At 71.7% G+C, this 115343-nt stretch carries 91 protein-coding genes, 2 tRNA genes, 1 other RNA gene and 1 pseudogene (2 of these 95 cut by a window edge); 59 read left to right on the top strand and 36 right to left on the bottom strand.

Annotation, left to right across the window (positions count from 1 at the left end):
- The 3 genes in view from SXIM_RS28100 to SXIM_RS12665 are tightly spaced (at most 14 nt apart) and all read right to left on the bottom strand, a layout consistent with a single transcriptional unit that may run on beyond the window.
- A protein-coding gene (locus SXIM_RS28100; protein WP_043177540.1) for an RICIN domain-containing protein crosses the window boundary here: on the bottom strand, positions 1 to 368 show its 5' portion. Its footprint begins 484 nt before the window's first position; the window shows 368 of its 852 coding nt (coding positions 1–368); it begins with the start codon at positions 366 to 368; its stop codon lies beyond the left edge, outside the window.
- A 14-nt stretch (positions 369 to 382) separates the two neighbouring features.
- Positions 383 to 3028 carry a right-handed parallel beta-helix repeat-containing protein gene (locus tag SXIM_RS12670; protein WP_030732289.1) on the bottom strand — a complete coding sequence of 882 codons (2646 nt, stop codon included), beginning with the start codon at positions 3026 to 3028 and terminating at the stop codon, positions 383 to 385.
- A 5-nt stretch (positions 3029 to 3033) separates the two neighbouring features.
- Positions 3034 to 12888: a hypothetical protein gene (locus SXIM_RS12665; protein ID WP_046724028.1), complete on the bottom strand. Its 9855-nt coding sequence runs from the start codon at positions 12886 to 12888 to the stop codon at positions 3034 to 3036.
- A 327-nt stretch (positions 12889 to 13215) separates the two neighbouring features.
- Between SXIM_RS12665 and SXIM_RS12660 the strand changes: the two genes are divergently transcribed.
- The 3 genes from SXIM_RS12660 to SXIM_RS12650 are packed head-to-tail and all read left to right on the top strand — an operon-like array spanning position 13216 to position 14866.
- Entirely contained in the window at positions 13216 to 14142 is a 927-nt protein-coding gene (locus tag SXIM_RS12660; RefSeq protein WP_030732284.1) for a hypothetical protein, read from the top strand.
- A gap of 46 nt (positions 14143 to 14188) precedes the next feature.
- Positions 14189 to 14494 (top strand): hypothetical protein, encoded by a 306-nt coding sequence (locus SXIM_RS12655; RefSeq protein ID WP_030732281.1) that lies wholly within the window; start codon positions 14189 to 14191, stop codon positions 14492 to 14494.
- A gap of 39 nt (positions 14495 to 14533) precedes the next feature.
- Complete coding sequence (locus SXIM_RS12650; RefSeq protein ID WP_030732278.1) at positions 14534 to 14866, top strand: hypothetical protein; 333 nt, start codon at positions 14534 to 14536, stop codon at positions 14864 to 14866.
- Between the two features lie 73 nt (positions 14867 to 14939).
- Here SXIM_RS12650 and SXIM_RS12645 read toward each other — a convergent pair whose 3' ends face one another.
- The 9 genes from SXIM_RS12645 to SXIM_RS12605 all read right to left on the bottom strand — a co-directional run bounded on the left by SXIM_RS12645 (position 14940) and on the right by SXIM_RS12605 (position 28030).
- Positions 14940 to 19595, bottom strand: a complete 4656-nt coding sequence (locus SXIM_RS12645) for an FtsK/SpoIIIE domain-containing protein (RefSeq protein ID WP_046724027.1) — start codon at positions 19593 to 19595, stop codon at positions 14940 to 14942.
- A gap of 35 nt (positions 19596 to 19630) precedes the next feature.
- The gene (locus SXIM_RS12640; RefSeq protein ID WP_052385255.1) at positions 19631 to 20830 is read right to left on the bottom strand and encodes a hypothetical protein; all 1200 of its coding nucleotides are present in this window, start codon (positions 20828 to 20830) and stop codon (positions 19631 to 19633) included.
- Positions 20827 to 21384, bottom strand: a complete 558-nt coding sequence (locus SXIM_RS12635) for a sigma-70 family RNA polymerase sigma factor (protein WP_030732269.1) — start codon at positions 21382 to 21384, stop codon at positions 20827 to 20829. The genes SXIM_RS12640 and SXIM_RS12635 overlap by 4 nt, the downstream gene beginning before the upstream one ends.
- Before the next feature lie 306 nt (positions 21385 to 21690).
- Entirely contained in the window at positions 21691 to 22734 is a 1044-nt protein-coding gene (locus tag SXIM_RS12630) for a polyprenyl synthetase family protein (protein ID WP_046724026.1), read from the bottom strand.
- Positions 22731 to 23786: a tetratricopeptide repeat protein gene (locus SXIM_RS12625; protein WP_030732261.1), complete on the bottom strand. Its 1056-nt coding sequence runs from the start codon at positions 23784 to 23786 to the stop codon at positions 22731 to 22733. Before SXIM_RS12625 ends, SXIM_RS12630 begins: the two co-directional genes overlap by 4 nt.
- Before the next feature lie 116 nt (positions 23787 to 23902).
- Positions 23903 to 26464: a rhamnogalacturonan lyase gene (locus SXIM_RS28545; RefSeq protein WP_046724025.1), complete on the bottom strand. Its 2562-nt coding sequence runs from the start codon at positions 26462 to 26464 to the stop codon at positions 23903 to 23905.
- A 107-nt stretch (positions 26465 to 26571) separates the two neighbouring features.
- Positions 26572 to 27045: a nuclear transport factor 2 family protein gene (locus SXIM_RS12615; RefSeq protein WP_046724024.1), complete on the bottom strand. Its 474-nt coding sequence runs from the start codon at positions 27043 to 27045 to the stop codon at positions 26572 to 26574.
- Positions 27042 to 27782, bottom strand: coding sequence for an SDR family oxidoreductase (locus tag SXIM_RS12610; RefSeq protein WP_030732253.1), 741 nt, complete (start codon positions 27780 to 27782; stop codon positions 27042 to 27044). The genes SXIM_RS12615 and SXIM_RS12610 overlap by 4 nt, the downstream gene beginning before the upstream one ends.
- On the bottom strand, positions 27779 to 28030 hold the full coding sequence (locus SXIM_RS12605; RefSeq protein ID WP_030732250.1) for an Atu4866 domain-containing protein: 252 nt from the start codon (positions 28028 to 28030) through the stop codon (positions 27779 to 27781). The genes SXIM_RS12610 and SXIM_RS12605 overlap by 4 nt, the downstream gene beginning before the upstream one ends.
- A gap of 126 nt (positions 28031 to 28156) precedes the next feature.
- Here SXIM_RS12605 and SXIM_RS12600 point away from each other — a divergent pair, with 126 nt between their 5' ends.
- Together SXIM_RS12600 and SXIM_RS12595 are read left to right on the top strand one after the other, a co-directional pair.
- On the top strand, positions 28157 to 29071 hold the full coding sequence (locus SXIM_RS12600; protein ID WP_078635470.1) for a helix-turn-helix transcriptional regulator: 915 nt from the start codon (positions 28157 to 28159) through the stop codon (positions 29069 to 29071).
- Positions 29072 to 29130: 59 nt separating this feature from the next.
- Positions 29131 to 29997, top strand: a complete 867-nt coding sequence (locus SXIM_RS12595) for a GNAT family N-acetyltransferase (RefSeq protein WP_046724010.1) — start codon at positions 29131 to 29133, stop codon at positions 29995 to 29997.
- A gap of 144 nt (positions 29998 to 30141) precedes the next feature.
- Here SXIM_RS12595 and SXIM_RS12590 read toward each other — a convergent pair whose 3' ends face one another.
- Positions 30142 to 30873, bottom strand: coding sequence for a TetR/AcrR family transcriptional regulator (locus tag SXIM_RS12590; RefSeq protein WP_046724007.1), 732 nt, complete (start codon positions 30871 to 30873; stop codon positions 30142 to 30144).
- 247 nt (positions 30874 to 31120) lie between these two features.
- Here SXIM_RS12590 and SXIM_RS12585 point away from each other — a divergent pair, with 247 nt between their 5' ends.
- Positions 31121 to 33334, top strand: a complete 2214-nt coding sequence (locus SXIM_RS12585) for an MMPL family transporter (RefSeq protein ID WP_046724006.1) — start codon at positions 31121 to 31123, stop codon at positions 33332 to 33334.
- A 161-nt stretch (positions 33335 to 33495) separates the two neighbouring features.
- Here the strand turns inward: SXIM_RS12585 and SXIM_RS12580 are convergent, their stop codons facing one another.
- The 3 genes from SXIM_RS12580 to SXIM_RS12570 are packed head-to-tail and all read right to left on the bottom strand — an operon-like array spanning position 33496 to position 36658.
- A complete protein-coding gene (locus SXIM_RS12580) occupies positions 33496 to 34302 on the bottom strand; it encodes a DeoR/GlpR family DNA-binding transcription regulator (RefSeq protein WP_030732235.1) in 807 nt (268 codons plus the stop codon).
- Between the two features lie 23 nt (positions 34303 to 34325).
- Positions 34326 to 35342, bottom strand: coding sequence for a 4-hydroxythreonine-4-phosphate dehydrogenase PdxA (gene pdxA, locus SXIM_RS12575; RefSeq protein WP_030732232.1), 1017 nt, complete (start codon positions 35340 to 35342; stop codon positions 34326 to 34328).
- Positions 35339 to 36658 (bottom strand): four-carbon acid sugar kinase family protein, encoded by a 1320-nt coding sequence (locus tag SXIM_RS12570; protein WP_078635466.1) that lies wholly within the window; start codon positions 36656 to 36658, stop codon positions 35339 to 35341. Before SXIM_RS12570 ends, pdxA begins: the two co-directional genes overlap by 4 nt.
- 84 nt (positions 36659 to 36742) lie before the next feature.
- Here SXIM_RS12570 and SXIM_RS12565 point away from each other — a divergent pair, with 84 nt between their 5' ends.
- The 5 genes from SXIM_RS12565 (at position 36743) to SXIM_RS12545 (ending at position 41728) form a co-directional block, all read left to right on the top strand.
- Positions 36743 to 38167 (top strand): Nramp family divalent metal transporter, encoded by a 1425-nt coding sequence (locus tag SXIM_RS12565; RefSeq protein WP_078635464.1) that lies wholly within the window; start codon positions 36743 to 36745, stop codon positions 38165 to 38167.
- An 8-nt stretch (positions 38168 to 38175) separates the two neighbouring features.
- Positions 38176 to 39120 carry a phosphoglycerate dehydrogenase gene (locus tag SXIM_RS12560; protein WP_030732226.1) on the top strand — a complete coding sequence of 315 codons (945 nt, stop codon included), beginning with the start codon at positions 38176 to 38178 and terminating at the stop codon, positions 39118 to 39120.
- A 14-nt stretch (positions 39121 to 39134) separates the two neighbouring features.
- Positions 39135 to 40085, top strand: coding sequence for an aldo/keto reductase (locus SXIM_RS12555; protein WP_030732225.1), 951 nt, complete (start codon positions 39135 to 39137; stop codon positions 40083 to 40085).
- A 75-nt stretch (positions 40086 to 40160) separates the two neighbouring features.
- Positions 40161 to 40922, top strand: coding sequence for an HpcH/HpaI aldolase family protein (locus tag SXIM_RS12550; protein ID WP_030732223.1), 762 nt, complete (start codon positions 40161 to 40163; stop codon positions 40920 to 40922).
- 419 nt (positions 40923 to 41341) lie between these two features.
- Positions 41342 to 41728: a hypothetical protein gene (locus SXIM_RS12545; protein ID WP_148236106.1), complete on the top strand. Its 387-nt coding sequence runs from the start codon at positions 41342 to 41344 to the stop codon at positions 41726 to 41728.
- Positions 41729 to 41737: 9 nt separating this feature from the next.
- Here SXIM_RS12545 and SXIM_RS12540 read toward each other — a convergent pair whose 3' ends face one another.
- Positions 41738 to 43045 (bottom strand): ATP-grasp domain-containing protein, encoded by a 1308-nt coding sequence (locus tag SXIM_RS12540; RefSeq protein ID WP_046724005.1) that lies wholly within the window; start codon positions 43043 to 43045, stop codon positions 41738 to 41740.
- Positions 43046 to 43530: 485 nt separating this feature from the next.
- Here SXIM_RS12540 and SXIM_RS12535 point away from each other — a divergent pair, with 485 nt between their 5' ends.
- Positions 43531 to 43734, top strand: a complete 204-nt coding sequence (locus tag SXIM_RS12535) for a cold-shock protein (RefSeq protein WP_019434089.1) — start codon at positions 43531 to 43533, stop codon at positions 43732 to 43734.
- 140 nt (positions 43735 to 43874) lie between these two features.
- On the opposite strand, the gene SXIM_RS12530 is transcribed toward SXIM_RS12535, so the two are convergent.
- Positions 43875 to 45092 (bottom strand): ROK family transcriptional regulator, encoded by a 1218-nt coding sequence (locus SXIM_RS12530; protein ID WP_030732215.1) that lies wholly within the window; start codon positions 45090 to 45092, stop codon positions 43875 to 43877.
- A 241-nt stretch (positions 45093 to 45333) separates the two neighbouring features.
- Between SXIM_RS12530 and SXIM_RS12525 the strand changes: the two genes are divergently transcribed.
- The 13 genes from SXIM_RS12525 to SXIM_RS12465 all read left to right on the top strand — a co-directional run bounded on the left by SXIM_RS12525 (position 45334) and on the right by SXIM_RS12465 (position 60500).
- Positions 45334 to 46818, top strand: coding sequence for a sugar ABC transporter ATP-binding protein (locus SXIM_RS12525; RefSeq protein WP_030732212.1), 1485 nt, complete (start codon positions 45334 to 45336; stop codon positions 46816 to 46818).
- Positions 46815 to 47855: an ABC transporter permease gene (locus SXIM_RS12520; protein WP_046724003.1), complete on the top strand. Its 1041-nt coding sequence runs from the start codon at positions 46815 to 46817 to the stop codon at positions 47853 to 47855. The genes SXIM_RS12525 and SXIM_RS12520 overlap by 4 nt, the downstream gene beginning before the upstream one ends.
- A gap of 89 nt (positions 47856 to 47944) precedes the next feature.
- Positions 47945 to 48976 (top strand): substrate-binding domain-containing protein, encoded by a 1032-nt coding sequence (locus SXIM_RS12515; protein ID WP_078635535.1) that lies wholly within the window; start codon positions 47945 to 47947, stop codon positions 48974 to 48976.
- A 15-nt stretch (positions 48977 to 48991) separates the two neighbouring features.
- A complete protein-coding gene (locus SXIM_RS12510) occupies positions 48992 to 50203 on the top strand; it encodes a Gfo/Idh/MocA family protein (RefSeq protein WP_386537109.1) in 1212 nt (403 codons plus the stop codon).
- Positions 50204 to 50263: 60 nt separating this feature from the next.
- Positions 50264 to 51235, top strand: a complete 972-nt coding sequence (locus tag SXIM_RS12505; RefSeq protein WP_030732202.1) for a sugar phosphate isomerase/epimerase family protein — start codon at positions 50264 to 50266, stop codon at positions 51233 to 51235.
- A 173-nt stretch (positions 51236 to 51408) separates the two neighbouring features.
- Positions 51409 to 53550, top strand: a complete 2142-nt coding sequence (locus SXIM_RS12500; protein ID WP_046723999.1) for a PQQ-dependent sugar dehydrogenase — start codon at positions 51409 to 51411, stop codon at positions 53548 to 53550.
- Positions 53551 to 53678: 128 nt separating this feature from the next.
- On the top strand, positions 53679 to 54848 hold the full coding sequence (locus SXIM_RS12495; protein ID WP_030732196.1) for an inositol-3-phosphate synthase: 1170 nt from the start codon (positions 53679 to 53681) through the stop codon (positions 54846 to 54848).
- On the top strand, positions 54845 to 55720 hold the full coding sequence (locus SXIM_RS12490) for an SCO3242 family prenyltransferase (protein ID WP_030732194.1): 876 nt from the start codon (positions 54845 to 54847) through the stop codon (positions 55718 to 55720). The genes SXIM_RS12495 and SXIM_RS12490 overlap by 4 nt, the downstream gene beginning before the upstream one ends.
- Positions 55717 to 56568, top strand: a complete 852-nt coding sequence (locus tag SXIM_RS12485) for a sugar phosphate isomerase/epimerase family protein (protein WP_043177534.1) — start codon at positions 55717 to 55719, stop codon at positions 56566 to 56568. The genes SXIM_RS12490 and SXIM_RS12485 overlap by 4 nt, the downstream gene beginning before the upstream one ends.
- Positions 56565 to 57074, top strand: coding sequence for an EboA domain-containing protein (locus tag SXIM_RS12480; RefSeq protein WP_030732189.1), 510 nt, complete (start codon positions 56565 to 56567; stop codon positions 57072 to 57074). Before SXIM_RS12485 ends, SXIM_RS12480 begins: the two co-directional genes overlap by 4 nt.
- Positions 57074 to 57985: a TatD family hydrolase gene (locus tag SXIM_RS12475; protein ID WP_030732186.1), complete on the top strand. Its 912-nt coding sequence runs from the start codon at positions 57074 to 57076 to the stop codon at positions 57983 to 57985. The genes SXIM_RS12480 and SXIM_RS12475 overlap by 1 nt, the downstream gene beginning before the upstream one ends.
- Positions 57982 to 59133 carry a metabolite traffic protein EboE gene (gene eboE / locus SXIM_RS12470; RefSeq protein ID WP_046723995.1) on the top strand — a complete coding sequence of 384 codons (1152 nt, stop codon included), beginning with the start codon at positions 57982 to 57984 and terminating at the stop codon, positions 59131 to 59133. Before SXIM_RS12475 ends, eboE begins: the two co-directional genes overlap by 4 nt.
- Positions 59130 to 60500 (top strand): alkaline phosphatase family protein, encoded by a 1371-nt coding sequence (locus tag SXIM_RS12465; RefSeq protein ID WP_046723993.1) that lies wholly within the window; start codon positions 59130 to 59132, stop codon positions 60498 to 60500. Before eboE ends, SXIM_RS12465 begins: the two co-directional genes overlap by 4 nt.
- 82 nt (positions 60501 to 60582) lie before the next feature.
- Here the strand turns inward: SXIM_RS12465 and SXIM_RS12460 are convergent, their stop codons facing one another.
- Both SXIM_RS12460 and SXIM_RS12455 read right to left on the bottom strand, forming a co-directional pair.
- Positions 60583 to 61707: a hypothetical protein gene (locus SXIM_RS12460; RefSeq protein WP_046723992.1), complete on the bottom strand. Its 1125-nt coding sequence runs from the start codon at positions 61705 to 61707 to the stop codon at positions 60583 to 60585.
- A 107-nt stretch (positions 61708 to 61814) separates the two neighbouring features.
- Complete coding sequence (locus SXIM_RS12455) at positions 61815 to 63005, bottom strand: TDT family transporter (RefSeq protein ID WP_046723991.1); 1191 nt, start codon at positions 63003 to 63005, stop codon at positions 61815 to 61817.
- A 71-nt stretch (positions 63006 to 63076) separates the two neighbouring features.
- Here SXIM_RS12455 and SXIM_RS12450 point away from each other — a divergent pair, with 71 nt between their 5' ends.
- On the top strand, positions 63077 to 64015 hold the full coding sequence (locus tag SXIM_RS12450; RefSeq protein ID WP_030732177.1) for a LysR substrate-binding domain-containing protein: 939 nt from the start codon (positions 63077 to 63079) through the stop codon (positions 64013 to 64015).
- A gap of 177 nt (positions 64016 to 64192) precedes the next feature.
- On the top strand, positions 64193 to 65320 hold the full coding sequence (locus SXIM_RS12445; protein WP_046725621.1) for an endonuclease NucS domain-containing protein: 1128 nt from the start codon (positions 64193 to 64195) through the stop codon (positions 65318 to 65320).
- A 15-nt stretch (positions 65321 to 65335) separates the two neighbouring features.
- Here the strand turns inward: SXIM_RS12445 and SXIM_RS12440 are convergent, their stop codons facing one another.
- Both SXIM_RS12440 and SXIM_RS12435 read right to left on the bottom strand, forming a co-directional pair.
- Positions 65336 to 67030: an ABC-ATPase domain-containing protein gene (locus SXIM_RS12440; protein ID WP_046723990.1), complete on the bottom strand. Its 1695-nt coding sequence runs from the start codon at positions 67028 to 67030 to the stop codon at positions 65336 to 65338.
- Positions 67031 to 67180: 150 nt separating this feature from the next.
- Positions 67181 to 68152: an excalibur calcium-binding domain-containing protein gene (locus SXIM_RS12435; RefSeq protein ID WP_053116180.1), complete on the bottom strand. Its 972-nt coding sequence runs from the start codon at positions 68150 to 68152 to the stop codon at positions 67181 to 67183.
- 477 nt (positions 68153 to 68629) lie between these two features.
- Here SXIM_RS12435 and uppS point away from each other — a divergent pair, with 477 nt between their 5' ends.
- A complete protein-coding gene (gene uppS, locus SXIM_RS12430) occupies positions 68630 to 69319 on the top strand; it encodes a polyprenyl diphosphate synthase (RefSeq protein WP_030732166.1) in 690 nt (229 codons plus the stop codon).
- Entirely contained in the window at positions 69316 to 70758 is a 1443-nt protein-coding gene (locus SXIM_RS12425) for an oxygenase MpaB family protein (RefSeq protein WP_046723989.1), read from the top strand. Before uppS ends, SXIM_RS12425 begins: the two co-directional genes overlap by 4 nt.
- A gap of 14 nt (positions 70759 to 70772) precedes the next feature.
- Here SXIM_RS12425 and SXIM_RS12420 read toward each other — a convergent pair whose 3' ends face one another.
- The 3 genes and pseudogenes from SXIM_RS12420 to SXIM_RS12410 form a co-directional block, all read right to left on the bottom strand.
- The gene (locus SXIM_RS12420) at positions 70773 to 71102 is read right to left on the bottom strand and encodes an AMIN-like domain-containing (lipo)protein (protein ID WP_046723988.1); all 330 of its coding nucleotides are present in this window, start codon (positions 71100 to 71102) and stop codon (positions 70773 to 70775) included.
- 92 nt (positions 71103 to 71194) lie between these two features.
- Positions 71195 to 71618, bottom strand: a pseudogene (locus tag SXIM_RS12415) (PIN domain-containing protein).
- A complete protein-coding gene (locus SXIM_RS12410) occupies positions 71615 to 71818 on the bottom strand; it encodes a type II toxin-antitoxin system VapB family antitoxin (protein WP_046723987.1) in 204 nt (67 codons plus the stop codon). Before SXIM_RS12410 ends, SXIM_RS12415 begins: the two are co-directional and overlap by 4 nt.
- Before the next feature lie 507 nt (positions 71819 to 72325).
- Here SXIM_RS12410 and SXIM_RS12405 point away from each other — a divergent pair.
- Together SXIM_RS12405 and SXIM_RS12400 are read left to right on the top strand one after the other, a co-directional pair.
- Complete coding sequence (locus tag SXIM_RS12405; protein ID WP_046723986.1) at positions 72326 to 72601, top strand: type II toxin-antitoxin system Phd/YefM family antitoxin; 276 nt, start codon at positions 72326 to 72328, stop codon at positions 72599 to 72601.
- Positions 72598 to 72855, top strand: coding sequence for a Txe/YoeB family addiction module toxin (locus SXIM_RS12400; protein WP_046723985.1), 258 nt, complete (start codon positions 72598 to 72600; stop codon positions 72853 to 72855). Before SXIM_RS12405 ends, SXIM_RS12400 begins: the two co-directional genes overlap by 4 nt.
- A 256-nt stretch (positions 72856 to 73111) precedes the next feature.
- Here the strand turns inward: SXIM_RS12400 and SXIM_RS12395 are convergent.
- Positions 73112 to 73196: transfer RNA gene (locus SXIM_RS12395), tRNA-Ser, on the bottom strand.
- A gap of 85 nt (positions 73197 to 73281) precedes the next feature.
- On the opposite strand from SXIM_RS12395, the gene ffs reads away from it, so the two are divergent.
- The 5 genes from ffs (at position 73282) to SXIM_RS12370 (ending at position 77350) form a co-directional block, all read left to right on the top strand.
- An RNA gene (gene ffs / locus SXIM_RS12390) (signal recognition particle sRNA small type) lies at positions 73282 to 73376 on the top strand.
- A gap of 26 nt (positions 73377 to 73402) precedes the next feature.
- Positions 73403 to 75484, top strand: coding sequence for a DNA polymerase III subunit gamma and tau (locus SXIM_RS12385; protein ID WP_046723983.1), 2082 nt, complete (start codon positions 73403 to 73405; stop codon positions 75482 to 75484).
- Between the two features lie 80 nt (positions 75485 to 75564).
- Complete coding sequence (locus SXIM_RS12380; RefSeq protein ID WP_078635678.1) at positions 75565 to 75909, top strand: YbaB/EbfC family nucleoid-associated protein; 345 nt, start codon at positions 75565 to 75567, stop codon at positions 75907 to 75909.
- Between the two features lie 88 nt (positions 75910 to 75997).
- On the top strand, positions 75998 to 76597 hold the full coding sequence (gene recR / locus SXIM_RS12375; RefSeq protein ID WP_030735527.1) for a recombination mediator RecR: 600 nt from the start codon (positions 75998 to 76000) through the stop codon (positions 76595 to 76597).
- Between the two features lie 33 nt (positions 76598 to 76630).
- Entirely contained in the window at positions 76631 to 77350 is a 720-nt protein-coding gene (locus SXIM_RS12370; protein WP_030735523.1) for a DUF5063 domain-containing protein, read from the top strand.
- Positions 77351 to 77469: 119 nt separating this feature from the next.
- On the opposite strand, the gene SXIM_RS12365 is transcribed toward SXIM_RS12370, so the two are convergent.
- The 3 genes from SXIM_RS12365 to SXIM_RS12355 form a co-directional block, all read right to left on the bottom strand.
- Complete coding sequence (locus tag SXIM_RS12365) at positions 77470 to 77934, bottom strand: hypothetical protein (RefSeq protein ID WP_046723981.1); 465 nt, start codon at positions 77932 to 77934, stop codon at positions 77470 to 77472.
- A 107-nt stretch (positions 77935 to 78041) separates the two neighbouring features.
- Complete coding sequence (locus SXIM_RS12360) at positions 78042 to 78260, bottom strand: hypothetical protein (RefSeq protein WP_053116179.1); 219 nt, start codon at positions 78258 to 78260, stop codon at positions 78042 to 78044.
- Between the two features lie 33 nt (positions 78261 to 78293).
- A complete protein-coding gene (locus tag SXIM_RS12355; protein ID WP_046723979.1) occupies positions 78294 to 78755 on the bottom strand; it encodes a GNAT family N-acetyltransferase in 462 nt (153 codons plus the stop codon).
- An 80-nt stretch (positions 78756 to 78835) separates the two neighbouring features.
- On the opposite strand from SXIM_RS12355, the gene SXIM_RS12350 reads away from it, so the two are divergent.
- The 6 genes from SXIM_RS12350 (at position 78836) to SXIM_RS12325 (ending at position 85487) form a co-directional block, all read left to right on the top strand.
- The gene (locus tag SXIM_RS12350) at positions 78836 to 79420 is read left to right on the top strand and encodes a TetR family transcriptional regulator C-terminal domain-containing protein (protein ID WP_046723976.1); all 585 of its coding nucleotides are present in this window, start codon (positions 78836 to 78838) and stop codon (positions 79418 to 79420) included.
- A gap of 106 nt (positions 79421 to 79526) precedes the next feature.
- Entirely contained in the window at positions 79527 to 80606 is a 1080-nt protein-coding gene (locus SXIM_RS12345; RefSeq protein WP_158708056.1) for a carboxylate-amine ligase, read from the top strand.
- 250 nt (positions 80607 to 80856) lie between these two features.
- Complete coding sequence (locus SXIM_RS12340; protein ID WP_030735506.1) at positions 80857 to 82158, top strand: aspartate kinase; 1302 nt, start codon at positions 80857 to 80859, stop codon at positions 82156 to 82158.
- Between the two features lie 402 nt (positions 82159 to 82560).
- Positions 82561 to 83172 carry a SigE family RNA polymerase sigma factor gene (locus SXIM_RS12335; protein ID WP_030735503.1) on the top strand — a complete coding sequence of 204 codons (612 nt, stop codon included), beginning with the start codon at positions 82561 to 82563 and terminating at the stop codon, positions 83170 to 83172.
- Entirely contained in the window at positions 83169 to 84578 is a 1410-nt protein-coding gene (locus SXIM_RS12330) for a hypothetical protein (protein WP_046723974.1), read from the top strand. The genes SXIM_RS12335 and SXIM_RS12330 overlap by 4 nt, the downstream gene beginning before the upstream one ends.
- A gap of 30 nt (positions 84579 to 84608) precedes the next feature.
- On the top strand, positions 84609 to 85487 hold the full coding sequence (locus SXIM_RS12325; protein WP_046723973.1) for an SURF1 family protein: 879 nt from the start codon (positions 84609 to 84611) through the stop codon (positions 85485 to 85487).
- On the opposite strand, the gene SXIM_RS12320 is transcribed toward SXIM_RS12325, so the two are convergent.
- From SXIM_RS12320 to SXIM_RS12305, 4 genes are all read right to left on the bottom strand, one after another.
- The gene (locus tag SXIM_RS12320) at positions 85435 to 87282 is read right to left on the bottom strand and encodes a S9 family peptidase (RefSeq protein ID WP_234306932.1); all 1848 of its coding nucleotides are present in this window, start codon (positions 87280 to 87282) and stop codon (positions 85435 to 85437) included. The genes SXIM_RS12325 and SXIM_RS12320 overlap by 53 nt on opposite strands.
- Complete coding sequence (locus tag SXIM_RS12315) at positions 87275 to 87778, bottom strand: RidA family protein (protein ID WP_234306931.1); 504 nt, start codon at positions 87776 to 87778, stop codon at positions 87275 to 87277. The genes SXIM_RS12320 and SXIM_RS12315 overlap by 8 nt, the downstream gene beginning before the upstream one ends.
- Positions 87775 to 87936 carry a Sp36 family protein gene (sp36, locus tag SXIM_RS12310; protein ID WP_106438433.1) on the bottom strand — a complete coding sequence of 54 codons (162 nt, stop codon included), beginning with the start codon at positions 87934 to 87936 and terminating at the stop codon, positions 87775 to 87777. Before sp36 ends, SXIM_RS12315 begins: the two co-directional genes overlap by 4 nt.
- Before the next feature lie 159 nt (positions 87937 to 88095).
- Positions 88096 to 88410: a WhiB family transcriptional regulator gene (locus tag SXIM_RS12305; protein ID WP_030735489.1), complete on the bottom strand. Its 315-nt coding sequence runs from the start codon at positions 88408 to 88410 to the stop codon at positions 88096 to 88098.
- 362 nt (positions 88411 to 88772) lie between these two features.
- Between SXIM_RS12305 and SXIM_RS12300 the strand changes: the two genes are divergently transcribed.
- The gene (locus SXIM_RS12300) at positions 88773 to 91034 is read left to right on the top strand and encodes a transglycosylase domain-containing protein (RefSeq protein WP_046723971.1); all 2262 of its coding nucleotides are present in this window, start codon (positions 88773 to 88775) and stop codon (positions 91032 to 91034) included.
- A 70-nt stretch (positions 91035 to 91104) separates the two neighbouring features.
- Here SXIM_RS12300 and SXIM_RS12295 read toward each other — a convergent pair whose 3' ends face one another.
- Positions 91105 to 91569 carry a GatB/YqeY domain-containing protein gene (locus tag SXIM_RS12295; protein ID WP_030735486.1) on the bottom strand — a complete coding sequence of 155 codons (465 nt, stop codon included), beginning with the start codon at positions 91567 to 91569 and terminating at the stop codon, positions 91105 to 91107.
- Positions 91570 to 91626: 57 nt separating this feature from the next.
- Between SXIM_RS12295 and SXIM_RS12290 the strand changes: the two genes are divergently transcribed.
- The 9 genes from SXIM_RS12290 (at position 91627) to SXIM_RS12260 (ending at position 102960) form a co-directional block, all read left to right on the top strand.
- Positions 91627 to 92556: a metallophosphoesterase gene (locus SXIM_RS12290; protein ID WP_030735484.1), complete on the top strand. Its 930-nt coding sequence runs from the start codon at positions 91627 to 91629 to the stop codon at positions 92554 to 92556.
- A 57-nt stretch (positions 92557 to 92613) separates the two neighbouring features.
- A tRNA-Pro gene (locus SXIM_RS12285) sits at positions 92614 to 92687 on the top strand.
- Between the two features lie 190 nt (positions 92688 to 92877).
- A complete protein-coding gene (locus tag SXIM_RS12280) occupies positions 92878 to 93321 on the top strand; it encodes a hypothetical protein (protein WP_046723969.1) in 444 nt (147 codons plus the stop codon).
- 548 nt (positions 93322 to 93869) lie between these two features.
- On the top strand, positions 93870 to 94973 hold the full coding sequence (locus SXIM_RS12275) for a helix-turn-helix domain-containing protein (RefSeq protein ID WP_246156881.1): 1104 nt from the start codon (positions 93870 to 93872) through the stop codon (positions 94971 to 94973).
- Positions 94970 to 95527: a PIN domain-containing protein gene (locus tag SXIM_RS28880; protein WP_484422088.1), complete on the top strand. Its 558-nt coding sequence runs from the start codon at positions 94970 to 94972 to the stop codon at positions 95525 to 95527. The genes SXIM_RS12275 and SXIM_RS28880 overlap by 4 nt, the downstream gene beginning before the upstream one ends.
- A gap of 1622 nt (positions 95528 to 97149) precedes the next feature.
- Positions 97150 to 97308 carry a hypothetical protein gene (locus SXIM_RS27410; protein WP_168222764.1) on the top strand — a complete coding sequence of 53 codons (159 nt, stop codon included), beginning with the start codon at positions 97150 to 97152 and terminating at the stop codon, positions 97306 to 97308.
- A gap of 95 nt (positions 97309 to 97403) precedes the next feature.
- On the top strand, positions 97404 to 98030 hold the full coding sequence (locus SXIM_RS12270; RefSeq protein WP_046723963.1) for a restriction endonuclease subunit S: 627 nt from the start codon (positions 97404 to 97406) through the stop codon (positions 98028 to 98030).
- 20 nt (positions 98031 to 98050) lie between these two features.
- Positions 98051 to 100039: a type I restriction-modification system subunit M gene (locus SXIM_RS12265; RefSeq protein ID WP_168222763.1), complete on the top strand. Its 1989-nt coding sequence runs from the start codon at positions 98051 to 98053 to the stop codon at positions 100037 to 100039.
- A gap of 875 nt (positions 100040 to 100914) precedes the next feature.
- Complete coding sequence (locus SXIM_RS12260) at positions 100915 to 102960, top strand: N-6 DNA methylase (RefSeq protein ID WP_246156969.1); 2046 nt, start codon at positions 100915 to 100917, stop codon at positions 102958 to 102960.
- Positions 102961 to 103100: 140 nt separating this feature from the next.
- On the opposite strand, the gene SXIM_RS12255 is transcribed toward SXIM_RS12260, so the two are convergent.
- Complete coding sequence (locus SXIM_RS12255; RefSeq protein WP_078846901.1) at positions 103101 to 104969, bottom strand: cytochrome b5 domain-containing protein; 1869 nt, start codon at positions 104967 to 104969, stop codon at positions 103101 to 103103.
- Positions 104970 to 105063: 94 nt separating this feature from the next.
- The gene (locus SXIM_RS12250) at positions 105064 to 105993 is read right to left on the bottom strand and encodes an AraC family transcriptional regulator (RefSeq protein ID WP_046723957.1); all 930 of its coding nucleotides are present in this window, start codon (positions 105991 to 105993) and stop codon (positions 105064 to 105066) included.
- A gap of 128 nt (positions 105994 to 106121) precedes the next feature.
- On the opposite strand from SXIM_RS12250, the gene SXIM_RS12245 reads away from it, so the two are divergent.
- The 7 genes from SXIM_RS12245 to SXIM_RS12215 form a co-directional block, all read left to right on the top strand.
- The gene (locus tag SXIM_RS12245) at positions 106122 to 107459 is read left to right on the top strand and encodes an FAD-dependent monooxygenase (RefSeq protein ID WP_046723955.1); all 1338 of its coding nucleotides are present in this window, start codon (positions 106122 to 106124) and stop codon (positions 107457 to 107459) included.
- Positions 107460 to 107505: 46 nt separating this feature from the next.
- Complete coding sequence (locus tag SXIM_RS12240; protein WP_046723953.1) at positions 107506 to 109026, top strand: 4-hydroxyphenylacetate 3-hydroxylase family protein; 1521 nt, start codon at positions 107506 to 107508, stop codon at positions 109024 to 109026.
- Positions 109016 to 110470 (top strand): MFS transporter, encoded by a 1455-nt coding sequence (locus SXIM_RS12235; RefSeq protein WP_046723951.1) that lies wholly within the window; start codon positions 109016 to 109018, stop codon positions 110468 to 110470. The genes SXIM_RS12240 and SXIM_RS12235 overlap by 11 nt, the downstream gene beginning before the upstream one ends.
- A 55-nt stretch (positions 110471 to 110525) precedes the next feature.
- Positions 110526 to 111449: an SDR family oxidoreductase gene (locus SXIM_RS12230; RefSeq protein WP_030735460.1), complete on the top strand. Its 924-nt coding sequence runs from the start codon at positions 110526 to 110528 to the stop codon at positions 111447 to 111449.
- Between the two features lie 73 nt (positions 111450 to 111522).
- Positions 111523 to 112926 carry a beta-ketoacyl [acyl carrier protein] synthase domain-containing protein gene (locus SXIM_RS12225; RefSeq protein WP_053116174.1) on the top strand — a complete coding sequence of 468 codons (1404 nt, stop codon included), beginning with the start codon at positions 111523 to 111525 and terminating at the stop codon, positions 112924 to 112926.
- A 223-nt stretch (positions 112927 to 113149) separates the two neighbouring features.
- Positions 113150 to 114286, top strand: a complete 1137-nt coding sequence (locus SXIM_RS12220; protein WP_030735455.1) for a monodechloroaminopyrrolnitrin synthase PrnB family protein — start codon at positions 113150 to 113152, stop codon at positions 114284 to 114286.
- Positions 114283 to 115343: the 5' portion of a flavin-dependent oxidoreductase gene (locus SXIM_RS12215; protein ID WP_046723949.1), read on the top strand. It continues 175 nt past the right edge of the window; 1061 of the gene's 1236 nt are visible here — the first part of the coding sequence; the start codon lies at positions 114283 to 114285; its stop codon lies off the right edge, out of view. The genes SXIM_RS12220 and SXIM_RS12215 overlap by 4 nt, the downstream gene beginning before the upstream one ends.

Below are 115343 nucleotides of genomic sequence, written 5' to 3'. Positions count from 1 at the left end.
TCCTCGACCACCACCGGCGGAGCGGCGGGCGGGGGCGCGGCCGGCGGGTCGGCCGGCCTCCGCTCCTCCTCCTTCTTCTCTTCCTCTTCTTCCTCCTCCTCGACGAGTTCCTCCTCGGGCTCCTCGGAGGGCAGTTCCTCGATGATGAGGGGCGGGAGTTCGAACTCGGGGGTACGGACGTCGGCGGCCAGTTCCGTGTTGCCGCTGTCGAAGACGTTGGCGCTCAGCAGCGGCACCGCGAGGACGGTGGCGGCCGCGAGCACGACGCCGGAACCCAGCGACGTCCACACCCGGCGGCCGGGAACGAGACCGCGCGGCGCCCGGGCGGGCGCGCGGGCGAAAGTCTCCGCGAATCGTGCATCGGACATGGGGTCTTCTCCTGTCAGAGGGGAAGGTCTTCTTCGCGCAGCGTCATCAGCTGCTGCGCCTCGGGGTTGGTCAGTTCGGAGACACGCATGGCCTGACGCTCCGTCATGGCCTGGAACAGCTGGCGCGCGGTACGGCCGTTGCCGAACCGGTCATCGCGCGGAATGGCCTCCACATAGGCCGCCAGCCGGTCGCGGGCGCCGTCGCTCAGCTCGTAGCTGTGCTGCTGGGCGTGGTGTTCCACGATGGACACGAGTTCCTGGGAGGTGTAGTCGGCGAACAGCAGCGTACGGGTGAACCGTGAGGACAGGCCAGGGTTGGAGCCGATGAAGCGGTCCATGTCCTGGGGATATCCGGCGGCGATGACCACGACCTCGTCACGGTGGTCCTCCATGAGCTTCACCAGGGTCGCGATCGCCTCCCCGCCGAAGTCATTGGCGACACCGGCCGGAACCAGCGCGTACGCCTCGTCGATGAAGAGTACGCCGCCGCGCGCCCGCTGGAACGCCTCGGTGGTCTTGGGACCGGTGTGCCCCACGTACTCGCCGACCAGCGCGCTGCGGTCCACCTCCACCAGGTGGCCCTTGCCCAGCAGCCCCAGCGCCTTGAGCAGCCGGCCGTACAGCCGCGCCACCGTGGTCTTGCCCGTACCGGGGTTGCCCGCGAAGACCAGATGCCGCGAGAGCGGCGGGGCCGGCAGCCCCGCCTCCTCGCGCATCCGCACCATCTGCATGAGCTTCACCATGCCGCCGACGTCGCCCTTGACCCCGTCCAGGCCCACCAGCTCGTCGAGTTCGGCCAGCAGCTCCTCCAGGGTCTCCGGCTCCGGCTCGGCCTCGCCCGCGTCGGCCAGACCCGCCTCGGGGTCATCGGCCGAGGCCGCGCCGGTGCCGCCGTTGATGTCCTGGGGCACGGCGGGAGGGCTCCCGGGGCCCGCGCCGGGACCCGCGGGACCGCCCGGCCCGCCACCGCCCTTGGGGCCGGTGCCGATCGGGCCGCCGGTCAGCGTCGCGCTGCCCACCCGGACCGACACGCACTCCTCGAACGTCGGCTTCGCCCCGTTCGCCGTGCCCACGTCCTGCTCGCAGTCGAAGACCCGGCAGCCGCGGAACACCGGCTCGGCGTCCGCCCCGATGTGCAGCGCCGGGAAGGTCGTCACCGACACGTCGCAGTGCTCGAAGAGGCCGCGCGCCTTCTCCCCGACCAGGATGCCGTTCTTGCCGGCCCGTTCGATCCGCACCCCGCGCACCTGCGGCTCGGTGCCCTGCCACACCACCAGGCCGCTGCCGCCCGCCCCGTAGACCCCGCCGCCCTCCATCCGCAGCCGGGCCCCGGAGTCCACCGTCACCCCGGCGCTGCCCACCCCGGTCACCGAGGTGGCCAGCAGGGCGACGGTGGCGTCCGTGCCGATCTCCACGCCGCCCTTGCTCTGGCCGCCGATGGCGCACTCGCGCAGTTCGCTCTCGCCCGAGGACCGCACCCGCACCCCGGTCTCGCCGCCCACCACCCGGCTGCCGCGCATCGTCAGCCGGGCCGCATCCGTCACCTGCGCCCCGCACATCACCGCGCCGGTCAGGGTGCAGCCGGTCAGCTCGGCACTCGCCGAGTCGGTGACGGCCACCGCGTGTTCGCGGCTGTCGGCGACGACGGTGCCCAGCACCGTGCCCGTGGAGCGGTCCGCGAAGTGCAGAGCGGAGAAACCGGTGCGCGACAGCTGGCAGTTCACCGCCTCCGCCGTGGCGTCCCCCAGCGCGAGCAGGCCGTTGGCGGCAGGCTCCACGATCCGGCAGCCGTTCGCGATCAGCCGGGTGGTGCCGCCCGCCGCCAGCGCGCTGCCGCCGGCCCGGGTCACCCGGCAGTCCGTCAACTCCGCCCGTGCCTCGTGGTCCAGTTGCACCCCGGACATCGCCACGCCGTCGATGCGGCAGTCCTCCACCTTGGCGCGCGCGGTGTCCTGCACCAGCACCCCGTGCCGCCCCGCCCCGGACAGCCGCGCGTCGCGCACCAGCAGCCGGGAGTTGCCCCGGGCGCGCAGCGCCGAACCGGACACCTCGCTCACCCGCAGCCGCTCGGCCAGCAGCACCGCGGCGCCCGACAGCACCACCCCGATGCCCTCCACCGAGTCGATGATGGAGTCCTCGGCGCGGGCCCGGGCGTCGCCGTCCAGGTGCAGGGCGGTGTGGTGCGCGCCGTGCAGCCGGGTGTGCCGCAGGACGAGCACGCCGCCGGCCACCGGATCGTCCAGCTGGGCGCGCAGATCGTCGTCCACCGTCAGCGGCAGCGGGCCGCCGTCGGGGTCGGCCGGCACCCCGGCCGAGCCCAGCACCTCCACCCGGCCGTGACTGAGCCCGCAGTCCTCCAGGGTGAGCCCGGAGCCGTCCTCGACCCGGACCAGCGGCTGGGCCGGGTCCTGGCCGCGCAGCACCAGGCCGCGCACCAGGCAGTCGGCGGCGGCCACGGTCAGCGCCGGACTCTCCACCGGGCGGATGACGACCGAGCCCGCGCCGGCGGCCGGTTCCAGGGTCACGCGGCGCTCCAGGCGCAGCGCCTCCGGGTATTCACCGGGCGCGATGGAGATCACCGCGCCCGCCTCGGCGGCGGCCAGGGCGCGCGCGATGGTGCGGTGGGCGCCGCGGCCCTTGGGGGCGACCAGGATCTTCATCGGTATCAGTTCGTTTCCTCGGTGCTCTCGGTGCTCTCGCCGGTCTCATTGTCGCCCGCACCCGTGTACCAGTCGGGGGCGATCTGTTCGCGCAGCCAGCCGCCCATGAAGCCGAGGCTGAATCCCTTGTCGCCCAGCTTGCCGAGGAACGGGATGCCGAAGATGTCGAGGGCACCCTGACGGTGGTACCAGCGGCCGCTCATGTTGTGGATCAGAGCGGTCCGGCCCGCGCCGATGCTCACACCACCGATGAGTCCGCCGAGCGAGGCGCTCGCGCCCTCCAGGAGGGCGTCCGTGCCGGTCAGCTTGACGAGGTTGCCCTCCGAGTCCTTGACTCCGAAGATCGCGGCCGAGGCGGCGCCGGAGATGAAGCCGCCGATCAGGCCCGAGCCGATGGCCACCCCGTAGTCGTAGGTGCCGGACCGCCAGCGGGTGATCTTCTCGATGCCGGCGTACTCCGAGCCCCAGTTGTCGTCGTTGGGGCGCCGGGTGAACGGGTTGCCCGCGTCGACCTGGCTGTTGCCGACCTTCCAGGTGCCACCGCGCGACTGCGAGAAGTGGCCCAGGGAGAAGGTGCCCTTGACCCCGGCGGCGATGGTCGCGCCGAACGCCGCCTTGGCCACGTCCATCCAGGTGAACTCGGTGTCCGTGGCGGCCGAGATGATGCCGGTGATGGTGATGGTGGCCAGGAAGTCGATGATCCATTCCTGGGCCATGTCCACCGCGAGCGACCGCACCGCCTTGCCGGTGAACGAGGCGTACTGCGACTCGCCCGCGCCGAACTGCGGGCGGCTCCACTGCCAGTCGTTGACCTCGCGGTACATCCGGCTGAAGCCGCGGTACTCGGCCGCCAGGCCGGTCCAGTTGGTGTCGCGGCCGATGAGCTGGGCGGGCGGCACGGAGGTCGTCGGGGTGGGCGTGGTCGCCGCGGGAGCGGTCGCGGGGGCGCCCGTGGTCCCCGGTGCCGGGGTGAGCGCGCTGCCCGGGGCCGGTGCCGGGGCGGTCCCGCCGGGGACCAGCGCGCCCGAACCGCCGGCGGTGCCCGGAGTGACGTCCCGGCCGCTGAGCGAGACCCGGCCGAAGGGGTCGTAGCTGTAGACGTAGCCGGACATGGTGCGCTCATTGATGACGAACTGGGTGCCGTCGATCTCGGTGTAGCGGCGCCACGCCTTGGTCCACTCGTCGCTCTCCAGGAACGTGCCGTCGTCCAGTTCGACCTTGCGGCGGATCTCGATGCCGTTGTCGAACTCCTTCCAGGCCCGCAGATCCTGGGCCGCGCCGCCGACGGCGCCGGCGGCCGGGGGCTCGGCGTGGTACTCGCGGACGCGGGGCGGGCCGTCGTGGTGCCAGGCGCGGATGCTGCCGTTGTTCGGCTGCTTGGGCATCTCCTGGATCTTGAAGACGGTGCCGTCGCGGGTGAAGGAGTCCTCCCAGCGGAAGCCGTTCTGCCAGTCGGCGTGCCGGGCGCCGTTGGCGTCGATCCACATGCGGGTGCGGTCGCCGACGTCGCCGAACTGCTGGATGTTGCCGTGCCGGTCGATCTTGTTCCAGTGCCAGGTGACGTTGGTGCCGTCCGCGTTGGTCACCCGCCAGGCGTCCACGGTGGTGCCGTCGGACAGCATCCGGTGCTCGCGGACCAGCGGGCCCCGCTGGTCCGGGATGATGGCGCCGTCGCCGCCGCGCACCGCGGCGAAGTCCTGGAAGGACTCACGGTCCCAGTAGAGCTTGTTCATCTGGCCGTTGAAGGCCGTTCCGCGGATGCCGGAGGCGATCTCGTTGCCGGCCGCGTCGAAGGACTGCCAGGTCATCCTGCCCGTGGGCCCGCCCCTGGAGATGACGGTGACCTGGTGGGCGCCGGAGCCGAAGGTGTCGGAGCGGCTGATGACGTTGCCGTGGATGTCGTAGTGCGTCCAGTTGTTGGAGCGGGAGTCGACGGTGAGCCGGAAGTCCCGGTCCCCGCTGCCCGTCGTCACACCGTCGCCGGTACGGACCTCCGGCGAGGGCCGGAACTCCATCAGGGAGCCGTCCTTGAAGCCGATCCGGGCCACCCGCATGTCGCCGTCGGCCCCGCGCAGGAACGGGTTGACGCCGTCGGTGGCCTGGTCGGCCCGGAAGCGGTCCTGGAACAGCATGGTGTTGGCGTCGGTGTCCGGCCGGGCGGCCAGGTCCGGGCGGACCGGCGGCTGGGGTGCGGGGGCACCCGGGGCCGCGCCCGGGGCGGGCGCCGGCGCGGGCCCCGGCCGGGTGTTGGTGACCGTGAAGTCGGCCTGGTCGAAGGTGCGGACGCCCTGGAGCTTGTCGGCGCCCTCGGACCAGGGGAGGTTGCGGCCCGGCATGACGGTGCCGTCCGGCATCTTCACGTCGCCGACGGTCAGTTCGTTGCCGCTGCCGAGCTTGCGCACCTCGCGGACCATGTCTCCGGCCCGGTTGATGGACTGGATGGTGCCGTTGCCGCTGGTGGCGGAGATACCGGTGTCGCCGGGGCGCCCCGCCGGGGTGGGGCTCTCCTTCCACACGGCGATCTGGAAGGCGCTGTCGCTGCGCAGATAGCTGAAGTTGTCCAGCGAGGTGTGGAAGTAGATGTTGGGCGAGAGCACGTTGCGGAACCACACCGGCGGGCGCTGCTCGGCCAGCCGCTGGGACTCCAGCCAGTTGCCGTTCTTCAGCTCCTTGCTGATCCCGGTCTCCTTGGCGGCGGGCGAGTGCGAGAGCCAGCTGCCTTCCTTGAACGCGCCGTCCTCGCCGAGGGTCAGCTGCTGGTAGCGCCGTACGTCGTGCGGCGTGGGCTGGAAGCGGCCGAACTTCTCGTGCACGGTGACGGTGTTGCCGGTGCGCGGGTTGATCGCGACATCGCTCCAGCCACGGCCGTGGCCCCAGTCCCGGGTGCCCTCGGCGAGGTGCTTGAAGTCGGCGTCGTACCGGTGCCACTGGCCCTTGGTGAGGGCCTGGCCGACCGGGACGGCGTTCATGTCGGTGAGGACGTGGCCGCCGTCCGGGTTGAGCCGGAAGTGCCGCACCCGGTGGCTGAGGGCGCTGATCTTGCCGGTGTCGGCGACGTCGAACCAGCTGCGGGTGGACTCCCCCCAGTGCCGGCTGCCGTGCTGCACGGCGTTGCCGGCCGGGTTGATCTCCGACCAGCGCGGGCGCTGGCTGAACAGGCCGAACTCGCCGCCGCTGGCGGAGGTGTGCACGTCCAGGGTGTTGCCGTTGTGCAGCGGGCGGCGCATGAACACCTCGGCGCCGCCGTGGTGGGTGAGGCGGACCACGCCGTTGCCGTGGCCCTTCATGTCGACCGGTCCGCCGTCGTACAGGCCGGTGGTGCGGTTCGGGGGCGGGGCGATGACCGTGCCGTGGTTGTCGGTCCTGATCCGCGACCAGGTGCCCTTGGTGGCGCCGTCGGTGAAGGTGACCTTCAGGTGCTGGTTCGGGACGAGCTGTCCGTCGCGGATGACGTTGATGCGCTCCGAGGTGAGCTTGCCGGACCCGTCGTACACCTTGTACTCGCCGGCGCTGAGCCCCTGGTCGCCGCCGCGCTGCACGCGGAAGCCGTTGCCGTCCGGGGTGACGGTGGCGTGCGGGGTGGTGACCGCGTTGAGATTGCCGTCCAGCAGCTGGTGGGTGTCCACCCGGATGAAGGAGCCGTTCACGTCGTCGGACAGCCGGACGGCGTCGAAGGTGGTGCCGTCGGCGTCGGTGACCCGGAAGCGGGTGAGGTCCTGCCCGCCCACGGTGATGTCGGTGGACTGCGCGGTGCGGGTCACCTGCCCGTTGCCGTTGTGCAGGGTGATGGTGTTGCCGTCGGCGCTCTGGAAGCGGAAGCCGCCGCCGGGGCCGCCGACCGGGGTGATGCGGACGTCGTCCACCTTGGCGAGGGTGTTGTTGTTGAGGACGTCCAGGGCGGTCAGGGTCTGGCCGTTGTGGGTGACGGAGAAGGTCCGCACGCTCTGGGTGGTGTCGCCCAGGCGCACCGTCTGGAAGTCGAACGAGCCGTCCGCCTTGTGCACGGTGATGCGGGTGTCGCTCGTGGTGCGGAAACCGCCGTTGTGGGCCGCGAGGTCGATCGTGGTCGGGTTGCCGCGGGCGTCCAGCGCGTGCGCCCCGAGCGGGCCGCCGTCCGCCCCGACCGGCCGGTGCACGTAGCCCACGGTGGTGTTGCCCGCCCCGGTGAGGGTGGTGACGTTGTGGGTGTGGGCGCCGTCCGGGCCCAGGACGAGGTGGTGATTGCCGTGCTGGACGCGCACGGCACCGCCGGTCTGCGGGTGGACCGGGGCGATGACGGTGCCCTCGCCGTTGAGCAGCGCCGGGTTGGCGCCGCCGCGCAGGAAGTTCCCGTCGAGGGGTGTGCCGGTGAGGCCGGGGGCGGTGAGGGTGTGGTTGCCGCCGGTGCCGTGGAAGGTGAGTTCGTTGGTGCCGCGCAGCACGAAGCCGTCGTTGCCGTGCCGGACCACCGTGAGGTTGTTGATGGGGGTGCCGGTGGCGGTGAGCGGGTGGCTGCCGGGGGTGAGGCGGGTCCCGTCGACCGGGAGGTGGACGTGGCCGACAGGGGTGCCGCCGCCCGGGCCGGTGAGGGTGGTGACGTTGTGGGTGTGGGCGCCGCCCGGGCCCAGGATGAGGTCGTGGCCGCCGTGCTGGACGCGCAGCGCGCCGCCCGGCTGGGGCGTGGTGGGGATGAGGTCGCCGCTGCCGTTGAACAGCCGCGGGTGGGCGCCGGTGTGCAGGAACGTGTCGGTGAGCGGGGTGCCGGTCAGGGACGGCGCGCTGAGGTTGTGGTGGCCGTTCGCGCCGTGGAAGGTGAGTTCGTTGTTGCCGCGCAGCACGAAGCCGTCGTCGCCGTGCCGGACCACCGTGAGGTTGTTGACGGCGTTGCCACCGGCGTTGACCGGGTGGCTGCCGGGGGTGAGGCGCGTTCCGTCGACCGGGAGGTGCAGGTGGGCGATGGTCGCGCCGTTCGCTCCGGTGAGGGTGGTGACGTTGTGCGTGTGGGCGCCGCCCGGGCCCAGGATGAGGTCGTGGCCGCCGTACTGGACGCGCACGGCGCCGCCCGGCTGCGGGGTCGGGGTGGAGATGAGGTCGCCGTTGTTGTTGAACAGCTGCGGGTGACCGTCCATCCGCAGGAAGTTCCCGTCGAGCGGCGTGCCGTGCAGGGCGGGCGCGGTGAAGGTCTGGTTGCCGTTGCCGCCGTGGAAGGTGAGCCCGTCGTCGGTGCGCAGGACGAACTCGGTGTCGCCGTGCCGCACCAGGGCGATGTCGTCGATGGCGGTGCCGCCGGGGGTGAGCGGGTGGGCGCCGGGTGCCGCGTGGCCGGGGCCGGTGGGCCGGTGCACGACGCCGATGGTGGTGCCGTCGCCGCCGCGCAGGGTGATGACGTTGTGGGTGTGGTCGCCGCCCGGGCCGACGACGATGTCCCGGCCGCCGAACTGCACCCGGGTGGCGCCGCCCGGCAGCGCGGTGAGGTCGGCGGCGGCGGTGGTCCCGTTCGGCCGGATGAGGCTGAGGGAGCCGTCCGCGGCGCTCCGCAGGGACTGGATGCCGGCGAGGGCTCCGGCGGCCAGGGCCAGGTCCTGATGGCTGAAGGCGTGGTTCGCGTCGTAGAAGGCCGTGCCGCGCCCGCCGCCGGCCGGGTTGATCTGGAAGCCGCCGTCGTTCAGGCGCGTGATGGCGTTGGGCCGGGGGCTGTCCACGTTCAGGACGGTGCCGTCCTCCGCCCGGTGGACGGAGACCGTGAGGTTGTCGAAGTCGCCGTTGGCGAGGGTGATGTCCTGCTGGTGGCCGCGGAAGGTCGTGGTGCCGTCCGGGGCGAGGTTGAAGCTGTAGTTGTCGTTCTGCCGGGCGCTGACCCGGATGTCCACGTCGAAGACGCGCAGGTCGGGGCTGGTGGTGACCCTCAGACCGCCCGCCGGGCCGCCGGTCGGCACCACGCCGTTGATCGAGCCGTCCGCGCCGAACCGCAGCTCCACCTGGCGCCCGCCCAGGCCGGGCAGGTCGATGGTCCGCGAGGCGGGCGGGGTGGGGGTGAGGGAACCGCCGCCGAGGCCCGAGGTGGTGGGGGTGGGGGTGAGCGCGCCGAGTTCCACGCCGCCGCTCCCGCCGAGGCCGCCCGTCGTCGACCCGGGGGTCAGGCCCGAGCCGCTGGGCGGGTTGATCACCGTGGGGGCCCCGGTGGCCTCGTGGGTGATCATGTCGAAGTCCCAGCGGCGGAAGGAACCGCCGTCCAGGGCCTGTTCGATGCGGATGACGGAGCGGCTGCCGTCGTGGGCCTCGAAGGCGCGCAGTCCGTCGATGCCCTCCGTGTTCCCGGCGACGCTGACCTGGAAGGAGCCGGAGGCGTTCGGCTCGTCGACCCGGACCGAGACGCCGGGCAGGCCGTCGATGGCCTGGTAGGTGTGGACGGCGGCGTACTCGGTGGTGGACGGCTGCATGAACACCTGGGTGACCATCGGCCGCGGCGGCACGGCGCCCGGTCCGAACAGGCCCAGGGTGCGCAGGACCTGGAGGTCCATCGGGCTCAGCGGGCTCAGGTGGGCGCCACCGGTCTGCAGGTGCAGCCCGTCCAGGCCGGGCTGCTTGACGGGCGGTGCCGGCTGGGAGAGGTCGACGCGGCCGATCTCGCTGCTTGCCGGAGTGCCGCCGGGCCGGGCGTTGTTGACCTCGGGCACGCCGAGGTTGCCGGTGCCGGGGGTGGCGTTGTGCGGCAGGCCGCCCAGGCTCACCGGGGCGTTGCCCGGGGTGACGGCCGGGGTGACCGCGCCGGTGGACGGGGTGGCCACGGTGGGCGGGGCCACCTGCCCGGCCGGCGGTGCGACGTGCGCGGCCGGCGGGGTGAGGGCGGCGCCGGCCGCCGGGGTGACCTGGGTGTTCGCGGTGATCTCGGGGGTGTCGATGCGGCCGGTCCCGTTGCCGGCGCCGAGGTTGATGCCGAGTTCGGGGACGCTCACGTGCCCGACCGCCGGGGTGCCGCCGGTGCTGGGGACTGCGTTCACCTGGCCGCTGAGCGAGGGGAGGTCGGCGAGGCGGGTGTTGATGTTCGGGGTGTTCAGCTGGAGCGAGTCGAACTTGGCGCCCACGTTGGTGAGGGTGGGCGGGCTGATCGCCTGGCCGATGCCGCCGGTGTTGATGTTGTTCAGAGCGTTCACCCCGGGGGTGTCCACGGCGCCGACGGCTCCGACACCCGGAGTGGAGACGCCGGAGACTCCGGGGGTGGTGACGCCGCCCATGCCCGGGGCGGTGACGTTGCCGACGCCCGGGGTGGTGACTCCGCCGACGCCCGGCGTCACGACGCCGTTGATGCCGGGGGTGTTGACGCCCGGCATGGTGGCGCCGACGTTCCCGACGGACGGCGGGGTGACGGTGGCCCCGGTGGGCGGGAGGATCGCGTTGATCGCGTTCAGCTCGGGGGTGTTGATGCTGCCCAGGCCGTTGCCGGCGTTCAGGTTGATGCCGAGTTCGGGGACGCTCACCTGGCCGCCCACCGGCGTGCCGACGGTGCCGGGGGAGGCGTTCACCTGGGCGTTGATCGACGGGAGATCCACGATGCGGGCGTCGATGTTGGGCATGTTCAGCTGGAGCGAGCCGAACTTGCCGCCGACGTTGTTGAGCGTCGGCGGGGTGATGGCCTGACTGATGTTGCCGATGTTGATGTTGTTGAGGGCGTTGATCGCGGGCGCGTCCACGGCGCCGACGCCCGGGACGCTGATGTTGTTGAAGCCGCCGAGGCCGGGCGAGGAGATGGCGGGGGAGATGGCCCCGATGCCCGGGGCGTTGACGCCGGGCATGTTGGTGCCGATGCCGGGGATGTTGACGCCGCCCACGCCCGGGGTGGTGACGGAGGGCATGTTGGTGCCGATGCCCGGGATGGTGACGCCGCCGACACCGGGGGTGTTGACGCCGGGCATGTTGACCCCGATGCCGGGGATGTTGACACCGCCCACGCCCGGGGTCGTGACCGACGGCATGCTGTTCCCGATCCCGGGGACCGTGACGGCCCCGACGCCCGGGCTCGTCACACCGTTGATGCCCGGAGTGGTGACGGAGGGCATGTTGGCGCCGATGCCCGGGACGGTCACACCGCCCACGCCCGGGGTGGTCACGGCCGGCATGTTGGCGCCGATGCCCGGGACCGTGACGCCGCCGGCGCTCGGGGTGGTCACGGCCGGCATGTTGGCGCCGATGCCCGGGACGGTCACACCGCCGGCGCTCGGGGTGGTGACGGCCGGCATGCTGGTGCCGATGCTGGGCACCGCGACGGTGCCGGGGGCCGGGGTGTTGACCGCCGGCATGGTGGTCCCGATGTTGGTGACCGGGACGGCGCCGATGCCGGAGGTGGGCGGGCTGACCACCGGGACCATCGGGCCCAGCGTCGGGGCGCCGATGGGGGCGACCCCGGAGAACGGCACATCGGCGATCAGCGCGCCCATGTTGGGCAGCGGGGGCATGGAGAACCCGACCCCGCCCATGTTCTGGTTGGCGAGGTGCAGGTTGATCGGGGGCGGCGAGACGACCTGGACGCCGCCGCCGAAGCCCGTGCCGAGACCGCCCGGGGTCAGCGGCCCGGTGCCCACGGCGATGGGCGGCATGGTGCCGAACCCGGCGTTGTTGAAGCGCACCAGCTCACCGACGCCGGGCGGCGGGGAGAAGATGTTGACCCCGGCCGACGCGGCGCCGGAGATCTTGCTGCCGCCGCCGGCGAGCGTGGCGAAGTCGAGACCGTAGCGGTGCATGCCGAACAGGCCGCGGTCGATGAACCCGATCTTCAGGGCCTGGCCAAGACCCACCATCCGGATCTCGTTGGCCGCCACCGGCAGCACCAGGCGCAGGCCCTGGGCGCCGGTGAGGCCGCGGTAGATGTTCACCGGCAGGTTTTTGACCACCATGAAGCCCGAGGCGAAGATCTTGGTGATCTGGAACGTCCTGACCCCGACGTTGTTGATCACGGAGAGCCCGGCCATGGCCGGGCCGAACCGCAGGTGGTTGAGGTTCGTCCCGAACTTGATGCCGAGGTTGCCGGCTTTGAGGAAACCGGGTGAGAAGCGGAAGCCACCCCACAGTCCGTTGACGCCCTTGACCCACAGGGCGCCGAACTCGAAGCCCTTCGTGATGCCGAAGAACGCCTTGCCGCCCTGGACACCGCCGGAGAAGGCTCCCTTGAGGCCGCCCCACAGCTTGCCGACCGACAGACCCCTGGTGGTCGGGGCGATGACACCCAGGATGGACAGCACCAGTTCGGTGACGCTGGCCTTGCCGTTGGCGAAGTCGACCGCCGTCTTGATGAGCAGCGCCACGTTCAGCGCGAGCACGAAGAGGGCGAGCGGGCCGCCGACGATGATGGCGGGGATGATCAGGATGATCGCCAGCCAGCCGAGCGCCTTCCAGAACTCGTCGCATTCGTTGACCGGCGAGTCGATGCTGTTCCCGGCCGCGCGGATGGTGCTGGCCGCCGTGCTCGCGGCGCTCTCCAGGTTCGACTTCGCGTCCTCGGCGGTGGACTTGTAGCCCTCGCGCTCGGTGTCGTCGTCCTCCCCGAGGCCGGCCGCCGCGGACAGGGCCTCGTCCGCCCGGCCCTGCTCGGTCCGCATGACCTCGACATAGGTCTTCAGAGCGCCCTGGACATCCTCCTGGGCCTGCTTGAAGGAGGAGACGTAGTTCCGCAGATCATTGTCGATGATCTTGCGCAGGGCGTCGGCGGTCTTGCCGACGAAGGCGCCGTCCGCGGTGTTCTTGACCTCGGTGAGGCCCTCGTCGATGGTCGTCGCCAGCGTGACGAGCTTGGCCTGCGACGAGATCAGATCGTCCAGGGCGCTAGGGTCTCCGGGCGTCGGGTCGCTGCTGAGACCGAGGGCGCTCCAGTCCTCGGGACGAGCCATGGGCGGCACTCCTTCCGGGTCCCTGCACATGGAAGTGCGGGTACTTCCCGGCGACACTGCACGGTGGGCTTCCGTTTCTACTACGCCGCAGACGCGCCCACGGTTCAATCCGATCTCGATCCGGTGTGAAATCCCCTTCGTCACCGCCAGGATGCCGACCGTTCGCCGGAAGCTCCCGAAGTCCGCCCGGCCGAAAGGGAGATGACAGCCAAGCGAACCGGCGCCGGCCCGGCGGTGTGCGGAATACCTCACCGGGGCCGCATTGAACCTTCTCCCGGGCTGGGGCGTAGAAAGGGCAGCGGCACCCAAGGAACGTCCGGAGGACCCGTGGCCGACTTCTCCATTGACTACAGCCAGCTCCAGATCGTGCAGACCAAGATGCGCTCCCTGGCGGACGAGGCGGGGTCCGGTGGCGCCGAGGGCAAGTTCAAGGAAGTCGGCGAGGGATCGCTGGGCGACGCCCAGAACGTTCTCGGCAACCGGCAGCTGGCCGCGGCCTTCCAGACCTTCTACACCCGCTCCCGCAGCCGGACCAAGCAGGCCAAGGACGGGCTGACCGAGCTCGCCGACACCTTCAAGGGGGTCTCGGACGCCTGGTTCGACGCCGACTCCAAGCTGGCCGGCAGCGGTGGTACGGACTCCCAGCGCGGTGAGTTCAACGAGTGGGTCAACGACAAGAAGGCCCACGACAAGTGGCTGGACGACAAGGCCGCCTGGGACGGGATGCTGGAGGACATCGGGGCCACCGAGTACTTCGAGGAGAACCCCGACGCCTCCATCCGCCAGGTGTGCGCCGCCGACGACGCCCCCGACTTCTGTGCGGCGTGGCGGGACCTGGAGAAGGACGGCAACCACGCCCTCAAGCCCGGTGACGAGCCGCCCCTGCCCGAGGGGGACGGGCCGCCGACCGAGTACACGTACGAGGACGAGGACGGCACCGTCAAGGTGACGCTGGAATACGACGACGACTACAACGTCACCAAGCAGACGTCGGAGATCAGCAATCCCCACGGCCAGTCCTACAAGTCGGAGCAGGTGTTCGACGGCCCGGTTCGCGAAAGCACCGGTTCCGACGGCGGCAGCATTCAGGACTACACCCTCACCACCACCTATGGCGACGGCACGGAGAGCGTCGCGGTGGTGAAGTTCAACGACGACGGCTCGGGGACCATGGAGGTCACCGCCGACGGTGAGACGACCAAATACACCCACAGCGGCAAGAAGGACGACGAGTGGGAAGAGGTCGAGGACTAGTCGCTGACTAGCTCCTACGGTTCCAGCACAAAGGAGAAAGAGACCCATGGCTGCCAACATCAGTCTGGACTACGCCGAGATCGAGCGGGTGTGCGGTGTCCTGGACGACGCCGTCGACAACACGCTGGTGCCGCGCATGAACGAGGCGAAGGAAGAGGTCGCCACGCTGCTCAACAGCGGTCTGGTGCTGACCGCGACCAGCCCGGCGCTGGAGGCCAAGTACGAAACGTTCACCATGAACCTCGTCGCCGGTGCCGAGGCCATCAAGGAGTACGCCAACCAGTTCAAGGCGATCAAGCAGTCCGTCGAGGACATGGACAAGGACATGGCCGAGAAGATCAACGCCGGCTGATTCCGCTTCCTACCGCCCCAACCACCACCGGAGAATTCCATGGCGAACGATGTCGTCTTTGATTACGACGCGATCGACACCACCGCATCGACGATGGGCAACAAGCTCGCGGATATCGCCGCCGAGCTGACGACCCTGAAGGACACCGTCGCGTCCCTGCTGCAGAACGGCCTGGTTTTCGAGAAGGCCAGCCCCGCGATGACCGACGCTTACAACCAGTTCACCAGCCAGCTGGACGCCTCGGCGAAGAACATCGACGAATACGCGAAGATGTTCCAGAACTTCGCCACCGAGATGGCCAACTCGGACGAGCAGATCACCAACGACGTCAACGCCGCCGCCGCGGAGGCCGCGAACAACAACGAGGAGTGATCCGGCCCGCTCACGGACGAACGGCCGCCCCCTTCTCCCCGGGGGCGGCCGTTCTCCGTGCGTGCGGACCGGCTCAGCCGTCCAGCACCGTCAGCGGCACCTGGACCGCTATGGCGTGACCGGAGGGCCCCGCCGTCCAGCCACGGCCTTCCGGCAGCGCGCTGCGCATCTGCTCCGACGACAGCCGCGAGCCGATCAGATCGCCCTCGCCGATGGACTTGGGGCCCAGCAGGATGCCACTGCGGGACCGTCGCGCCGCGCCCATCCAGCCCAGCGAGGACATGGACTCCGAGGGACCGGCCAGCAGCAGCCCCCGGTGCTGGTCGCGGCCCGAGGTGGCCACGGCGCGCAGCACCCGGTCGGCCCGGCAGTTCGCCAGCATGTCGGCGTCGTCCACCACCACGACCACCGGCCGCCCCTCCACCGCGTCCAGCGCGGCGTTCAGCTCCTCGGCCGACGGATCGGTGTCGGTCATCACCTTCGCCAGCTCGTGCACGCCCAGCCGGCGCAGCTGCGAGTCGCGCGGGGTGATCACCACCAGGGAGGTGCCGCCCAGCAGCAGCGACACACTCATCGCCGCCAGCGTCGTGGAGCGCCCCGAGCGCGGCGGACCCGCCACCAGGAAGCTGCCGCCGCCCGACGCGAAGTCGTAGCCCAGCGGGGCGGCGGCGTCGCCGCCGATGCCCAGCAGCGCCCACAGCGGACGCCGCTGCTCGGCCGGCAGCTGCTCCATCGCCTCGGTGAAGCCGATCAGCCCGGGCAACTGCCCGATCCGGAACGGCCGGCGCGCCTGCGGAACCTTGCTGTCCCGCTTGCTCACCCGCCGGCCGATGGCGCGCACCGCCTCGCCCTGGTCGCTCGCGGCCTCGCCGTCCTGGTCGCCCGGCAGCAGACCGATCTGGGTCTCGATACCGGCGGGCGCCATCCAGCCGCGCCCCGGCGGCACATGGCTGGGCACCTTGCCCCGCGCCATGCCGACCAGGTGGTAGTCGCTGGGGTCGGTCTGCCGCAGCAGCAGCCGGCGGTCGTTGTGCGCGGCCAGCCGGCCGCCCAGCAGCAGCCGCTCGGAGGTGGCGATGACATGGAGACCGGCGGCCTGTCCCTCGCGCAGCAGCCGGATCACATCCGTGTACATCCGGCCGCCGTCGTAGTCGTCGATCATGCCGCTCAGCGCGTCCCAGCCGTCGATGAGCAGCAGCAGGTGGGCCGGCCGCTGGTCCTTGGGCAGCTTGGCGCGCAGCTCGGTGAGGCTGGAGCAACTGTGCTGCGACAACGCCCGCTGCCGGGAGGTCAGTTCACTGACGAGCCGGGCGACCAGGCGTTCCAGGCGCTCGGTGTCGTGCCGGTCGACGACCGCGCCGCAGTGCGGCAGGGTCTCCAGCGCGGCGAGCCCGCCGCCGGCCGCGTCGATGCCGTAGATGTGCAGATCGGCGCTGCTGACGGCCATGGCGGCCGACCCGGCGACGGTGCGCAGCACCTGGGTGCGGCCGGTCCGCGGGGCACCGATGACGTACAGGTGGCCGAAGGTGGCGAAGTCGATGCTGCCCAGCCTGCGGTCCTGGAACTCCGGCAGGTCCAGCAGCCCGTACGGCACCAGCGGCAGCCCGCCGGGTGCCTCCGGCGGCTCGGTGGGCGGCAGTTCGTCCAGCCGCAGCTGCTCGGAGAGCGGCGGCAGCCAGGGGCTGGGCTGCTCGGTGTAGTCCGGCAGCTGGTGGGCGGCCGTGGTGATGGCCTGCACCAGGGCGAGCAGATCGGTGGGCCGCTCGACCGGGATCGGGCGTTCGGACTCGGGAAGGTCGTCGTCCTCCACGCCGAGGTCGGTGGGGCGCCCCATACCGCTCCAGGTCAGCTCGGCGGCCCGCACCGTGCGCACCGGCGCCGGCGCGTCGGGGCCGTCCTCGTCGACCGCCATCTCCTGCGGGGTGTCGCTGTCGGTGCGTTCGGCGCCGACCCAGGCTGTCTGGAACGGGGTGGGGTTGTTGTGCCCGCGCCGCAGCAGGGCCCGGCCCGGGGTGCCGGCGGAGATGGCCGCGGCGTCCGGGTTGTTGATGATGTCCTGGCTCTCGGAGCGGTCGGTGACGCGCAGCGCGATCCGCAGGTTGGTGTTGGCCTTGATCTCGTTGTTGACCGAGCCGCCGGGCCGCTGGGTGGCGAGGATCAGGTGCAGGCCCAGCGAACGGCCCCGCTGGGCGAGGGAGATCAGCCCGGGGACGAACTCGGGCAGCTCCCGTACCAGGGTGGCGAACTCGTCGATGACCAGCAGCAGCCGGGGCAGGGCCGGCAGCCGCGGGTCACGGGCGCGCTTGAGGCGGTACTCCGTGTGGTCCTTGGCCTCGACATCGGCGAGCAACTGCTCGCGGCGGCGCAGTTCGGCCTCCAGGGAGGCCAGCGCCCGCTGGACGAGGTGCCCGTCCAGGTCGGTGATCATGCCCAGGGTGTGCGGCAGCTGGGCGCACTCGCGGAACGCGCTGCCGCCCTTGTAGTCCACCAGCACGAAGGCGAGTTCGTCGGGCCGGTTGGCGGCGGCCAGCGAGGCGATCATCGTCTGGAGCAGTTCGGACTTGCCGGAGCCCGTGGTGCCGCCGATCAGTCCGTGCGGGCCGTCGCGCACCAGGTCGATGCGCAGCGGCCCCTCGTACCCCTGGCCCAGGGTGAACGAGGTGGAGGCGGGCCGGCGGGCCCAGTTGTACAGCAGCGTCTGCGGGTTGGGCGGTTCCTGGTCGAGCAGGGGCAGCAGCCGTACGTCACCCGGCAGTCCGGAGTCGGCGTCCACCGTCACGTCCCGGACCGGGGCGATCGCGCGGGCGATCTCCTCGCACCAGGCGGCGGTGACCATGTCGGCGCGGATGCCCTCCACGGTGGGCACCCCGGAGATCCGGACGGTCAGGGCGTCCTTGTCCTCGGTGCCGGCGTCGCCGGAGGAGGTGGTGATGACCGCGACGCACTCCTCGGGCAGCAGCCGCTCGCGCTCGTCCAGGCAGACGCTGAAGATCCGCACCCCGGGCCCGGCGGTGAGAACCTCCACGATGCCGGGCACGTCGCGCAGCCGCCGGGAGCCGTCCAGGATCACCAGGGTGTCGGGGAAGTTCATCAGGGTGCGGCCGAGCGCCGAGGAGGCGGCGTCCGTCCTGGCCTTGATGTCGGCGATCAGCTCGTTGACCCGGTGCGCGGTGGACTCGGGGTCGTTGCCCACCGAGATGACGGTGCCGGCCGCGCCGGGCCGGTCGGGGCGCAGGTGCGGCAGCCACCGCACCCAGCTCCAGCTGTCGGCGTGCTCGTTGCTGGTGAGCACGACGATCCGCAGGTCGCGGGGGCTGTGCAGGACGGCGGACTGGGCCACGGCCCAGCAGGCGAGGCGGCGCGGGCCGGCGCCGGGCCCGGTGATGCCGACGACACCCAGCTGCGTCATCTCCACGCAGTACGGCACGTCCGCCAGCCGCCAGTGCACGCTCGTGTGGTTGCTCTCGCGCGCCGAGTCGGTGATCCGCTTGAGCGAGGCGCGGGCGATGGTGCCCACCCGCAGCGCCAGATGGTCGGGGTCGCGGCGGCGGCGCTCCCACAGCTGGTGGCCGGGTCCGGTCGCGGTCAGCAGCAGGGACGCCGGGTCGGGGAACGTGTCGTTGCGCAGGACGCGTTCGGCGACGGTCGCGTTGCGGACCTCCAGCTCCAGCGCGGCGCGGCGCAGCCGGAACAGCCGCAGCTGCTCCTCGTACTGCTTGCGTCCGCTGCGCTTGCTCATGAGCCAGTTGCCGATCGCCATGATCGGGGTGAAGAAGACGAAGACGACGAAGAAGAACGTCCGGAAGAGGCTGACCATCACCAGGCCCATGACGAGCGGGGCGATCAGCATCAGGAACGGGAAGGGCCGGTTGCCGCGCTTGCCGGGCGGGCCCGCCATCTTCATGGACTCGGCGTCCAGGTGGGGGGCGATGCGCGGGGGCCGGTTGTACTCCACGCCCAGGCCGTCGGGGGAGGGGTTGATGGCGGCGTCGGGCTCGAACGGGGTGCTCAGCCGCAGCAGATGGTCACCGAGGGAGAGGTCGGCCCACACCGGCCAGTCGGCCTCGCCGTCGTCGGGCTCCGGCAGCTGGTGCACGGGGGGCAGCGGTGGCGGTGCGGGCTGGCCGTCGGGGCCCGGCGGGGGAGGTGCCACGGAGTGCCCGCCGGGGCCGCCGTCCTGGGTGCCGGCCGGCTCCTCGGCGGTGAGCGGGGTGCCGGTCTCGGGGTCGACGGGCGGCGGCGGGGTCAGCGAGCGCAGCCCGCAGCGGTCCGGGTCGGCGTCCTCGGGGAGGCGGAAGCTGACGCCGCCGTCGGCGGCGATCGTGATCCAGGTGCCGCGTTCGGGGGCGCCGCCGCCGTCCAGGCGCAGGGCGCAGCCGCGGTCGGTGCCGATCTCGTGGCTGCCGGGGCCGAGTTGCCACACGTGGCCCGCGCCGGGGCCCGAGACGTGGCGCACCTCGACCAGCGCGGCGTCGGTGGCGGGCGGGGACCAGGCGCGGGTGAGGGAACGGCGGCCCTCGGTGGCGGGGGCGTCCACGCCGAGCAGGACGCCCTCACGGATGCCGCTGGCGCCCAGGGTGGCGTCGGGGTCGAGCTGCTGGTCGCCGAGGTAGAGGTGTTCGGCGCCGAGTACGGAGCCGAGGTCGGCGACGGTCGCGTCCTCGGGGACGTCCAGCAGATGGTCGGTGGGTGTGCCGCCCGCGGGGGCGGCGGAGACGGTCAGTTTCACGGGAGTCCAGCGGCGTCGGGCGCTCTCGGCTCAGCTCAGGGCTGCGGGGAGCGGCTGGTGATGGAGGGGGAGGTGCCTGGGGTGGCGTCGGCGGCGGGCCCTGCGGAGGTCTCGCCGGCCTCCGCGTCCGCCACGGAGGCGAGCGGGGCGGCGGCGCTGCGGCCGAGCGGGACTTCCTCGGGCTCGGCCTTGCGGGTCTTGACGAGGGTGGTCTGCTGCTGCTCCTGGCCCTCGGCCTCCTCGAAGAGGTCGCTGGCGGCGTTGCCGGTGGGCGGGGCGGGCGGCAGGACGGGCGGGATGTGGGGCAGGACGCGGGCGAGCGCGCGGCCCAGGGCGTCGAAGAACGGCAGCAGTGGGGTGCCGGTGACGTAGACGCGGGCGTGCCGGTCGGCGAGCAGCCGCCGCACGTGGCCGCGGCCGGGGCCGGTGACGATGACGCGCGGCACGCTCAGGTCCTCGGAGGGCGGCGCGCTCAGCTCGACGGGCAGCGGGTCGGGCAGTTCGGTGGCGATGAGCACCGGGCCGAGACCGAAGTGCGGTTCGGTCTCGCGGGCGGCGCGGTAGGCGTTGCGCACCGGCTCGCCCTGGTGGTCGCGGTGCACGCCCTCGGCAACGGTGACCAGGCCGGCCGGCAGCCGGACGTCCAGCTGGGCGGCGATGGCCTGGAGCAGGGCGGCGCCGGCGCGCTGGTCGCCCTCGATCGCGAACTGCTGGGGGCCGGTGGCCAGGTCGAGGAAGACGGCGCGGCCGGTGCCGTCCTCGCTGACGCCCAGCGAGACGATCACCGGACGCACGGCGTCCGGGTCGGGGGTGACGGCGGGCAGTTCGGTGCGGTCGATGGTCCAGGTGCCGGCGTCGGTGGAGTCGGCGAGCAGGACGGTGACCTCGCGGTCGTCCACGAGCGCGGCGTACGGGCGGGCGGGGGCGGCCTCCTGACGGGCGCGGACCAGGGCGCGTTCGGCGTCGCGCCAGGTGAGCGGGGCGCCCAGGTGGTGGATGAGGCGCCGCAGCCGCCGCTGGTGCTGGAACCAGGCGCGGATGGGTGCGGCGAACGCGTTGCGGGTCACGGCGAGTTCGCGTTTGACGCGGGCCCACGCCGCCGACCAGCCGCCCATCCGCATGGCGATGGCCCGCAGGATGAGGAAGACGATCAGCAGCGCGCCGATGATCCCGCAGATGCGGAAGATCGTGTCGCGGTGGGTGCTGAAGAACTCGAAGGGGTCGGTGTTTCTCATGCCGCGGCATTCTCCCGTCGCATCTCGCGGCGCATGGCCAGCAGAGCGTAGTGGGTACGGGACTTGACGGTCCCCTGGGGGACGCCGATGGCGCGGGCGGCATCGGCACGGGACCGGTCGCACAGGTGCACCTGGACGAGGACCTCGCGGTGTTCGGGGGTGAGGCGGGCAAGCGCTCCGTGCACCACATGGCGTTCGACGACGGCGTCGGCCATGTCGGGCTCCGTGCAGCGCTGGAGCATGGGTGCCGGGACCACTCCCATGGGGACGGTGCGGTCACGGCGGTGGGCGTCCACCGCGAGGTTACGCGCGACGGTGTACAGCCAGGCGACGAGGCGGTCCTCGTCGTAGGCGATCTCGTGCTCGGCGGCGCCCGTTCGCGCGGACTGCCGCACGGCCAGGCGCCACACCCGGAGCATGGTCTCCTGCACGATGTCCTCAGCGCGGTGGGGGTCTCCCAGGGTGAGCCGGTTCACATAGCGCAGCAGCCGGGCACGGTACGCGCTGCTGAGCCGGTCCAGCAATTCGCCTGGGTCGCGTTGAGCGGTACGCATGGGTCTGCTCCATCCTCAGCGTCTCGGCGTGGAGAGCGTATTCATGTCCGCGTCCATGTTTCTCCAGATGGTGGGGAAAATCCCGGCCAATAAGCTCAGATGTAGCTCAGATTTTTGTTTACCGATACCTGGGGGACTTTGCGGGCGGGCGGCATACGGGCAGTGCGCGGCTGACAACAGGCGGCGGCGCGTGTGACGTGGGGGTAAAACCGCAGGCAGGGCGCCGATGGGCGGTGCCTGGTGCGGCCACGGCGGGCGCGAGGGGGGCCGGGTGACGGTGCGCGGAATTCTCCGCGCACCGGTTGTTCAGCCGCGGCGGGTGGTGAGATATGAAAGAAGGCTGCGGATTTCCCCGGCGGGGGCGGGTGCCAGCGGCACCGCGCGCAGCGACCGGTGGGCCAGGGCCAGTTGCCGGTCCGCCTCGGCGAGCGCGGCGGCGCGCCCGCCGGCCGCCTCGATCAGGGCGGCGGCGTACCGGGCGTGTTCGTCGCCGAACGGGTCCGTGCCCAGCACGGCGGCCAGGGCACGGGCGTCCGCGCGGTCGCCGGCCAGGGCCAGCAGTACCGGCAGGGTCTTCTTGCCCCGCCGCAGATCGCCGTACACGGGCTTGCCGGTGACCGCCGGGTCGCCCCAGATGCCCAGCACGTCGTCGATGGCCTGGAAGGCCACTCCGGCGTGCAGTCCGGCACGGCGCAGCGCGTCGACGGTACGGGGCTGGGCGCCGCCGAGGGCCGCGCCCAGCGCGGTGGCACAGCCGAACAGCGCGCCGGTCTTGCGGCCCGCCATGCCCAGGTACGCGTGAGGGGTGACGGCGCCCTCGCCGCGCCAGGGCGTGTGCTCGAACCGGAGGTCCTCGGCCTGGCCGTGCACCAGGTCGCGCAGGGCGCCGATCAGGTGCCGTACGGCGGTGGCGGTGTGCGGGCCGCCGCCGGCGGCCAGGGTGTCCAGGGCCAGGCTGTGGAGCGCGTCGCCGGCGAGGACGGCGGGCCCGGTGCCGTACGCCTTCCACACGGCCGGGCGTGCTCTGCGGTGTTCGTCGCCGTCCATGATGTCGTCGTGGACCAGGGAGAAGGTCTGCACGAGTTCCACGGCGACGGCGCCGGGGACGGCGGTGGCCCCGGTGGCGCCGACGGCTTCGGCGGCCAGCAGGGTCAGGGCGGCGCGGATGCCCTTGCCGTCCGGGGTGTGGGTGGCCATCTCGTACAGCCAGGGGTGGAGTTGGCGCAGTGCCCGGTCCAGGGCGGGGGCGGTGGCGGCGCGGGTGCGGGCGAGGATGTCGGACGCGGGGGTGGGGGTGGTCGTGGGGGTGGTGGCCGGGGTGGCTGTCGTGGGGGTGAGTTCGCGGATCATGGGGCGGCCTCCGCGGGGGCGGGCGCGGTCGTGGGCAGTTCGGCCAGTGCTTTGTCGGTCATGGCTCTGGCGTGGTGGAGCCCGATGCGCTGGAAGAGGGTGCGCAGTTCCCGCAGTTCGGCGGCGGTCTCCTCCGGGCCGCGCTGCCCCAGCCGGTGCAGGGTCTTGGCCAGTCCGAGCCGGCACAGGGCCTGGCCGCGCAGCTCGTCGATGGCGCGGAACTCGGCGAGCGTCTCCTCGTAGCCGCGCTTGGCCTGCCGGTAACGGCGGGCGCGGAAGAGCACGTTGGCGCGCATCTTGTGGTTGTAGGCGAGCGCGGAGGTGAGGTTCATCCGGCGGCAGGCCCGTTCGGCCTTCTCCAGGATGCTCAGCGCGCGGTCGGCGTCGCCGTCGCGGACCGAGACGATGTCGGCGATGCCGCGCTGGGCCCAGGCCCAGCCGCGCCGGTCGTCGGCGTTCCGGGCGATCTCGGCGGCCTCCTCGAAGAGGGCGAGCGCGCGGTCGAAATCTCCGGTGTTGCGGTGGATCTGGGCGATCCCCTCCAGCGCCCAGACCGTGTGCCGGGCCTCGCCGCGCTTGCGGGCCTCGGCGAGGAGCTGCTCGTGCAGCCGGCCGACGGCTTGGTAGTCCCCCTGTATTCGGCCGGTTTCGGCGAGCCCGGCGAGGGAGTAGCCGCGGGCGACGACGTCGTCGCCGCGTTTGCCGAGATCGGCGGCGAGGGTGAGCAGCCGGCGGGCGAGCGGCAGCGCGCCGCGCTGCCGGGCGAGGGTGCCGCCGCTCCACATGGCCCAGGCCATGGCGCCGAGGTCGTCCGCGGCGCGGGCGGCACGGTAGCTGGCCTTCCACGCGGCGTCCGCCTCGGCGACCTGGCCGAGCCGGCGCCGTGCCTCGGCGACGCCGAGTCCGGCACGGGCCACTTCGCGCCGGTCGCCGGAGGCTTCGGCGATCCGCAGTTGTTCGCTCGCCGCACGCAGGACATCGGTGAGCGAGGAGTTGACCGACAGGGAGTTCAGGGCGCCCTGATATTCGGGCGCGAACGCGTTGGCGTACATGCGGAGCGACTATACACGAGGTGTATACTCAGTATGTATAGCCGTTGTGGTGGTCCGATGATGAGACGCGCCGGAGCCCCGAACGGCTCCGGCGCGCCATGAATTTCAGACGTTCCTCACCGCAACTGGCTGATCAGCACCTGCGCCCGATGGGTCAGCGCGGCCCGCGCGCCGTCCGACACCGAGCGCTTCGACGCCTTCTCCAGCTGCCACACGAACGACTCCAGCGCCGCCACCGCGCCCCGCGCGCTGCCGGCCTGCTCCCACTGCACCTTGGCCACCAGCAGCGGCACCGACAGCAGGATCCCGGTCACCCGGTCGACATCCCCGGCCCGGACGAACGCGTCCAGCGCGTCCTTCAGCGCGCTCACCCCGCCCGGCGTCACAAAGTCCGGCACCGGGACGTCCGCCCAGTCGGTGTCGGAGGCGAAGTAGAAGCTCGGGTAGGACGGCTGGTTGTAGGTGGTCTGCTGCCGCGCCACGTCCACCCGGTACTGCGGGTCGTGCATGAGGGTGTACAGCTTGCGGTCGGTGACCTCCGTGCTCGTGTAGACGCGGATCGCCGAACTGTCCTCGGTCCGCACCAGCAGTTCCTCGCGCCAGTCGCCGAAGATGTCGGCCACCAGGGACGGGTTGCCCTTGGTGTGGTTGTTGGTGAGGGTGCCGGTGGCGGTCAGCAGCGTGCCGCGCTGCCAGTCCTCGATGGTCGGGGTGACATCGATCGCGCCGTCGACCAGCTGCGTGGTCATGTCGCCCGACCAGCGGATGCTCATGTTGGTGCCGGGGGTCTGCGAGCCCAGCCGCTCACCGCCGGCACTCCACAGCCCGATGCCCGAACCCCACGTCTCCAGGCCGGGGCGGGAGGGATCGATGTCACCGATCATGCCGCGCCCGGTGTCCACGCCGGTGTAACCGCCGTACAGCACCTCACCGGTGGCGGCGTCGCGCAGCGCGTACCCGTACGGGGCCCACGGCCCGCCCTCGTGGACGGTGTAGATCTCCAGGCCGGGGCGGTCCGGGTCGATGTCGGCGACGTGCATGGCGTCGCCGTGGCCCAGCTTCACGTACTCGCCCGGGACGCTGGACTCCGGCGGGCCGAAGTCGTAGGAGCTGTAGAGCAGTGAGCCGTCGTGGTCCAGGGTCGCCGAACCGTAGACGATCTCCTGCTTGCCGTCGCCGTCCACATCGGCCACGGACAGCGAGTGGAAGCCCTGGGTGGTGAGGGTGCCGTACTCGGGGTCGGTGCCCTCGACGCCGTGCGGGCCGTCGTTGAACGGGTTGGACATCGGGGTCCAGCCGCTGTCCACGTACCAGTCCTCGGTCAGCCGGTGGCCGTCCCAGCGGTAGGCGACGAGGGTGGTGCGGGTGTAGTAGCCGCGGGCGAACACGGCGGAGGGGTGCGTGCCGTCGAGGTAGGCCACGCCGGACAGGAAGCGGTCGACCCGGTTCCCCGGCTCGATGCGGTTCATCGCGTAGTCGCCCCACATGAGCCCGTCGTCGTGGCGGCCGGGCTTGTAGGCGATGGTCTGGAGCTCGGCGCCGGTCAGGCCGTTGAAGACGGTCAGGTACTCGGGCCCGTCGACGATGAAGCCCTCGAAGGCGCGCAGCCGGTTGTTGCCGCTGCGCGAGGGGGCGTAGACATCGATGAAGTAGTCGGTGAGTTCAGCGGCGTCGGCGGCCGACAGCGGGTAGCTGTGGCTGAACTCGTCCTCGGCGCCCAGCGCCTCCTCGACGGTGGCCGGCCAGTTCCCGGCGACGACCTCGGGGTGCTCGTGCCAGCCCCGGAAGATGCCGGCGAGGTGCTCGGCGTAGTCCTCGGCGCTCATCCGGTAGTCGTCACCGTGCCCGTAACCGGCGCGCACGTCCTCGCGGGGCATGGTGATGTACTTCGTGGAGACGGCGCGGCCGTCCTTCCCGTACCGGGTGATCTTGGTGCCCGGCGCGGTCTTGAACATCATCTCCGAGCGGCCGTCGCCGTCGAAGTCGTACACCAGGAACTGCGTGTAGTGGGCGCCCGCCCGGATGTTGACGCCCAGGTCGATACGGTGCAGGAGGGTGCCGTCGAAGCGGTAGGTGTCGATGTAGACATTGCCGGTGTAGCCGACCTGGGAGACGTCCTTGGAGTTGGACGGGTCCCACTTGACGATGAACTCGTACTGGCCGTCGCCGTCCACGTCGCCGACGCTCATGTCGTTGGCGCGGTACGTGTACGCCTCGCCGGCCGGGGTCACACCGTCGGCCGGCTTGCGCAGCGGGATGTCGTAGTAGCCCTCGGACCAGGGGGAGACGGCGTCGCTGCGGTCGACCTCGGTGCCGCCGACGAGGGCGGCGACCCGGTACGAGGCACCGTCCTGACCGTCCGGGTCGAGGAAGTTGGTGCTGTCGGTGACGGTGGCGATGGCCTCGCCGTCCCGGTACACCCGGAAGTCGGCGCCGGTCATGCCGTTCTCCCCGGCCCCGGTCACCTCGTGGCCGAGCAGCCGCCAGCTGAGGAACACGCCCTCGTCGGTGGCGACGGCCACCAGGCCCCGGTCCAGCTCCTCCAGCTGGAGGGCGGCGGAGCCGGTGCCGGAGCCGGATCCCGGGGCTGCGGCCCCGGGCCCGGCGGCACCCGCCAGCAACCCGCCGACGAGCGCCGCCGTCACGGCGACGGCTCGCGTTCTTCCGTACGGTCTCATGGGAACGTCCCTTCCACGACCGATGATTGAATCGTCTCAATAAACGGCCGAGACGCTACGGTGCCCCCTCCACACCGTCAACCCTTTGCGCACAAAAGGCGAGAGCTTCACTCAAAGGCGCGCAATGGATCCGCTCCGTGCGTCCACTGGACCCCGAGCCGCTGGCGCGCCACCAGCCAGCCGCGCCCGGGGTCACGCCGGAACTCCCAGTCGTACGGGCCACCCATCGCGTACGGGGCGCCCGCCGCATCCGGGGCGGGCCCGCCGACCGCGACGAACCACATGTAGCCGATGCCCGTCGCCCGGTCCCCGTCCACCTCCACGTGCAGGTTGAGGATGTGGTGCTGCATGGCGGCGTACGGCGACTCCGCCTCCTCCACCCGCGCCCGGATCGCGTCCCGCCCGCGGATCTCCCCCCACGGCCCGAACTCCAGCACCGCGTCCCCGGCCCAGCAGGCGCTCCACGTCCCCCAGTCCCCGCGATCCAGCGCCCGCCACCCCCGCATCAGCAGCGCGCGCACCGCCTCCTTGTCCTCCAGCACCCTGAGCCGGCGCTCCAGCGCCGCGACATGATCGCTCACTGGGCACTCCCCACGGGACGCACGACGATCTCGTTGACGTCGACCTCGCGCGGCTGGGCCACGGCGTACCCGATCGCGTCCGCGACGGCCGAGGCCGGCAACGCCACCGCCCGGTACGCCGCCATGGCCGCCCGGGCGACCGGATCGGAGATGCCGTCCGCCAGCTCCGACTCGGTCACCCCGGGAGAGACCAGCGTGACCCGCACCCGCCCGCCCGACTCCTGGCGCAGCCCCTCGGAGATCGCCCGCACCGCGAACTTGGTCGCGCAGTACACGGCGGCGGTCGGCGAGACCTCGTACGCCCCGACCGAGGCGACGTTGACCAGATGCCCGCCGCCCTCCTGCTCGCGCATCAGCGGCAGCGCGGCGGCGATGCCGTGCAGCACGCCGCGCACATTCACATCGATCATGCGGTCCCACTCGTCGGTGCGCAGCGCCTCCAGGGGCGACAGCGGCATCACCCCGGCGTTGTTCACCAGGACGTCCAGCCGCCCGAAGCGGGTACGGGCGCCGGAGACGAACTCCCGTACGTCCGCGGCGTCCGTGACATCGAGCCGCCGGTACGCGGCGGTTCCCCCCGAGGCGTTGATCTCCCCGGTGAGCGCGGCGAGCCGGTCGGTGCGCCGGGCGCCCAGGAACACCCGGTGCCCGTCGGCGGCGAGCCGCCGGGCGGTCGCCTCGCCGATCCCGCTGCTGGCACCGGTGATCGCCACCACCTTGTCCTTGGTGCGGGTCATCGCGTCGTCCTCTCCCGGTGGAGGACGAGGTGCTCGTGGTAGAGCACGCCGCCCCGGATGTCGCCGGTCGCCGTGAACCCGGTGTCGTCGACGTAGTCGATGTGGTCACCGGTCACCGTGTAGCGGCCGGTGTACGCGCCGCGGCGCCCGCCGCGGGCCTCCTCGTACCGGCCGTCGGCCCGCAACTCCTGGCGGATGTGACCGTCGGCGGTCACCCACAGGCCGACCACGCTCGTGTGGTCCGTCATGCTGGACTCCCTTCGCTGGCTGTCACGGCCCAGCCTGGGGCGGGCGCCCGTCGGCGGCCAGGACGGTCGCTGCCGGGGTGCGGCACACCCAGGCGGCGCCCGGCGCGGCGTCCTAGCCTGGACGGCATGACCGGCGACCGTTCCCCGTCCGGGGCCCCGCGCCCCTCCTCCCCGTCCCCATCCGACTCCGGTTCCGGCAATCACCTGGGCGACTTCCTGCGGGCACGCCGGGCGGGTCTGGGCCCGCAGGACGTGGGCATGCCGAGCTACGGGCAGCGCCGGGTCCCCGGACTGCGCCGCGAAGAGGTCGCCGTGCTGGCCGGGGTGAACGCCGACTACTACGCCCGCCTGGAACAGGGCCGCGAACGCCACCCCTCCGCCCAGATCCTCGACGCGCTCGCCGACGCCCTGCGGCTGGACACCGACGCCCGCGAACACCTGCACCGGCTGGCCGGCACCACACCGGGACACCGGTTCACGCCGCCCGCCGGGGAACAGGTCGGCCCCGCGCTGCGCGACCTCATCGACGGCTACCCCGGCGCCCCCGCGTTCGTCATCAGCCACACCCTGGACATCCTGGCGGCCAACGCCCTGGCCCAGGCCCTGCACTCCCCCTTCGGGCAGCCGGACAACCTGGCCCGGATGGCGTTCCTCGACCCGGCGGGGCGGGACTTCTACACCCGCTGGGACGCCACGGCCGAAGCGCTCGCGGGCCACCTGCGCCAGGCAGCGGGACCCGATCCGGACCACCCGCGCCTGCGCGCCCTCGTCCGCGAGCTGACCGCCCGCAGCCCGGAGTTCAGCCGGCTGTGGAACGCCCACACCGTCCGGGGCAAGACCCGGGCGGCCAAGCACCTCCACCACCCGGACGTCGGCCCGCTGACCCTGACCTACCACGCGTTCGACGTGCGCGAGGCCCCCGGCCGGCAACTGATCATCTACCAGGCGGCCCCCGGCTCCGCCGCCGCACACGCCCTGACCCTGCTGGGCACCCTGCACGCCACGTCGCGGGGCACCGCGGGCGGGACCGGCTCCCCCTGAGGACGTATCGGCGCGTAAACCGGGTGCGGACCGCCGCGCCGGTGCGCTGTGATGGGCCCATGACGATCGCCTTGCGCACGCCGGAGCCCGAGGGTCTGACCGAGGTCGTGAACGCGCTGCGCGAGTGGCAGGACGACGGGCAGCCGATGCAGTTGCACCCCGGGGACCTGGGCTGGTTCTGGCGATTCGGGGCACCGGCGACGGCTGCGGCGGTCCGCACCTGGAGCCGGGACGGGCGGATCCTCGCCGTCGGACTGCTGGACGGGCCCCGGCTGTTCCGGCTGACCACCGCCCCGGAGGTGCGCCGCGACGGGGAGTTGGCGCGGCGGCTGGCCGACGATGTGACGCGCCCGGAACGCGGCGTGCTCGGCCCCGGGGCGGCGGATGTCGAAGCCCCGATGGACTCCCCGGTCCACGACCTGCTGGCCGAACGGGGCTGGCACCCCGGCGAACCGTGGACGCCCCTGCGCCACGACCTCACCGAGCCGCCGCCGGACCCGGGAGTACGCATCGAGGTGGCCGGTCCGGAGCGGGTCGGTGACCGGGTCGCCGTGCAGCGGGCGTCCTTCGACAGCTCGACCTTCACGGAGGAGCGCTGGCACGCGATGGCGGCCGGTGCGCCGTACGCGGACGCCCGCTGCCTGGTCGCGTACGACGAACAGGGCACGGCCGTCGCGACGGTGACGGTCTGGTCGGCCGGCCCGGGGCGACCGGGTGTGCTGGAGCCGCTGGGCACCCACCGCGACCACCGCGGTCACGGGTACGGCCGGGCGGTCGCCGTCGCCGCGGCGGCGGCCCTGCGCGAACTCGGCTCCTCCAGCGCCCTGGTGTGCACCCCGACCGCCAACACCGCGGGCGTGGCCACCTATGTGTCGGCCGGCTTCCGGAGACTTCCCGGGGTCCGGGACAGCAGCCGGGAGGGATAGGGGCCGGCCCGCTTCACGCGGCCGGCGCGTTCTCCGTTCGCACCGCGCACCTCGGGTGGGGCCGGCCGCCGCACCGCCGTTCTCCGTCCGCCGGCACGCCGCGGCCCGTGACCGGGGGCAGCGCGCGATCCCGGCCGCGCCGGCTCAGCCCCCGGGAGAGGCGATGCGGCGGTAGGTGTCCTCCACCATGGTGTGCATCGACATGCGGAAGATCTCCGCCTGGTGCTCGGGCCCCACGAACGCGGTGTGGCCGAACACCTCCAGGACGATGAGCCCGTGCATGTGTCCCCACATGCTGAGCAGCAGCGATGTCGCGGGGGTCGGCAGGACGCCCGCGCCCAGAAGGTTCAGATGGGCGCGGAGTTCGGGTGACAGGGGCGGGACGTCGGCCGCGGCGAGCTGTTCCGGGGTGAAGCCGCCGAACAGTTCGTGCTCGAAGATCGCGCTGATCCGGCGCACCGCCTGGGTGGTGGGCCCCTCCGGTGGCGCCGAGTAGTCGCGCAGCGGTGTCCCGTACAGCAGTTGGAAGAGCTCGGGGTGGGTGAGGGACCACCGCCGGTACGCCTCGATACCGGCCAGCACGCGGGCCACGACCTCGCCCTCCGGCACGGAGTCGACGCCGGCCCGCACGGCGTCGCCCAGGTCGTCGTAGGTCTTGGTGATGAGCCCGGTGATCAGGGCGTTCCGGTGGGGGAAGTAGTGGTAGAGCGACTGCACGCTCATCCGGAGGTCGCGGGCGATCCCGCGCAGGGACAGACCTTCCGGCCCCTTCCGGATGACCTGGCGCTCGGCGGTCTCCAGGATTTCCCGGGTGGCGGTGGCCCGCCGCCTCTCGCGCAGGGAGAGCGGGGGCTGCGCGTCGTCGTCTGCGGGCATGCGGCGACCCTATGCCGCTCCCACCGGCTGACAAACGTGCGGGGGTGTCAGGCAAATCTGACACTCCCGCATCCGTGTCCGGCTCACTAACGTCGAGCCGGCGACGAGGAGTGCGTCACCGCACCCGCCTGTGATCAGGGCGAAGTGCCTCCGCGGAGCACCCTGTCGGCTTCCAGGCAAGTCACCCCGCTGCCGCATCCCGTTTCACCAGCCCGTTTCACCCTGCGCGCTTCCAAGGAGAACGTACGTGTTTGACCGTATGGCCGAGCTGGCGATCCGCCGGCCCCGGCTCGTCCTCATCGCCGCCTTCGTGGCGGTGCTCATGATGGGCGCCGTGGGCGGCGGCGCATTCGAGAAACTGCGGGGCGGCGGGTTCGACGACCCGGCGTCCTCCTCCACCCGGGCCGGGGAGCTCATCGAGGAGAAATTCGGCGGGGGCACCAATCTGATCCTGCTGGTCGGCGCCCCGGACGGGGTCGACGACCCGGCCGCCAGGGAGAGCGGCGAGGCGCTGCTGGCCGAACTGCGCGCGGAGGAGCACCTCGCCAACATCGTCTCCTACTGGGACACCGGCAGCCCGGACCTGCGCTCGCGGGACGGCAGGGGCGCCATCGTCCTCGTCCATGTGGCGGGCGACGAGATGGAGCTCCAGGAGAACACCGACGCCGTCATCGACACCTACACCGGCACGTACGACGGCACGCTGACCGTACGTGCCGGGGGCGCCGCCGCCGTGGACTCCGACATGTCCACGCAGGTGGTCGACGACCTCATCCTGGCCGAGATCATCGCCGTTCCGCTGGTGCTCCTGCTGCTCCTGGTCGTCTTCGGCAGCGTCGTCGCGGCCCTGCTGCCGCTGGTCATCGTGATCATCGCCATCGCCGGAACGTTCGCGCAGCTGGCGGTCCTCGGCTCGATCACCGAGGTGTCGATCTCCGCGACCAACCTGACCACCGCGCTGGGCCTGGGACTTGGTGTCGACTACGCGCTGCTGATGACCAGCCGGTTCCGCGAGCAGCTCGCGGCCGGGACCCGGGTCGAGGACGCCGTGCGGCAGACGGTCGCCACGGCGGGCCGGACCGTCGCGTTCTCCGCCGCGACGGTGGCGGCGGCGCTGGGCACCCTGCTGGTCTTCCCGCAGTACTTCCTGCGGTCGATCGGGTACGCCGGTGTCGGGGTCGTGGTCATCGCCGCCGTCAGCACCCTGTTCGTCATGCCGGCGCTGTTCATGGTCCTGGGGCACCGGGTGAACAAGGGCCGGATGCCCTGGGCGAAGGCGGGGGTCCGCGACGCGGGCGGCTCGCTGTGGGGGCGGCTGGCCCGTACCGTCATGCGCCGCCCGGTGCTCACCGCGCTGCCGGTCCTCGCGGTGCTGGTGGCGGCCACGGCCCCGCTGCTCGGCATCACCTTCGGCGTCCCCGACGAGCGGGTGCTGCCCACCGGTGCCGAGAGCCGTCAGGTCTCCGAGGCGCTGCGGAACGACTTCGACGGCAACGACGACGCCGCCGTGCACGTCGTCATCGACCGGGGCGTCGGCCGGGACGAACTGGCCGCGTACGCGGTCGAACTGTCCGCGCTGCCCGGCGTCGTCCGGGTCGAGACCAGCGCGGGCACCTTCACCGAGGGGGAGCCCGCGGCCACGGCCCCCGGCAACCCCGCCCTCGGCCGGCCCGACGCGGAACGGATCACCCTGGTGAGCGGGCTGGCCCCGGCGTCCGACGCCGCGCAGGACCTGGTCAGGGAGGTCCGCGCGGTGAACGGCCCCGACGGGTCCCAGCCGCTGGTCGGCGGCTCGGACGCGTCCCTCATCGACGCCAAGGACTCCATCGGCGAACGGATCCCGCTCGCCCTGGGCCTGATCGCCGTCACCACCTTCATCCTGCTGTTCCTGTTCACCGGCAGCGTCGTGCAGCCGCTGCGCGCCCTGGTCCTCAACATGCTCACCCTGGGCGCCACCCTCGGCGTGATGACCTGGATCTTCCAGGACGGCAACCTGTCCTCGCCGCTCGGCTTCACCCCGCAGCCGATGGAAGTCGCCATGACGGTGCTGATGTTCTGCATCGCCTTCGGCCTGTCGATGGACTACGAGGTGTTCATCACCAGCCGGATCAGGGAACTCCACGACGCCGGCGCGGACAACGAGACGGCCGTCGCCGACGGCCTCGGGCACACCGGCCGCATCGTCACGGCCGCGGCCCTGCTGCTCGCGGTGAGCTTCTTCGCCTTCGGCACCTCGCAGATCAGCTTCATGCAGATGTTCGGCCTGGGCAGCGGGCTGGCGATCCTGCTGGACGCCGTGGTGGTGCGCGGCGTGCTGGTACCGGCCTCGATGCGCCTGCTGGGCCGCTGGAACTGGTACGCGCCGGGCCCGCTGCGCGCGATCCACGCCCGGATCGGCCTGCGCGAGGGCGGCACCGCTCCGGAGCCGGCCCCGGCGGTGAAGGAGACGGCCGGGGTCTGACCCGCTCAACGGCCCCGGGTCCGCCGGACGTCCGTCCCCGCCGTACCGGGGGCGGACGCGTTCAGGCCGGCGGGCCCGTCCGAGGATGTGCGGCCGGACGCCCTCCCGCGCACGGGCCGTCCGTTCCCCGACAACCCCGGCCCGGCCCGCGCCGCGTGGGGTCAGACCGTGATGACGGTGGCTGTGGGCAGGTCGTGGAAGGGGGCGAGCTGGTCGGGGGTGGCGGCGGAGTCGGTGACCAGGGTCCAGGGGCGGCGCAGCGGGCCCGGAGCCCAGGCGGTGAACGGTGCCTGCCCCAGTTTGCTGCTGTCCGCCAGGATGTACACCTCCGTGGAGCGCTCCGCCATCAGCTCCTTGAGCGCCGTCTGCTGGAAACTCGCCTCGCAGATGCCGCGCGCCGCGTCGATGCCGTCCGCGCCGAGGAACACCTTGTCGGCGCTCAGCCGGGACAGTGACAGTTCGGTCAGCGGCCCGACGAACGCCTGGCTGACCTGGCGAAGCTGCCCGCCGAGGGAGATCACCTCGACGCCCGGCACCTCGTTCAGCTCGCCGAGCGCCGTCAGGGAATTGGTGACGACGGTGAGTTCGGTGTGGGCGCGCAGCTGCCGGGCCAGCAGACCGGTGGTGGTGCCGCCGTCCAGTATCACCGTGTCACCGGCGGCGACCCGGCCGGCCGCCCAGGCGGCGATCCGTCCCTTCTGCGCCACGGCCAGCGACGCGCGCTGGCCCAGCGACTGCTCCGGTACGTGCTCGGCGGTGATGGCGCCGCCGTAGGTGCGGGCGATGGTGCCGCGTTCGGTCAGCAGCGCCAGGTCGCGGCGGATGGTGGACGGGGTGACGCCGAGGGTGCGGGCCAGTTCCTCGACGGTCACGGTGCCGTCGGCGGAGACCGTACGGACGATCAGCTCCCGCCGTTCCGCGGCACGCGGGCGCGGGCGGCCAAAGGTGTGCTGGTCGGTCTCCGCCATGTCGATGTGTCCGTCCGTTTCGCTCAGCTCGCGGTGGAGGGCGCCGGGGCCAGCCGGGCGGCCTGCCGCAGCGCCTCGACGATGCTGCCCGCGTCGGCGGTGCCGGTGCCCGCGATGTCGAAGGCCGTGCCGTGGTCGACGGACGTACGGATCACCGGGAGGCCGACGGTGATGTTGACCCCGGCCTCCAGGCCGAGGATCTTCACCGGCCCGTGCCCCTGATCGTGATACATCGCCACCACCAGGTCGTAGTCGCCGCGTCCGGCGACAAAGAATACCGTGTCGGCCGGAAGCGGCCCCCGGGCGTCGATGCCGTCCGCGCGCAGCGCCTCGATGGCCGGGACGATCTTCTCGCCCTCCTCGCCGCGCCCGAACAGGCCGTTCTCGCCGGCGTGCGGGTTGATGCCGCACACCGCGATCCGGGGGTTGGGGACTCCGGAGTCGACGATGGTGCGGTGGCCGCGCCGTACGGTGCGCTCCACCAGGCCCGGGTCGATGCGCTCGATGGCGTCGATCAGCCCGATGTGGGTGGTGACGTGGATGACCTTGACCTTCTCGGTGGCCAGCATCATCGACACCTCCCCGACCCCCGTGAGGTGGGCGAGGAGTTCGGTGTGGCCGGGGAAGCGGTGGCCGGCGGCGTGCAGTGCCTCCTTGTTGAGGGGGGCGGTGCAGATGGCCTGGACCTCGCCGGTGACGGCGAGGGCGGCGGCGCGTTCGACGTAGCGGTAGGCGGCTTCGCCGGCGAGCGGGGAGAGCGTGCCGAAGGGCAGGCCGACGGGGAGGAGTCCGAGGTCGATGACGTCGATGACGCCGGGGGAGGGGTCGGCGTCGGCGGGCGAGGCGACGGTGCGCACGGTGACCGCGTCGGCGAGCCCGCAGATCCGGGCGGCTTCGGCCAGCCGGGCGGCGTCGCCGATGACGACGGGACGGCACAGGGTGTGGATCTCGGGCTCGGACAGTCCGCGCACGATGATCTCGGGGCCGACGCCGGCGCCGTCGCCCATGGTGACGGCGACGAGGGGCAGGGGGGCGGTCATGGCTTTTCCTCCGGGCTGTTGATGGTGGCCACGATGCGGCTGAGGGTGTCCGGTGCGCCGAAGCCGCCCGCCTTGGTGATGACATGACGCGGAACCGGTTCACGGGTCCGGGCGAGGACGACGGACGGGGCGGGTTCGGCGAGCAGTTCGAGGGCGTGCACGCCGGAGTGGGTGAGGACGGCGCGCGCCGTTTCGCCGCCGGTGAGGATCAGGGTTCCGGCGGCGGAGGCGGCCGGGGCGGCGATGCGTCCCAGCCGGCCGACGAGATCCCGGGCGACGGCCGTGTCCACGGGCGCGTCCGGGTCCAGGCGCAGCAGGGTGTCGCCGGTGCGCAGCAGGGCGAGCAGACGGCTCGCGAGCGGACCGGGAGGGTCGCCCAGGACGGCGGAGACCGGGAGCGTGAGGGTGTGTGGCAGGTGCGCGGCGAGCGCGTCCGCCTGGCGTCCGGAGACGCCGTGGGCGCTGCCGATCACGGCCAGCACCGGGCCGGCGGGAGAGCGGGGTCCGGCGGGGTGCCCCGGGGGCAGCGGTGCGCCGGGCCGGTGGGCGGAGGTGGTGTGGGCCTCGCTGTGGGCCAGGGGATCGGCGCGGGTTTCGAGGTGGGCCAGCGTGTGGGCCAGGGCGTGGGCCAGTCCGGCCGCGCCGGCCCAGCGGGCGGTCCCGGGCAGGGCGAGACCGGCGGCGGCGACGGCGCGCAGGTCGGCGTCCGACTCCGCGTCGCACACCGCCAGTCGCCCGCGCGCACCGCACTCGGCGAGGCGGGCGGTCAGCCGGGCGCGCGGCCCGCGCACTTCGGTCAGCGGGATCGCGGTGACCGGCAGCGGGGCCAGCGCCTGGGCCACCGAGCGGGGCGGGCCGGTGCGTTCGGCGCCCCAGGCGTCGGTGGCGTGCAGCGGCACATCGTGGACGTGCACCACCCCGTCCCGGACGGTGCGCCCGGTCCGCGGTGAGGCGGGCGCGCAGATGAGCACCCCGCCGGCGGCCGGCGCGTACGCGCGCAGCGCCTCCAGTTCGGCGGCCGGGTTGCCGCGCAGGGTGGAGTCGAGTTTTTTGAACAACCGCCGGCCCGCACCGAACCGGCACAGCACGTCCGCCACCCGGCGCCCGGCGGTGGCGGGGTCGGTGTAACGGCTGTCGGTGTCGGTGGCCAGCACCCGCGCCGTCGGCCACGCGGCGTCCGCGTGCTCCGTCCCGTCCGCGTGCTCCGCCGCGCGCAGCAAGATCTCGCTGCGCATTCCGCGCAGTGCGAAGGCGATGCCGCTGTCGGCGGCACCGCTGAGATCGTCAGCGACCAGCAAAGTCTCGCGATATTGCATAGTCGCAACCGTACCGACTCTTGCGCGTTGCGCGCAATCGTGTCACGGTTTCGCTCGCAACGCGCAAAGGAAAGGAAGCCGACGATGAAGACGGTGGAGACAGCACAACGGGCCCGGGAACCGGAAGTGGACGATCCGTACCGGCTCGACCCGGCCGATGTCCAGGAAGCGCCGACCAGCCTGCGCGGCACCCTGCGCCGCCTGGGCCCCGGCATGATCCTCTCCGCCGCCGTCGTCGGCTCCGGCGAGCTGATCACCACCACCGCCCTCGGCGCGCAGGCCGGCTTCGCCCTGCTCTGGCTGGTGATCATCAGCGCCCTGGTGAAGGTCTGGGTGCAGATCGAACTCGCCCGCTGGACGATCCTCACCGGCCGCACCGCACTCGCCGGCTACGCGCAGGTCGGTCCGAGGATCGGCCGGGTCGGCGCGATCAACTGGCTGTGGATCCTGATGGACTTCGCCAAGATGCTGCAACGCGGCGGCATCATCGGGGGCACCGCGGCGGCGTTCAGCATCCTGTTCCCCATCGGCGGCGAGGCGCTGGGCACCACGTCGCTGACCGTGTGGACCGTCATCGTCGTCGTCTCCGCCGTGGCCCTGATGTATTCCGGGCGGTACGGGCTCGTGGAGCGCGCCGCGTTCATCGCCGTCGTGCTGTTCACCCTCATCACCGTCGGCCTCGCGCTCAGCCTGCCCGGCTCCGGCTTCTCCTACAGTGGCTCCGACCTCCTGGGCGGCCTGTCGTTCGCCATCCCGGCCGGCTCGCTCGGCTTCGCCGTCGCCATGTTCGGCATCACCGGCGTGGGCGCCGACGAGATGACCACCTACACCTACTGGTGCCTGGAGAAGGGTTACGCCCGCTGGACCGGCCCCGACGACGGCACCGAGGAGCGGGCGCGGCGCGCCGAGGGCTGGATCCGGGTGATGCGCATCGACGCGCTGATCGCCTGGGGCGTGTGCACCGTGTGCACGCTGTCCTTCTACATCATCGGCGCCGCCATCCTGCACCCGCAGGACCTCGTGCCCAAGGGCAACGAGATGATCACCACCCTTTCCCGTCTTTACACCGATACGCTCGGCGAGTGGTCGCACTACTTCTTCCTCGTCGGCGCGATCGCGGTGCTCTACTCCACCCTCATCGGGTCGACCGCCAGCGTCCCGCGGCTGTGGACCAACACCCTCGGGCTGCTCGGTGTCATCGACTGGAACGACCCCAGGGTCCGGCGCCGCACCGTCCGCGCCCTCACCGTCGCGCTGCCGCCGCTGTGGGGCGCCTCGTACCTGTGGATCCAGTCCCCCGTGCTGATGGTGCAGATCGGCGGCATCGCCGGGGGGATCTTCCTGGTGGCCGTCGTCATCGCCGCCTGGACACTGCGATACCAGGACGTCCCGCACCGCTTCCGCCGCAGCAGGAAGCTCACCACCGCGCTCGTGCTGAGCAGCGTCGCCATCGGCGCGCTCGGCGTCTACTCCATCCTTGAGGTCCTCGGCCTCGGCATCGGAGGCTGATCCCCCTCATGTCCACCGCTCTCATCACCACCCCCAGCTTCGGCCAGCACTCCCGGCGGCCCTGGGAAACCCTGGCCCGGGCGGGTGTGACCACCCACGTCCCGCCGTACGCCCACCCGCTGACCGGGGAACAACTGGCGGAACAGCTGCGGGACACCGGCGCCCGCGCGCTGATCACCGGGCTCGACCCGGTCACGGCACGGGTCCTGGACGCGGCCCCCCGACTGCGCGTGATCGCCAAACACGGCGTCGGCACCGACAACATCGACCTCGCGGCGGCCCGCGGCCGCGGCATCCGGGTCGTCAACGCGCCCGGCACCAACACCGGCGCGGTCGCCGATCTGACCTTCGCGCTGCTGCTGGCCACCGTGCGGCAGATCGTGCCCGGCCACACCTCGGTGACCTCCGGCGGCTGGGGACGGTACTTCGGCCCCGAACTGGCCGGCCGCACCCTGGGCATCATCGGCTACGGGCGCATCGGCCAGGCCGTCGCCCGCCGGGCGCGCGGCTTCGACATGCGCGTCCTGGCGTACGACCCCTATCTGCCCACCGGCGAGGCCCTCATCGACCTGCCCGGTCTGCTCGCCGCAGCCGACATCGTCACCCTGCACCTGCCGATGCCCGCCGACGGCCACCCCGTCCTGGACCGCGCGGCGCTCACGGCCCTGCGCCCCGGCGCGTACGTCATCAACACGGCCCGCGGCGGGCTCATCGACGAGACGGCGCTCGCCGAACTGCTGCACAGCGGCCACCTGGCGGGCGCCGGCCTGGACGTCTACACCACCGAACCGCCCGGACCGGCGGGCAACCCGCTCGTCACCGCCCCGAACACCGTCCTCACCCCGCACTGCGGCGCCTTCAGCCACCAGGCGAACGAGGCCATGGGCACCACGGTGGCCGCCGATGTCGTCCGCGTCCTGCGCGGCGAGGACCCCGCCCACCCCGTTCACTAGAAGGAGCCCCGCTTATGTCCGCTGAACTGGTACTCGGCACCATGACCTTCGGCGACACCGTCGACGCGGCCGGCGCCGCCGCCATGCTCGACCTCGCCGAGGAAGCCGGCATCACCATGCTGGACACCGCCAACGTGTACGCGGGCGGCGCCTGCGAGGAGATCCTGGGCGAACTGCTGGCGGGCGGCGGGCGCCGCGACCGGTTCCGGATCGCCTCCAAGGCGGGCATGCCGCACGAGGACGCCGCCGGCGCCGCCCCGCTGTCGGCCGGCGCGCTGCGCCGCAGCGTCGAGGGCAGCCTGCGGCGGCTGCGCACCGACCGCCTCGACCTCTTCTACCTGCACCAGCCGGACCGGGACACGGAGATCGTCGAGACCCTGGACACCCTCGCCGCACTGGCGGCGGAGGGGCTCATCCGGGAGGTCGGTGTCTCCAACTACCCCGCCTGGCGCATCGCCGAACTGCGCGCCGAGGCACGGCTGCGCGGCGCCCCGGTCCCGGCGGTCTCGCAGTCGCTGTACAACCTCATCGCGCGGCGCGTCGAGGAGGAGTACGCGGAGTACGCGGCCTCGGCCGGGATCTCCACCATCGTGTACAACCCGCTGGGCGGCGGGCTGCTGACCGGGCGGCACCGGTTCGAGGAGCCGCCGGAGCACGGCCGGTTCGGGGACTCGCGGCTGGCGGCGATGTACCGCGAGCGCTACTGGGACCGCCAGTTGTTCGCCGCCGTCACCGAACTGACGGTGGTCGCGGACGGTCTCGGCGTCCCGCTGCCCGAACTGGCGCTGCGCTGGCTGATGGACCGGCCGCTGGTGAACGGGGTCCTCGTCGGCTCCTCCACGCTCGGCCACCTGCGCGCCAACATCACGGCTGCCAGGCGCGGCCCGCTGCCGGCCGAGGCCCTCGACCGCATCGACGCCGTGTGGCAGACCTTGCGCGGCCCGGCCCCCGCGTACCACCGCTGACCGGCCGACCCCTGACCGGCCGACGCCTGACCGGCCGACCCCTGAGCCGCTGACCCCGAGAGGAACGGACCCCTGATGACCGTGGAGAACTTCGCCGCCCGGATACGCGCCCGCGAGCCGATGACCGGCTACTGGGTGGTCCTGGACAACCCCGTCGGCACCGAGCGGATCGCCGGGCAGGGCTGGGACTACGTGTGCGTGGACGCGCAGCACGGGCTGCTCGACTACAAAGGCATCCTCGGCTCACTGACCGCCATCGACGCGCGCGGGACGGCGGCCGGCATGGTACGGGTGCCGGCGAACGACCCGTTCTGGATCGGGCAGTCGCTGGACGCGGGCGCACGCGGCGTCATCGTCCCGATGGTCAACACGGCGGAGCAGGCGGCGGCGGCCGTCAGCGCCTGCCGGTACCCGCCGCACGGGGTGCGCTCGTACGGGCCGATGCGCTCGATGCTGCGGATCGGCCCCGCCCCGGCGGTGGCCGACCGCGAGGTGGCGTGCATCGTGATGGTCGAGACGCGGGAGGCACTGGCCAACGTCACGGAGATCTGCGCGACCGACGGGGTCGACGCGGTGTACATCGGCCCCTCGGACCTGACGATCGCGCTGGGCGGGGCGACCTCGACCGACCCGGCGGTGAGCGAGGAATTCGAGGCGGCGCTCGCCGTGGTGGCCGAAGCGGCGCGGGCGGCGGGCATCGGGGCGGGCATCCACACCCCCTCGGGCGAGGCGGCGGCCCGCCGGCTGGCGCAGGGCTTCAGCTTCGCCACGGTGGCGTGCGACCTGAACCACCTGGAACAGGCGGCGGCCGCGCACTTGGCGGCGGCGCGCGGTTGACGGGACGCGGGCGGGGCTGAGGGCTGGTGACGGGGCCGGTGGCGGGGCGGTCGGTCCAGGATGATCCCCGCACGGCAGGGCTCGCGGTGCCACCGCGGCCGGAGCGGACAGCGATGGTTCTGCGCGGCCTGCCGCATCTCGTCCGGGTTGGGCCGGCCCCTCGCGCCACCGCCGATTGTCAGTGGCTGCCGCTAGGTTTCTGGACGCCGGATCACGTAGGCACGTAAGCCGGCGCACCGGCCCGTCGGGGGGCGGGCCGGACCGGCGTTGGGTCAGCGCGGCGTCGTCGGCGGGCGGCGGGTGGGTCGCCGGAGGGAAGAACGCGCCTTTGGCCGTGCAACCCGGCACGGCTCCGCTCCGTACTTCCTTTGTGCGAGGGGCAGTCGGCCCCTGCCGCGTGGTTCGGTTGGAGTGGTGTGATGAACGTTCGCAAGCAGCGGATGCGTCGGGTGCTGGTCGGTCTCGCCGCCGGGGGAGCCCTGGCCGTGGCCGGGTGGGGCGTGGCCTCGGCCTCGCCCGCCGACAGGCCCGCGCCGTCGCCCGAGCTGGAGGCCCTGGACGAGGCGCCGGCCGAGCCCGCGCCCGTGGCCGAGCCCGCGCCCGTGGACGAGCCCGCCGAGGCGCCGCGGGACGAGGCGCCGGCACCGGCCCCCGAGATCGCGCCGGTGCCCGATGCGGACGGGATCGCCGAGGCTGGGGAGGCCGCCGAGGCGTGTCCGCCGGAGGACGAGCTGGTGGCGGTGGACGAGGGGTCCGTGCCGCCGGTCGACGAGGGGTTCGTGCCGGCCCCGGCGCCCGCCGGCTGAGCCGTCCCGCTACCGTCCCGCGCCCAGCGCCCGGTTGATGGCCGTCGCCCAGCCGCTGGCGGCCGTACTGAGCCGCGGGCGCGGGACGAGCGGCACCGTGCGGGCGTTGAACTGCACCAGCATGAGTTCGTCGCCGGTACGCACCGGGCCGTCCCCGCGCACCACGCGCGGCCAGCACAGCGCCTCGCCCGGCGCCAGCTCCGTCACCGGCGGGCTGCCGGCGAGCGGGCGCGGGCCGTGCGGCGTCAGCCGGTACCGGCCGGGGCTCGGCAGGTCCGGGCCGAGGCTGGCCGCGCGCCGCGCGTGCACCAGGATCTGGCTCAGCGGCGGGAGATCGCCGTGCACCGCGCGGGAGGCGGGCAGGGCGGGCAGCAGCTGGGCCAGGATGTGCAGCCCCAGGACGGGCAGCAGTCCGGCGGCCCGCTCGGCGGCGTGGGTGAGGGAGACCGCCGTCTGGAAGCCGGGGTTGATCTCCACCGCCAGCACCCGGCCGTCCTCGGCGACCAGGTCGAGCCCGAACACGCCCCGGTAGCCGCGCCCGCGCAGCACCTCGCCGACCCGGTGCGCGGCGTCCCGGGCCGCCGCGTGCACCCCCGGCGGCAGGTCGGCGGGCCCGGCCAGCTGGCCGCCGCACGGGGTGCCCCAGTGCGGGGTCAGCTCCGGCAGCCCCACCAACTGGTGGGAGACGGCGGAGACCACGGTGCGGTCGCCTCCGGCGCAGCCCGTGACGGTGAGCGGCAGACCGGGCACCAGCCGGCTGAGTTTGAGGCGGTGGCCCTCCCACACGCACAGCGCCCGGGTCAGTTCGGGGCGGCTGGTGACGCGGACGGTGCCCCGGCCGCGCAGGGTGTTCTCGCGGCGCTGGAGGACGGCCTGTTTCCAGGGGGCGGGCCAGTACGCGGCGGTGCCGCGGCGGCCGGTGGCGGGGACGAGGACGTGTTCGGGCACGGGGACGCCGGCCTCGGCCAGCAGGGCCAGCGCGTCGATCTTGTCCCCGGCGGTGGCGGTGATGCCGGCGGCGGGGGAGAGCAGCCGGTGCCCGTGGGACCGGGCCCACTCGGCGGCCCGGGGGCCGTGTTCAGGGCCGGGGGCGAGGGCCACCCGGCGGCCGGTTCCTGCGCCGGCCACGGGGTCCGCCGTCTCCCGCGCGGTCTGCCGGGGGAGGACGGCGGGCCGCAGCCAGCGCCCGGTGTCCTCGGTCCCGAAGGCGTGGCTGAGGTAGGGGGAGCGGTCCAGCCAGACGGCCTCGTCGACGAGTTCCCTCAGCAGGGCGAGCCCCGTGTCGGCCGGTACGCCCTCCAGGACGGTCTGTCGCATCGGTCCGGCCACCCCTCTCCCGTCCCCGCCCGGTCAGCGGCCTCACGAATGTAGGCACGCCGCGCCCACCGCCCGGGTCTGTCCCGGAACTTCCCGCGACAAACACCTCGTTCGGATGATTCAGTGGCCCTGCGCCGCCGGAGAACGGGTACGTCTGTTCGATCTCCGGTGCGTCGGGGCGGGGTTGCTCTCGCCGCGTCCGGCGGGACGACGCACACCGTGACCGATTCGTCACGGTGTGGAGGGTGATCTTCGGGGCCCGTTCACGTTTTTTCTTCGTCCTTCCCCGGTCTCGTGCTAGCCTCGGAAACTGGTTGCAGTTGTGGTTCCCAGACGTGAAATGCTCCTGTCGCTTTCCGGGGTCGTTACTCTCGGACCGGTGGGAGTTTTTTTGTTTTTCCGGTTTTCCTCCGGTGGGGCAATCATCGCGGCGACACGCAGCCCGCAAGGTGCGGGTTTCGGTACTGCCCCGAAGGAGATATGACATGGCCAGTGGCACTGTGAAGTGGTTCAACTCGGAAAAGGGCTTCGGCTTCATCGAGCAGGAGGGTGGCGGCCCCGACGTCTTCGCCCACTACTCGAACATCGCCACCCAGGGTTTCCGTGAGCTCCAGGAAGGCCAGAAGGTGACCTTCGACGTCGTGCAGGGCCAGAAGGGCCCGCAGGCGGAGAACATCGTCCCCGCCTGATCCTGAGGCGCTCACGCACCTTTGAATCACGCGTGAAGGCCGGGCCCCGCATCCCAGGGATGCGGGGCCCGGCCCTTTGTCATGCGTGGGTGCCCGAGAGCGGGCGCCCGGCGGCCCGGACGGCTCGTGGGCGCCCGGTCTCAGGCCGTCGCCGCCCGGGGCGCCGGGGGCAGCAGGTGCTGGGGGAGTTCGGCCGGGGTGAAGGCGTGTTCCACCACCATCGCGGCCGCCCCGTACACCCCGGCCCGTTCGCCGGCCGCCGACTGGACGATGCGCAGGTCCTGGGTCGCCAGCGGCAGTGACCGCTGGTAGACGACCTCCCGGATGCCGGCCACCAGGTGTTCGCCGGCCTGGGAGAGCGCCCCGCCGATCACGATCCCGGACGGGTTGAACAGGCTCACCGCCGTCGCCAGGACCTCCCCGATGTGCCGTCCGGCCTGCCGGATCAGCTTCAGGGTGGTCACCGACCCGTTGCGCGCCTGGGCCACCACATCGGCGCTGCTGAGCGCGGGCATCCCCAGCTCGGTCAGTTTCGCCGCGAGGGCCGCCCCGCTGGCCAGCGCCTCCAGGCAGCCGGTGTTGCCGCACCGGCACGGGACGTCCGCCTCGTTGGGCAGCTGCACATGGCCCATGTCGCCGGCCACGCCCTGGGACCCCCGGTGCAGCCGTCCGTCGGCGATCAGCCCGCTGCCGATGCCGGTGGCGATCTTGACGTAGATCATGTGCTGCCACTCGGGCCACTGGGTGCGGTGCTCGCCGAGCGCCATCAGGTTGACGTCGTTGTCGACCAGCGCCCGGGTACCGAGCAGGTCGGCCACGTACGCCGGTACGTCGAAGCCGTCCCAGCCGGGCATGATCGGCGGATTGGTCGGCTTGCCCGAGGCGTGTTCGACCGGCCCCGGCAGGCCGATGCCGATGCCGAGCAGGTCGCCGCGGTCCCGGCCCGCCCGGCCGAGCAGGGCCTCGCCGTGTTCGCTGACCTGCTTGAGCACGGTCTCGGGCCCGGCCGCGATCTCCAGGGTGAGGTCTTCCTCGGCCAGCACGGCCCCCGCCATGTCGGTGATCGCCGTCTTGGCGTGGGTGGCGCCGACGTCGGCGGCCAGGACGACCCGCGAGGACGGGTTGAAGACGAAGGTCGACGGCGGCCGGCCGCCGGTCGAGCGGGCGTTGTCGGTCTGGGTCAGCAGCCCCGAGGTGAGCAGGGTGTCCACGCGTTCGGCGACGGCCGAGCGGCCCATGCCGGTCTCCGCGACGAGTTCGGCCCGGGTGCGCGGGCGGCCGTCACGTACCAGCCGCAGCAGTGTGGCGGCTCCCGCCGCCTGCCCGGCCGATGGCAGGCCGTCTTCCGCCTCCGCCATGGTGAGCCCTGCCCTTCTGTCGACTGCGGACCGTAAGCGCATGATTCACGATACAACGCACCGGGCTTACGTCTTGTACCACCCGATCTTCTCGCACAAACTGCTGCACTTTCTATTGACTCCCGGCAAAAGCCTCCCTACGTTGACGGCCATGACAGGCCCACCGAAGGCGTCCGGCCCGTCCCCGGAGCAGCCACAGCACCAGGCACCGGTCACGGACGCAGGCGAACCGCTGCTGGCGATGCACGGCATCGTCAAGCACTTCCCGGGCGTCCGCGCCCTCGACGGCATCGACCTGGACGTTCTCCCCGGCGAGGTGCACTGCCTCCTCGGCCAGAACGGCGCCGGCAAGTCCACCCTCATCAAGGTGCTCGCCGGAGCGCACCAGCCGGACACCGGCCGCATCCTGTGGCAGGGCGAGGAGGTCCGCTTCCCGCGTCCGCAGGCGGCGCTGGAGCGCGGCATCGCGACGATCTACCAGGAACTCGACCTGGTGGACGGCCTGTCGGTGGCGGAGAACATCTACCTCGGGCACGAGCGCGCCGCCTTCGGCTTCACCGCCCGCCGGGAGATCACCACGGCCACCGCCGAGCTGCTCAAGCGGCTGGGCCACCCGGAGATGTCACCGAACACCGAGGTCGGCGCGCTCTCGGCGGCCGGGAAGCAGATCGTCTCGATGGCCAGGGCCCTGTCGCACGACGCCCGCCTGATCATCATGGACGAGCCCTCCGCCGTCCTGGACCAGGAGGAGGTCGGCCGGCTGTTCACCGTCGTCGCCGACCTGGCCGCCCAGGGCATCGCGATCATCTACATCTCGCACCGCCTGGAGGAGATCCGGCGCATCGGCGACCGCATCACCGTCCTCAAGGACGGCCGCACCGTCGCCACCGGGCTCCCGGCCGCCGACACCCCGACCTCGGAGATCATCCGGCTGATGACCGGACGCTCCATCGAGTACGTCTTCCCGGACCGCCCCGGCGTGCGCGAGAGCGAGGAGCCGGTGCTGGAGGTGGAGAACCTCTCCCGTCCCGGCGAGTTCTCCGACGTGGGCTTCGCCGTGCGCCCCGGGGAGATCCTGGGCCTGGCCGGTCTGGTCGGCTCCGGCCGCTCCGAAATCCTGGAAACCGTCTACGGCGCCCGCAAGTCCGCCACCGGAACGGTCCGGGTCGGCGGCGAGAAGGTGCGCCCGGGACGGGTCGGCTCCGCCATGGCGGCCGGCATCGGCTTCTGTCCCGAGGAGCGCAAGAGCCAGGCGCTCATCCTGTCGGACGCCGTCTACCGCAACATCACCCTCGCCTCCCTCGCCCGCTTCCAGCGCGCCGGGTTCCTGGACAGCGGCAGCGAGCAGGAGGCCGCCGCCGAGCACACCGAGGCGCTGGACGTGCGCCCGGCCGGAGTGACCCGGCCGGTGGGCAACCTCTCCGGCGGCAACCAGCAGAAGGTGGTGCTCGCCCGCTGGCTCCTGCGCGGCTGCCGCGTGCTGCTGCTGGACGAGCCCAGCCGGGGCGTGGACGTCGGCGCCCGGACCGAGATCTACGCCCTCATCCGTGAACTGTCGGCCCAGGGCATCGCCGTGGTGGTCGTCTCCAGCGAGATCGAAGAGGTCATCGGACTCTCCGACCGGGTGCTGGTGATAGCGGACGGGCGGATCGTCGCCGAGGCGGCCGCCGATGACATCGACGAGCACCGCGTGCTCGACCTCGTAATGGAAGGTGATGCGGCGTGACCGCGCAGACCCACGCCCAACAGGCGCCGGACGGCGCCGCGCCCCCGGCCCCGCCCAGCGGGAAGACCCGGATCGGCGCCCTGCTCGGCAGCTCCGCCGGACGCAATCTCGGCCTGGTCGTCGCCCTGCTGGTGCTGTGCGTGATCGGCCTGGCGACGGTCGGCGACCGGTTCGGCTCCTTCGACAACATGATGACGATCCTGCGGGCGGCGTCGATCATCGGTGTGATCAGCGTCGGCATGACGTTCGTCATCACCGGCGGCGGCATCGACCTGTCGGTGGGCGCCCTGGTGGGGCTGGCCTCGGTCTGGGCCACCACGCTCGCCACCCAGCAGATGGCGGCCGACTTCCACTGGATCGTGATCGTGACCACCGCGCTGCTGGTGGGCGCCACTGCCGGTCTCGTCAACGGCCTGTTGATCGCGTACGGGAAGATGGCGCCGTTCATCGTCACCCTCGCGATGATGGCCGCGGCCCGCGGTCTCGCCGAGCTCATCTCGGACAAGAAGACCCAGGTGCTCACCGAGCGCGGCCTGATCGACTTCTTCGGTGGCAAGGTGCTGGGCGTCCCGGTGCTCGTCATCATCTTCGCGCTGGTGGCGGTGGGCGGCTGGGTGCTGCTCAACCGCACCACCTTCGGCCGCCGCACTCTCGCGGTCGGCGGCAACCCGGAGGCCGCCCGGCTGGCCGGGATCGATGTCCGGCGCCACACCACGATCCTCTATGTCCTGCTCGGTCTGGCCTGCGGTCTGGCCGCGGTGATGATCCTGGCCCGCACGACGGCCGGCACCTCGACCCACGGCGGGCTGTACGAACTCGACGCCATCGCCGCCGTGGTGATCGGTGGCACGCTGCTCAGCGGCGGACGGGGAACAGTCGTCGGCACCGTCTTCGGGGTGCTGATCTTCGTGACGCTGACCAATGTGTTCGTGCTCAACAACCTTGACACCTCGACCCAGATGGTCGCCAAGGGCGCGATCATCGTCGTCGCCGTGCTGCTCCAGCAGCGGGTGGCCTCCCGGGGCAGTACGCCCTAGCGACGCGGTTTCCCCCGCGCCACGCGCACCACCCGTACCACCCGCTTTGCCTGTCCTCACCTCTCTCTCGCTCGGAGACAGTCATGTCCATGCCCAGAAAAGCCGCTCTGGCCTGTGCCGCCCTCGCCACCGCCGGCCTGCTGGCCTCCTGCACCAGCAACTCCACCGACACCGGCGACGGCGACGGCGGTTCCACCACCGTCAGCTCCAACGACGACCCCGGCGAGAACGTCGTCATCGGCTTCTCGGGGCCGCAGGCCGACCACGGCTGGCTGGCCGCCATCAACACCTTCGCCGAAGAGGCCGCCGCCCAGTACGAGGACGTCGAACTGCGGGTCGCCGAGGGCACCAACGACCCCAGCGCCCAGATCAGCCACATCGAGACGTTCATCAACGACAAGGTGGACGCCATCGTCCTGCTGCCCACCGACGGCGCCGCCCTGACCGAGGTGGCCACCCAGGCGATGGAGGCCGGTATCCCGGTCGTCAACGTGGACCGCGAGTTCTCCGACGAGGCCGCCGCGCGTCTCACCCTCCTCGGTGACAACTACGGCATGGGCGTCTCCGCCGGCGAGTACGCCTGCGGACTCATCGCCGAACACAACCTGGGCAACGACGCCGTCATCGCCGAGATCGCCGGCATCGACTCGCTCCCGCTCACCCAGGAACGCTCCCAGGGCTTCGCCGACGCCCTCGCCCACTGCGGCCAGGACGTGGACAACCGCGTCGCCGCCGAGTTCACCGTCGATTCGGGGGAGCGCGTCGCCTCCAACCTGCTCCAGGCGGCGCCCGAGATCGACATCATCTGGAACCACGACGACGACCAGGGCGTCGGCGTCAAGGCCGCCTTCGACAACGCCGAGCGCGACGAGTTCTTCTTCATCGGCGGCGCCGGCTCCGCCAACGCCATGCGCTGGATCGAGGCCGGCGAGATGGAGGCCACCGTCATCTACCCGGCCACCCAGGCCGGCGACGGCATCAAGCTCGCCCGTCTCATCGCCCAGAACCGCGGCCTGTCCGACCTCGTCCAGATCGAAGTCCCGCGCCGCATCGTGCTCGACGCCCCCGTCGTGACGGCCGACAACCTCGACCAGTACACCCCGATGGGTTTCGAGTCCTAAGGAAGGCCAGCCTTCATGAGCTCTCTCAGCAGCACGCCAACGCCACCACCGGCCCGGGGCGATGACCCCCGGGGCGCGGAACGGAGCGGCATCGGCATCGGCATGATCGGTTACGGCTTCATGGGAGCGGCCCACTCCCAGGGCTGGCGCAACGCCCGCAGCTTCTTCGACCCCCCGCTGCGTCCGCGTTTCGCCGCCCTCGGAGGCCGCAACCGGGACGCCGCCGGCCACCTCGCCGACCGGTTCGACTGGCCCGTCGTCGAGACGGACTGGCGCGCGCTCATCGCCCGCGACGATGTCGGCATCGTCGACATCTGCACCCCGGGCGACACCCACGCGGAGATCGCGATCGCCGCGCTGGAAGCGGGCAAGCACGTGCTGTGCGAGAAACCGCTCGCCAACTCGGTCGCCGAGGCCGAGGCGATGGCGGCGGCGGCGGAGACGGCCCGCGCCCGCGGGATCCGTTCGATGCTGGGCTTCACCTACCGGCGGGTCCCCGCCCTCACCCTGGCCCGCCGCCTCGTCGCGGAGGGCCGGATCGGCGAACTGCGCCACGTACGGGCCCGGTACCTCCAGGACTGGCTGGGCGACCCCGCCGCCCCGTACACCTGGCGGATGTCGCGCGAGCGGGCCGGGTCCGGCGCGCTGGGCGACATCGGGGCGCACGCCGTGGACATCACCCAGTACGTCACGGGTGAGTGGATCACCGGGGTCTCCGGGCTCACCGAGACGTTCGTGCGCGAACGCCCGCTCGCGGACGGCAGCGGCGGCACGGGGCAGGTCACCGTGGACGACGCGGCCGTCTTCACCGCGCGGCTGGGTGGCGGGGCGCTCGCCTCGTTCGAGGCGACCCGGTACGCCACGGGCCGCAAGAACGCGCTGCGGCTCGAACTCAACGGCACCCGCGGGAGCCTGGCGTTCGACCTGGAGGACCTCAACGTCCTGCACTTCCACGACGCCACCGCCGACACCCTCACCCAGGGCTTCACCCGGATCCTCGTCACCGAGGCCGAACACCCCTACCTCGACGCCTGGTGGCCGCCCGGCCACGGCCTGGGCTACGAGCACGCCTTCGCCCACCAGTCCGTCGACCTGCTGACCGCCATCGCCGAAGGCACCGACCCCGAACCGTCCTTCGCGGACGGCCTGCGGGTGCAGCGCCTGCTGGCGGCGGTGGAGGAGAGCGCCGCGGGCAACGGCGTCTGGACCGCCGTCCCCACCCCCTGACGCTCGCCCCGTCCCCCCACTCCCACCCCGTAGGCCACCCCCCAACCCCCAGGAGCCGTCATGTGCTACGGATTCGACGGAGACAGAACGCTCACCCAGTCACTGGCCGCGCGCGGCATGGGCCGCCGCTCGATGCTGCGCGGCGCGGCCGTCGCGCTCGGCGCCGGCGCGCTGGCCGCCGGCGGTGCCGCCACCGCGCTCGCGGCGAGCCCGGCCGCGACCGTGCAGGGCGGTCCCGGCCACGGCAACGGCCGCAAGCCGCTGGTCCCCCCGGGCCAGATCAGCATCCAGCTCTACACGCTGCGCGACTCGCTGGGCGGTGAGCCCGGGTACGACGCGACGCTGCGCGAGCTGTCCCGCATCGGCTACAACAAGGTCGAGCAGGCGGGCTACCACGGCCGGACCGCCCGTGAACTGCGCCGCTTCCACGACCGTCTCGGCATCCGCACCACCTCCAGCCACGAGGGCATCAGCGAGACCGACGAGGCGCTGCGCACGAAGATCGACAACGCCCGGATCCTGGGCCAGAAGTACATGAACGTGCCCTACCTGGCCTCCTCCAACGCCGCTGACTGGCAGCGTTGGGCGGAGCGGATGAACGTCGAGGCGCGCGCCGCCTGCCGCTCCGGGATCCGCTACGGGTACCACAACCACGCCCACGAGTTCACCACCGACCTGGGCCGCGGCCGTACCCCCTGGGACATCCTGACCGCCGAACTCGACCCGCGCTACGTCCACCTGGAGATCGACCTCTACTGGACGGTGACCGCCGCCGTCGAGCTGGGCGAGCGCGACGTGGAGGGCTTCTCGCTGGACGTAATCCGGGCCGCCCCGCAGAGCGTGCTCCAGTACCACGTCAAGGACCGCAGTGCCACCGACGGCGACACCTCCGACCTGGGCACCGGGATCATCGACTTCCCGAGGATCTTCAAGGCGCACCAGGTCAAGGAGTACATCGTGGAGAACGACCGCCCCGATGTGACGCCGATCGAGACCGCGCGCGTCGGCTACGGCTACCTGCGCCGCAAGTAGCCGCGCGCGACGGCCCCGGGCGGCACGCCCGGAGCCTGACCCGTACCACCCCACGTGCTCCTGGCGGCGGCCGGATGACCGCCGCCGGGAAGCCGTGCTGTCCGACGGCACGGACAGCACGGGCTTGGAACCGCCGGCCCACTCCGCAAGTCACTGCACCAATTGGGGATGCAATGCGAAGAAAAAAGACCCTGACCGCCTGGGTGGCGGTGATGGCGGCCGCTCTGCTGAGCGTACCCGCCGCGGCGACCGCCCATGACGGCGCGCACCCGGAGCCCAACCCCCCGGCCCCGACCTCCGAGTTCCAGAAGGTCACCCTCAACGACAGCCCGGGCGAGCCGATCGACCTGGCGGTCCTCCCGGACGGCCGCGTGCTGCACACCACCCGTGGCGGGGAGGTGTGGCTCAACAACCCGTGGAACGGGCTCAACACCCTGGCCGCCCAGCTCGACGTGTACACCCACGACGAGGAGGGCCTGCAGAGCGTCGCCATCGACCCCGGCTTCAACGGGATCACCAACCGCTGGGTGTACCTCTACTACGCGCCTCCGCTGGACACCCCCGCCGATGACCCGGCGACCCCGGACGTCAACGAGGGCGACGCGCCCATCACCGGCACCCCCGAGGACTTCGCGCCGTTCGAGGGCGTCAGCCGCCTCTCCCGCTTCCAGCTGCGCGGCAACACCCTGGACCTGAGCACCGAGCAGCAGATCATCGAGGTCGAGGCCGACCGGGGCATCTGCTGCCACGTCGGCGGCGACATCGTCTTCGACCGGGCGGGCAACCTGTACCTGTCCACCGGCGACGACACCAACCCGTTCGACTCGGCCGGCTACACGCCGATCGACGAGCGCGCGGACCGCAACCCGGCCTACGACGCGCAGCGCACCTCCGCCAACACCAACGACCTGCGCGGCAAGGTGCTGCGCATCAAGGTCAACCGGGACGGCTCGTACTCCATCCCGCGCGGCAACCTGTTCAAGCCCGGGACGGAGAACGCCCGGCCCGAGATCTATCTGATGGGGCTGCGCAACCCGTTCCGGATCGAGATCGACCCGCGCGACGACACCCTGTTCGTCGCCGACTACTCGCCGGACGCCCGGGTGGACAACCCGCAGCGCGGCCCGGCCGGCACCGGCAAGTGGGTCGCCGCGCGGCAGGCCGGCAACCACGGCTGGCCGTACTGTGTCTCGCCCGACATGCCGTACGTGGAGTACGACTTCGCGACCGGTGTCTCCGGGGAGCCCTTCGACTGCGCCGCGCCGGTGAACGACTCGCCGCGCAACACCGGGCTGCGCGAGCTGCCCCCGGTGGAGCCGGCGCAGCTGCTGTACGGGTATGACCAGGAGGACGCGTTCCCGGAGCTGGGCGCGGGCGGCATCGGCCCGATGGCCGGCCCGGTGTACGAGTACAACCGGATCACCGCCAACCTGCCGGGGTCGCGGGCCTGGCCGAAGGAGTACGCGGGCAAGCCGCTGTTCTTCGAGTTCACCCGCGACAAGATCTGGGGCCTGACCCTGGACCGGAACGCCGACATCAGCCACGTCGAGGACGTGGTGGCCGGCATGCCGTTCTCCGCGCTGATGGACATGGAGTTCGGCCCGGACGGCGCGCTGTACGTCCTTGAGTACGGCAAGGGCTTCTTCAGCGAGAACCCCGAGGCCCAGCTGGCGCGGATCGACTACATCGGCAAGAACGGCAACCACACCCCGGTGCCGGTCGCCTCGGCCGACGTGACGAACGGGCACGCGCCGCTGACGGTCAACTTCTCCAGCGAGGGGACGTCCGACGCGGAGGGCGACAAGCTCCTGTACGCCTGGGACTTCAACAACGACGGCAAGATCGACTCGCGCAAGAAGAACCCGTCCTTCACCTACAAGAAGAACGGCACGTACACCGCCTCGCTGCGGGTGACGGACATCGGCGGGCGTGACCGGGGACGGTCGGCGAACGCCGAGGTCAAGATCGTGATCGGGAACGAGGCGCCGGAGGTCAGCTTCGTCAAGCCGGTCACGGGCGGCTCCTTCTGGTTCGGGGACGCCATCGAGTTCGAGGTGACGGTCACCGACGACCAGCCGGTGGACTGCGCCCGGGTCACGGTCAGTTACATCCTGGGCCATGACGACCACGGTCACCCGATGACCACGGCGCGCGGCTGCAAGGGGACCATCACCACCGGCACCGACGACTCGCACGACCCCGATCACGACAACCTCAAGGGTGTCTTCGTGGCGAGTTACACCGACCCCGGCGTGGACGGGCTGCCTCCGCTCACCGGTACGGCCGAGGTCACGCTCAATCCGGTACGTCCGTGACCGATCTGGGAATGATCGTCACTGAACAGGACTGACCGGTATTGACCGGAGATTGACCGGGTGGCCCCGGCCCATGGGACGACGGGCCGGGGCCACCCGGGCGGAACCACTGACCAGGAGGTCTGCACATGTCACCGTCACCGCTCACCCCACGCATCGGGGCGTGGTTCATCGGCGCCAGGGGATCGGTGGCGACCACCGCCACGGTCGGCACCCTCGCGCTGCGCGCCGGGCTCGGAACGCCGGACGGCTGCGTGAGCGAACTGCCCGAGGTGGCGGCGGCCGGGCTGCCCGCCCTCACCGGCATCATCACCGGCGGCCACGAGGTGGGCGAGGGCTCCCTGCCCAAGCGCGCCGAGGAACTCGCGGCCGGCGGCGTCTTCCCCACCGCCCTGGCGCGCGCGCTGTGCGCCGAACTCGCCGAGGCCGACGACCGGATACGCCCCGGCGCGGGCCCCGGCGGCGAGACCCAGCGGGCGGCGGCCGACCGGATCCAGGAGGACCTGCGGGCGTTCCGCGACCGGCACGGCCTGGACGAGGTCGTCGTCGTGGACGTCTCCAGCACCGAACCGCCCGCCCCCGACACCCCCGAACTGCACAGCCTGGACCTGCTGGAGGCCGCCCTGGACCGGGGCGAGTCCCCGCTGCCCACCAGCTCCCTGTACGCGTACGCCGCCTTCCGGGCCGGCTGCCCCGTGGTCGCGTTCACCCCCAGCCCCGGCCCCAAGCTGCCCGCGCTCGGCGAACTCGCCCTGCGCGAGGGCCTGCCGTGGGCCGGCTCCGACGGCAAGACCGGCGAGACGCTGCTGAAGTCCGCGCTGGCCCCGATGTTCGCCCACCGGGCACTGGCCGTACGGTCCTGGGCCTCCGTCAACCTGCTCGGCGGTGGCGACGGCCGCACCCTCGCCGACCCCGAGGCGGCACAGAGCAAGCTGCGCACCAAGGGCCAGGGCCTGGAGGCGATCCTGGGCCACCCGGTCGACGGCCCGATGCACATCGACTACGTCGCCGACCTCGGCGACTGGAAGACCGCCTGGGACCACGTCTCCTTCGAGGGCTTCCTCGGCACCCGCATGTCCCTCCAGTTCACCTGGAACGGCTGCGACTCGGCACTGGCCGCACCCCTCGTCCTGGACCTGGTGCGGCTCGCCGCCCGGGCCCGCGAGGCGGGCGAGGCCGGCCCGCTGCCCGCACTCGGCTTCTTCTTCAAGGACCCGGCCGGCACCGCGGAACACGACCTCGGCCGGCAGTGGCAGGCGCTGACCGACTGGTGCACGGCACTGGGGGCCCGCGCGTGAAGCCGCGCGACGCCGCCGAACTCGTCCGGCTGCCCGCCGCCCTGACCGTCCCCGGCGACAGCCTGGCCGGCGCGGCGGCCGCCCGCTGGCCGTACGGCGGCCGCACCTGGGCCGCACCCGCCGCGTCCGTCTGCCTCTACCTGGCGGGCATGGCCCTCAACGACTTCGCCGACGCCGACCTGGACGCCGTCGAACGCCCCGAACGGCCCATCCCCTCCGGGCGGGTGGACGCCTTCGAGGCCCTCGGCCTGGCCGCCGCCCTCACCGGCGCCGGCCTCACCCTGTCGGCGGTCGCCGGCGGCAAGCGGGCCCTGCGGGTCGCGATCCCGCTGACCGCCACCATTTGGACCTACGACCTGTGGGCACAGCGCACCGCCGCCGGACCCGCCGTCATGGCGCTGGCCCGCGGCCTGGACGTGCTGCTGGGAGCGGGCGGCGACCCGCGCCGCGCCGCCCTGCCCGCGCTGGCGATCGCCGCCCACACGGCGGGCGTCACCACGCTCAGCCGCGGCGAGGTGCACGGCGCCACCCCGGCCACCGCCACCGCCGCCCTGGCCGCGACCGGAACCGCGGCGGCGGCCACCGCCACCGCCACCGCCCTGGCCGGACCGCGCCGCCGCTCCCGGGACCGCTGGGCGGTCGCCGCATCGCTGGCCGGCTACGCGGCGACCGTCGGCCGCGCCCAGCTCGCCGCGCTGCGCACCCCCGGCGACGCCGGCACCGTACGCGCCGCGACCGGCACCGGCGTCCGCGGCGTCACCGGCCTGCAATCCGCACTGCTGGCGGCGGCGGGCGCCCCCGTGGTGGCGGGCGCGCTCACCGCGCTGGGCGGGCTGGCCCGCATCGCCTCCCGAAAGGTGTCCCCCACATGACGACCCCCGCACCGCTGCGCTACGGCTACGGCACCAACGGCTTCGCCAACCACCGCCTCGAAGACGCCCTGGAGGTGATCGCGGACCTGGGGTACGACGGGGTGGCACTGACCCTGGACCACCACCACCTGGACCCGTTCGCCCCCCGGCTGGCCGCCCGCACCCAGGAAGTGGCCCGCCGCCTGGACCGGCTCGGCCTGTCGGTGGTCATCGAGACCGGCGCCCGCTACCTCATGGACCCCCGGCACAAGCACGAGCCCACCCTCGTGTCCACCCAGGGCCGCGACCGGCGCGTGGAATACCTCGACCTGGCCGTACGGGTGGCCGCCGACCTCGGCGCGCAGGCCGTCTCCTTCTGGTCCGGCATCCTGCCCGAGGACACCACGCCGCAGGAGGGCTGGGAACGGATCACCAAGGGCACGGCCCAGGTCCTGGCCACGGCCGAGGAGCACGGGGTGCTCTGCGCGGTGGAGCCCGAACCCGGCATGTTCCTCGACACCCTGGCCGGCGTCACCGCACTGCGCCGCCGCCTCGGCGACCCGCCGGGCCTGCGCCACACCATCGACATCGGCCACACCGTGTGCAACGAACCGGCCGACACCGCCACCTGCGTACGCTCCGTCGGCCCGCTGCTGGCCAACGTCCAGGCGGACGACATGCGCCCGGGCGTCCACGACCACCTGGAGTTCGGCGAGGGCGACATCGACCTGCCGGCGACGCTGGCGGCGCTGCGCGAGGTCGGGTACCGGGGCCTGGTCGCGGTCGAACTCCCGCGCCACGCCCACGCCGCCCCCACCGTGGCCGCCCGCGCCCTGGCGGCCCTGCGCGCGGCGGAGGCGACGCTGTGACGCACGGGAGCCACGCCCCGCTCGCCCTCGTCTTCCCCGCCGTGGCCAGAAAGGTCGGCCGCGCGCGGGCGGAGGAGACCCGGATCGCGCTGCTGAAGGACGCGGCACGGGCCGGCACGCTCACCGACACCGAACTGAGCGAGCTGTACGACTTCGGCGACACCGACGAGAAGCACGCGATCCTGCGGGCCCTGGGCGAGCCCGAACTCCTGGGCCGCCCGGGCCTGCTGCCGCTCGTCGAGGACGCGCTGCGCACCAACGACCCGCGCCTGGTGGCGGCGGCCATGGGCGGCTACGCGACCCGGCACCTGCCGGACTCCCCCTGGCGGCACGGCGTACTGAAGTGCCTGTTCATGGAGGTGCCGCTGGACGCCGTCGCCGGCTGGGAGCGCCGCGCCGACGCTGAACTGGCCCGGATGACCCGCGCCTTCGTGGCCGAACGGGCGGCGGCGGGCCGGGCGATCCCGGACGACGCCATACGACTGACGGAACGGAACGCCGACTGATGCGCATCTTCGACCCCCACATCCACATGACGTCCCGCACGACCGACGACTACCAGGCGATGTACGAGGCGGGGGTGCGCGCCGTCACCGAACCGGCGTTCTGGCTGGGCCAGCCCCGTACGACGGTGGGCTCCTTCCGCGACTACTTCGACACGCTGGTGGGCTGGGAACGCTTCCGCGCCGCCCAGTTCGGCATCCGGCACCACTGCACCATCGCGCTGAACCCGAAAGAGGCCAACGACCCCCGGCTGGCCGGCGTCCTTGACCTGCTGCCGCGCTACCTCGTGAAGGACGGCGTGGTGGCGGTGGGCGAGACGGGCTTCGACGCGATGACGGAGGCGGAGGAGAAGGTCCTCATCCACCACCTGGACCTCGCCCGCGAACACGGCCTGCCCGTCCTCGTGCACACCCCGCACCGCGACAAGGCGGAAGGCACCCGCCGCACCCTGGAACTGGTGGCGGCCTCCGGACTGCCGCCCGGGATGGTGCTGATCGACCACCTGAACGAGGTGACGGTGGGCCTGGTCGCGGACAGCGGCTGCTGGATGGGCTTCTCCATCTACCCCGACACCAAGATGGACGAGGGCCGGATGACCGCTGTGCTGAAGGAGTACGGCACCGAGCGGATGATCGTGAACTCGGCCGCCGACTGGGGCCGCAGCGACCCGCTGAAGACGGCGAAGACCGGCGCCGCCATGCGGGCGGCCGGGTTCACCGAGGACGACGTCGACAAGGTGCTGTGGCGCAACCCGGTGGAGTTCTACGCCCAGAGCGGCCGGCTGCTGCTGGACGAGGACGAGGACGTCGCCGGGGCCGCCACCTGGGAGGGCAACTCGATCCTGCGCGGAGAACGCAAGGACCAGGCCCCGGCGGCGGGCGGGGCAGCGGGCGGCGACGGGGAGACGGCATGAGGTTCCGGCACCCCGACGGCACGACCGTCCACCTCGCGTACTGCACCAACGTCCACCCCGCCGAGGACCTGGCCGGCGTCCACCGCCAACTGGAGGTGTACGGGGCCGCGGTGCGCGCCCGGCTGGGCGTCCCCAGCCTCTCCCTGGGCCTGTGGCTCCCCGCCCCGCTGGCCCGCAACCTGGCCCGGAACGCGGCGGACCTGTCCGCCCTGCGCGGCGAACTGGCCCGGCACGGCCTGGAAACGGTGACGCTCAACGCCTTCCCCTACCGCGGCTTCCACGCCCCGGTGGTCAAACAGGCGGTCTACCACCCCGACTGGACGCAGGAGGACCGCCTCGCCTACACGCTGGACTGCGCCCGGGTGCTGGCCGCCCTCCTCCCGGACGACGCGGCGCGCGGCAGCGTCTCCACCGTTCCGCTGGCCTGGCGCACCCCCTGGGACCCCGCGAGCGCGGCCCGCGCCCGGCTCCAGCTGGACCGGCTCGCGGACGGCCTGGCGAAGATCGAGGCGGAGACCGGCCGCACCATCCGGGTGGCGTTCGAACCGGAACCCGGCTGCGTCGTGGAGACGACGGAGCAGGCCGCGCGGCAACTGTCCGGCGTCGACACCCACCGCCTGGGCGTCTGCCTGGACCTGTGCCATCTGGCGGTGGCCTTCGAGAACCCCGACCGGGCCATCGGGAACCTCGCCGGGGCCGGCCTGCCGATCGTCAAGGCCCAGGTGTCGGCCGCCCTCGAAGCGGCCGACCCCGCCGACCCGGCCACCGCCGCGGCACTGTCGCGCTACACCGAGGAACGCTTCCTCCACCAGGTCCGCGACGCGTGGGGCGGATCGACCGACGACCTCCCCGAGGCGCTCGACTCCCTGCCCACCGGCTCGCCGTGGCGCGTCCACTTCCACGCCCCCCTGCACCGCCGCCCCGAACCCCCGCTGACCTCGACCACCGGCCACCTGCGCTCGACCCTCACGACACTGCTGGGCGGCCCCAGGGCACTGACCGACCACCTGGAGGTCGAGACGTACACCTGGTCCGTCCTGCCCGAACACCACCGCCCGACGACGGAGGCGGAGCTGGCCGACGGCCTGGCCGCCGAACTGAACTGGACCGCACAAGCGCTGCACGAAGTGGGAGTCGTCGACCGATGAGCCGCAACCGCATCCTCCTGTTGAACGTGGTGGGCCTCACCCCCCGCCTGCTGGCCCACGCCCCGAACCTGCGCGCCGTGGCGGACGCCGGCTGGCAGGCGGAACTCACTCCGGTGCTGCCGGCCGTGACCTGTTCCGTACAGTCCTCGATGCTGACCGGCCTCCCGCCGTCCGGACACGGCATCGTCGGCAACGGCTGGTACTTCCGCGACCAGGGCGAGATCCACCTGTGGCGCCAGCACAACCGCCTGGTCGGCGGCGAGAAGATCTGGGACGCCGCCCGCAGGACCGACCCCGGCTACCGGGTGGCCAACGTCTGCTGGTGGTACGCGATGGGCGCCGACACCGACTGGACGGTGACCCCGCGCCCCGTCTACCACGCCGACGGCCGCAAATCGCCCGACTGCTACACCAGGCCGCCCGAGCTGCACGACGAACTGACCGAGGAACTGGGCCCGTTCCCCCTCTTCCACTACTGGGGACCGACCGCCTCGATCCGCTCCAGCGCATGGATCGTCGCCTCCACCCGCCGCCTGATGCCGCGCGCCGACCTGACCCTGTCCTACGTCCCGCACCTGGACTACGACCTGCAGCGCTACGGCCCCGACAGCCCGCAGGCGATCCGCGCCGTCCAGGACGTGGACCGGATCCTGGCCCCCCTGCTGCGGGACGCGCGCGAGAGCCGGACCACCGTCGTGGTGGTGAGCGAGTACGGCATCACCAAGGCGTCCCAGCCCGTGGACATCAACCGCGCGCTGCGCCGGGCCGGTCTGCTGGAGGTCTACACCCAGGAGGGCATGGAGTACCTGGACCCCTGGACCTCCCGCGCCTTCGCCGTCGCCGACCACCAGGTGGCCCACGTCTACGTGCCGGACGCGGCCGACCTGGAGCAGGTGGCGCGGCTGTGCGCCGAACTGCCCGGCGTGGCCGAGGTGCTGACCAAGGACGAGCAGGGGAAGTACGGCCTGGACCACGAACGCTCGGGCGAACTGGTCCTGGTGGCCGAGCTGGAGGCGTGGTTCACGTACTACTACTGGCTGGACGACGCCCGCGCCCCCGACTTCGCCCGGGGCGTGGAGATCCACCGCAAACCCGGCTACGACCCGGCGGAGCTCTTCTTCGACCCGGACAACCCGCGCGCCCGCCTCCAGGCGGCGGCCGGCCTGGCCCGCAAGAAGCTGGGCCTGCGGTACGCGATGAACGTCGTCCCGATGACCGGCACCTGGGTCACCGGCACCCACGGCCGCCTCCCCACCACCCCCGAGGACGGCCCGGTCCTGCTGTGCTCGGACCCCGCCGCCGCCCGGACGGAGCTGGCGGCGACGGAGGTGAAGGACCTGGTGCTCACCCTGGCGGGCGTGGCCTGAGGGGTCGGCCCCGCAGCGGATTCCTCCGAGGGCCCCACCGTTCACGGTGGGGCCCTCGGTCCTCATGCCGCCGGCCGCCGGGTCACGGAGCCTCGGAGGCCGTCCGCGACCGCTGGATGAGTCCGCCGCCGACCTCATCACCGTCGGGCAGGTAGGCGGAGAAGTCCCCGACGGCCCAGAAGGTGCCGGTGTCGCCGGCCGGTGCCAGGTCGTGGAACGTGTAGCTCGGCCAGCGGACGTCTGTGCCGGTGGCCAGGGCACCGGCTTCCTTGGTCCAGGCGGTCCCGTCGTAGTGCCAGAACACCGGTTCCGCGAAGGCGGGCTCGGTCTGGTCCATGCCGGTGACCCACAGGCCCCCGTGGCCATCGGCGGTGATCGCGTTCAGGTAGAGGCTCGACAGGGAGCCGGTGATGTCCCGCCATGACGACCCGTCCCAGTGCACGACGGCCGGAACGGCCGGGCCCGCGTCCTCGCCTTCGGCGTATCCCGCGACGTACACGTCGTCGGGCCCGGCGACCGTGACGTGGTCGAGTTCCGTACCGGCGGGGACGGGAGGTGTGGGCAGCTGGGTCCAGCCGGTCCCGTCCCAGTGATGGACGACCGGATGGCCGGTGGTCACCGGGTACCGCATGCCGGTCGCGTAGGCGTCGTCCGGGCCCAGGGCGTCGATGTCCCTGATGACGACCTGCTCGGGAAGGGCGGTGGCCGACCACACGCCGTCCGTGTAGGTGTGCAGCGCCTCCCCGCCCGCGAAGAGCCGCCCGGGCACGGCCTTGATCGGTGCGTTCGGCCAGGAGTCCCCGACGAACGGGGGCGCGGGGGCGGTGTTCCAGCGGGTGCCGTCGTAGTGCGCCAGCACCGGGTCCCGCACGAGCGTGCCGAAGGCCCACACGTCGTCCTCGGCGACCGCGCTGACCGACGACCACTGCCACACCCGGGGCAGCCCGGGGGTGGTGTCCTCGCTCCAGCCCGCCCCGTCCCAGCGCAGGACGACGCCGCGCGTGTCCTTGCTGCCGGCCGCCCATGCGGTGTTCTCGCCGGCGGAGGTGACCGAGTACACGGACGCGATCGGGGAGTTCCCGGAGAAGGAGATCTCCCAACGGGTCTGGGCCGTCGATTCGTTGGCTGCGGCGCCGGTGGTGGCCAGCAGGGTGGCGGCCAGAGTCAGCGAGGTGGCCGCGGTACGCAGCAACTGGCGTCTGTGCATGGGTGATGGAGCCCTTTCACGCAGGTGAACGCGGGTAACCCCGTGAACATGCCACGGCTCACCCCGTCCCGCCAGAGCGCCTCGCGCCTTCCGCCCGCAGGCTGTGCTCAGAGTCGGGGTGTCCCCTCCGGTGCCGGGGCCGGGCCCGGCGGGGGGAGGAAGATGCCGCCGCGCAGGGCGGCCCGGGCGGTGCGGGCGCTGACCGTCAGCCAGGCCAGGACCAGGAAGGCGTACAGCGCGAGCGCCGTACCCGTGAACAGGTCCGAGCCGAGTCGCTGCGCCAGCCCGGCGGAGGCCGTCACGCAGGTGCCCACGGGGAAGGTGAAGCCCCACCAGGCCAGGGAGAACGGCAGCCCCAGCCGGGCCTGGCGCACGGTGAGCGCGGCGGCCAGCGCCAGCCACATCAGCGCGAACCCCCACACCGGCACCCCGTACAGCGGCACCGCGGCCCGCGCGGCGGCGGCGTACGGCTGCGGCAGCACCCCGGGTGCGGCGTCGGCGAGCAGATGGACGGCCGTCACCGACTGGCCCAGCGGCCCCAGCACCATCCACAGCGTGGGCACCAGGGCGGCCGGTCCGGTGCCGTGGTGCACCAGCCGCGACCACAGCTGCGGCAGCAGGATCAGCGAGGAGAACAGGCTGACGCCGAACAGCGCGCCGCACACCAGCAGCAGCGTCAGCCGGGGCTGGCCGGCCGGCAGGTGCGGGACGAGGGCGGCGCCGGTGGCGGCGGACACCATGGGCGGGACGACCGGCATCAGCCAGCCGCCGAAGGCCGCGTCCGCGGGGGCCGGGCTCCCGGTCATCGTGCGGTAGGGGACGGCCACGCAGGTCAGCAGTCCCAGCGCGGTGCCGGCCGCCCACAGCACGGCGCCGGCCCGTACCGCGACCGCGGTTCCCAGGACATCGGCGCCCAGCGCCACCGTGCCCGCCCCCACCGTCAGCAGCGCCATCGCCGGGGCGCCCCAGAAGTGGCCCATGACCGGGTGCCCGGCCAGGGCCCTGGCCCGTTCCGGGTGCCGGACCGCGTGCGCGGTCCAGGCGCCGAGCAGCGCCAGGAGCAGCAGGCAGGCCAGCGCCCACACCACGGTGGCCGCCGGGCGCAGCGCCTGGCCGCCCACGGGCAGGGCGATCGCCGCGTTGCCGACGATGCCGGTGCCCATCACGGCGGCGAACCAGTTCGGGCCCAGGTTCCGGAGGGCGTCGGCGGGCCGGTCGAGTTCGGGGAGCAGGCGGCGCGGGGGCCGGTCCTCGGGCGCGGTCGGGGTGAGCGGACGGGTGGGGGAGTCGACGGCCATGGTCTCCAGCCTGTCGTCCGGGGGCGGACGACGGTAGGGATCATTCCGGTATGAGCCCATAAACTGCTCTTATGCCCCTGCCCCGTCGCGTCAGCGACCTCGCCCCCTTCGAGCTGCTGCTCTCCGTCGCCCGGCTGGGCAGTCTGGGGGCGGCCGCCCGCGAGCACGGCATCAGCCAGCCCGCCGCCAGCTCCCGCATCCGGCAGCTGGAGCGGCGCCTGGGGCTCGGCCTGCTGGAACGCTCGCCGCGCGGCTCCCGGCTCACCGACGAGGGCGCCCTCGTCGCGGACTGGGCCAGGACCGCCACCGACGCGGCGGCGGTCCTGGAGGCGGGCATCGGCTCACTGGCCCGCGCCGAACGGGCCCGGCTGCCGGTCGCCGCCAGCCTCACCGTCGCCGAGTATCTGCTGCCGCACTGGCTCGCGCGCTTCCGCGCCGTGGCCCGGGACACCGCCGTCTCCCTCACCACCGGGAACTCCGACGACGTGGCGCGGGCGGTCCGCTCCGGCACCGCCCGCCTCGGCTTCGTCGAGGGGCCCGAGGACCCGGCCGGGCTGGTCAGCCTCACCGTGGCCCGCGACACCCTGACCGTGATCGTCCCGCCCGGTCACCCCTGGGCCCGGTACGGCGCGGACGGCGTCCCGGCCCAGGAGCTCGCCGCCACTCCGCTGATCGCCCGGGAGTCCGGCTCCGGAACGCGGCAGCATCTGGACCGGGCGCTGCACCGCCACACCGGCGCCGGGCCGGTCCCGCCGCTGCTCGAACTCTCCAGCACCACCGCCATCAAGACGGCGGTCGGCGAGGGCGTCGGCCCGGCCGTGCTCAGCTCGCTGGCCACCGCCCGGGACGCGGCGGCCGGGGCCGTGGTGCCGCTGCCGGTACGCGGTCTGGACCTCACCCGCCGGCTGCGGGCCGTCCACCGCCCCGACCGGCCCCCCGGCGACGCCGCCCGGACGCTGCTCGCCTGCGCCCGCCCGGTCCCCCGGCAGCGGGCGGGCACGGAGGGGTAGCCCGCCCCGGCCTCCTCGATTCCCCAACCAGACGGCTGAGCAAAGGAGTTGAGCCGGGGGCGGGACCCGGTGGACGGGGATACCCTGACCTCCGCCGGAGCGCCGGCCCGGCCGGTCCTGTCCGGACGGTCCGGTCCGGTCCGGGACACCCGCACCCAACCCACGGGGGGACACGACATGCCACTGGAGTTCGGACTGTGGCGGATCGACGGAAAGCCGGAACGCGTCCCCCAGCGCGTCCCCGAGCAGGCCCTGGCGCGTGAGGCCGCGCTGGAGGACCTCATCGTCGCCGACCCGGACGTCCTCGGCCGCCCCATGCTGCTCATCGGACGCCAGGTGCACACCGGCCACAACGGGTTCATCGACCTGCTCGGCATGGACGAAGAGGGCTCCCTGCACGTCCTGGAACTCAAACGCGACCGCACCCCGCGCGACGTGGTGGCCCAGGTCCTCGACTACGGCTCCTGGGTACGGGACCTCGGCAACGACGAGATCCGCGCCCTCTACGCCCACCACGCGCGCGAACTCGGCCTGCCCACCGAACTCGACGAGGCCTTCGCCGCCCGCTTCGGCGGCTCCCCGCCGGACACCCTCAACAGCACGCACACCCTCACCGTCGTGGCCGGCGAACTCGACCCCGCCACCGAACGGATCATCACCTACCTCGCCACCGGCTTCGGCGTGCCGGTGAACGTCATGTTCTTCCGCGCCTTCGAGGACGACGGCCGCTCCTACCTGGCCCGTACCTGGCTCATCGACGAACCGGAGACGGCGACCGACCCCACCGGAGGCCGCAGGACCGGCACCCGCGAACCGTGGAACGGCACCGACTGGTACGTCTCCTTCGGCGACGAGAGCGGCGGCCGCGACTGGGACGACGCGCGGCGCCACGGCTTCGTCTCGGCGGGCGGCGGCGCGTGGTTCTCCCGCACCCTGCGCGCCCTGCCGCCCGGCGCGCGGGTGTTCACCCACATCCCCAAGTCCGGGTACGTGGGCGTGGGCACCGTCACCGGCCGGGCCCGGCCCTTCGAGGAGGCCGTCCTGGACGTCGACGGCCAGGAACAGCCGCTCTCCGCACTGCCGTTGAGCGGCACGTACACCCGCCCCGCCTCCGCCGGCCCCGCCGAGGACGGCGCGGACGGCGAGGACCGGCGCGAATGGGTGGTGCCGGTCACCTGGGAGCGGACGGTCCCCCGCGAACTGGCGCTGTGGCGCACCGGGTTCTTCGCCAACCAGAACTCCGCCTGCAAGCTCCGGGCCCGCTTCACCGCCGAGGAGGTGAGCCGGCACTTCGGCCTCGGCTGACCGGCCGTGGGCGCGTCAGCGGAACACCCGCAGCGCCCGCAGCCGGTTGACGGCGGCGGCAACCTCGAACCGGCGCGGTACGGCGAGATCCTCGTCGTGCACCGACAGCAGCGCCGCGACACCCTCGGGGCCCGCCAGCTCCGCGTCCAGCAGATCCAGCGCCTCCGCCAGCGTCCGCCGTCCGTCCAGATGGCCCCGGCGCACCAGCAGTTCCATCGCCAGCCCGATCCCCGTCACCTGCGGACCGTCCACCACCTGCTCCACGGACCGCAGGTCCACCTCGTGCTCGCCGAACACCAGCTGGTCCGTACCCCGCGAGCGGATACGGGTACGGCCGCGCGCGGTGGCGTCCAGCGACGCCGGGTCGGGACGGCGGTGCACCACACCGGGGAAGGACTCCGCCTCGGCCCGCCGCCCGGTGGGCACCGCCGCGACCTCCCGGGCCCGCGCCGTGACGTCCGCCGGCCGGTAGGCGTCCATCATGATCACCCGGTCCGCGACATCGAGATAGTCGCCACTGCCGCCCATCACCAGCACCGTGGACACCCCGTGGTCGCGGTGCAGCGAGCGCACCGAGTCCACCAGCGGGGTCAGCGGCTCCCGTTCCTTCGCCACCAGGGCCTGCATCCGGGCGTCCCGGATCATCAGATTGGTCGCGGCGGTGTCCTCGTCGATCAGCAGCACCCGGGCCCCGGCCTCCACCGCCTCGCACAGCGACGCCGCCTGCGAGGTGGACCCCGAGGCGTTGTCCGTGGAGAAGTCGGTGGTGTCCGCGCCGCCGGGCAGATGGTCGACGAACGCGTGCAGATCCACCCGCTCCACCCGCCGCCCGTCCTCGGCGCGCAGCTTCACGGTGTCCGCGCGGGCGGCCACCCGTTCCCGCCCGTCGCCCGGCACGTGGTCCCACACGCCCGACTCCAGCGCCCGCAGCAGCGTCGACTTGCCGTGGAAACCGCCGCCGACGATCAGCGTCACCCCCTCCGGCACGCCCATGCCGCTGACCTCACCGGCGTTCGGCAGCCGCACGGTGACCCGCAACTCCTGGGGCGAACGGAACGGCACCACGCCCGCGCCGCGCGCCGGACGGTCATCGGCCCCGCTGCGGCGCGGCAGCAGCGCGCCGTCCGCCACGAAACCGACCAGGCCCCGCTGCGGCAACTCCGCGCGCAGCGCCGCCGAGTCCTCCACCGTCTCCACGAACTCCCGTACCAGCGCCGCCTCGTGGGCCCGCGCGACCAGCGCCCGGTCGGCGATCCGGGCCGCCCCCGGGCCCAGCAGGCGCCACGCCTGGTGCCCGTCGATCCGGCGCCGCGGCCCCGGCAGCGACACCCCGAACCGCAGCGTCACCGAGCCGTCCGCCCCGACCGTGCAGGAGCCGCGGTCCAGCACCTCCTGCCCGCCGGCGTCCAGCTGGTACGCCCGCTCCCCGCGCACTTCCCGGGCGGCGGACCGCACCAGATACCCGGCCAGCGCCCGCCGCCGCACCGGGGTCGCCCACAACTCCGGTTCGAAACCCGCCGCTTCGCCGTCCAGCCGCAGCGCCACCCGGCCGGGCGGCGCGAACGGATCGGCCTGCGCCCGCACGATGCGCACCGTACGCCCCGGGCCCAGCTCCCAGGTGCCGACCAGCCCCTTGTACCGCCCGTACGGCGCCCCGTCGAGCCGTTCCAGCTCCCGCTCCAGCCCGCCGCGCGGCCCCTGCCGTCCCATGTACGTTCCGATCCCTGTGGGTGCACCGTCCGCCGCATTGTAGGAACAGACAAAACCCCGCACCCCCTCCGCAACCCGACGCCCGCGCCGCCAGCACGCCACGCGTCGGCGTGCACGTGGACGGTGCCGTACGGGAGCGGCGCCGGTGGCTCAGGTCTCGCAGGCGACCCCGTCGCCGTCCCGGTCCAGCCCACTGCGGTATCCCGGTTCACCGCGGTACAGCGGCGCCTGTCCGGCCGCGCGGACGGCGTCGCAGTTCGGGTAGTAGGCGAGGCCACCGGAACCAGCCGGCTCACCGGAGCCACCGGAGACGGCCGTCGGTTCGAGGGCCGCCTCCGGCACCGGCACCGGCACCGGCATGGGCGCGGGCTCCGGCATGGGCACGGGTTCCGGGTCCGGCTCGGGGATCAACCGCGCGCGGTCGAACGCCGGGCACTCCACCCCGGGTTCGGCGACGGACAGGCGCACGGCGACCTCTTCCGGCTCCGTCACCTCCTCACCGGCGCCGGGGCTCTGGAAACAGACCGTCCAGGCGCCGGGATGGCTCGGAAGTGCCACGTCCCGGTACGCGTTGCGCGCCTCGACGCCCGTCAACGCGTGGTCGGCGAGCAGCCCCAGAGCTTCGCCGAAGGTCATCTCGGTGACGGACGGCATCCTCGGGTACACCACGGCGAGGCCATCGGCCGGCGGGCAAGGGCTCTCCCGGCGCACCACGGCGAAGTCGATCTCGCCCCCCGGGGAGATCGTGGTTCCCGGCCCGGGGTTCTGGAAGCAGACCGTCCAGTTGCCGTCCACCACCTGCCGCGCGTCCGCGTCGGTCGCGTCGTGCGACACGGCCGGGTAGCCGTGCGCGGCGGCGGACGCGATGGCGGTCGCGAGGTTCTGGCCGGTGTAGTCGGGGACTTCGAGGAGGTCCGCCCCCTTGTCGTCGCCGATCTCCGCCACCGCCATCTCGGCGTCACCGGCTGCCTTCTCCTCGGGCGGGTCGGAGACCACGAGCGCGACGCACCACAGGGCGGACAGCCCCATCGCCGCCGTCTTCCCCCGCCCCCGCCAACCGCCTCGCCAGGCCAGCCAGATGCCGACCGGGGGAACGACCACCAGCAGCAGAACGATCACCACGGGGTGCCGCCATGTCGTACGGGGTGGCGCGGGGCGGGGGCCGGTCATGGCGTTCGGTGATCTCTTCGTCGCTCGGTGTGCTGGTGGGTCTGGGACGCTACCCGACTTCCGGGTACGGATCGGGGGATGCGCGGATTTCGTTCCGCCGGGCCCGGGGCCGGAGCAGGCTGGCCGCGCACGTGAGGCAGTTAATAGGACAGGAGTCCGGCGGGTGAACGTGCCGAGAGAACAGGGCGGCCGGGATCCGACGGCCTCACACTGCTGAGTGGCACGCGCGGGCGGCAGGACATCCCGGCGCTGCCCGTGCCGCCGGGCACCGCAGACCCGGCCGACGCCGGTGGCCCCGCGCGTCGTGGGGACGGTCGACCGGCAGTACGGGGGGCACTTGTGGTGATGGAACAGGTCGGTGGACGCCCATTGACGACCCCGGAACCGCCGGCCCGGCCCGGCGCGGTCCCCCGCCACGTCGCCTGCGTCATGGACGGGAACGGCCGGTGGGCCGCCCAGCGCTCGTTGCCCCGTACCTCCGGCCACCGGGCCGCCGAGAGCACCGTCATCGACGTCATCACGGCCGCGCGGTCGGCCGGTGTCGAGTGGCTGAGCCTGTACGCCTTCTCCACCGAGAACTGGCGGCGCCCCGCCGGCGAGGTCGACTTCCTCATGCGCCTGGTGCGCCGCGTGGTGCGCAAACACGCCCCGCTGCTGCACGCGCGCGGCATCCGCTGCCGGTTCCTCGGCGTGAGCGACCCGAGGATTCCCGCCCCGCTGGCCCGGGACTTCACCGACCTCATGACGCTGACCCGCTCGAACCGGGGGATGACGCTGACCGTGGCGTTCGACCACGGCGGACGCGGCGACATCGTCGAGGCGGCGCGCTCCCTCATCCGCAGCGGCATAGCGGCCGACGCCGTCGACGAGCGGCACTTTGCGGCCCACCTGCCCTACCCGGACACCCCCGACGTGGACCTCGTCATCCGCACCTCCGGCGAACAGCGCATCTCCAACTTCATGCTCTGGCAGGTGGCGTACGCGGAGTGGATGTTCCCGCCGGTGCTGTGGCCCGACTTCCGCGCCCCGCACTTCGTGGAGTGTCTGCACGCCTACCGGCGACGCGCCCGCCGCTTCGGCGACATCGCCCCGCACGCGAACGGAGAACCCCCACGATGACGGACACCGGCACACCGCCCGGCACCCTGTTCGGCCCCGACACGCAGTTCCACCGGTTCTTCAACGACCCCCGGTGGGCGCTCGCCGTCGTCCGCGCCACGGTCCTGGAGGCCGCCCATCCCCAGGTCGGCGCGGCGCTGATCGACAACTCGCCGTTCGTGATGCATCCGTGGCGACGGCTGCGCAACACCCTGGTGAGCCTGCAGCGCATGTTCGGCGCCGACGAGGCCGTGCGGCAGAAGGAGGCCTCGCGCCTCAACCGGCTGCACTCCCGGCTGAGCGGCACCGACGCGCAGGAACGGCCGTACGACGCGATGGACCCCGAGGTGCGGGCCTGGGTGGTCGCGACGCTCTTCGAAAGCTCCGTCACCATGTGCCGACTCAGCGGACAGGCGCTCGACCAGGCCGAGATGGAGCAGCTCTACGCCGAATTCCGCGCCTTCATGGCGGCCCTCGGCGTGGACGCGGACCGGCTGCCCTCCACCCTCCCGGAGTTCTGGCGGTACTACGACCGGGTGGTCGAGGAGGAGTTGGAGAACACCGAGGCGCTGCGGATCATCCTGTACCGGCTCTTCGACCACCTTCCGGCACCGCCGCTGCTGGCCGGACTGCCCACCCTCTGGGCGGCCGGCCGCGCGGTCGCCGGGCCCGCTCTGGGCACCATCACGGTCGCGTCCCTCCCCGAACCGTTCCGCCGCCGGGCCGGCCTGCCGGAGATCCCCGGCGCCCAGACCCTCATGCAGGGTGCCTACCTGGCCACCGGCCTGGCCCGCTTCCTGCCCGACGGCTGGGTCCGCACCGACGCCCTCATGGACCTGGCCTATCTCTCCCCGGGCAGCGACTCCCCACACGCCGCGACGCTCACCGCACTGCGCGAACGGATGCAGCAGGCGGGCGCGTTGCTGCGGCTGGTCACTCCGTTCGCCGACCGGGGCGAGCCGTCCGGGGGCGGCGGTGCTTCCCGGAGCGCCGAGGAGTTCTTCACCCAGGTACTCGACCAGACCGGCGACGGCTTCCTGGAATGGCCCGACCTCGCCGCCATGGCCCGCGAGTTGTCGACCCGCCTCGACCTGGAGGAACCGGAGGAGACCCGGCTCTACCAGGCGTTCGCCGACTGGTGGCGCGAACTCCAGACGGCGCTGGACACCGACGGCGACGGCCGCATCAGCAAGGCCGAATACACCACGGCCGCCCCCACCCACGCCGGTCCCGCGCTGATCCGGGTGGCCGAAGTCCTCTTCGACGTCACCGACACGGACGGCAACGGCGTCATCGACGAGGCCGAGTACCGCGCCCTGTTCCGCACCGGATTCCACCGCACCCCGGAGGCCGGGTCACACGAGGCCTACTCGCGCGGCGCGTTCGTCCGCGACTTCCTCGCCTTCATGACCGGCCGCCACCGCTCCACCCCCTACGACCCCCTGCTGGCGGACGCGTAGGCGCGCGCTGGTACCTAGTGGCGGCCGTGCCCGGTGTGCGCGATGTCGACGAGGAGTTGCTTCTCCCTGACGGTGACCCGATAGGACAGCGGCTCATCGGCGGGGAGGGCGCCCCCCACCCCGACGCCGAGTTCACCCTCGAAATGGCCGAGATCCCGCACCTCGGGCACCGCAGCCGTGCCCTCCGTGACGGGGAAGGAATTCTTGTCCGTCACGGTCACGAGTACGACCTTCAGATGCTGATCCCCGGGCATCTCGACCTCCGTCCCGAGGCCGCCGTGCGACACGGGACCCATGGGGTGCGTTATGCAGCCGAGTACGCCGCCACGGAACTCCAGCAGCATCCGACGTGCGGTGCGGGTCACGCGGGCCGATTCCCTGAACGGCGTTGTTCCGACGGTAAAGCGCAACCGGGACCGCCACCACTGCCGTCGGCCTACTTGCCCTGCTCCGGTCCGTACCACTGGAGGGCCTGACCGGTCACTGAGGCGATGCACTCGAAGTCGTGATCGCGATGGAGCAGAGTGAGGCCCTGTAACTCGGCCGTCGCCGCGTCGACGTGGTCGACCGCTCCCGCGCTTCGGTGTTTGCCTTGTTCGGTGAGGGCTTCCTGAACGTGCCAGGCGCGATCGTAGGCACGGTCGTCCACGGGAACCCAGCCGACGATCAGCCGTATGTCCGTCGATACCGCGTGCTCGGTCGGCGGCCGACCGGGGGCTGTAGAGAAACTCAAGCTCGGTGACGGGGCATGTCGCGATGAGTCCGGCCGCGGCGGCCTGGTCCCAGCCGTACTGCTCCACATCCCCGCGCATGAACCGCGCGAGCACGCTCGTGTCGATCAGGAACTGGGCCGCATTCACCGGCGGTAGTTCTCCTTGTTCTCAAAAAGTTCCAGATCGAATGCACCGTCTCCGGCCGCAGCCCGCAGCCGGGCGAGGGCGAGAGCGCGACGCCGGCTCTCCAGCACCTCGCGAAGAGCGGTGTTGACGGTCTCCTTCCTGGTACTCGTCCCGAGGGCTTTCGCTACGTCCGCGACCAGGACGATGACTGTCCGACTCATACGTATCTCCTGATATCAAAGGTGGAGGAAAGTATCGCGATGGGGTCTGACGCGGATGGCGCAGCCACACCCCCTGCTCGGCGACGTGGCCGCCGCGGTCGTCAAGCGCGGCCAGGTGAGGCGGATCGCGTTGCTGCCGGCGAACCGGTCGGGACCTTCGTGCGCAGCCCGGTGGAGGCTGGGCGGAGGATACGAGATTCGAACTCGTGAGGGTGTGAACTCAACACGCATTCCGAATGTTCGCCGGAAGGTTCCGCGGTGTGCGGGCACGTCCTGACCTGCGGTGCGGGTGATGCGAGCCGGACCCACGAGCCGCGCCGCACGACGGTGAACGCAACCAGCACTGCCACCAGAGTTCCATCGTTGTCGGCACTCCGCGTGCTCATGTGGGTTCTTCCGGGCCCGATGAATCCCTGCCCTGATGGACCCTGAAAGCGCCATTGTGGTACCAAAATCTCGTACCAGTTCGATACCACTTTCGGCTACCGTCAAGAAAGGGAGGTGGGCATGAGTATCAGTGCCAGTGAAGCCAGAAAAAGCCTGTTCCCGCTCATCGAACGTGTGAACACCGACCACGACCCGGTGCGGATCACGTCCAAGGCCGGGGACGCCGTCCTGATGTCCGCCGATGACTACGACTCCTGGCAGGAGACCATCTACCTTCTGCGTTCCCCCGCCAATGCCCAGCGGCTCATGGAGGCGGTAGCCCGGGACAAAGCGGGCGAGGCCGAAGTCGCCAGGACGCTCGACGAGCTCCGGGACATGGCTGGGGGTGAGGAGTGAGGAACGTCAACTTCGACCCGGCCGCCTGGGACGACTTTCTGTTCTGGCTCGCGTCGGACAGGAAGACGGCCCGGCGGATCACTCGTCTCATCGCCGAGATCCAACGCACCCCCTTCGAGGGCATCGGCAAACCGGAGCCGCTGAAGGGTGACCTCACGGGTTACTGGTCGCGGCGGATCAATGACGAACACCGGCTCGTCTACCGCACCGATGACAAGGAAATGAAGATCATCAAGGCCCGCTACCGCTACTGACAGCCGGGCGGGCTCAGGTGTGGCGACAACAGCCGCCTCATTCGTTCACGTTGATCCCTCCGGGCACGTTCCGCGGCCCGCGTCACGCACGGCGAACGGCCTCCCCGCGCATGGCTCCCGTCCCAGGCCGCCTTGCCCTGCTGGACTGAACGACCATGAACGGGGCGGAACGGGGCGGAAGCTGAGACGGAGAACGACGAAGGTCCCGGCCGGCGAACCGGTCGGGACCTTCGTGTACAGCCCGGTGAAGGCTGGGCGGAGGATACGAGATTCGAACTCGTGAGGGTGTGAACCCAACACGCTTTCCAAGCGTGCGCCCTAGGCCACTAGGCGAATCCTCCGCCGGAAACAATACAAGACGCGGAGGGGTGGTCGCGACCAGCTGGGGGTGGGGGCGGGGACGGGTTCCGATCGGGTAGGCTGGCGTCAGCCCCTCACGTGGCGCTATCTCGCTGAACTCCCCCAGGGCCGGAAGGCAGCAAGGGTAGGCGGGCTCTGGTGGGTGCGTGGGGGGCCCTTGTCAGTGGTGGCCGTTATCGTCGGGGTTGTGTCGTCTCTCGCGCTGTACCGCCGCTATCGTCCCGAGACCTTCGCCGAGGTCATCGGGCAGGAGCATGTGACCGACCCCCTGCAGCAGGCGCTGCGGAACAACAGGGTCAACCACGCCTACCTCTTCAGCGGCCCGCGCGGCTGCGGCAAGACGACCAGTGCGCGCATTCTCGCCCGCTGCCTCAACTGTGAACAGGGTCCCACGCCCACCCCGTGCGGGGAGTGCCAGTCCTGTCGTGATCTGGCGCGCAACGGCCCCGGGTCCATCGATGTGATCGAGATCGACGCCGCCTCGCACGGTGGTGTGGACGACGCGCGGGAGCTGCGGGAGAAGGCGTTCTTCGGGCCGGCGTCCAGCCGCTACAAGATCTACATCGTCGACGAGGCGCACATGGTCACCCCGGCGGGCTTCAACGCCCTGCTGAAGGTGGTCGAAGAGCCGCCCGAGCATCTGAAGTTCATCTTCGCGACCACCGAGCCCGAGAAGGTCATCGGCACCATCCGGTCGCGCACGCATCACTATCCGTTCCGGCTCGTGCCGCCCGGCACACTGCGCGAGTACCTGGGCCAGGTCTGCGAGCAGGAGGCCATCCCCGTCGAGGGCACGGTGCTGCCGCTGGTGGTCCGGGCCGGGGCCGGGTCCGTACGGGACTCCATGTCCGTCATGGACCAGCTGCTCGCCGGTGCGGGGGAGGGCGGTGTGACGTACGACATGGCCACCGCGCTGCTCGGCTACACGGACGGGGCGCTGCTGGACTCCGTGGTGGAGGCGTTCTCCCGGGGGGACGGGGCCGCCGCGTTCGACGTGGTGGACCGGGTCATCGAGGGCGGGCACGATCCGCGGCGGTTCGTCGCGGATCTGCTGGAGCGGTTGCGGGACCTGCTGATCCTGGCCGCGGTGCCCGACGCCGCCGACAAGGGGCTGATCGACGCCCCGGCGGATGTGCTGGAGCGGTTGCTGGGTCAGGCGCGTGAGCTGGGCGCCGCCGAACTGAGCCGCGCCGCCGATCTCGTCAACACCGGATTGACGGAGATGCGGGGCGCCACCTCGCCCCGGTTGCAGCTGGAGCTGATCTGCGCCCGGGTGCTGCTGCCCGCCGCGTACGGGAACGACGAGCGGGCGCTGCAGTCCCGGGTGGAGCGCCTGGAGAGGCTCGGGCCGCCCGCCGGGGCCGCCGCCGCACAGGCTCCGCCGGTCGCCGCGCCCGCACCGCAGGCCGCTCCTGCCCCGCCCGCTCCCGCGCCGCAGGCCGCCGCCCCGCAGGCACCGGCCGCTCCGGCGCCCCAGGCACCGCCTCCCGCGTCTCCCGCTCCCTCGGGGCCCCGGCCCGGGGCCTGGCCCACCGCCGCTCCCGCCGCGCCCCCGACGCCCCCCGCCGCGCCCGCGCAGGGGGACGGCCCGCGTCCCGGAGCCTGGCCCACCAGCGCGCCCGCCGCACCCGCCGCTCCGGCTCCCACGCCTGCCCCGGCACCCGCCCCCGCTCCCGCAGCGCCCGTTCCGGCCGCCGCTCCCGCCCCCGGCGCAGGCGCGGATCTGGGCCGGGTGCAGAGCATGTGGGGGGACATCCTCGACGCGGTGAAGGGGCGGCGGCGGTTCAGCTGGATTCTGCTGAGCCAGAACGCCCACGTCGCCGGGTTCGACGGCACCACCCTCCAGCTCGGCTTCGCCACCGTCGGCGCCCGGGACAGCTTCCTCGGCAGCGGCAGCGAGGAGGTGCTGCGCCAGACCCTCAGCGAGGTCTTCCACGTGCAGTGGAAGGTCGACACCGTCATCGACGGCGGCATCGGCGGTACGCCGGCCCCCGCCGTGACCCGCCCCCTCCCGCCGGGTCCGGCCCCGCAGGCCCCGCCGCCCCCGCCCGCCGCATCCGCTCCCGCCCCGGTCTCCGCGCCCCCGCCCGTACCCCCCACCCCCGAGCCGTCTCCCGCCGCCGTGCCGCCCCCGCCTCCGCCGCCCGCGCCCGAGGAGGACCTGCCGGAGCCCGGCGACCGTGATCCGGGCAGCTCCTCGCTCTCCGGCCACGAACTGATCATGCGCGAGCTGGGCGCGACGGTCATCGAGGAGTTCCACCACGAATGAGACCCCGGCGGCGTGAGCCCGTAGGCTCGGACAGGACAGCGAAGAGAGAAACGTTGCCGACGAGCCAGGAGTGATCGCCCGTGTTTCCCGGTGGTGGTGGGGCCGACATGCAGCAGCTGCTGCAGCAGGCCCAGAAGATGCAGCAGGACCTCGCGGCGGCCCAGGAGGAGCTGGCCGGCACTCCGGTGCAGGGCAGCGCGGGCGGCGGCCTGGTGAAGGCGACGGTCACCGGTGCCGGTGAGCTGAAGAGCCTGGAGATCGACCCGAAGGCCGTGGACCCCGAGGACACCGAGACCCTCGCCGATCTCGTGGTCGCCGCCATCCGCGACGCCAACAACGCGGCGCAGGCGCTGGCCCAGGCCAAGCTCGGCCCGCTCGCCCAGAGCCTCGGCGGCGGTGGCGGAATCCCCGGACTGCCGTTCTAGGCCCCCCAGTACCTCGGTTTCTCTAGCCCTGCGGCCCACCGGCAACTAGCCTCATCCGCAGGAACCAGCGGAAGGCATAAGGCATCTCGTGTACGAAGGCGTGGTCCAGGACCTGATCGACGAGCTGGGCAGGCTGCCCGGTGTCGGTCCCAAGAGCGCCCAGCGGATCGCCTTTCACATCCTTCAGGCCGAGCCCACCGACGTACGGCGGCTCGCGCACGCGCTGACCGAGGTGAAGGAGAAGGTCCGCTTCTGTGCCCTGTGCGGCAATGTCGCGCAGCAGGAGCACTGCCGGGTCTGCCAGGATCCGCGCCGCGACCGCGCCGTCATCTGCGTGGTGGAGGAGGCCAAGGACGTGGTGGCCATCGAGCGCACCCGCGAGTTCCGGGGCCGCTACCACGTCCTGGGCGGCGCCATCAGTCCCATCGAGGGCGTGGGCCCCGACGATCTGCGGATCAGGGAACTGCTCGCCCGCCTCGCCGATGGCACGGTCACGGAGCTGATCCTGGCCACCGACCCCAATCTGGAGGGCGAGGCGACCGCCACCTATCTGGCCCGGATGGTCAGCACGCTGGGGCTCAGAGTCACCCGGCTGGCCAGTGGGCTGCCGGTGGGGGGAGACTTGGAGTACGCCGACGAGGTCACTTTGGGACGAGCCTTCGAGGGAAGGCGGTTGCTCGATGTGTAACGCCAGGGGAGCTGTCGCTGGGGAGGCGATCGCATGACGTCCACCGTCCACGCCCAAGCCAACACCCTCAGTAGCGGGGCCGGTGATAACGGCGGGGCCGGGGGCCCGGACGGGCCCGATGCCTTCGCCGTACAGATCGCCGACCAGATCGAGAGCTTCACGGTCGCGGTGGCGGAGGTCGCGAAGGGCGACGATCCGGACGCCGCCGTACCGTACCTGCTGCTCCAGATCTCGCAACTGCTGCTCGCCGGCGGCCGTCTCGGCGCGCACGAGGACATCGTTCCGGAGGAGCGGTACGAGCCGGACACCGGCCCCGAGCCCGACATGGACGAGCTGCGGGAACGCCTCGCCCTGCTCCTCGCGCCGGTCGACGTCTACTCGGAGGTCTTCGACCCGTACGTGCCCCGCAGCACGCCGGTGCCGAGCCGGATCTCCGACGATCTCGCCGACGTCATGACCGACCTGCGGCACGGCATGGCCCACTACCGGGCCGGCCGGGTCAGCGAGGCGCTGTGGTGGTGGCAGTTCTCCTACCTGTCCAACTGGGGCCCGACGGCGAGCGCCGCCCTGCGCGCGCTCCAGTCCCTGGTGGCGCACGTACGGCTGGACACGCCGCTGGCCGAGCTGGACGGTCTGGACACCGACAGCGAGGCGGCCGAGACGGCGGAGGGCGACCTGGAGCGTCAGGCGGGCCGGGTGATGGCCGCCGAGATCGCCGCCCCGCTGGGGCTGCGCCCGCAACCGCGCGCCTGACCGGGGCGCGGCTCGGGGCTGTCCACCCCACCGCCGGCCGCGTACGGCTCGGCCGCGTCGGTGCGCCTCGCACCGCGGTGACGCGGGCGCCGTGCCGGCCCGCCCCGTGACGCGGGCGCTCAGAGCGGCCGGAGGGTGAACAGGTTGTCGGACGGGTCGACCACGGCGTGGAAGCGCGCACCGGTCCGGAAGTGGGGTGCGTGGTCGGCACGGTAGGAGGCCACGAACTCCGGCACATCCGTACCGCTGATCCGCAGTTCCAGCACCGCGATGTTGGGCACGCCTTCGGAGTCCTCGTTCACCTCCACGCCGAGGACCTCCGCGACAGCCGGCCGCCCCGATCGCAGCAGCCGCTCGGTGTCCAGCTTCTGCTCGGCGGCCGAGGACCAGATCGCCAGGCCCAACAGCAGCAGCAACACGGACACTCCGATGGTGATGACCGCGTGCCACCACCCCAGGCCGAGTTGGCCGGTGATCTGCAGCCCGGTCAGGACCAGCGCGCTGAGCCAGCACTGCACGGCGGCGGCGCGGTGCCCGAAGCGCGAACCGCGGTTGCCGATGGATGCCTGCCTGGCGGTGGTCATCTCATCATCGTATGGCCGGAGTTGTCGCCGGGCAGCCGGCTGTTCCGTGATTTTCCCCGCCCGCGCGAGGCGGGGCGCGGCGCACCCGCCCCGCCGCCCACCCGTCGTCAGGCCGTGCGGCCCTTCTCCTCCCGGTCCGCCACCGAACCCCCCGGTTTCAGCTCGTCGGGGTAGCTGAGGACCACCCCGGCGTGGATCAGCGCGTAGGCCCCGAGGCCGAGCGTGAACCTGACGTACCGCATGTCGCCCGACCAGCCGTTCGGCGCCCCGAAGAAGAGCCAGAACGCCAGCCCGACCCCCAGAAATACCCCTGCCAGACCGATCATTTTCCGCAACGCATCATGCATGGGGAAAGCTTTTCATGCGAGAACCCGCTCGTAACACACCGAGATCCGCGAGCCGATGTACGCGCCGAACTGCGGAATCTCCCGGTAGCCCTCGCGCCGGTAGAAGCGTTCGGCGTCCGGCTGCAGGGTCCCGGTCTCCAGCCGCAGGGTCGCCCAGCCGCGCTCCAGCGCCGCCGCCTCCAGCGCACGCAGGACGGCCGTGGCCACCCCCGTGCCCCGCGCCCCGGGAGCGACGTACATCCGCTTGACCTCCGCGCTGCCCGCGTCCAGCCGCCGCAGCGCCCCGCAGGCCAGCGTCGCCCCCGTCGCCCGGTCCCGGGCGACCAGGAAGACATCGATGTCGGCGGCGGAGGGCGCGGCCCCCGGTTCGTGGTCGTCGCACCCGTACCGGGCGTTGAGCTCCGCCCGTTGCCCGGCGCGCAGGGCGGCCCCCTCGGGGTCCTCCCAGGCCATGTCCTCGATCGTCCAGTTCATCGCCGTTCCCTCCGCCTTCGTAACAGCTGTTACGGTAACAAGTGTTACGCCAGCCTTCCCAGACCCCGGGGGCGAGACCCATGTCACGACCGGCCGACGGCGACGCCGACGCACGCCTCTCCCGCGCCGTCTACGACGTCCTCGCCCACCAGGGCCTGGAACGCCTCACCATCCGCGCCGTCGCCACCGCCGCGGGCTGCACCACCGGGCTCGTCATGCACCGCTTCCCCCACCGCCGCGCCCTGCTCCTGCACGCCCGCCGCCTCATGCACGAACGCACCCGCTCCCGCGCCGAGGCCGCCGAGGCCGCCGCCCCCACGCCGCGCGCCGCGCTGCGCGACGTACTGCGGCACGGACTCTCCCTGGACGCTCCGGGCCGGCGGGAGAGCGTCGTGTGGACCGGCTTCCTGGCGGCGGCCGTCGGCGACGACGAACTGACCGCGCTGCACCGCACCCACAACCGCGCCTGGCGGCAGCGCGTCACCCGCCTGGTCACCGCCGCCGCCCCCGACTGGCCGCCGGAGCGGGTCAGCACCGTCATGTACGCGCTCATCTCGACGGTCGAGGGCGCCGCCGCCCTCGCCGCCGGAGACCCGGACACGTTCACCCCGGCCGTCCAGAGCGAGCTGCTGGACGCGACCCTCGCGGCCCACGGACTGCACTGAACCGGCCCCGCCCGTATACCGTCCGCGGGCTCCCCGTGGAGCCGCCGCCCCGCCGGGATTCACGGTCCCGGCGGTGGGGGAGCATCCAGCAATGGAACCGCTCACCGTGGGTGTTGAGGAAGAGTTCTTATTGGCCGACCCGTCGACCGGGGAGGCGATGCCGGTGGCCGAAGAGGTCATCGCGGCCGATGCCGCCGCAGGACCGGCCGAGCGGCTGAAGCCGGAGACCTCCCAGTCCGTCATCGAGACGGCCACCGAGCCGCACAGCGATCTGCGGCTGCTCGCCGAGGACCTCCGCTCCCTGCGCTCCGCCGCCGCGGCGGCGGCCGAGACCGTGGGGTGCGCCGTGGTGCCGGCCGCCACCGAACTGCTCCCGGCCGCGCCCTCGCCACCGACCGGGGGGACGCGGTACCGCCGGATCTACGAGAAGTACGGCGCACTGCGCTTCGGGCACATGACCTGCGGCATGCACATCCACATCGGCATGCCCGACCGGGAGCACGCGGTCCGCGTGAGCAACCATCTGCGGCCCTGGTTACCGGGCCTCCAGGCGCTCGCCGGGAACTCGCCCTTCTCCCTGGGGCAGGACACCGGCTACTCCAGCTTCCGCTCCGTGTGGTGGGGTTACATGCCGGTCGCCGGTCCGGCCCCGCTGTTCGCCGACGCGCCCGCGTACGACGCGCTGCTGGACGGGCTGGTCGCCTCCGGGGTGATTCTCGACCGGAAGATGGCGTACTGGTTCGCCCGCCCGTCCGAGTTCGTGCCCACCATCGAGATGCGGGTCGCCGATGTGTGCCCCACCGGCGACACCGCCGTGCTGCTCGCCGCCCTGACCCGGGGGCTGGTCGCCACCTGCCTGGAGGAGTCGGAGGCGGGCGCCGCGCCGCCCCCCGTATCGGATCAACTGCTGGCCGCCGCGCACTGGCAGGCGGCGCGGTACGGGATGGAGGGGGACGCCCTGGACGTGTTCACCGGGCACCCGGTACCGGCCTGGTCCTGGACGGAGAAGCTGCTCAAACACGTCACGCCCGCGCTCGCGGACGCGGGGGATCTCGCCCTGGTCACCGGGTTGCTGGCGGAGCTGCGGGAGAACGGGTCCTGGGCGGCCCGGCAGCGCAGAATCGTTTCCTCTGGCGGCTCGCTGGCCGATGTGGCGGCCTACCTGCACTCCCACCTGCTGAAGTGACGGCGAGGCGGCCCGCCCGGCGCGCACCGCTCACACGCCCCCCACCGGACGGCGACCGTCCGTGTGAGCTGCGTTACGTTTCGGACGTATTTCGTGTGCGATTTCCCTTGGCGGGCAGGGCTTCCCGCTGGATGAGCCCGGTGTCTCAGGATGTGGCACCGGATGGGCGGAAATCGCCTGCTCGGTAGACTTCAGCAGACCGTGGTCCCCGCTCGGATCACGGCGTGAGAGATACGAGGAGCGAGCACACGTGGGCCTTGTCGTGCAGAAGTACGGCGGCTCCTCCGTTGCCGATGCCCAGGGCATCAAGCGCGTCGCCAAGCGAGTCGTCGAAGCCAAGAAGAACGGCCACCAGGTGGTCGTCGTGGTCTCGGCGATGGGTGACACGACGGATGAGCTGATCGATCTCGCGGGTGAGGTGTCCCCCGTCCCCTCCGGACGTGAGATGGACATGCTGCTGACCGCCGGCGAGCGCATCTCCATGGCGTTGCTGGCCATGGCGATCAAAGCGCTCGGGCACGAGGCGCAGTCCTTCACCGGCAGCCAGGCCGGTGTCATCACCGACTCCGTTCACAACAAGGCCCGCATCATCGATGTGACTCCGGGCCGCATCCGTTCCTCCGTCGACGACGGCAACATCGCCATCGTCGCCGGTTTCCAGGGCGTCTCCCAGGACAAGAAGGACATCACCACGCTCGGGCGCGGCGGCTCCGACACCACGGCGGTCGCGCTCGCCGCGGCGCTCGACGCCGAGGTGTGCGAGATCTACACGGACGTGGACGGCGTGTTCACCGCCGATCCGCGCGTCGTGTCCAAGGCCCGCAAGATCGAATGGATCTCCTTCGAGGACATGCTGGAGCTGGCCAGCTCCGGTTCGAAGGTGCTGCTGCACCGCTGTGTGGAGTACGCGCGCCGCTACAACATCCCGATTCACGTACGGTCGTCCTTCTCGGGTCTCAAGGGCACCTGGGTCAGCAGCGAGCCGCCGCAGGAGCATCCCGCGCACAGGGAAGGACAAGGGGAGCAGTCGATGGAACAGGCGATCATCTCTGGGGTCGCGCACGACACGTCCGAGGCCAAGGTCACGGTCGTCGGTGTGCCCGACAAGCCGGGCGAGGCGGCGAAGATCTTCCGCGCGCTCGCCGACGCGGAACTGAACCTCGACATGGTGGTGCAGAACGTGTCCGCGGCCTCCACCGGGCTGACCGACATCTCGTTCACCCTGCCCAAGGACGAGGGCCGTTCGGCCATCACGGCACTGGAGAAGCGGCGTCCCGACATCGGGTTCGACGCGCTGCGCTACGACGACCAGATCGCGAAGATCTCGCTCGTCGGGGCCGGCATGAAGACCAACCCGGGTGTCACGGCGCACTTCTTCGAGGCACTGTCGAACGCCGGCGTGAACATCGAGCTGATCTCGACCTCCGAGATCCGCATCTCGGTCGTCACCCGCGAGGACGATGTGAACCCGGCGGTCCGCGCCGTCCACACGGCGTTCGGGCTCGACAGCGAGTCGGACGAGGCCGTGGTGTACGGGGGCACCGGCCGCTGACGTACGACAACCCGGGTCATGCATGACTATTTGAACGAGATTGGCGGAATGTGAAGCTCCCGTGACCAATTCGTAGGTCCGGATCGCTTGATCCGGACCAATCCCCCGGGGGACGATTTCAACTCCCCGCACCCGCTGATGGAACCTGGCGCGGTGCGGGGAGCGTCTTTCGTACCCTCGCGCGAGGGCCGTCGTGGCGCTGCACGACACGGGCATTTCAGGGTAGGCGGTAGGTGTGAGCCGATGTGACTCATTCAGAAACCCACCCGCGCCGTACAACCTTCGCGGGGGAGAGAGTGTCCAACTGGCGTGGCAGAGGTCCTGGAATTCACCGCAATGGCACCTCCACGTCTCGCGCGCCCCAGGGATCCGGAGCACGACGCCGGCGGGGCCACCGGAGGGATGCCCGTGATCGCGCCGCTGCCACCCGCCGCCTCCGGTCCGCCCCCGGCCGCCACGTCCGGCACCTCCGCACCGGCGTACCGGCGCACCGCCCAGGACGCGGACGCCGTCATGGCTGAGGGCACCACCACGGACCACCTCACCGAGACCTACCGGGCGCACTACCGCTCGCTGCTCGGCCTCGCCGCGCTGCTGCTCGACGACATCGCCTCCTGCGAGGACGTCGTCCAGGAGGCGTTCATCCGCGTCCACTCGGCGCGCGGCCGGGTGCGCGACCAGGAGAAGACGCTCGCGTATCTGCGGCAGACCGTCGTCAACCTCTCCCGCTCCACACTGCGCCGCCGCATCCTGGGGATGAAGCTGCTCTCCAAGCCGATGCCGAACATGGCCAGCGCCGAGGAGGGCGCGTACGAGCAGCTGGAGCGCGCCGAGCTGATCCAGGCGATGCGCGGACTCCAGCGCCGCCAGCGCGAGGTGCTGGTGCTGCGCTACTTCGCGGACATGACGGAGGCCGAGGTCGCCAGCACGCTGGGGATCTCGGCCGGATCGGTGAAGGCGTACGGTTCGCGGGGCATCGCCGCGCTGCGGGTCGCCATGGAGGCGGCCCGATGACCGACCGCGATCCGGATCCGCCGAAGGGACGAGAACCCGGCGGCTGGGGTGGCGGCGACCGGGAAGGGGCGGACGGCGGGGCCGGCACCACCTCCGGTCCCGGGTCCCGCCCCGGGGACAGGGGTCTGCCCGGCGACGACTGCGACCTCCCCGCCCTGCCCGAGGGCATCGACATCCCCGACAGCCCCGGCCAGCTCTCCGACGAGGAGACGCTGCGCCGCCTGCTGCACGACGCGGTCGGCGTCATCCCGGTCCCCGATGTCTCGCTGGAGGTGCTGCGGGAGGGCATCGCCGCCCGGCGCCGCCGCCGGCGCCAGCTGCTGCTGAGCACCGTGGCCGCCGTCGGCGTCCTGGCCATCGGGGCCCCCGCCGTCCTGGAGGCGACGGGAAACGGCGGGCGGCGCGGCAACGACCAGGCGACCGGGCTCGCCGGGGAGAGCACCGCCGAGGGCGAGACGGTGCCCTCGGGCGGTACGGACGCCGGCGCCGAGGCGTACGACGGGATCGGTGAACCCCCGCTGGGCGGCGAACATCACGGGACCGACGACGGGCAGGCCCACCAGCCGGACGGGACGAGCGGCGCCGTCGCCGAGACCGGCGCGCCGTACGAGGGCGAGATCACCGGCATCGACTCCCCGCGCTGCTCGGCCGGTCAGCTCGGCGCCGTGAGCGCGGTGACCGAACAGCCCGACGCGCAGGGCAAGGTGTACGGCACCATCCGCGTCGCCAACGTGTCCGCCGAGCCCTGCCGGGTCAGCGGCTCGGCCGACGACCTCGCCGTTCTGCCGGCCCCCGGCGGCACGGCGGGCGACGTCCAGATCGCCGACCGCGCCGAGGGCGACCGGGCCACCGGGCTGCCCACCCCCGATCAGGCGGTCGCCGAGCTGGTGCTGCCGCCGGGCGAGGCGTACGAGGTGCGTTTCGCGTGGGTGCCCAGCGGCAGCAGCGCGCTGAGCACCGTGTGTGCCGTGCAGGCCGACCCCACAGGGCTGAGCACGAACGCCGGCGCCGCCCCGGACCCGGTCTCCGAGCTGGAGGGCGGTGCCGCGGGCGCGGGCGGCTCGGACGGTCCGGGCAGCGGTGGCGCGGACGGCGGTTCGGGCGGCGAGTCCCCCGGCGTCGACCAGCCGAGCGCGGGGAACGGCATCGGGAACGGCGGCGGGGGCGACGGCGACTCACCGGGCGGCGGCAGCAACGGCAACGGGAACGGCACGCCGGGCAGCGGCGGCACCGACCCCTCCGGCGGCACCTCGGACCCCGACCCCGACCCGTCCGACAGCACCGTCGTGCTGCGCTACACCCCGCCCGCCGGCGGCCCGGCCGTCGACATCCACCTCGAGGGAACCTGCAACGGGACCGTCTACCGCACCGGCGTCCTGGAGTCGCCGAGCACCCCGGCCGGCTGACCGCCGGGCGGCACCCCGTACCGTGGGCACGTGTACCGGTTTCTGCTGACTCCCCGATGGTGGGGGATCAACGTCTTCGTCGCGCTGTCCATCCCGTTCTGTCTGGTGATGGGCTTCTGGCAGCTGGACCGTTTCGAGGGCCGGGTGGACACCCACCGCGAACGCGAGGAACAGGCCGCGCGCGCCGAGACCTCCGAGCCGCGCCCGCTGCGTGAACTGCTGCCCGTCACCACCGCGACGCTGGGGGAGCAGGCCACCGTCACCGGTACGTACGACCCGGAGCAGGAACTGCTCGTGCCGCGGCGCGACCTGAACGGGGAGCGCGGCTACTACGTGCTCACCCCGCTGCTGCCCGCCGACGGCGGCGACGCGCTGCCGGTCGTGCGCGGCTGGCTGCCCGGTGAGGCCGACCCGGCCGCGGTGCCCGCCGCGCCGTCCGGCGAGGTGACGGTCGTGGGGGCGCTGCAGGGCGCCGAGTCGCCGCGTGACGTGAGCCCGCCGACGGGGCTGCCGCCGGGGCAGCTGGGAGTGATCGGGGCGGCCTCGCTGATCAATGTGCTGCCGTACCCGGTGGAGAACGCCTGGGTGACGGTGCGCGAGGCGGAGGCCCCGATGCTGCCGGTGCCGCCGGCGTCGGCGACCAACACCGGCCTGGACATGAAGGCGTTCCAGAACCTGGGGTACACGGCGGAGTGGTTCGCGTTCATCGCGTTCGCGCTCTTCATGTGGTACCGGTTCTTCCGCCGCGAGCTGGAGGCCCAGCACGATGCCGCGCTGGGCCTCGGGACGCCCGTACCGGCGCCGGCTCAGGACCGGGCCCGGGAGGAGACCCCCGCGGACCCGGACCAGGACCCGGTCAGCCCGGCAGATGCTTCAGCGCGAACTCGATCTCCATCCGCGTCTGCTTGATCCGCTCCTCCACCACCAGCGAGCCGTGCCCGGCGTCGTACCGGTACACCTCGTGGGTGGCGCCGCGCTGCTTCAGCCGGTCCACGTAGTTCTCGATCTGCCGGATCGGGCAGCGCGGGTCGTTGAGGCCCGCCGAGATGTAGACCGGCGCCGTCACCTCGTCCACATAGGTGATCGGGGACGAGGCCCGCCAGCGCTCCGGCTGCTCCTCGGGGGTGCCGCCGAGCAGCGTACGGTCCATCGCCTTCAGCGCCTCCATCTCGTCGTGGTAGGCGGTGACATAGTCGGCCACCGGCACGGCCGCGACACCGACCGTCCACAGCGCGGGCTGCACGCCCAGGCCCAGCAGCGTCAGATAGCCGCCCCACGAGCCGCCGCTGAGCACCAGCCGCTGCGGGTCGGCGAGACCGGTCTCCACACACCACTCACGGACCGCGGCGATGTCCTCCAGCTCGATGAGCCCGATGCGGTGCCGCAGCGCGTCCGTCCACTCCCGGCCGTAGCCGGTCGACCCCCGGTAGTTGACGCGGACCACCGCGAAGCCGTGGTCCAGCCAGGCGGCCGGGGCGGCGGCGAAGGAGTCGCTGTCGTGGTGCGTGGGGCCGCCGTGGATGTCGAAGACCGTCGGGAACGGGCCCTCGCCCTCCGGGCGCTGCACGAGCGCGTGCACCGCCCCGCCGGGGCCGTCCACCCACACGTCCTGCACCGGCACCGAGGACGGGGCGATCTCGCCCGGCGGGTCCAGCACGGTGGCGCCGCTGCTGGACTGCACCCGCGGCGGCTCGGCGGCCGAGGACCACAGGAACTCGACCGAGCCGTCCGGCCTGGCGGTCGCCCCCGAGACGGTGCCGGCCGGGGTGTGCACCTGGGTCAGCTCGCCGATGACGTTCCCGTCCAGGTCCGCGCGCCACAGTTCGCTGCGCGCCCGGTAGTCGTGCTCGATCAGCAGACCGGAACCGTCGGCGTACCACTCGGCGCCCACCTCGCCCGGCAGCTCACAGGCCAGCTCCCGCTGATCCCCGGTGACCGGGTCCCAGATCAGCAGCTCCCAGCGGCCGTGCCGCTGATGCCCGAGCAGCAGCCGGCTGTCGCCGTCCACCGGGGCGAAGCCGAGTACGGCCAGGCCGAGTTCCTTGGTGGCGCCCTCGGTGTCGTCGAGCTCGGCGACGAGGGTGCCGTCCAGCCGTACGACGCGGACGGCCGAGTGCATGGCGTCGCCGTGTTCGGTGTGTTCGATGGCCAGCAGCGTGCTGTCGTGCGACAGATCGCCGACGCTCGCGGACTCGCGGTGCCGGTAGATCTCCGCCGGCGCCTCGCCGGGGCGCGCCACATGGATGGTGGAGCCGACGTCCTCGGTCATCCGGCCCACCGCGACGGTGCCGTCGCGGCCGAAGGCCAGACCACCCGAGTACGCGGGCTCCAGGCCCTCGACCGCGATCTCGTCGGCGCCGCCCGCGAAGGGCTGCCGGCGCCAGACGCCGAACTCGTCGCCGTCGTTGTCCGCGAACCACCAGATCCACTCGCCGTCCGGGCTGATCGTGCCGTGCACGGTGCCGTTGGGCCGGTCGGTGGCCTGGCGCCGGGAGCCGGTGGTGCGGTCCCAGGCGTACAGCTCGAAGGTGCCGGTGGCGTTCGAGATGAACAGGGAGCGGTGCGGGGCCTCCAGCGCCCACTGGGGCAGGCTCAGGCGCGGGGCGCGGAAGCGCCGCTCCCAGTCGGGGACGGTGGTGATCTCGTCCGCCTCGTGCGCGCCGTCCGTGCCCTGCCCGTCCTGGGCCGGTGTGTGATCAGTCATGCGTGCCCGGAGCTCCCTCGCTGTCGCTGTCGTCGATCTCGACCTGGATCTCCACCTCCACCGGGGCGTCCAGCGGCAGCACCGCGACGCCGACCGCGCTGCGCGCGTGCCGGCCCGCCTCGCCCAGCACCTCGCCGAGCAGTTCGCTGGCGCCGTTGATGACGCCCGGCTGCCCGGTGAAGGACGGGTCGGAGGCCACGAAGCCCACGACCTTCACCACGCGCACCACGCGGTCCAGGTCACCCGCCACGGAGGCGACGGCGGCCAGCGCGTTCAGCGCGCAGATCCGCGCCAGCTCCTTGGCGTCCTCCGGGCTGACCTCGGCGCCCACCTTGCCGGTGCGCGGCAGCGCGCCGTCCACCAGGGGCACCTGGCCCGAGGTGTGGATGTAGCGGCCCGAGCGCAGTGCCGGTACGTACACCCCGGCCGGGGCGGGCACCGGCGGCAGGGTGATTCCCAGCTCGGCGAGCCGGGCCGCCACGCGCCCGGCGCTCACTGGGTCTTCTCGCGCTTGAAGTACGCCACCAGCTGCTCGGGGTTGGCGGGGTTCTGGAGCACCTGCACCAGTTCCCAGCCGTCCTCGCCCCAGGTGTCGAGGATCTGCTTGGTCGCGTGCACCAGCAACGGCGCGGTCGCGTATTCCCACTTGGTCACGGTCGTCATGGCGCCCACTCTAACGACCGAGAGCGGTACGGCCGGGGCGTCCGCCCAGGTGGGGATCGCCCGCCGGTGGGCGCGGCCGCGGATTCCGGTGATTCTCGGCCGGGAAGGGATTGTCGATCATCGCACCGGGCACACTGCCCTGCGGAGGCCCTAACCGGCCGCCGCGTAACCTCCGTCACTCTCGTCAGCGTTCTCGTACTCGCAGCGGGCTGTCTCCAGCAGCCGGCGCCAGGACGTGACCGTGGGGCGGCGGCGCAGCAATGCGCGTCGTTCCCGTTCGGTCATACCGCCCCAGACGCCGAATTCCACGCGGTTGTCGAGTGCGTCGGCGAGGCATTCGGTGCGCACCGGGCAGCCGGTGCACACCGCTTTGGCGCGGTTTTGTGCCGCGCCCTGGACGAATAGTTCATCCGGATCTGTGGTGCGGCAGGCCGCCTGCCCACTCCAGTCGGTGACCCAGCTCATGACCGGTGCCGTCCTCTCCCGAATCGAGGCTCCCCCACGGCGGCAAGTGGCATATTCACCTTGCCGGTTGAGGACGTTACGGAAGGTGGCGGGAGCGCAACACCCCCAGCGGGCCCCATTTTGAATGGCCCGTTCGGACTAGACAGCGTCGCTGGTCACCCACGTGAGTGAACGCCGAACAAGATCCGCATGTCGGGCGAGGGTTGCTGATAGCAACAGTTCGGTGCATATGACAAGAGCGATTTCGATATCCCACTCCCATGAGTGAAGATCGTTTGACGCCTCTTGTTTTGTCCGATGTATGGGCAGCCTAACGAACGCCCGGCCGCCTGTCCGGCGTTTGACCGCTTACGCTGGTGTCCATGGGTAGGAAGCGCCCGGGAGGCGGGCTGAGCACGACTCAGCAGATGGCCAAGTTCCTCGGGGTCAGCGTGCTGTCCGGGGCCGTACTGGCGGGGCTGGCGCTGCCGGCCGTCGGCGCCCTGGGGCTGGCTGCCAAGGGAACGGTGCAGACCTTCGACGAGATCCCGAGCGAGCTCACGCGGCCACCGCTGAGCCAGAGCACGATGATCCTGGACGTCGAGGGCAACAAGATCGCGGAGGTGTACTCCCGTTACCGCACGGTGATCGAGGCGGACGAGATGGGTCCGTACGTTCGCCAGGCGCTGGTGGCGATCGAGGACGCGCGCTTCTACGAGCACGGCGCGATCGACCTCAAGGGCGTGCTGCGGGCGCTGAACCGCAACGTCACCGAGGGCGGCGTCCAGGAGGGCGCCTCGACCCTCACGCAGCAGTACGTGAAGAACGTCTTCGTCGAGGCGGCGGGCGACGACGCGGAGGCGGTGGCCGAGGCCACCGCGCAGAGCGGCGCCGAGGGCATGGGCCGCAAGATCCGCGAGATGAAGTTCGCCATCCAGCTGGAGCAGGAACTCACCAAGGACGAAATCCTTACCAATTACCTCAATATCACCTATTTCGGACAGCAGGCGTACGGAGTCGAGGCCGCCTCGCAGCGGTACTTCTCCAAGCCGGCCGCCGACCTGGAACTGCACGAGGCGGCGCTGCTGGCCGGCCTCGTCCAGTCCCCGAGCGCCTACGACCCGGTCAACTCCCCGGACAAGGCGCTCAACCGGCGCAACACCGTCCTGGAGAAGATGGTCGAGTCCAAGGACATCACCCGCGCCGAGGCGGACGAGGCCAAGGAGACGGATCTCGGCCTCAACGTCTCCCGGCCGCAGAACGGCTGCATCACCGCCGTCCACGACGCCGGCTTCTTCTGCGACTACGTGCGCAAGGAGATCCTCAACAGCCCCGTCTTCGGCGAGACCGAGGAGGAGCGCAGCGAGCTGTGGCGCATCGGCGGCCTGCGGGTGCGGACCACCCTGGACCCCACCGCCCAGGCGGCCGCCGCCCAGGCGGCGAAGGACGGCGCGTACGAGGACGACGAGGTCACGGCGGCCGTCGTCCAGATCCAGCCGGGCACCGGGCACATCCTGTCGATGGCCCAGTCCCGTCCCTACGGCCTGGACATCTCCGCCAACGAGACGACGCTCAACCTCAACGTCTCCAGCTCCATGGGCGGCACCACCTACGGCTTCCAGCCCGGCTCGACATTCAAGCCGATCACGGCGGCCGTGGCCCTGGAGGCGGGGATCAGCCCCGCCGAGACGTACAGCTCGGACCGCAAGATCACGCTGCCCATGAACGAGTTCAAGGACTGCGAGAACAAGCCGCTCGGCTCCGCAGAGGAGCGCGAGTGGTCCGTGCAGAACGAGCGGGAGGACATGAAGGGCACCTGGGACATGAGCGATGCCCTGGGCCAGTCCGTCAACACCTACTTCGCCGACCTCGAACGCCGGGTGGGCGTGTGCGAGACCGTCACCCTGGCCGGTGAGATGGGCGTGCGCGGCGGCAACGACGCCGAGCTGCCCGCCAGCCCGTCCGCCACGCTGGGCGGTCTGGAGACCACCCCGCTGATGATGGCCAACGCGTACGCGACGTTCGCCAACCGCGGCACCTACTGCGAGCCGGTCGCCATCCTGTCCGTGACCGACAGCAACGGCGACGAGATGGACGTGCCGGAGGGCAACTGCACCCAGGTCATGTCGGAGCACACCGCCGACACGGTGAACCAGATGCTGAAGGGCGTCGTCGAGGACGGCACCGGCCAGACCGCCGGCCTCACCGACCGGGAGAACGCCGGCAAGACCGGTACCTCCGACAACCGCAGGAACGTGTGGTTCGTCGGCTACACCCCCGAGCTGTCCACCGCCGTCCGGGTGGGCGGCGACGCGACGCTGATCCCGATGGAGAACATCTCGATCGCCGGCACCACCTGGGAGAAGGCGGGCGGTGGCAGCGTGGCCGGCCCGATCTGGCGGCAGGCCATGACCGGCGCGCTGGCAGGCGTACCCGGCTCGACGTTCAACGAGGTCGACGTGCCGCGCGGCGACGACAAGAAGGATGACAAGAAGGACGACAAGAAGGACCGCGACCGCGACAACAACGGCAATAGCGGCGGCAACGGCGGAGGCCCGGACATCGACCTGGGTGACTGGGGCAACTGGGACGACTTCGACTGGGGCGACAACCGGCCGGGCAACGGCTGGGGCCGTGACCGCTGACCACTGAGCGGCACGGTGAAGGGGCGGTGGTCGGACACGACCACCGCCCCTTCACCGCTGTCCGCCGTCGCTACCCGGCCAGGGTCCGCTTCACCAGCCCGGCCACCCGTCCGCCGTCCGCCCGCCCCGCGACCTTCGGGGACACGATCTTCATCACGGCGCCCATCGCCCGCGGACCCTCGGCGCCGCCGGCCTTCGCCTCGGCGACCGCGTCCGTCACGATCGCGGCGAGTTCCTCGTCGCTCAGCTGCTGCGGCAGGTACTCCGAGAGCACCTTGCCCTCGGCCCGCTCCCGCTCCGCCTGCTCCGCCCGGCCGCCCTTGTCGAACGCCTCCGCCGCCTCACGCCGCTTCTTCGCCTCGCGGGCGATGACCTTCTGCACGTCGTCGTCGGAGAGCTCACGTGCCTCCTTGCCGGCCGTCTCCTCGTAGGAGACGGCGGTGAGCGTCATCCGGAGCGTGCTCGATCGCAGCTCGTCACGCGCCTTGATCGCCGTGGTCAGATCGTCGGAGAGCCGGGACTTCAACGTGGTCATGCGGTCATTGTGACAGGCGGTACGGAACGCCGGCCCGGGCTGCCTACGATGGGACGCATGCGCGCCCGCTACGCCGCCCCGCTCGGCATCGCCGCCCTGGGGGCCGCCACCCTCGCCTACGCCGCCGGCTTCGAGGTCCGGTCCTTCCGACTGCGCCGGGTCACCGTGCCGGTCCTGCCACCGGGCATGCGCCCGCTGCGGATCCTCCAGGTCTCCGACATCCACATGGTCGGCGGCCAGCGCAAGAAGCAGCGCTGGCTCCAGTCCCTGGCCGCCCTCCGCCCGGACCTGGTGATCAACACCGGCGACAACCTCTCCGACCCCGAAGCCGTCCCGGAGACCCTCGACGCGCTGGGCCCGCTCCTGGAGTTCCCCGGGGCGTACGTCTTCGGCTCCAACGACTACTACGCGCCCAAGCTGCGCAACCCCGGCCGCTACCTGGTGGAACGCGTCCAGGGCCGGCACGGCCTCAACGGCAACGCACCGGCCGTGGGCGTCCCGCGCAACCCGTGGTGGGAGCTGCGCGACGCCTTCGACGAGGCGGGCTGGGTCAACCTCACCAACACCCGCGGCCGGGTCAAGACGGCTGGCGCCGAGATCGCGCTGACCGGCCTGGACGACCCGCACATCAAGCGCGACCGCTACGGCGAGGTGGCGGGCGGCCCCGAACCGGGCGCCGACCTGTCCCTGGCCGTGGTCCACGCCCCGTACCTGCGCGTGCTGGACGCCTTCACGGCCGACCGCTACCCGCTGATCCTGGCCGGGCACACCCACGGCGGCCAGCTGTGCGTGCCGTTCTACGGGGCGCTGGTCACCAACTGCGACATCGACCCGGACCGGGTAAAGGGCCTCTCCACCCACGAATCCGCGGGCGAACGCTCCTACCTCCACGTCTCCGCAGGCTGCGGCACCAACCGCTACACCCCGGTCCGCTTCGCCTGCCCGCCGGAGGCGTCGCTGCTCACGCTGACCCCCCGGGACAGCTGACGGCGAAACCTGATTTCGCGTACGCCCCCGGGCCGGGTAGAGTAAGCCTCGCTGCACCGGGGTGTGGCGCAGCTTGGCAGCGCGCTTCGTTCGGGACGAAGAGGCCGTGGGTTCAAATCCCGCCACCCCGACAGAGAAACACCAGGTCAGGCCCGGTGCTGAGAGATCAGCACCGGGCCTGATCTGCTTTGCCACCCCGTTTTGGGAGCCATTTGGGAGCCGACTTCCAGAACCGGCTCCCCGGCGGCTCCCAGTGAGCGGCCTTCCGACGTCCAGCCCGCTGTTTGCCGCTCACGCTGGGAAGGGGTCATCCCTACGGTTGTGCGAGGCGGCGCGCCAGATGGCATTGCGGAAATCCTCACCGAGGCACACGAGAGGGACGACGTTGAGTTCGCCGAACTCATGTCCGCCTTCAACTGGAACGATGTCGGCGTCGCTGGCGTCAGTCTCGCCCACAGCGCAGCCAAGGCCGCGACCTTCTACTCCTGCTCTAGTGGCCTCGACAAGTCTCACCATGCCAAGTATCCGACGGTGGGCGTCCTACCCGACGCGCAGCGCGCGGCGATGATCGCCGACCTGGCGAAGTGCAGCGACTGCGGAGTCGGTCAGCAGTGGGGCCGCTGGTACCTATACGCCAGATCAGTGAGCGCACTCCATGGCTTGGGCAAGGCGATCCTGACATGTCGGGCAGCCTTCGACGCATTGCCAGCTCCGACGTGGGCCGAGGGCCTTGAAGCGGAGCTTGAGCACATCAGCGACTACTGAGACATCTGGCAGACTAGAGCAGAAGGTCAATCCGTGAAGAACGCCGAGCCCAGAATCTGGTCGCATGTGACTTCACCCGGCCCCCTGTATCTGCCGGTGAGACCAGGTGCAGGGGGCAGGTTTGGTGACGACTCTAGTAGCCCAGGTGAGCGGTTCATCCTGCGCCAAGCACCGGCACCTAGGAGCTGGCCACTACTCAGCCCAGTCCACGATCAGACGTCCAGTCTACACTGCGTCGAGTCGTCCTTTTCATCGCTTTGCTCCTGCTTGCTCTATGTCTCCGCCCTAAGCGATCACGAACGACGCCTGCAACACTCGTTCGCTCTTCACGCCTCAGCTCACCACCAGGATGACCTGAGCACCCAAGACACAGGCCACAACAACATCACGACAGGTCAGCGCCCCAGCAGCTCGACCGCGGAACCGATTCCTATGGGCCGACAACCTGCTCTGGGCGTCCTTTCGATGCTGACTGGATACCAACGTTTGACCGAGAGCGCAGCTCGCCACGGATGCTCGCCAGCCCCATGTGTGCAAAAATCGCACACATGGAAGCAGTGCAGAGCTGGGAAGAAGTAGGCGAGCGAATCGCTGAGGCACGCCTAGCTGCGGACATGAGCCAGGGCGACCTGGCCTCCAGAGTAGGACTTGATCGCACAGCGATTGTGCGCATCGAAGCGGGGGACCGGCGCGTCTCCGCCCTTGAACTATCCCGCCTCGCTCAGGCGCTTGCCGTCCCTCTGGCACACTTCCTCTCCCGTCCGCCAGCATCTCTCGTGTCCCGTAGAGCCACGCTGGAGGACGTGTCGGACCAGGCGACTCGCGCCAGCTACCGCCTCGATGCCTGGCTTGAGCAGCACGCTCGCAACGCCCATTGGCTCATCGCGGAAGGCTTTCTCACGCCCCCGCGCTTGGATCCTTCCCTCCAACGGACGGACGGCCAGGCCGACCCAAGCACCCTCGCCGCAGCAGCGCGTAAGGCCCTGGATCTGCCATCGGGCCCGCTGGGGCCGATGGCAGATGTCGTGGAACAACTGGGCCTTTTCCTGACGGTCGTGGACGAGCCAGCCGAGGGGGCCTCGCTCCTGCAGGACGGATACGGCGTAGCCGTCATTAGCGGCGAAGCACAGCCCGGAAGACGGCGATGGACCGCTGCTCACGAACTGGGGCACCACCTTCTACAGGACGAGTACCACAGCGATGCTGGTGTGGCAGCCAGTCGGGATGAGCGCGAGCGGCAGATCGACCGCTTCGCCGAGTGCTTCATTCTTCCTTCCCAGGATGTACACAACGCCTGGAAGGAAGTCAAAGACCCGAGTAGCGTTCGGCCCACCATGCTTGCGTTGGCAGCCAGCTATCGAATGTCCTGGAGCGCGGTTGTGAAACGCGTGCGCAGCTTGGGACTGATCGACGGCGACGAAGCCAGAGGACAGAGAGCGAATTCACCAACACGGGGAGACTTCCTAGCTGTGCTCGGCGAACAGCCAATCCCTGACCTCGAGCCTGGCACGACTGGCAAGTTGTGGCGCAAAGCGGTACTGAACGCCTGGGAGACAGGCGCTATCACAGCTCCACGCACAATCGAGCTTCTTTATGACGCAATCACGGTAGAAGAATTGCCCACGCGCATCCTGGAGGAGCCACTGCCGTGAGTGCAGCCCCTGCCGCTACGGGAGCGCCCGCCAGCTTACTCGCTTGGGATACATCTCCTCTCTTTCATGCCATTAAAGCAGGCAAACTCGACGTTCTCGGTGATACCGCTCGGACCTGGCAAGGCGGCGGTCGGCGCAATGTGACCACCCAGACAGTCGTGGATGAGCTAGGTGCCTACGGGCTGAGCCTGGCGGGCGCGGATTGGCTTGACGTTGTACACGTCGATCACCTGAACGAGCTCACGGCACTGGTGAAGTGGATGGGAAGGGTCTCGGGCGATAAGTCGAATCAGGGGGAAGCCACTGTCCTTGCATGGGCCGAGGTCAATGGCGCAACAGCAGTAGTCGACGACGGAGATGCGCGGAGAATCGCCATCAGACACTCCCTATCCGTTTGTGGATCTCTGCGGATAATAGCGACCGCTGTCAGCGCAGGACACACAACTGAGTATGTGGGCAGTAATCTAGTCGACGCATTGATCGATACCGGAGCACGCTACCCTTGCACTCGTGGACAATTCATAGGTTGGGCCAAACAGAACGGGCTACTATAGTAATTCACCAACCGCGCCTCACCTGTGCGGTTATGCGACACGGACACGAGGCGAAGGATGAGTCAAGTAAGATTCTCTTTGATTAGTCTTGGATCACAACGCTTTCGCGTGATTCGAAAGGCTGCCTACCTGTCGCGCTGTTTCCTTGATGGCGTCACCGCGCGAGCCTCGAAATGAAGGCGGCAAAGGCTGGGAGGAGCCTTTGCTCCATAGTGTTCGCCTGTCTGCCGGAGAACCCCCGGCCAGACCGTGTGCACGGGGCAACAGGCTGTCTGTTGCAGTCGCCAGCTACCCGGTGTGGCGGAGGCAGTACTCAGTAGCCTCCTACTGAGATCCCACTGGGAGCCAGCAGAGCCAACCCACTCCTCAAGCCCCTTCGGCACCGCCCCAGGCCGCCCCATCCCAGCACTTGATCAGGAAAAACACCGAACTACCCCATGTCGGTCCCGCTCGAACCTCGTTCGGGACGGAGAGGTCGTGGCGTCGGACCCCGCCGCCCGGCTTCGTGCGACCAGGTCAAGGGCTTGGGGGCTGGCCCTTGGGTTGGGTCCTGTCCTGGGCTTCGCCTCTGGAGCCGACCTTGGAATCCAACTCCCGTGAGGGAGCCGGGCCGGGCTACCGGCAAGTTCACCGCGCGACCTGTGTCGGCACGAGCGCCGACCCGTAGGACCATCACATGCGCCGTTGACCCTTCCAGCGATCTACAGCTCGCCCTCCTGGCCCGGGTTAGTGAGGGCTCCCAACCTGTCACGTCAGATACCCCGCGAACTCGCTATCGCTGCCAGAGCCCTGAGGTAGCGGGGCACGTCACCATGCCCGAGAAAGATGGGAAGGGGCGAATAGAAGATCACCAAGGTCGGACGCTTCTATCTCCAGCACGGCCATCACCCGGGCCGACAAGCCCCCTGGCCGCGGAAGATCCGCCAAACAGCGGCGCTCCCGCCCCTCGCCTGCCGGCATCGGACGGGTGCTGGTCACCGAGGGCAACAGGCCAGTCGCTTCTCGTGCGTCCCCAACCCGAACGAGACGGAGCGTGCCCGCTACGGGAGGACATTCGACGCGGCTCATCAGTGTGCGCCCTGCCGGTACCACTCGAAGTGAAGCGGGCGGACCAAACGGTCTTCCTTCTGAGCCTGCGCGGTCTCATCGCCGGGCAGGCTTTCTACACGGGGAGATCGCGGCGTCCCAGAAGGGCTCGACCCGCTCCCGAGGCGGGTGAGGAATGACGCTCGCTTCGGCTGAACGGAGGGGGTGCGCCTTGAACCATTTTGAGACTCCCCCAGTCCGTCTTGGGTGGACCTCATTTGAGGGGAAGCACGGCAACCTGGAATCAATTGCGAAGCTAGCTTCGCAATCTGACGGAGTGTACGATCCTAGTATCGAAGCTCGGGCGCGCTCGAGCTAAGTGCGTGGGATGGGGCGGGGGTTCGTGGCTTCCTGTCCCGCTCCGCGGGCAAGACTGCTCGTCCAACAGCCGCCGCACCACCCCGCATGGTTCGCAGGCCCGGCAGGGCAGTGCGGCACATCATCCCCACGCAGTGCGCGGGGACAGGAAGGACAACCCAATGAGGATCGTCAACGTCCATCATGCATCGTCCCTGCCGCCCGGGACCAGGAGGGCCGTGCTGGTTCTCCTAGGGATCGTCGTGGTGGCTGTGGCGTGTGCGTCGTCCATGGGGCATGGCGCGGCCGCCGTGGCCATCGTCGCTGCCGCCCTGCTGACCGTGCTGGCGGAGGAGCTGGTGCGGACCGCGATGCGGACCTGGCTACGCACCGTCTGACCCGACCGAGGGCGTGTGGGGGAGCTATGCATGTACAGCTCCCCCACCCCCAGCAGTAGGAGAAGTTTCCCTGAGGAGAGAAGGACGAGGACACCGTGCGAGTAGGTGACGCATCCCTGGCTCACGTTGAGCAGGTCCCGCTTGGGAGTCTCTGTGAGGTGGCTGCCGGTCCGTCCGGATCGCTGCTCGACAGTCTGAACGACGGGCCCGACGGGATGCCGGTGATCTCTCCGCCGAATCTCACCGACCACAACACGGTGGACACCCGGCGGCTGCGGCGGGTGCCTTGGAGCGAGGCCAAACGGCTCTCCCGCTTCGCGGTGCGGGAAGGCGACCTCCTCGTGGTGCGGCAGGGGACACTCGGCCGGCTGGCGTTGATCGAGGCAGAGCACGCCACATGGTTCTACGGCTCGGCCTGTCTTCGTATCAGGCCCCGAAGTGAGCTCATCCTTCCCAGATACCTCGTGTCATATCTGTCCTATCCACCAGTGCAAAGGGCCATAGTGGGACAGGCCCTCCCGGGTACTGTCCCCTCGCTCAACTCAGCGATGTTGAACGCGCTGCCTGTCACCGTGCCGCCCTTGGATCGGCAGCACGCTGTCGTCGAAGCCCTGACCGATGTGGACGCCCGGATCAGAATTCAGAGGCAGATGGCCGACCGCTTGGAGGCGCTGCGGCCAGCCATCTTCGGAGAGCTGATTCAAGGAACGAGGCGCAAATGAGTCCCCTTGCCCTCGGGAAAATGACGCAGGCCCTCTTCGGTGCCGCCGACGTACTGCGCGGCAAAATGGATGCGTCACAGTACCGTGACATCGTCTCCGGGATGCTGCTCCTCAAGCGAGCCTCTGATCAGCCAGGCATCCTTCAGGTACCCGAGCGCGCGCACTGGTCCCACATCGTCGGTTACGAGGGCAAGGCACTGGGGCACGTGCTCAACGAGGCTCTATGGGAACTTGAGCGGTACAACCGGGATGAACTAGAGGGCGTATTCGAAGCTCTCGACTTCGACAGACAGCTGGGCCGTGCCGAGTTGAGTGCACTGGTCGATCAGTTCGACAAAATTCCGCTGAGTGACGACGATCTGGAGTTCGGCGATGTGCTCGGTCGTGCATACGACCTGATCCTCGGCACGTTCGCCGACAGTGCCGGAAAGCGCGGTGGGGAGTTTTTCACGCCCCGTTCTGTGGTCCGGCTGTTGACCCGCCTGGTCCGACCGCAAGAGGGACAGTCGGTCTACGATCCTTTCGCTGGCTCGGGAGGCATGCTCATTCAGGCCCGCCAGTACATCGACGAGCACGGCGGGGAGGGGGCAGACCTCGCCCTCTTCGGCCAGGAGGTGAACAGCGCCACGTGGTCCACGGCCCGGTTGAACCTTCTGTTGCACGGCATAACTGACAGCTCGGTGCTCCGCGGGGACACGCTGGTCAATCCACTCCATACACTGGAGGACGGGCATCTCAGACGCTTCGACTGTGTGCTGACCAATCCTCCCTTCTCGATGAACTACGCCAAGAAGGAGGTGAGGTACCCGGAGCGCATGAGGTATGGCTGGACACCCGAGCGGGGCAATAAGTCCGACCTGATGAATGTCCAGCATGTGCTGGCCACACTTCGTCCGGACGGCATCGGAGCGGTGGTCACGCCGCATGGCGTGCTATTCCGGGGCGGGGCCGAGGCCGAGATCCGCCGGGGAATCGTCGAAGACGCCCGGCTCGAGGCAGTGATCGGTATTGGCCCGAACGTTTTCCACGGCACAGCCATCCCTGCATGCATCCTGGTGTTGCGGGGCCCGAACGGAACATCAGCGGACCAGCGCGGCCAGGTACTGTTCATCAATGCCGAACGCGAAGTAGTAACGGGGCGATCGGAAAACCGCCTGGAGCCGCAGAACGTGGAAAAGATCGTGGGCGCCTTCCGCGAGTGGGCGGACATCCCCGGCTTCTCACGGGTGGTCTCGCTGGATGAGATTGCGGCGAACGACTTCAACCTCAACATTCGGCGCTACGTCGACGCCGGCCCGCCTGCCGAGCCACTGCTGGACGTCCGAGCGGCGCTGTCTGGTGGTGTGCCGCGAAGCGAAGTCGAGGCAGAAGCAGGGGCTTTCCTTGCTTTTGGTATCGGCCTCACTAGCCTGTTCACGGCGCAGGATTCTGACTACCTTGCATTCCGGAGCGAGGGCTGTGAGGCAACTGCGGCGCGCATCCCGGACCTGGCTGCTGTTCGAGAGCGGGGTTTCATCGATCACTACCGCGCATGGTGGAAGGGGACGGAATCACGTATTTGCGATCTCGCGGGCACGAGACAGCTGTTGATGTTGCGCCCCCGACTCATGGCCTCCTTCCGTGAGGAGCTCCTGAAGGAGGGGATCCTGGACCGGTACCAACTCGCCGGCGTTTTCGCGGCATGGTGGTCAGGTCGACAAGACGACCTTAGAAGCCTGGACCACCGCGGCTTCTCCGGGGTGATCGACCGGTGGGCGGCGGCCGACGGCCAGCGTTCGTACCTGCCTGAGCCCCTGGCGCACATACGAGTCCTTGAAGTTCTTGGTGACGATCTCCGCACTCGCTTGGAGAGGCTCGTCGCTGAGGAACGACAGGGACTGGTCGATCTCTATCTCTCATGGGGCGATCGATACGCGATCTCGCTCGCGGACTTGGAGAGGCAAAGTGAGGCCGCTGCAGCACGGTTGAGAGCTCGCCTGCAAGATCTCGGTTACACCGGACCGGCCTGACCTGGGTTAGCGCCGCATCGCATCCGCGCCGCCGCTGACCTTCTCTTCGGGCCCGTCTCGCTACTTTCGGACCGTCCCACCGCAGTTCTGATCAACCTGGCCCGTGCTGATCTCCAGCTCCTCGCTGGGAGCCACCTGGGAGCCGACCGGCTCCCCAAGCCCCTTCTACACCACCGCACACCAACCGAGGCCACCTGCCTGACCTGCGGAGATGCCATCACCCCAGGTGACTGGGCTGCTCGAACCTAATTCGGGACGAAGAGGCCGTGGGTTCAAATCCCGCCACCCCGACAGACCAGGGGCCCGATCCTTTCGAGGATCGGGCCCCTGAGCGTTTCCGGGACAGTTCTTCCTGCCGGTGACCGTCCGCAGAGGTGGGCCGGACTGTGACCCGGCCTCGCACCATGCCGTGTGGCGCGCGCCACATCCGGAGCCTGTTTCGGTGCGGGCCCTCTCTCCTTGCGCCACTCTCGTCGTGCCCATGAGCAGCAAGATCTCACACGGGGCATTGCGCAGAGATGCTGCGCAGAGATCGCGAGAACGGGTGGCGGACTCTCGTTCAATGCCCGACAGGGCTTCTTTGCTGTTAAGTTCATGGAAGCTAGCCTCTGGTTCGGAGTCAAGTGACCCGCATGCGCAGTCAGTTCCCGGCAGAGGAAGTGCGCACTATCGCTGCGCAATCTTTGACATCCGAGATCGTGGACCGGGGAGACAGTGGAGTGAAGTCGTTCTTCGAACTGTTGGGACAGGCGATGCAGAGCACGGACAAGACACTGCGGCTGTCCCTGTTGATGCTGGTCGCGGGCGCGATGGCGTGGGCCGTCAGCCACCTGCTGTAATCCACCCCCGAGCGAGGAGACCCACACGTGGAGACCATGAGCACAGATAGCCCAGCCGCGCAGCTCGTTGAGCGACTCTGGCGCGTGTACGCGCCGTACCAGCGTGGTCGTAACACCTCCGATGACCTCGCATCCATGCTCGCTATCCTGGTGCTGGCGAAGTTCGTGCAGTCGGACGGGGCGGCGGATGTCGAGTTCGTGGAGTGGTGGAAGCGTGCGGCCGGCGAAAGCAGCGGTCGGGCGTCAGTCTTGGCCGATATCCGTGCCGCGGTGCGGAGTGCCAGCAGACATCCGGGTTTTCCCGTGCCGCACATGCGCAACCAGGATGCCGGGCTGCTGAACAGCGACGAGAACCTGGAGGACGTGCCGTGGGCCGCTGACTTCATCGGCATGCTGGGACGTGGCCCCGACCTCGATTCGACCGAGTGGTCGGACGTCTGCGACCTACTGCTCGACCGTCACGCCCGGGAGAACACCCGTACCGCAGGAGAGTTCCACACGCCGCGCGAGGTCGCACGCCTGCTGGTCGAGTTGGCGCCGCCCAGAGCCGGGGACCGTATCCTCGATCCGGCCTGCGGATCGGGCGTACTGCTGGCGGCTGCCGCGCAGCGGATCGCCGGCGGCGTCGACGGAGCAACACTCGAGGCATATGCCACAGACCGCAGCAACCCGTGGCTGGCGACGATGAATCTGGCCATGCACGGAGTGGACCGGCCGGTCGTCCGGGCCTCCGAACCGGCGTCGCTGTTCGGAGGCCGGGGACAGGGCGGTGCGGATCTGGTGTTCAGCAATCCGCCGTTCGGTCAGCGGCTTGGGCCCGTGGAGGATGTCGGATGGCCCTTCGGCAGGCCGAGCGAGCACAGCGCGGATTTCGCCTGGCTGCAGTACATCTGGAGCCGGTTGAGCGAAAACGGGGTCGGGCTGGTGGTCATGCCCGCAGGGGCCGCGTGGCGGCACGGTCGTGAGGCGGAGATGCGCAAGGCCATGGTCTCCGGTGGCGCGCTCCAGGGGGTCATCGCCCTGCCACCTCATCTCTTCACGCACACTGCCGTCCCGGTACACATCTGGTTGTTGGCCCGGGGTAAGTCTTCCCGCCTGCCTGCCGCCGACGGCGATGCGGTTGTCTTCGTCGACGCCAGTGGGCTCGGAACCCAGCCGCCGCGGCGGTCCCGCCGGGTTCTCACCGCCCGGGACAGGGCGCTGATCGTCCGATGTTTTCATGAAGGGGACCACGACGAGCCGGGGTTCTCACGGTCGGTGTCGTACAGGGAGATCCTGGAGCAGGGGGGCGGTCTCGACCCGCGTTGGTACGTGGGTGCCGGGCAGGAGCAGTCGGCGGCTTCGGACACGGACGACTTGTTCGGGGAACTGGCGGGATCCGCAGCGAAGATGTCCCGCTCCAGCCACAACCTTGCGTGGATCCTGGAGACTACGCGGCTGCCCCGTGACGGGATCGTGCCCCAGCACGCGCGGCTGCGGGACATCGTGGACGGGAAGGTCAGCGATGTCGCCAGGGACGGGCGGGCCGGCCTGCTCCTCGCCGGGCCTTCGGGGAGCCTGGTCCGCGCCGAGGATTACCAAGAGGCGGGCATCCCCGTGGTGATGCCCACGGACTTGACCGACAGTGGCTTCGACGAGGAGGGGATACGGCGCATCGGTGAGGAGCAGGCCGCAGGCCTGGGCCGATTCCGCCTGCGCTCGGGAGACATCGTGCTGGCACGCCGTGGAGAGCTGGGGCGATGCGCTGTGGTCCGGGAGGCGCAGGAGGGATGGGTCTGTGGAACGGGCTGTTTCGTCCTGCGGCCGCCAGCCGTACTCGACGCGGACTACTTCGCGGCCTATCTCCGGTCCGCCCCCGCACGTACGTGGCTCCAGGCACGCTCCACCGGGAGTCTGACCATGAAGACCATCTCGCTCGGGGTCCTGGGTGAGTTGCCCGTCGTCCTGCCCGACCTGTCGGCGCAGCGGTTGATCGCGGACATCATGGCGCAGGTGGACGGGCACGAACGCATGCTGCGGGAACAGCTCGCCCTGACGCGGAAGATCCGTCGTGACGCGCTGCACGGGCTGCTGAGCGGCTGAGGGCCGTCACCCGGCGGCGTTGTCGGCCAGGGCTGCCAGGGTGTGGTGGTAGGTGGTGGCCGCTGTCGTGACGTGGGCGAGGTGGGGGAGCAGCGGGGCCAGGTGGGCGGGGTGACGGTGCAGGTGGGTCAGCCCGGCTATCAGGGCTGAGCGGACCGTGTGCAGCAGGAGTTGGTCCAGGGTGATCGCCTCGCGCCAGATCTTCTCCAGGTGCTGGAGCGTCTGCGGGCCGGCCCCGGGCAGGGCCGCGTACAGGTGTGGAGAGAGCGGGTCGGTGGGGGCGGGGCGGCCGGCGAGCCGGTCAGGTCGTGGTGGAGTGCGCCGGTGATGTCGCCGTAGGTGCGGTCGTGGAAGCGTTCGTGTGCCTCGATGGCGAACTGGAGTGTGTACGGGGTGAGGTCGCCCGTGCCGGAGGCCAGGCTGGTGCGGGACTCGCGGATCGAGAGGTCGGTGAGGAAGGCGTTGCCGCGCCGGGTGAGATCGGTGGCCCAGCGCAGCCAGGTGGCGTACGGCTCGGTGACGGTGCCGGGCGGGTGCTCCAGCCGGCCCACCCGCAGCCGGCGCAGTCGGGCCGTGACGACACGGTCGCGGTGGTGGCCCAGCTCTTCGAAGATCGCGGTGGCGTCGGTGCCCAGATAGCTGTGCAGCGGGGCCACTCCGCCCGGGTGCCGGGCGAGGAAGTCCGTCACGTCGTAGACGCCGTCCTCCACCACGATCCAGTGGCGGTCGCCCGTGTGGTCGTGGCGCAGGACCTCCGGGAAGCCCACCGCCCGCTCCCCGGGCGGCGCGGGGGCGTGCGGCGTGGTGGGGGCGGGCGGCTCCGGGGCGGGGCGTTCGGTCCGGGAGGTGGCCAGTTCGCCCGCCACGCGGGCTGCGGCGGGGAAGCCGGAGATGGTGACGTCCCGGCCGATGCGGTAGGAGGTGTTGAGGTACCCGGCCACCTTCAGCCGGTGCCGGGCCAGCAGCCCGTCCTCGCCGGCGTACGCGGCCCGCAGGCCGGTCAGTGCCGCGCGCAGCGGGGGGTGGGGGTGGGCCGTCGCATAGCCGCTGATGTCCGCGGCAGCAGTGCTCTCCAGGAAGGCCCGCCAGTTCGGCGGGTAGCTCGCGCGCAGCCGTCGGGCCTCCTCGCCGATGAACGAGCGGTAGCCGGTGCGGCCGATGACCGTGTCCAGCAGATGGAACATCGGGGAGGCGGTGCCGCTGGGGCCGAGCCCGTGCCGCACCAAAGGCACCGCCAGCGGGGCCACGGTCTTGGCCCACACCACGGGGTCGACGTGGAAGCGGCGTCCCGGCCTGGGCTCGATCTTGCGCAGCCCGTACGCGGTGATCTCCCGCACGCACGCGGTCATGCCCAGCAGCCGGTCGGTGAGGGTGTGCGGGTCGTCCCGGTCGGTGGCCGTCACCGCGTCGGCCGCCGCCGTGAGCAGGGGGGTGCCTCGGGAGAGCATTTCCAGCTGGGTGAGGTAGAAGATCTGTTCCTCGTCGGTGCCCACCGTCGGTACCAGCAGTCGTACGGCCTCCACCAGGAGTGGCCGGGCCGTTGGGGTGTCCGGATCGCGCGGGCGCCAGTTGGCGACGACGAGGTCGAGGTAGGACAGGAAGGGGCGCTCCCGGCCGAGGCGTGCGCACACCTGGTGCCAGGGGGTGAGTACGGAGGCCGGGGTCGGCGTCTCGTGCCGTGGCTCCACCCGGTGGTAAGCGTGCACCACGATCCCCAGGACGGTCGCGGCCCGTTGCAGGAAGGCGTCCGCAAGCGCGTCCGGCCCGGCGTCCAGCACGGGGAGCGTCTCCAGGCGGCGGCGCACTTCCAGGCTCGCGTACAGCGCCGGGAGTTCCGCCGCCATTTCGTCCCAGTGGGCGTGCGAGGCGGGAAACCGCTGGAGGGGCGGCGCGGCCGGGGTGAAGCCGGCGGTCCACGACAGCGGCCCCGCGTGGTCATGGCCCTGTCCTCGCGACCGGCTTTCCGCCTGGTCCACAATGTCGCCCGGTGCGGCGGGTGTATGGCGCATCGCAGGGCCTTTCGCCAGGGACGAGTGCTGCTGTCCACCCTGCAATCCCGGGAACGGGCCGATCAATCAATTACCGTCTGGTTCGGGTTAATTCTCATCCGGCCCGCAAAGTGCGGAACTCCCCGGGGGTGATGCCGAACTCCTTTCGGAATGCCAGGTGATACCCCACATGGCTCTGGTAGCCCACCCGTTCGTGGATCTCTCCCAGCGGCACCGAGAGGTCCGCCAGCAGCCGCCGGGCCTCCTGGAGCCGGCGCACCATCAGATGGCGGGCGGGTGGCTCACCGACGAGGTCGCGGAATGCCTGGGAGAAGGCCGAACGGGACATTCCCGCTTCCCGGGAGAGCGTCTCCACGGTCCACGGGGTCGCGTAGGAGGCGTACATCGCGGTCAGCGCCCGGCTGATCCCCGGGTGCCGCAGGGCCTGCAGGGCCGGGGAGTCGGCCGCGAGCCGTTCCATCGCTGTGCGCAGGGAGAGCACCAGCACCATCTCGAACGCGCGCAGCGAGACCATCCTGGCCCCCGGGGCGGTGCGGATGATCTCCGTCGGAAGGGACTGGAGGGTGCGCTGCAACAGGGGCTCGTCCATCAGCATGTGGGCGCGCAGCACGATGACCGGCGGCAGTGCCCGGTACAGGGGCGGTTCGGTGGTGCTGTCGAAGTGCAGGCTCGCGCAGAGGATTTCGGTGTCCGGGTGCGCGTCACCGACCGTGACCACATGGGAACTGCCCGCCGCCCGTGCGGGCAGTACCTGATGCAGCTGCGTGGTCGTCAGGCCGGGGGCGGAGGAGAAGGTGTGGGCGGTGCCGTGCGGGAAGAGCGCGAGGTCCCCCTCGGACAGCCGGATGGGCTCGGCATCCGCACAGGTGATGAAGCATTCGCTGCGCACCATGTAATGCAGGACGGCGTGGCTGTCTTCCTGGCCCGCGACACCCCAATCCCCGCCCGCCAGCCACTTGCTGTAGTACGTATCCGTCAGCCGCAGCGGTTTGAGCAGTTCGCTGAGCACGTCTTTTTGGTCCACGGATGATCCTTAAGTCGTGCTGGTTTCTTATTAATTGATCCTAGCCGTGCGCTGCTGAAAGCTGTCGGGCGTGGGACCGGCGGCGGGGGCCGCCGACTCCGCATCACCGACCAATGGGGGAACAGTCGATGAAAATCCTGATCGCGGGCTGCGGGATTGGGGGTCTGGCAGCCGCGCTGAGTCTTTACGAGGCCGGGTTTCGCGATCTGAGCCTGGTGGAGGCGGCACCCGCCGTCCGCCCGTACGGCGCGGGGGTGAATCTCCAGCCCAACGCCGTGCGCGAACTTGCCGCGCTCGGACTGTACGAGGAGATCGCGGCCCGCTCCGCCACCATCGGCCGCCTCGGGTACCACAACCACCTCGGCCAGACGGTGTGGCACGAGCGGCGCGGCCTGGCCGCCGGGCACCGGCACCCACAACTGGCCGTGCACCGGGGAGAGTTGCTGACCGTGCTCGCCGAGGCCGTCACCCGCCGGCTGGGGCCGGGGGCGATCCGTACCGATGCCAAGGTCACCGGGTTCGAGAGGGCCGGGGAGGGTCGGTTACGGGTCCGGCTGGCGCACCGCCGGGGCGGGACCGCGAAGGAGGGCGTGACCGGGAGCACGACCGGGGCCGGGCTGCTGATCGGGGCGGACGGTATCCGCTCGGCGGTGCGCGCCACCCTCTACCCGCGGGAGGGCGCCCCACCCGCCAGCGGCACCGTCGTGTGGCGCGGCATCACCAGGGTCCGCCCGTTCCTGGGCGGCGACTCCATGGTGGTGATGGGCGACGGCCGCTGGAAAGTGGTGGTGTATCCGCTGGCCGGCACCCCCGGTACGGACGGTCTGGTGCCCGTCAACTGGGCCGCGTCCCGTGCCGCGGCGCCCGGCGAACCGGTGGACGGCGCCACCCGTCCGGTGCCCCGTTCCGCCTTCGCCCCGCACTTCGACACCTGGGCCCTGGGCGATCTGCGGCTGCGCGAGGTCCTGGCGGGTCCCGATCCCGTCGTCCAGTTCCCCCTGATCGACCGTGACCCGCTGCCGCGCTGGTCCTTCGGCCGGGTCACCCTCCTGGGCGACTCGGCACACGCCATGGCCCCGATGGGTTCCAACGCGACCACCCAGGCCATTGTGGACGCCCGCGCCCTGGCCCACGCCCTGGCCCGCGACCCCGACGCCGGCCGCGATCCCGAACGGGCCCTGCTGGCGTACGACCGGGAGCGCCGTCCCGCGATGAACCGGCTGGCGCTCATGAGCCGCGCCAAGGGCCCCGAGGCCGTCATCGATCTGGCCTGCGAGCGCGCGCCGGACGGCTTCGGCCGGATCGGCGAAGTCATCGACCGGTCCGAACTCGTCGCCCTGACGCGCTCCTACGCCCGTGCCGGGCACTTCGACGCGCGGGCCGCGAACCTGCCCTCGCCGTACAGCACCCGAGCATCCGCACCCGCACCCGCAGCCGCGCCCGCGCCCGGAGTCGTGCCCGCGTGACCTCCGTACCTCTTTTCCGCCCTTGTGACCTCAGGAGACAGCAGACATGACCCGCAGTGGCCAGGACTACCTCGACTCCCTGCGTGACGGACGGTCCGTGTGGCTGGACGGCGAACTCGTCAAGGACATCACCGAGCACCCCGCCTTCCGCAACACCGCCCGGTCCATAGCCCACCTGTACGACCTCGCACGGGACGAGAAGCTGCGGGACGTCCTCACCGCCACCCCGGAGGGCACCGGCCCGGGCGACCCCGTCCTGCGCGCCTACCAGGTGCCCCGCTCGCACGCCGACCTCGTGCGCCGCCGCGCTGCGTTCAAGACGTGGTCCGAGGCCAGTTACGGCTTCCTGGGCCGCTCGCCCGACTACATGGCGGCCGGCATCGCCGGGTTCGTCTCCGCCCCGGAGATCTTCGCCGGCACGGACGGAGGGTTCGACGGCCGGGACAACCTCGCCGCGTACTACCGCCGGATGAGCTCCGGGAGCCTGTACCAGTCCTTCACCATCACCAATCCGCAGATCGACCGGACCAAGTCCGCCTCCGAGCAGGAGGAGAACGATCTGTACGTGCGGGTCGTCAAGGAGCGCGACGACGGCATCGTGGTGCGCGGCGCGAAGATGATCGGCACCGCCGCCGTCTTCGGCGACGAGATCATCGTGGGCACCATCGAGCCGCTCGCCCCGCAGGACATCGAGCACGCCCTGACGTTCTCGATGCCCATCGACACCCCGGGCCTGAAGTTCATCTCCCGTGCCTCCTACGAGGCGAGCGCGCGCAGCGTCTTCGACAATCCGCTGTCCTCCCGCTTCGACGAGAACGACGCGCTGCTGGTGTGCGACGACGTGTTCGTCCCCTGGGAGCGGGTGCTGACCTACCGCGACGTGCAGGCCAGCTTCCTGATGTGGTGGGGCACTCCCGCCTACCACCACTTCGTCCACCAGGCATCGGTCCGCTTCTGGACGAAGCTGGAGTTCCTCACCGGCCTGGCCATCCTCATCGCCAAGTCCAACAACACCTACCAACTGCCGCCCGTCCAGATGCAGATCGGGCGGCTCATCGGCTGGCTCAACATCGCAAGGTCGATGGTGATCGCCGCCGAGAGCGAGTTCGAGCGGGTCGGCACCGACCCGGACGGCCCGGTGCACATCAACCGTGAGATCGCTTCCGCGCACCGCGCCATGGCCGGCGATCTGTACCCCAAGTTCCTCGCCGAGATCAAGATGCTGGCGGGCGGCGGGCTCATCCAGCTGCCCGCTTCCGGATACGACCTCACCCACCCCGAACTCGGCCCGCTGGTCGCCAAGTACGTCCGCTCCCCGGGCACCCCCTCCGAACAGCGCATCAAACTGCTCAAGCTCGCCTGGGACGCGCTGGGTTCGGAGTTCGCCTCCCGCCACGAGCAGTACGAGCGCTTCTACCACGGCGCCCCGCACGTCTATCTGCCCGGCATCGTCCGCGACGGCGACCCCGATCGGCTGGCGGCCTTCACCCAGTCCTGTCTGGACGGCTACGACCTCGGTACGGGGCCGGCCGGAGCGGCCGAACCGGGGGCCGGGCATGCGCGCTGACCACCGGCGGGCGCTCGCCCTGCTGGCCTGCACCCAGTTCCTGCTGCTGCTCGACACCTCCGTCATCAACGTCGCCGCCCCCTCCATGGGGCGCGACCTGGACATCTCGCCCGCCGCGCTGTCCTGGGTCGCCAACGCCTACCTCGTCTCCTTCGGCGGGCTGCTGCTGCTCAGCGGCCGGGCCGCCGACCTGCTGGGCCGGCGCCGGGTGTTCACCGCGGGACTGGCCACCCTCACCGTCGCGTCGGTGCTCGGCACGGTCGCGAACAGCGCCGCCCTGCTCATCACCGCCCGCGCCGCACAGGGCGTCGGCGCCGCGATGGCCGCGGCCGCCGCGCTCGCGCTGCTGCTGATGCTGTTCCAGGACGGCCCCGAACGGCACCGCGCACTGGGTATCTTCGCCGCCATGGCGGGTGCGGGCGGCGCCGCCGGTACGGTGCTGGGCGGCGTGCTCACCAGCTGGCTCGGCTGGGAGTCCACCTTCGCCATGAACGTCCTGGTCGGCATCGCGCTGATGCTGCCGGTGCGCAGGCTGCTGCCCGCCGACCGGCCGGTGGCGGACGGCCGCGGCATCGACCTGCCGGGCGCCGTCACCGTCACCCTGGGGCTCGCCCTGCTCGCGTACGCGCTGGTCAGCACGGGCGAGAGCGGCTGGCGGGCACCCGAGACCCTCGGTACGGGGGCCGCCGCGCTCCTCCTGCTCACCGTCTTCGCCGGGCTGGAACGCCGCGCCGCGCACCCCCTGGTACCGCTGGAGATCTTCCGGCGCCGCACGCTGCGCCTGGCGAATCTGCTGGCGGCCATGTGGCAGATGGCGTTGTTCCCGATGTTCTTCCTGGTCAGCCTCTACCTCCAGGCGGTGCTCGGCCACGAGCCGGTCATCGGCGGCCTCGGGCTGCTGCCGCTGTCGCTGGTGGTGGTGGTGACCGCGTCGTTCGCGGACCGGCTCATCGGACGGTTCGGGCTGCGCGCCGTGATGACCGCCGGATTCGTGCTGGTGGCCGTCGGGATGGCCTGGCAGTCGCTGCTCACCGCGGACGGCTCGTTCGTCACCGATGTCCTGCCGCCCTCACTGATCCTCGGCGTCGCGCTGCCACTGGTCTCCATCACCACCAACGTGGCCGCCACGCTGGGCACCGAGGAGCGGGAGGCGGGCCTGGCCTCCGGACTGGTCAACACCAGCCTCCAGTTCGGCTCGGTCATCGGCCTCGCGGTGCTCTCCGGGGTGGCCGCCGCCCGTACCGGGGCGAGCGACGCCACCGACGCGGGGGTGGCGCTCACCGAGGGGTTCGGCACCGCCTTCCTGGTCGGCGCGGGAATCGCCGTGCTGGCGGGGCTGCTCAGCCTGCGGCTGGTCCTGCCCACCCCGCCGCCGGCGGGGGGAGCCGGGGCCCCGGCCGAACCGGCACGGCCCGCCGCCCGCAGCTCGCCGGCCGGCACCTGAACCGCACCACGACCCGATCCCCTCACCCCCACACCCGACCAAGGGAGACAGACACATGACGCACAACCGCCGGGAGCGGCGCTACCTGGTCACCGGCGCCACCGGTTTCCAGGGCGGCGCGGTCGCACGGCTGCTGGCCGGGCGCGGCGCCGACGTACGCGGCGTCGCACGGCAGCCCGCCCGTCCCGACAGCCCGGGCGCCCCCCTTGTCACCCCGGTCTCCGCCGACCTCGGCAGCGCCGACGACCTGCGCAAGGCCTTCGACGGCGTCACCCACGCCGCCGTGGTGATGCCCCTGGAGTACGAGGCGGACACCGTCGCCCGCTACGCCCGCAACATCGCCGAGGCCGCCCGCGAGGCAGGGGTCGAGCGGATCGTCTACAACACGAACACCCCGCTGCCGGACACCGTCACCGGATTCGCCGGGTTCGAGACCCGCCGCGCGGCCGAGGAGATCCTGCTCGGCAGCGGTGTGCCCACCGTGGTGATCCGCCCGCCCGTCTACCTGGACAACCTCTTCAGCCCCTGGAACGGCCCCGCTCTGGTCAACGACGGAGTCCTGGCGTACCCGCTGCCCGCGGACCAGCGCGTGGCGTGGATGTCTCACCAGGACCTCGCCGTGGTGGTGGCCGCGGCCTTCGAGGCCGAGCACCTGACCGGCCGGGTGCTGAACGTGGGCGGCGCCGAGATCCTCACCGGTCCCGAGCTGGCCGAACGGTTCAGCCGGGGTCTGGACCGGGAGGTGAGCTATCTGCCGCTGGAGGTGGACCGGTTCGAGGCGGGCCTGGGGCAGGTCGTGGGCGCCGCGGCCGCCGCCGGGGTCGCCGGCATCTACCACCACGTGGCCGGCGGTACGGCCGCGCACCTGCTGGACCCGGAGCCGGCCGGTGTCGAGCGCGAGCTGGGCGTCCGTCTGACCCCGGCCCTGCGGTGGATCACCGAACAGCCCTGGCGCACCTGGGCCAGAGCTGAGGACTGATCCGGTGGCCGGCACGGGACGCGGCCCGTCCCGTGCCGGCCACCGGATCACCAGCGAGAGGGGGGAATGACGCATGACCACGCATCAACCAGGGGAAACACGTCCGCCGGCCGAGCCGATCGCCGTCATCGGCATGGCCTGCCGGCTGCCGGGAGCAGCCGGGCCCGCACAGCTGTGGGACCTGCTGTGCCGGGGCGCGGAGGCGCCGGGCCCGCACATCGACGACATCGACCACGTCGAGGGCACCGGCGCACACACGGCGGAAACCGGCGTCACCGGCCACGACCGGGACGCCACAGCGGACGCCGGCACCACGGCCGAGTCCGCCGCCACCATCGACCCGCAGCAGCGCCTGCTGCTCCGCACCGCCCGCGAGGCACTCGCCGACGCGGGGAGCGACCCGGCCACCCTGGCCGGCACCCGCACCGCCGTCTTCGCCGGCCAGAGCCAGGCCGACCACTGGGAGCGGCTGCGCGAGACCCGCGCCGAACGCCGCATGGAGCCGCTCGCCGCACTCACCGACGGCGGCCAGCAGCGCTCCGTACTCGCCGGCCGCCTGTCGTACGCGCTCGGGCTCCACGGCCCGTGCGTCACCGTCGACACCGGCCAGGCCTCCTCGCTCACCGCCGTCCATCTCGCCTGCACGAGCCTGCGGGCCGGTGAATCCACCCTGGCCCTGGCGGGCGGCGTCAACGCCGTCCTGTCGCCGGTCGCCGGTGACCTCTTCGGCCGGGCCGGCGTGCTCGCCGCCGACCGGCGCTGCAAGTTCGCGGACGCCTCGGCCGACGGCTTCGTGCGCGCGGACGGGGTGGGGGTGGTGGTGCTCAAGCCGCTGCGCGCCGCGCTCGCCGACGGCGACCGGGTGCGCGCCGTGATCCTCGGCAGCGCCGTCAGTCATGACGGCGCCACCAAACAACGCCTGACCGACCCCTCCGTCACCGGCCAGCGGCTGGCGATGCGCTGGGCGTACGAGGCGGCCGGGGCCGAGCCGGGCCGCGTCGGGTACGTCGAGGCCCACGGCACCGGCACCGGCATCGACCGCATCGAACTGGCCGCCCTCAACGAGGAACTGGCGGCTGGACGGCCCGTGGGGCGCCCGCTGCTCGTGGGCTCGGTCAAGACCAACATCGGGCACTGCGAGGCCGCCGCCGGAGTGGCCGGCCTGATCAAGACGGTGCTCTGCCTGGAACACCGCGCCGTACCGCCGAGCCTGCACTTCACCACCCCGTCGCCCGAGGTGGAGTGGGGCCGGCTGCCGATCACCGTGCCCACCGCCATCGAGCCGCTGCCGTCCGCCGGCAGCGCCGCCGAGACCGACAACGGGGGCGACACAGGGACCGGGCCCGCCCTGGCCGCCGTCAACGGCCAGAGCATCTGCGGCGTCAACGTCCACCTCGTCCTGTCCGCGGCGCCCCCCGCACCGGAATCCACCGGTCCACCGCCGTACTCCCGCACCGCGGTCGTGCCCGCCTTCTGAGGCGGCGCCCCGCCCCTGCCACTCCGCCGCGGCGACCCCACCGCGCGGCCGCCATCTCACGCCTGAGCGCATGCGCCGGCCCATCCGCCGGGGCATCCCCACACGCGCCCGTACGTGGACGACGTACGCCGCACGCCGTACACCGCCGTGCCGCGATGCCGCCGTGCCGCGTGCCGCTCCGCCGATTCTTCCGAACGTCCGACGCACTCCCCTGGAGACCGCGATGCCCACCCGCAGCACAGCCACCACGCCCGACCTGGACCTCGGCAACCCCATACGCGTGGCCACCATCCGTGACCTCGATCCGCTGGACGCCGACCGGGCCTGCTTCGACCTGCGCCGGCAGAACGAGACCGCCGACGTGCGCGCTCTCACCGCGGCCCTGCGCACACTGCTGCCCGACGCGGACGCGCTCGCCGGCTACTCGGTGGAGGAATCCGTCGCCGCGATGCGCGATCTGGGCCTGTTCCTCGGCTCCGTCAAGCGGCACGGTCCCGAACCCCTGGACCTGGTTCCCGAAGCACTGCCCGTCCTGCGCGAACTGGGCCGCCGCACCGACATGGTGCCCCGCGACACCGTGCACCACTACTGCACCTGGAACCCGTTGGGCACCCGGCAGCGCATGTACACCGGGGACGTCCAGGAGGCGTACCTCCAGGAGTCGGTGCGGATGGTCTTCCCGCATCTGCGCGACGGTCTCGAACTCGCCGCAGTGCTCGGCGACACCGACCTGGCGGACCCCAAGTTCGCGCTGCTGACCGACGAACTGTCCCGGCACACCGAGTCGACCGTCACCGCCATCGACATGGTGGTCGCCAACGTCGGCCCCGAGTTCTTCGCCCGCGTGCTGCGGCCGTACTTCGAGGAGATCGACGTCGGTGACCGGGTCCTGCTCGGCCCGGCCGCCGCCCAGGTCCCGCTGTGGCTGATCGACCTGGCGATCTGGGCCGCCGACCACAGCGAACCGGGCTACCAGGAGTTCCTGCGCGAATCCATCCCCTACAGCCTGCGCCGCTGGCGCGACCTGTACGGACGCTGGATCCGCACCCCGTCCGTGGTGGGCCGGCTGGTGGAGGCGTTCGGCGAGGACCCGGGTGAGGCGGAGCGGCGCGCCCCCGCGCTGCGCGCGAGCACCGAGGCGCTGGCCCGTCTGCTGCGTGTCCTGGTGGTCTTCCGGGGCCGCCACCTGGGCATCGCGCGCAAGGCGTACGACGCCGACCTGCGGCTGTACCCGGTGGGCAGCGGCGGTGCCAGCGTCGACCTGCTGCGGCAGATCATCGATCTCACCCGGGCAGCCGCACAGTTGACGCAGCCGGGGACCGGTGCGGCGCCGCACGGGCAGCGGAGGGCGGCGGTGTGAGCGTGCTCGTCGCGGGGGCCGGCATCGGCGGTCTGGCCACGGCCCTCAGTCTGCACGCCGCCGGCATCGGCGGGGTGCGCCTGCTGGAGGCCGTGCCCGAGATCCGGCCGCTGGGCGTCGGCCTGAACATCCTGCCCAACGCCGTCCGTGAGCTGGACGGCCTCGGCCTGCTGGAGCGGCTGTCGGCCGTCTCGGTGCCCACCGGCGCACTCGGCTACTACAACCGCCACGGCCAGCTGATCTGGCGCGAACCACGCGGACGGGCCGCCGGACACCACTGGCCGCAACTGTCCATCCACCGCGGGGCGCTCCAGTCGGTGCTGGCGGACGCGGTGCGCGAGCGGCTCGGGGAAGGAGCGATCGTCACCGGGGCGCGGGTGGAACACGTCGAGGAACCGCCGAACGGTGGCCGGGTCTTCGTCCACGCGAGCGGTACCCGGTACGAGGCGGACGCGCTGATCGGTGCGGACGGGATCCGGTCCGCCGTACGGGCCGCCCTGGTCCCGGGAGAGGGACCGCCGCCGTGGAGCGGCCTCATCGTGTGGCGCGGCACCACCTGGGCGCCGCCGTTCCTCGACGGGCAGACCATGATCATCGCGGGGGACGACCGGCGGCGCGCGGTGGTCTACCCGATGTCCGGCGGCACCGGGACCGGCCCGGTGCTGATGAACTGGGCGGTTGCCCGGGCGGCGGGACCCGGCGAGGAGTTCGCGCCGGCCGACTGGAACCGTGCGGTGCCGCCCAGGGAGTTCCTGGGTGACTTCGCCGACCTGGCCTTCGACTGGCTGGACGTGCCCGCGCTGATCCGCACCGCGGACGAGGCGTACATCTACCCGATGGTGGACCGGGATCCGCTGCCCCGCTGGACCCGCGGGCCCGTCACGCTGCTCGGGGACGCCGCGCACGCCATGTACCCGATGGGCTCCAACGGCGCCACCCAGGCCGTCATCGACGCCCGAGCGCTGGCCCGGCACCTGGCCTGTGGTCCGGACGTACGGGCGGCGCTCGCCGGCTACGAGGCGGAACGGCTGCCCGCCGTCACCCGTATCCAGCGCAG

The sequence above is a fragment of the Streptomyces xiamenensis genome (assembly GCF_000993785.3).
In the GTDB taxonomy this organism is placed as follows: Bacteria; Actinomycetota; Actinomycetes; order Streptomycetales; family Streptomycetaceae; genus Streptomyces; species Streptomyces xiamenensis.
The sequence above is the reverse complement of the archived record's forward strand: the minus strand, read 5'-3'. Positions and strand labels throughout refer to the sequence as shown.

Bases quoted from the DNA above. Each gene is read 5' to 3' on its own strand.
- SXIM_RS12290 (WP_030735484.1), top strand. From the start codon at position 91,627: ATGCGCGCCCGCTACGCCGCCCCGCTCGGCATCGCCGCCCTGGGGGCC.
- SXIM_RS12240 (WP_046723953.1), top strand. From the start codon at position 107,506: ATGACCCGCAGTGGCCAGGACTACCTCGACTCCCTGCGTGACGGACGG.
- SXIM_RS12590 (WP_046724007.1), bottom strand. From the start codon at position 30,873: ATGCCCGCAGACGACGACGCGCAGCCCCCGCTCTCCCTGCGCGAGAGG.
- SXIM_RS12500 (WP_046723999.1), top strand. From the start codon at position 51,409: ATGCGAAGAAAAAAGACCCTGACCGCCTGGGTGGCGGTGATGGCGGCC.
- SXIM_RS12275 (WP_246156881.1), top strand. From the start codon at position 93,870: ATGGAAGCAGTGCAGAGCTGGGAAGAAGTAGGCGAGCGAATCGCTGAG.
- SXIM_RS12460 (WP_046723992.1), bottom strand. From the start codon at position 61,707: ATGCACAGACGCCAGTTGCTGCGTACCGCGGCCACCTCGCTGACTCTG.
- SXIM_RS12610 (WP_030732253.1), bottom strand. From the start codon at position 27,782: ATGACCCGCACCAAGGACAAGGTGGTGGCGATCACCGGTGCCAGCAGC.
- eboE (WP_046723995.1), top strand. From the start codon at position 57,982: ATGAGGTTCCGGCACCCCGACGGCACGACCGTCCACCTCGCGTACTGC.
- SXIM_RS12595 (WP_046724010.1), top strand. From the start codon at position 29,131: ATGACGATCGCCTTGCGCACGCCGGAGCCCGAGGGTCTGACCGAGGTC.
- SXIM_RS12635 (WP_030732269.1), bottom strand. From the start codon at position 21,384: ATGCGTACCGCTCAACGCGACCCAGGCGAATTGCTGGACCGGCTCAGC.
- SXIM_RS12370 (WP_030735523.1), top strand. From the start codon at position 76,631: ATGACGTCCACCGTCCACGCCCAAGCCAACACCCTCAGTAGCGGGGCC.
- SXIM_RS12320 (WP_234306932.1), bottom strand. From the start codon at position 87,282: ATGACTGATCACACACCGGCCCAGGACGGGCAGGGCACGGACGGCGCG.
- SXIM_RS12510 (WP_386537109.1), top strand. From the start codon at position 48,992: ATGAGCTCTCTCAGCAGCACGCCAACGCCACCACCGGCCCGGGGCGAT.
- SXIM_RS12450 (WP_030732177.1), top strand. From the start codon at position 63,077: ATGCCCCTGCCCCGTCGCGTCAGCGACCTCGCCCCCTTCGAGCTGCTG.
- SXIM_RS12350 (WP_046723976.1), top strand. From the start codon at position 78,836: ATGTCACGACCGGCCGACGGCGACGCCGACGCACGCCTCTCCCGCGCC.
- SXIM_RS12550 (WP_030732223.1), top strand. From the start codon at position 40,161: ATGACCGTGGAGAACTTCGCCGCCCGGATACGCGCCCGCGAGCCGATG.
- SXIM_RS12245 (WP_046723955.1), top strand. From the start codon at position 106,122: ATGAAAATCCTGATCGCGGGCTGCGGGATTGGGGGTCTGGCAGCCGCG.
- SXIM_RS12220 (WP_030735455.1), top strand. From the start codon at position 113,150: ATGCCCACCCGCAGCACAGCCACCACGCCCGACCTGGACCTCGGCAAC.
- SXIM_RS12405 (WP_046723986.1), top strand. From the start codon at position 72,326: ATGAGTATCAGTGCCAGTGAAGCCAGAAAAAGCCTGTTCCCGCTCATC.
- SXIM_RS12630 (WP_046724026.1), bottom strand. From the start codon at position 22,734: ATGATCCGCGAACTCACCCCCACGACAGCCACCCCGGCCACCACCCCC.
- SXIM_RS12600 (WP_078635470.1), top strand. From the start codon at position 28,157: ATGACCGGCGACCGTTCCCCGTCCGGGGCCCCGCGCCCCTCCTCCCCG.
- SXIM_RS28545 (WP_046724025.1), bottom strand. From the start codon at position 26,464: ATGAGACCGTACGGAAGAACGCGAGCCGTCGCCGTGACGGCGGCGCTC.
- uppS (WP_030732166.1), top strand. From the start codon at position 68,630: ATGGACGGGAACGGCCGGTGGGCCGCCCAGCGCTCGTTGCCCCGTACC.
- SXIM_RS12640 (WP_052385255.1), bottom strand. From the start codon at position 20,830: ATGAGAAACACCGACCCCTTCGAGTTCTTCAGCACCCACCGCGACACG.
- SXIM_RS12330 (WP_046723974.1), top strand. From the start codon at position 83,169: ATGACCGACCGCGATCCGGATCCGCCGAAGGGACGAGAACCCGGCGGC.
- SXIM_RS12560 (WP_030732226.1), top strand. From the start codon at position 38,176: ATGTCCACCGCTCTCATCACCACCCCCAGCTTCGGCCAGCACTCCCGG.
- SXIM_RS12420 (WP_046723988.1), bottom strand. From the start codon at position 71,102: ATGCTGCTGGAGTTCCGTGGCGGCGTACTCGGCTGCATAACGCACCCC.
- SXIM_RS12535 (WP_019434089.1), top strand. From the start codon at position 43,531: ATGGCCAGTGGCACTGTGAAGTGGTTCAACTCGGAAAAGGGCTTCGGC.
- SXIM_RS12445 (WP_046725621.1), top strand. From the start codon at position 64,193: ATGCCACTGGAGTTCGGACTGTGGCGGATCGACGGAAAGCCGGAACGC.
- SXIM_RS12305 (WP_030735489.1), bottom strand. From the start codon at position 88,410: ATGAGCTGGGTCACCGACTGGAGTGGGCAGGCGGCCTGCCGCACCACA.
- SXIM_RS12295 (WP_030735486.1), bottom strand. From the start codon at position 91,569: ATGACCACGTTGAAGTCCCGGCTCTCCGACGATCTGACCACGGCGATC.
- SXIM_RS12255 (WP_078846901.1), bottom strand. From the start codon at position 104,969: ATGCGCCATACACCCGCCGCACCGGGCGACATTGTGGACCAGGCGGAA.
- SXIM_RS12440 (WP_046723990.1), bottom strand. From the start codon at position 67,030: ATGGGACGGCAGGGGCCGCGCGGCGGGCTGGAGCGGGAGCTGGAACGG.
- SXIM_RS12225 (WP_053116174.1), top strand. From the start codon at position 111,523: ATGACCACGCATCAACCAGGGGAAACACGTCCGCCGGCCGAGCCGATC.
- SXIM_RS12260 (WP_246156969.1), top strand. From the start codon at position 100,915: ATGAGCACAGATAGCCCAGCCGCGCAGCTCGTTGAGCGACTCTGGCGC.
- SXIM_RS12475 (WP_030732186.1), top strand. From the start codon at position 57,074: ATGCGCATCTTCGACCCCCACATCCACATGACGTCCCGCACGACCGAC.
- SXIM_RS12570 (WP_078635466.1), bottom strand. From the start codon at position 36,658: ATGCAATATCGCGAGACTTTGCTGGTCGCTGACGATCTCAGCGGTGCC.
- SXIM_RS12545 (WP_148236106.1), top strand. From the start codon at position 41,342: ATGAACGTTCGCAAGCAGCGGATGCGTCGGGTGCTGGTCGGTCTCGCC.
- SXIM_RS12650 (WP_030732278.1), top strand. From the start codon at position 14,534: ATGGCGAACGATGTCGTCTTTGATTACGACGCGATCGACACCACCGCA.
- SXIM_RS12495 (WP_030732196.1), top strand. From the start codon at position 53,679: ATGTCACCGTCACCGCTCACCCCACGCATCGGGGCGTGGTTCATCGGC.
- SXIM_RS12605 (WP_030732250.1), bottom strand. From the start codon at position 28,030: ATGACGGACCACACGAGCGTGGTCGGCCTGTGGGTGACCGCCGACGGT.
- SXIM_RS12365 (WP_046723981.1), bottom strand. From the start codon at position 77,934: ATGACCACCGCCAGGCAGGCATCCATCGGCAACCGCGGTTCGCGCTTC.
- SXIM_RS12235 (WP_046723951.1), top strand. From the start codon at position 109,016: ATGCGCGCTGACCACCGGCGGGCGCTCGCCCTGCTGGCCTGCACCCAG.
- SXIM_RS12555 (WP_030732225.1), top strand. From the start codon at position 39,135: ATGTCCGCTGAACTGGTACTCGGCACCATGACCTTCGGCGACACCGTC.
- SXIM_RS12565 (WP_078635464.1), top strand. From the start codon at position 36,743: ATGAAGACGGTGGAGACAGCACAACGGGCCCGGGAACCGGAAGTGGAC.
- SXIM_RS12580 (WP_030732235.1), bottom strand. From the start codon at position 34,302: ATGGCGGAGACCGACCAGCACACCTTTGGCCGCCCGCGCCCGCGTGCC.
- SXIM_RS12360 (WP_053116179.1), bottom strand. From the start codon at position 78,260: ATGATCGGTCTGGCAGGGGTATTTCTGGGGGTCGGGCTGGCGTTCTGG.
- SXIM_RS12335 (WP_030735503.1), top strand. From the start codon at position 82,561: ATGCCCGTGATCGCGCCGCTGCCACCCGCCGCCTCCGGTCCGCCCCCG.
- SXIM_RS12355 (WP_046723979.1), bottom strand. From the start codon at position 78,755: ATGAACTGGACGATCGAGGACATGGCCTGGGAGGACCCCGAGGGGGCC.
- SXIM_RS12465 (WP_046723993.1), top strand. From the start codon at position 59,130: ATGAGCCGCAACCGCATCCTCCTGTTGAACGTGGTGGGCCTCACCCCC.
- SXIM_RS12515 (WP_078635535.1), top strand. From the start codon at position 47,945: ATGCCCAGAAAAGCCGCTCTGGCCTGTGCCGCCCTCGCCACCGCCGGC.
- SXIM_RS12670 (WP_030732289.1), bottom strand. From the start codon at position 3,028: ATGAAGATCCTGGTCGCCCCCAAGGGCCGCGGCGCCCACCGCACCATC.
- SXIM_RS12265 (WP_168222763.1), top strand. From the start codon at position 98,051: ATGACGCAGGCCCTCTTCGGTGCCGCCGACGTACTGCGCGGCAAAATG.
- SXIM_RS12655 (WP_030732281.1), top strand. From the start codon at position 14,189: ATGGCTGCCAACATCAGTCTGGACTACGCCGAGATCGAGCGGGTGTGC.
- SXIM_RS12455 (WP_046723991.1), bottom strand. From the start codon at position 63,005: ATGGCCGTCGACTCCCCCACCCGTCCGCTCACCCCGACCGCGCCCGAG.
- SXIM_RS12525 (WP_030732212.1), top strand. From the start codon at position 45,334: ATGCACGGCATCGTCAAGCACTTCCCGGGCGTCCGCGCCCTCGACGGC.
- SXIM_RS12665 (WP_046724028.1), bottom strand. From the start codon at position 12,888: ATGGCTCGTCCCGAGGACTGGAGCGCCCTCGGTCTCAGCAGCGACCCG.
- SXIM_RS12505 (WP_030732202.1), top strand. From the start codon at position 50,264: ATGTGCTACGGATTCGACGGAGACAGAACGCTCACCCAGTCACTGGCC.
- SXIM_RS12300 (WP_046723971.1), top strand. From the start codon at position 88,773: ATGGGTAGGAAGCGCCCGGGAGGCGGGCTGAGCACGACTCAGCAGATG.
- SXIM_RS12530 (WP_030732215.1), bottom strand. From the start codon at position 45,092: ATGGCGGAGGCGGAAGACGGCCTGCCATCGGCCGGGCAGGCGGCGGGA.
- SXIM_RS12230 (WP_030735460.1), top strand. From the start codon at position 110,526: ATGACGCACAACCGCCGGGAGCGGCGCTACCTGGTCACCGGCGCCACC.
- pdxA (WP_030732232.1), bottom strand. From the start codon at position 35,342: ATGACCGCCCCCCTGCCCCTCGTCGCCGTCACCATGGGCGACGGCGCC.
- SXIM_RS12625 (WP_030732261.1), bottom strand. From the start codon at position 23,786: ATGTACGCCAACGCGTTCGCGCCCGAATATCAGGGCGCCCTGAACTCC.
- SXIM_RS12425 (WP_046723989.1), top strand. From the start codon at position 69,316: ATGACGGACACCGGCACACCGCCCGGCACCCTGTTCGGCCCCGACACG.
- SXIM_RS12410 (WP_046723987.1), bottom strand. From the start codon at position 71,818: ATGAGTCGGACAGTCATCGTCCTGGTCGCGGACGTAGCGAAAGCCCTC.
- SXIM_RS12540 (WP_046724005.1), bottom strand. From the start codon at position 43,045: ATGCGACAGACCGTCCTGGAGGGCGTACCGGCCGACACGGGGCTCGCC.
- SXIM_RS12485 (WP_043177534.1), top strand. From the start codon at position 55,717: ATGACGACCCCCGCACCGCTGCGCTACGGCTACGGCACCAACGGCTTC.